Here is a 115,343-nt window from a genome sequence, read left to right on the forward strand (position 1 = left end):
AGGATCATGGGTATTTGTAATAATCACATCTGATGCATTAGAATCATCGATACTTGATGTATAGCCTGGTATATCACTGACCTCTTTTACTGTATAGTTTATTGTCTGACTATTTGAACTTTCTGATAAGTTTTTCCAAGTATGTTTCCACTCATTACCTTCATTTAATTCAACTGGTTTACCGCTTTTCTTGCCATCTGCATAAAGTTGGACTTGAATTGACTTTGGTCGTATACCATCTTGATTGTTCGCATCTTCCCAACGTTTTGTCACACTTATATCAATTTCTTTGTCGTTATTTTTATGATTTTTAAATTGACCAATATCTTTTATTTTAATCGTTTGATTGTCTGATGACATATCTTGTCTAGTCAATGTAAACTCTAATTTTTCATTTGATAGTTCATATCCTTCAGGTGCTTTAGTTTCGATAAAATAGTAACTTCCCACTGTTAAATTATCTATTGCTACTTTCCCATTGACATCTGTTTTAATACCTGATTGAATTTTTTTATCATCTTTTCCACTTACTTTTTGATACAAATCAAATTCCGCACCAGTTAATGGCTTATTATTATCGGCATCAATCTTCTCAAATGACACACCACCTGTTTGACCTGTGATACTACCTTCTGCAACATTATACATAATAGAGTGTGACAAGTCCCAAGAATCTTTCTCTCCGTTCTCGTATTCTATAGTAACAGTGGCATCATTATAAAATTCTGTATCTTCCGTTAAATCATATAGTGGTTCTGTATAATACTCTAGTTTATACTGCTTAAAGTCCACCTTATCACTGCCATCTTTTGGGACGGCTTTTTTAATAAAGTCATTAATTCTTGGTAAAATATCCACTTTAAAGGATTCATAGTAATCTCCTTGATTACTTTTTTTAAGGTCTACTTTATCCATTGGCAATCCATCATATACCCATTCCGCATTTTTAAAGAAAGCAGCATCAAATGCAAACGAATTTCTCCAATAATCATCTAATTTAAAGAATGGAATTAATTTTTGTTCTTTGGGTGTGTCTTCTATATAAATGTGTTTAATTTCATCAAAAGAATTGGCTTTACCCAATAGCTTATTTTTTCCAAGATCGATTTGCCATTTAAAAACAATTGGATGTTCAGAAGTTGTTATATCTGGCTCTTGTCCCATTTTTTTATTGGCATTCGTATCACCAGCGTCAACTCCATCTCCTCCTCCACCAGAAGGATCTTCAATTTCTGGTACATGAACCGTTATTTCTTCATCTGGTAATATAATAGTATTATCTGATCCTTGTTTAATATAACGTTCATTTAAAATGTAGTTAAAATTAAACTTACCAGATACTAAAGAATGTGTTTCCACATAATCTGTTGTAAAGGTCATATGTATATAATAGCCATCTGTTTCATTCCCTTCAACGTCTGCTCTAGCTACTTCTTGCGTCCCATCTTTAAGGATAATATTCATTCGATCAACAATTTTAAATTCTTTTGGAATCGAAAAATCGAGTGTGTCTCCTTTCTTAAACGTATTATCAGGTATTTCCCAATCATACTCCAGACTATATTTTTCATTAATGTACATCGTATCGCCATCAACGATTGGCTTTCCATCTCCATGATTTAACTGAATATTAGTAACATACTGATCTCCATTATTTGTCTGTTTTGTCTTAGCAAACGTTAACACACTACTAACTAACATCGCCATAAGCAACAGCGAAAAGATTAAAATCGACTGTAATCTTAAAGTTTTTCTGTTTTTCACTTTTATTCTCCTTAGCCTCTTTATTTGAACACACATAATATACTAAGGGTTATTTGTGTGTTTTTTAATTATTTTTTTGTTGTTTTTTTTAGAACTTTTTGTGAATTTTTAAACATAAAAAAAGAGTTATGTTAAAGTGGCATAACTCTTCAAACAAATATTATTTAATTTTTATAAAAATTCTCCATAAACATCATCAACTGATTTTGTTTCATCAATAACAATGTACAAATGACCATTTTTAGATATTTTTGTTGTTTGATGAACATTATCTAATCCTTCTTGACCAGGTGTCTCTTTGTCTTTATATGGGAAGTAAATTAAATCACTTGTTTCATCATCAAATATGATATCCATTTTTTCAATGTCTTGATATTTTGTTGCACGTTCAAACATACCTGATTCTAGTCCACCTAAGTTGATATCATCTGTTTGCACATGATCTGCTTCACTTAAGATTTCTATTTTGAATCCTTCACATGGTCTAATTTTTTGAAAATCACTTCCATTGATACGTCCATAACTTGTTGATACTTTACTAATCCATAAATCGCCAATGCATTCACGGTCTATTGTCCATGTTTCACCATTTCTGAAATAAAATTTAAAACCTGTCATTGTTTTTGCCATAAATGATCTCCTCTTTCCAATTAGAAACTTATCATCTTTCTTACACATTTATTGTAACATGGTTAATAAAAAAAATAAACAACTTTATTAATCTTTTCACAAATTATATCTATTATTATTTAATACGTTCCATAAATGTCATGGTATTCACTTTAACACGAGTATGTTTTCCTGTAGCTATCAATGCATCTTGGTCATATGCTTTATAAGTAAAATGAAAAGATTTTTCATCAGATTCTTTCAATGTCGCAATAATTTTAATTAATGCACCTGTTATTGAAGGTCGCATGTGATTAATGTCTATTGAAGAGCCTACAGAGGTATATCCTATTTCTAAATCTTTTTCAATAGCATTCATGCAAACATTCTCAACCATTGCAATAAGACCAGGTGTTCCTAACACATTCAGTGTTCCTGAACCTAATTCTTTTGCTGTGTATCGTTTTGTGACTTCAAATGTCATTTCATAATCCATCTAATCCACCACCATTTCTTTGATATTTTTTAATAACGTGTCTTTATCATTTTTCCAATGACCATTCAATACTTTTTTTTCACTAAATGATAAAATATTTCCTAACCAAGGTCCTGGCTTTTTATTAGTAAATGATAAAATATCACGACCTGAAATACTCAAATCAGCAATTGATTTAATAGGTAATTGATCGTATTTTTCTAAATACAAAGTTTCATCATTTGGCAAGCTAAAAAAGGCTCTTGCTTGTTCAACTAAAGAAATGACTTCTACCCCTGCATCATATAAAGATTGGGCATCCCAGTCGTTTTCCAGACGATGATTGTAGTACATGACTACTTGACTAACCACGTTAGATAAGTGTTTTGATGCTTTCCATTTTGTGAAAAATGATTTGATCTTTGTCTCTTTTAATGTAATTAATAAGCAACTCCAAGCTAATTCTTCACTTGTTAACAACATCGTAGGATTAACATCTGAAAAACTCATCAACTCATCTTTTTTACTCGATAATTCTGGGCAACACTTATAACAATTTGTTTCAATAAAAGGGTGTAATCCTTTTTTTCGATGGGACCCCATTAACAATTTAACCCACTCGATATAAATGCGTTCAATGGCAATTTTTTCGAGTAATAAATGATTTTTAGCTATTGCCTCTTCCGTTTTTACTTCAATATTAAAATCTAATTGACTAGCAAATCTCAAGGCGCGCATCATTCTAAGAGCATCTTCACTAAACCGTTCATCAGGATTCCCGACTGCTTTAATCTCTTTTTCATGAATGGATTCGATGCCTTCAAATAAATCAACAATCTCTCCATCAAGTGTCATAGCTAAGGCATTCATGGTAAAATCACGTCGTTTTAAATCTTCTTCCAGTGTTCTAACAAACGTCACCTTATCTGGTCGTCGATAATCTTGATAAGTTGACTCCGTACGAAATGTGGTAATTTCATATTGATCTTGATTATATAAAACAAGGACTGTGCCATGTTCGATCCCAACATCAATTGTCCGTGGAAATATCTCTTTAATTTCTTCTGGAAACGCACTTGTTGCAATATCAACATCATGAATTGTCTGATGTAGAATAACATCTCTAACACTTCCACCAACAAAATAAGCTTCATAACCATGGCGATTGATTTCTTTTATGACTGGTAACGCTTGTTTAAATTCGATTGGTAACTCATTTATTTTCATTTTTATCAACTTTCTACTTTATACTTTTTCCCTCATCCACTCGTTCAAAGCGATGACTATCTCTAGCATAAAACTTTTTCATATTATCTTCAAATACTTTTGCTAAATCAATATCTAAAGAATTCGCCATAATTAATAACACAACGAAAACATCCCCTAATTCTTCTTCTACTGTTTTTGGCTTTTCAGTTAATTTTTTAGGTTTTTCCCCGTAGTAATGATTAATTTCTCTAGCTAATTCTCCCATTTCTTCGGTTAATCTTGCCATTTGAGCAAGAGGAGAAAAATAGCCTGCTTTAAATTGTTGAATGTAATCGTCCACTTCTTTTTGCATTTGAGTTAATTTCTCTATTTTTTCCATGATAAACTCCTTTTAAAAATATTCTAAAATACACCTAGTTTTTAGTATCTGTTGCCCTTGTTGCACCCCTTAGACAGTGATAAGATGAAACTAAATGGTGTAAATATGGTTTTTTGGGGGCAAACTATGCGTATAAACAGGCAATTTTTTATTAATTGTATCATGATTTTTATTGGAGCGAGTATTTTTAGCTTTGGTTTGGTTAATTTTAATATGGCAAACAAGTTAGCTGAAGGCGGGATGACGGGAATTGCATTAATTGTCTATAATCTTCTTCATGTTGACCCTGCACTGACCACACTTATTTTAAATATTCCACTTATTTTAGTTGGACTAAAGTTACTCGGATTAGAACCACTTATTTTAACATTAGTCGGTTCCTTATCCTTGTCATTAAACTTGTGGGTTTGGCAAAAAATACCTTTAAACATTTCTGTTGATAACGATATTTTAATTGCCGCACTTCTTGCAGGGATTTGCGGTGGAATTGGTAGTGGAATCGTGTATAAGTATGGTGGGACGACTGGTGGAACAGACATTATTGCTCGTATCATCGAGAGACGTTTAGGTATGACAATTGGACGATCGCTGTTTACATTAGATATATGTGTCTTACTGTTGTCTCTAAGCTATTTATCACTTAAAGAAATGATGTACACGCTTATTGCTGTCTTTGTATTCAGCCGAGTGGTAGATTTCGTACAAGATGCGTCCTATGGTGCTAAGGCCGTTTTTATTGTCTCAGACCATGATAGGCAAATTGGCGATACCATTATGAAAGAGTTAGATCGCGGTGTAACGTATATTAATAGCGAAGGTGGCTTTTCAAAAGAAAGTAGACAAATGGTTTACTGTGTTGCAAGCATTAGTGAGATGAGTCGTATCAAAGAAATTTGTTATGAGATTGATCCACGCGCCTTTATGACTTTTTTCAACATCAATGAAGTCTCAGGAGAAGGCTTTACTTATAAAGAGTTACAAGAACTACATGAACAAGCAAAAAAACAAAAGTGAGAGAGATTATCCACCACTTTTGTTTTTTCTTTTTTGGTATTCATCTGACCAATAAATAAACTCTTGTTGATTGTTTGAATCAATCGCATCATTTATTTTGGTTAATAAATATTCCACTTCTTTTTCGGATTGTTTTTGTTTAAAATCTTCTTCTATACGATGAAACATCTCTGTTGAAATCAAATCAAATGCACTAAGAAACGGATTATCTTCTATGACTGTTTGATACAATTGATTGAATTCACGATTTTTAAAACAAATTTCAATGTATAAAGGATCTTTATAATTCATTCTAATCTCATGAAATATTTGTTGGGCATCAGTAAAAGACTGGGTTTCTTTAAATAAAACGAGTCCATCCTGATTTTCCCTTGTATCGGCTATCACAAGACCCCTAGGCGTTTTATCTGCTTGTTCAACAAACACGACGCGATTGAGTATGGCATCATGATTAAGTAAATAATTTAAAATCCAATAAGCTTCTTTTTCTTTTAGCGTAATAGTTTCCACTAGCCAGGTGATAAAGGCTCGTTTGTCCTCTAAATTAATCATATTCTTCACTACTCTTCCAACATTGTAACAATCATCAAATCATCTGGAACCATTGTCAAATAGGCTTGTAATACCTCTTTTGATTTGTCTAATTGTCCTTCTTCTCGTAGAAAAATACCATAATCTTTTAAGAAATCAGCATCAATATCCATATATGGATGAGCTAACTCATAATATTTTTTCGCATCTGCATACTCTTCTAAACCATTATAAGCTTGTGCTAAGTACCAATAGGCTTCACCTTGATCTAAAATATCTAATGTCGAAACTAAATGGATGGCTTCTTCATATTCTTCTTCTTTTAATAACAGTTCAGCTAGTTTTAGTTTTGAAATATCACTATCTAATTCCAATGAGATAACTTCTTCTAAATACATTTTTGCCTGGTCTTTTTGATTTAGTTGATAAGATGCTTCTGACGCTAAATGATAGACAGACACATCATAAGGATTAACATGAATTCCTTTTTCAGCTACTTCTAATGCATCATCATATCGTCCTTCATCAAATAGGATTTGTGCCAATGGATAATAAACTTGATTAAATTCAGGATTCATCTCGCTAACTTTTGTTAAAAGTTGAATACTGCGTTCATTTTCTCTAATTTGATAGTAACAAAGAGCCAACTGAAACAATCGCTCCACTGTTTCAGATTGTTTGATAGCAGATTCTAAAAAGGTCACTGCTTCTTCATATTCACCAATTCTTGACAAAGATACCCCTATACGCTCATCTAAATCAATTGGCGACTCAAAGGTTGGGTACGTTTCTTTTATCATCTCATACGTTGTAATGGCATTTTGATAGCTTTCAGTTGAGAAGTATAATTCTCCTAGTGCTAAATCAATCAATGGCTCATTTGGCAGTATCTTTTTAGCTTCTTTTAATTTTTGTTCGCTCACTTCAGGAATTTCCATCAATTGATAAATATCCGCTAACGTCAATAAGCTTTGTGCGTATAATTCACTGCTTGGCTTAATTTGTTCTAACCATTCAAACGCTTCTTCTAGCTTATCTTCTTCAATGGCAATTTCTCCTAAAGATATTTTCAAACTATCCTCATCAGGATAAAGACTCAACAAATCTTTAAACAACGTGCTCGCTTCTTCAAGAAAGCCTAGTTGATATAAATTATCCGCTAATTGTAATTTTTCTTCTGGTAAATCTTGTGACAAAGCTTCATTAAAATAAACCGTCGCTTGAGCTAAGTCTCCAGATGATAATGCTTCTAACATTTGTTTACTATATGACATATTTTTTCTCCTTCATCTGTGATGTGCTATTTTTTTTGGAAAATAGAAGCAATTGCAACAATAATAATGGCTCCTAAAATAGAAGGAACTAATGCCATACCAGCCAGTTGTCCTCCCCAATCATCACCAAACATTTTTTGTCCGATTGCAGAACCTAATAACCCTGCCACAAGGTTAAATAAGCAACCTTGTGAGTCTTTTTTTCCTGTTATTAATGTTGCAACTGCACCAATAATACTTCCTACGATTAATACTGAAATCCAATGCATCATAATCACCCTCATTTTATTCGTCTTATTCATTCTATCTGATTTCTATGTTTTTTCCTAGAAATTCGTTTAACTTTATAAAAAAAAAGCAAGTATCAAAAATTCGATACTTGCTTTAACAGTTTTATTTAACTGCATCTTTTAACGCTTTACCTGGTTTAAATGCAGGTACTTTACTTGCAGCGATTTGAATTTCTTCACCTGTTTGTGGGTTACGTCCTTTACGGGCAGCTCTTTCACGTACTTCGAAGTTTCCGAATCCGATTAATTGAACTTTTTCACCTTCAGATAAAAATTCTTGAATTGAAGTAAATACAGCGTCTACTGATGCTGTCGCATCTTTTTTAGTTAATCCAGTTGCTTCTGCAACTTTTTCGATTAATTCTGCTTTATTTGCCATTATTAATTTCACCTCCTCGAAAAAGATTCGATGTTTTATGTGACATCATGTTTTCTAAATCATGCATTTTGAATCATTCAATATGCATGAGTAGAAATATTCGTTTACAATATTTCTTAAACAAAGATACCATAAGAACATTGATTTAGCAAGGTTAATCAAAGAAATGATTGATATTTTAGCTTTTTTAATCTTTTTTTGCAAAAATAAAAATAGTATGTTAAAATAACCTATTTTCTTCGTCTTGTAAGGATTCGAATAGGCGTTCCTTCAAACTCGAAAGCACGTCTTATTTGATTTTCTAAGAATCTTGAGTAAGAGAAATGCATTAATTCTTCTTCATTAACAAATACAACAAAGGTTGGTGGTTTAATCGCTACTTGAGTGGCATAAAATATCTTCAAACGTTTCCCTTTGTCAGTCGGTGTTGGGTTGATTGCCACTGCATCCATGATGACATCATTTAAAATAGATGATGGAATACGTAATGTTTGATTCTGACTAACGGTCTCGATGATTTCAGGTAATTGATGCAAACGTTGTTTTGTCTTAGCTGATACATATACTATTGGGGCATAATCAAGGTATCTGAATTCAGAGCGAATGTCTTCTTCAAATTCTTTCATCGTATGATTGTCTTTATCTAATGTATCCCATTTATTTACGACAATCACAATACCTTTTCCTGCATCATGAGCAAATCCAGCAATCCGTTTATCGTACTCACGGATTCCTTCTTCTGCGTTCAATACAACTAATACCACATCAGAGCGGTCAATCGCACGCATTGCACGCATCGCACTATATTTTTCCGTGTTTTCATAGACTTTACCTTTTTTTCTCATACCAGCCGTATCAATCATGATAAACTCTTGGCCTGTATTTGATACAAAAGACGTATCAATCGCATCACGTGTCGTTCCAGCAACGTTAGAAACGATGACTCTATCTTCACCTAGCATGGCATTAATAAGAGATGATTTCCCAACATTTGGTCGACCAATCAAACTAAAACGAATAATATCGTCTTCTTCCTCAGCTTCAACTGGTTTAAAATGTTTGATGGCTTCATCTAACACATCCCCTAAACCAATGCCGTGACTTCCTGAAACAGGGATTGGTTCACCTAACCCAAGTGAATAGAATTCATAAACATCACTACGCATTTCAGGATTATCTACTTTATTTACTGCTAAAATGACTGGTTTATCACTTTTATATAATATTTTAGCCACATATTCGTCCGCATCGGTGACCCCTTCACGACCACTTGTCACTAAAATAATCACATCTGCTTCTTCAATAGCTATTTGAGCTTGGTGTTTAATTTGATCCATAAAAGGCTCATCACTCATCTCGATTCCACCAGTATCAATAATGCTAAATTCACGTCCCAACCATTCAGAATGGGCATAAATTCTATCACGAGTGACACCAGGAACATCTTCCACGATAGAAATTCTCTCTCCAGCCATACGATTGAACAGGGTTGATTTTCCAACGTTTGGACGTCCAACAATCGCTAGTGTAGGGATTGACATAGTCATTCCTCCTTTATCCTTTTACTTTTTTATCCTTATGTAGTTTAACCCGAAGCCACGGTTGGTGCAAGGTAAATGTCAAATAATTCATAAAAAAAGTCAGCTCGTAAGCTGACGTTTTTTTATTTACCTGTTAAATCTTCACCTAACACATCACCTAATGTAAAGCCTGTTGACTCTTCTGGCATAACATAATCGTCTTCTTCTACGACTACTTCGTCTTCTTTTTCTTGTAGGGCTTTAATGCTTAGTCCAATACGTCTATTCTCTTCAGACACATCAAGTACTTTCACTTGGACTACATCACCTTCATTTAATTCTTCATGAGGTGTTGCAATATGTTTATGTGAAATTTGAGAAATATGAACCAATCCTTCAACGCCTGGTAATACCTCAACGAATGCCCCAAACGTTGTCAATCGTTTCACTGTTCCTTCCAAGACTGAACCAACACTTGCTTTTGATTCAATATCATCCCATGGTCCAGGCAATGTTTCTTTAATTGACAATGACACACGTTCTTTTTCTGGATCAATGCTTAATACTTTTACGGTCACTTCTTCACCAGAAGTTAAAACATCTGATGGTTTTGACACATGAGCATGTGAAATTTCAGACACATGAACTAATCCATCCACTCCACCTAAATCAACAAAAGCTCCAAAGTCTGTTAAACGAGCCACTTTACCAGTCACCACGTCACCGGCAACTAATTTACCAAAAACTTCTTCTTTTGCTTTTGCTTTTTCTGCTTCTAATACGGCTCTATGAGAAAGGATTAGACGGTTTTCTGATGGTTCAATTTCAACAATTTTAAACGTTAAGGTTTGACCTTTGTATTCAGAAAAATCTGATACAAAGTGATCTGATACCATTGAAGCTGGAACAAACCCTCTCACTCCAACATCTACCACTAATCCACCTTTAACAACATCTGTTACAGGCCCTTCGATTAGCTCACCATCTTTAAATTTATCTTCAATTTCTTGCCATACTTTACGTGCATCTAAGCGACGTTTAGACAATAGATAGCTACCATTTTCTTTATCTTTTCCGATTTCAGAAATAACAACCAAATCCATAATATCACCAATTGAGACAACGTCTGTTACGTTTTCTACTGGAATAGTTGATAATTCTTTTAAAGGAATAACACCTTCAACTCCAGCACCGATAATGCCAACAACAGCTTGTTTATTATCATCAACGGCTAAAATTTCGCCTTGTACTAAATCACCTACTCTTACATCTTGAACACTTTCAATTGCATCTAACATTGTTTCATCTGCCATAATATCCTTATCCTCCTAAGCAACACTTACTTGATTTTTACTACTTACTTATATTCTACATAAAATAAAAAGACTTTACTAGTATTATCTATTATTTTGAGATGAAATTACCTTTTTAAGTTCATTTTCTATAACTTTTACAACTTCTTCTATAGATAATCCTGTTGTATCCACTTTTATGGCATCATTTGCTTGAACTAAAGGAGACTCTTTCCGATGTGAGTCGTAATAATCCCTATCTTCTATTTCTTTTTGTAGTTCGTCTAAGCTTGTCATAATGCCTTTTGTTCTATTTTCTTTATAACGACGTTCCGCTCTTTCTTTAACACTTGCGACTAAAAATATTTTTAAATCCGCATCCGGTAAGACAACCGTTCCAATATCTCGACCATCCATCACAATATTTTGCGAAGCTGATATATTTTTTTGACGATTAACTAATTCGTGTCTAACTTCTTTAATAGCCGCCACTTCAGACACATGGTTTGTTACGTCTGGCATACGAATCGCATCTGTTACATCCACTCCATTAGCATAAACATGTTGAATGCCTTCAACATAATCAAAAGAAATCTTTAGATGAGATAAAGCATTCATTAATTCATCAGTGTTTTTTAAATTAATTTTATGTTCTAAAGCATGATACGTCACAACGCGATACATTGCGCCTGTATCACAATAAATATATCCCATTTTTTTGGCTAAAATTTTTGCTACCGTACTTTTTCCAGCAGATGCTGGTCCATCAATTGCCACTTGAATCTGTTTACTCATCGACGTCTTTCCTCTTCCTTTTTACACTAATCAAAAAGCCGCCCTAAGACGACTCAAATGATTGTTATTTCACTCTAATTGCTTGCCCCGGTTGAACATTTTCAGCTGTCACACCTGGATTTAATTGATAAAGTTGGTCTAAAGAAATACCAGCTTCTTGAGAAATTTTCCATAATGATCTTGTGCTATCTCCTTGACCATATGACACAGTTCCACCACCAGGGGTTTGAGATGCTGTTTGACCTTGATTTTGTTGTGTTGTATTATTTTGCTCTGTTTCAGTTTGAGCTTCTTGACCTCTTGTTGATGGGTCATTTTTAGGTACTTCCACGTCACTAAAAGATTCAGAAGTGCTTTCTACAGTAGTAGATGAAGATTCTGTCATTTCAGTACTAGATTTTGCTGACTCTGTTGATTTTGTTTCAGATTCTTTTGTAGTGCTACTACTAACAACACTCGTTGAACTAGTTGGTGATGCCGTTTTCCCACTATTTAAATTTCCACTCATTTGAGAATAAATAATGGCACCAGTAGGAATTAAGACAATCAAAAATAATATCACAATAATACTGACTACAAACCAAGTTCTTTTTTCAGATTTAGAACGTCTATTAGTTCTTGAACCATCATCTTCATATATTTCTTGATCCCAAGATTCTTGCTCGTTTAATTCTTCTTTTTTATCTTCTGTTAAATTATTCTTATCCTTACTCAAAAATACTACCTCCTCAAAATATCTGAAACCATTTTATCATAATTAGCACAATATGTCGCTCTAAAACCTTTAAAAAAACATTTTTTCTAATTTATCTTGTGAATTTATGAATGTTACTTCTTTTTTTTCTTCTGTTCTAAACACATTGATATCAGGTTGGTCATGTTGGCAATTATCACAACAACTCTGCTGTCCATTATCTTGGTGTTCACCAAAATAATGTTGTATTAACTCACGCCTACAATTGCTACTCTGACAATATTCTATCATGTTATAAAGGTTTAATTCATGTTGTCTCTTCTTTCTCATTAAGTTTTCTTTATAAAAAAGCCACCCTTGATGGGTCATGTCAATTTGATTCAACCATTTTTTTTGTCCTTCAGTCATAGCTAACTCAAATATTTTTCGTTCTTCAACAGATTTATTTTCTAAAAATAATAAATCCTCTTTTTCTTGATATGTTTGCTCCTGCAAGAAAAAATGAATCTGTTCATCACCAGGTTGGTATAAAATTAAAGATAAACTTTGGTGACCATCTCGACCCGCACGACCTGATTCCTGAACAAAATTTTCTAAGCTATTTGGCAAATGATAATGAATCACAAATCGAATATTCACCTTATTAATTCCCATGCCAAATGCACTCGTTGCACACAATACACGTACCTCGTCATAAATAAATTGCTCCTGAATTCGAATACGATCATCATTAGACAAATCAGCATGATAGCTTTGTACGGTATAGGGAAGCCTTTGATTGAGCCATTCAGCCACTCTATCTGCTTCTTTTTTACTAGAAAAATAAATGATTCCCGGTACTTGTTTATCTGTCAAAAAAGACTCTAAGTAAAGGAGTTTATCATCTGTTTCAACTACTTTGTAATAAATATTTTCACGATTCACCGACTCACAAATCTCTACATACTGATTTTCTTCAAATAATTGCTCACAAATATCTTTCTTCACTTCATCAGTCGCTGTAGCAGTCAATGCTAAAATCAAAGGATTTCCTAATTGATTTTTAATCGTTTTTAACGCCAAATAACTTGGTCTAAAATCATGACCCCATTGGGAAATGCAATGTGCTTCATCAACAACAAGTAAGCTGATATGTAATAATTTAAAACAAGCTAGTATATCAGGTTGGCTTAAGGATTCTGGACTGATAAAAATAAAACGATATTGATTTAGATGACTTAACACATATTTTTTTGACCGTTTTTCTAATAAACTATTTATTGCTATGACTGATTTTTCACCTTGTTTTCTTAAAAGAGATACCTGATCTTCCATTAAAGAAATTAGAGGAGACACAACAATCGTTTGTCCATTATTTTGATAGTAACTTGGAAATTGATAACACAAAGATTTTCCAGCCCCTGTTGGCAAAATAGATAGAGTTGATTGTCCATTTAAGATAGACTCAATAGTTTCTTTTTGCCCCTTATGAAACATGTCAAACCCAAATCTTTGTTTTAAAAATCTATCTAATTCCACTACTTATCCCCCTTTTTTCCCAACAAATAAAATTGATAAAACTTAAACTCATAAAATTTTAAGGTCGGTATCTTTGAGACGACTTGTGAATACTTCCAACTCTTATAATTTGGGTATTCTTTAAGATAATCTTCTAAATGTTGATACACTTCTTTTGGTATATAAGACATGTATTCATCAGACGGCTTACTCATACTTATTTCAATAAAATGATCCATAATAGTACTTTCCTTCAGACGTCTCATATGTGCCACTTGTTTAATAGTATGCCCTTTTGATAGTAAATAATCAGTTAAATCAACTGTATCTTGCTCTCTTTCTTTTTCTACCATATCAACTAGCGAGTTCATCAATATATAATGATCACAAGATTCATTTATCTGTATCAACATTTTATGAAGTGCACTTTTATAAAGTAGATACGCATATACTTTATCATAATTTTTTTGTAAAGCTAACTGGGACAAGGTATAACCAACCACCTCATGACCAACTAATTGTCCTACCAAAATATCTTGCTCATCTTCAGTTAAACACTTGATCAATTGCTTCCATTCGCTAAAAAATTCTTTTACTAACTGATCACTATTATGTTGAAATAACCATTGTTTGACTTTTAACTGGTGTATAGGATCATTATCAATTGGTAAATAATTTGCGTTCTGATAACTTTTATAAGAAATAACCTGTGACACGAACAATAAACGTTGCCAAAATACGTCATCATATTTATAAAAATGAAATTCTTTGATAGAAAGTTGAGATAATACGTTATATTTTAATATGTCTTTACCCTGATTCGTTATCTTAACCAATTGACTATCCATTTGCTGTAGATGACCCATTTGAATCAGCGAATGAATACTTGAATTAAATTGCGACTTAGATAATTTAGGAAACAAACAAAAATAATCTAGTAGAGTGTATAATTTTCCGTAACTCAAAACAGAGGTTGTTTTCTTACCTTTTAAAAGATGGTACAATGTAGAGTAGCGCATCACCTCACCTGATTTAAAACAATATAATATCACATCTTCTATGAACAAAAACTATCACCTCAAAGGAGTTTTTTTATGTTATGTAAAATTATACCAGAAAAATGCATTGCTTGTGGCTTGTGTCAATTAAAAGCACCAGATGTTTTTGATTACTATGACAATGGCATCGTACGATTCAAAGACAGCGATCAATTAGAAATTAATTTTAAAGAACCATTACCTGAAGAAATATTATCTGCTTATCAAAAGTGCCCTACTCGTGCTATTGAATTAAAAAAATAAACCTACCAGCTTTCTGAAATGAAAGCTGTAGGTTTTTTTAATTCGGTAATACTTTTAATACTTCTGTTGCTACTAGTTCACTAAAATATTCCCCACCATTTGGAACCAAATGAATACCATCTTCATCAAACCATTCTCTATGACCTTCTGCATAAGATTTCCAATCAATCAAATGGGCATTATTATATTTAGCAGCAGCCTTAGCTAACGTATCATTTACAGATGCTTGCCAGGGTCTATCAACTAAAGTATTGACAAAAAAGACTGACCTATTACCAAGTTGCTGCATCATTTTATCAATATCACTTTCTTTAAAACTTCCATTTGTACCTAAAACGACTAATACCACGTCACCAAGCTGTTTATTTTTATTTAACTTTTCAAAAATCTCTTGACTATCAACTAATTGACGACCAACTTCTGCGTCAATATGACTCTTTGGAAAATAAGTTTGTAATTCTGGTGCAGCACTCAGTAACACAGAATCTCCTACAGCCCCCAGAGAAACTTTAGCAATTTTCTCTTTTTGAACGGAACTAAGACCTGCAGGTGAGTCTGTTTCTGAGCTATCAGACGTTTCTGTCGTACTTTTTTGTTCGCTACTAGATGTATTAGTCGTTGACGTGGCTTTTTTCTCACTCGATTGAGATAACTCTTTGTTATGCTGTTCAACAGCCTGTTTATTTTGCTCTAATTTCTTTTGAAGTGCAACAGCAGAATCCATTTTACCTGATGGCGAAACAGCGACACCATATACAAAGGTTCCTAAAAATAATACTAGTACCACTAAAACGGGAATATTTTTTTTGAAAAGTGATTCAATTAACCCAATCAACTCTTTCATAGTACCAACTCGTCTTAAACGACTGACTAAACGATACGTTAACTCAGATAAGATACCAATGATCACTAACTGAATCACGCCATGCATGAGAGCGTTCGTTCCATCCCATTTTAATTGATCTGTATACACAACCATAACAGGTAATTGCCATAAATAAATTTCATAACTTCTAGAGCCTATCCAACGAATGATTGGATTAGTTAACGCGTTACTAAATCCTTCTATTTCGACAATTAATCCTAAAACAATCATTGCAATCACACTGAATAACAACATACCACCACGATAAACAAAAGCATTATTATCAGAAAAAAGAACAAACGACCCTATTATTAAAATAAGTCCAGTGATAAAAACTAATAGTTTTTTTCCAAAATGAATTGATGTTATTCTTTCTTCTTGCGTTCTTAATAAAAAAGCTAAGGATGACCCTAACATGACCGAAAAAAGTCGTGTATCTGTTCCATAATAAATGCGATTAATGGATTCTGGTGTATAAAATGCCATCATCAACACAGCCGATAATCCAGTGATAAATAAAATAAATTGATTTATTTTTTTATAATCTTTTACTTTATACAATAAAATCGCTAAAATAATTGGCCAAAATAGATAAAACTGCCCCTCAATCGATAGAGACCACAAATGTGTAAAAGGTGACTCATTCGAAAAACGATCGAAATAAGAAAAACCATTCGCTATCTGCCAAAAATTATTAACATTAAATAAACTCGAGGCAATAATTGCTTTAAAATTTAATAAGTATTTGCGAGAAATAAATGCAAACACGCTTCCTGTTACAATAAAGAGAACAATTAAGGAAGGATAAATTCGCTTGACTCGTCTAAAATAAAAATCGCGAATTTTAATTTTTTGTCTACTTTCCCACTCAAATAGGAGTATGTCTGTCATTAAATAGCCTGAAATGACAAAAAATAAAGGAACTCCTAAAAAACCTCCTGATACCGATTGGGGCATCAAATGGTATAGGATGACCCCGATGACTGCGATTGCCCTTAAGCCATCAATCCCTTTGATATATTTTCTTTTGCGCATGTTCATACTCCTCTATAAAAAAACGATATATAACATATATTAAATTAAGTTTACAAATATTTCAAACATATTTGTCTAATTTTTATATTTTCTTATAAACTATTTTAACGATAACAAAAAAACAACCATCATCTGGCTGTTTAATAACTTAATTTCTAACTTTTTTTGCGAGTCTTTTTTCAAGTACTGGTATGACTTTTTTGTAAACAACAAAGAATGCCACCCCAACTGCTGTTCCTTTAATTAGGTTAAATGGTATAATTCCGTAAAGAATCATGGTTGCAATAGACATACCAAAATCCATTCCCAGTACATTTAAATAAAATGGTGTAATAACAAAATAATTTGCTACACTCATGAAAATTGTCATTGAAACTGTGGCATAAATAATGCCTTTAACTAAATTTTTATTTGTATGTTGTTTTTTCATTAAACTATAAATTGGTAACAAATAACATACTGTTGCTAAGAATCCTGCACCATTTCCGATTAACGCACCAAGATTCCCACCGCTTGTCACAAAATTTAATGTCGAACGAATAAATGCAACCAAAATACCACTAATTGGGCCATATAAAAAAGTGCCAATTAAAATAGGTATATCGCTAAAATCTAATTTTAACCAACCAAATACTGGTAAAATTGGTATCTCAAGAAACATTAAAAGATACGCAATCCCTGCTAATAGTGATAATGTCACCATTTTTTCTGTCTTACCTGTGTTCATAAGAAAATCCCCCTATTCAGGACCATCCCCGGAAAAGACTTGGATCAAGTACACAAAAAAACTGCTTTCTTGCCGTTTACGCGCGCAAAAAAACAGTGGTTTACTTGATTGTATACTCAAATAAGCCCTATCTTCTTTACTCCAGACTCTAACTGTCGGTATTGGAATTTCACCAAATCGGCCATTCATCATAAGATAAATGGTTCGTGGACTTTAACCACCGGTCGGGAATTACACCCTGCCCGTGAAGACGACCTTTAATATTTTTATAATTTTATTATATCCTATTTATTTAAAAAATCAATAAAAACTTACTCTTTATTAGCTAAAACATATAACTGACTCACTTCTTTTTTAGTTAATTCTCTGTAATCGCCAGGATTTAACCCAATTAAATCAAGAGTTCCAACTTTTTCACGTTTCAATTTCATTACTGGAAATCCAACAACAGACAACATATTCTTCACTTGATGATTACGGCCTTCATGAATAATCAATTCCACGACTGACGTTCCTTTTCTATGATCAGTTGATAGCACTTTAAATCTAGCTGGTGCCGTTTTTCGCCCTTCAATACGAATACCATTACGTAATGGTTTTAACGCCTCTTTTGTTGCAATACCTTTTACTTTTGCTACGTAAACTTTATCAATCTCATGTTTTGGATGAGTCAATAAATTGGCAAACTCGCCATCATTAGTCATTAATAATAAACCAGATGTATCATAATCTAGACGTCCCACTGGGAAAATACGTTCAGGTACTCTGGTAAAGTAGTCATTAACGACTGGACGATCTTTATCATCTGAAACAGCTGAAATGACATTTTTTGGTTTGTAAAATAAATAATAAACTGGCTGTTCTTGATAAATTGGAACTCCATCAACTTCAATTTTATCAGATGGGTTCACTTTAACACCTAATTCTGTTACTTTCTTTCCATTAACTGTCACACGCCCTGCTTGGATTAATTCTTCTGATTTCCTTCTTGAAGCCACACCACAATGTGCCATCACTTTTTGTAATCGTTCCATTCTTTTCACTCTTCTTTCTTCTCATCAAATTGCTCTTTAAATCGGTCAAAAAATAAATTGGTTGACTCATTATCTTCATCTAATTCTCCATCCAACTCATGAATATCTGGTAAATCATCCATACTTTTTAATCCAAAATAATCAAAAAAGTAAGCCGTTGTTCCGTATAAAATTGCTCGTCCAGGACCTTCTACTCGTCCCTTTTCTTCAATCAACTGTTTATGTACTAATCGTTGGATTGAACCAGAACTTTGAACCCCTCTAATCTGTTCAATTTCTGAACGAGTAATGGGTTGCTTATAAGCAATAATAGCTAACGTTTCTAAAGCTATTTTTGATAATTTTTGATTAACAGATGACTGTGCGTAATGTTTTAATAATTCTGCCATTTTCTTTTTAGTTGTCATCATAAATCGGTCGCCAATTTCTAAAATAGTCAAGGCACTACTAGTATCTATATCATATTTTTCTTTTAATTTTTCTACAGCTTGATAAACGTCTGCTGTTGTTTCTTGTGTTATATGGCTTAATTCACTAATACGAATGCCTTCTTCACCTGAAACAAATAATAATGCTTCAATTTTCTGAACTAACATCTGTTGTACCTTCTTTTTTATAAATCTTAATCATATCATCGCTACTTGATTGTTTCACAACCAACTCTCTATTTTTTATTAACTCTAATATAGCTAAAAACGTCATGACAATTTCTGAGCGTATATAATGAGTAAATAAATCTGTAAATAACACAGACTCTCCACTAGATAACTTCTCTACCTTAGACATCACAAAACCAATTCGATCATCAATTGTATAATCTTCCATGACTATATTTGTCTCAAGTGGTTCCATCTCTTTAGCTCGCATCATCACATCATGTATCGCTAAAAATAAATCAATGGTTGTTATTTCATTTGGTTCAAGTGGCACTGCTTCTTTTTGATACATGGATAAATCAGTGGCTTCTTTCGTAAAATAATCACCACGTTCTGTTTCCATTTCTTTAAGCACAGTGGCAACATACTTAAATTTCTTATAATCAAGTAATTGCTGAACCAATGCCTCTCTTGGATCAACTGCTTCGAATTCATTATCTTCAGCTAGCTCTATGACTTCTTGCGGTAATAACATCTTACTTTTTATCGACATCAAAGTAGCTGCCATTACTAAAAATTCCCCTGCAATCTCCAAATCAAGCGTACGCATCGTTTGAATGTATGTCATATATTGCTCTGTAATCTCAGCAATTGGAATATCATAAATATCTATTTCCAAAGTTTTAATCAAATGAAGCAGCAAATCAAGTGGCCCTTCAAAAATATCCAATTTTACCTGTAATTCTTCCATTTTGTCCCCTCACGCTCTTGGAAAGTGCTCTTTATACACGTCTGCCAAACGTTGTTTACTAATATGTGTATAAATTTGTGTGGTTGAAATATCTGCATGTCCCAATAATTCCTGAACAATACGTAAATCAGCTCCATTTTCTAATAGATGAGTAGCAAAACTATGACGTAACGTGTGTGGTGTTACATCTTTAGTAATACCTGCCTGACTCACGTAGACTTTTAAATTTTTCCAAATACCTTGTCTTGAAAAACCTTTCCCTTGATAATTTAAAAATAAAAAATCATTTGAAATATCTGTTTTATTTTTAATTGAAAGCTCAGGTCTAGATTCCTCTAAATACCTATTAATCCAATGAATTGCTTGATCCCCTAAAGGAACAATTCGCTCTTTATCCCCTTTTCCTAACGTTTTTAACAACCCGATAGATAAATGCAAATCACTCAATTTTAATGTGATCAACTCGGTTACACGAAGACCAGTCGCATACATCACTTCCAAAATTGCTCTGTCTCTTATGCCTAATATCGTTGTCGTATCAGGAGATTCTATAATTTTTTCGACTTCTTCTATGGATAATGTTTTAGGCAACGTTTGTCTTTTTTTCGGTGTATCAATATATTGCATAGGATCTGATTCAGTATAGCGTTCTTGACGAAGAAATTGATGAAATTTTCTCAAACTTGAAACCATGCGAATGATTGTCGTAGATGACTTTCCAGACTCTTTTAAATAAGTCAAAAAATCCATAATCACAAACCGATCAACCTCATCTATTGAAGAAATATTTTTTTCAATTAAGTATGCTTGATACTGGTTTAAATCCCGTTGATAACTCACGATGGTATTTTGTGACAAGCCACGTTCAATTTTTAAAAAATGTAAATACTCTTCAATGTATGTTTTCATAACAAGCCTCCAGTCAATAGTAATCATTTTAACAGTTTTTAATGGCAAATACTATCTTTAAAATATCATGCGAATTTTTTTATTTTACATAGACATTTCAATCGTTAAATTATACAATAAACATATTGGTCAAATGGAAGGAGGAACAGATGTGTTTCCAAAGAAAGAAACATATAAAAACATTGAACTATTAGATTTTTTAAAAATAAATAGTCAAAATTATACAGATGAATTTGAACTTATTTATCAACATAAAAAAACATATTTTTATCTGTCATTAATTTTTTTCATACCTGTTTCTCTCATTCTCACAATGTTTGTTATGGTTGAATTTCCAGTTCCTTGGTGGTCTGCTCCGATATTCCTAATCTTTTTTTCTATTATGGGATTTTTCTTTATATCGATGCCTATCTACCAATCATTTATAAAAGAATGTCAAGAGGCAGAAAAATACGTTGGTCAAAGAATCGATGAACATTTATCTGAACTTGCTAAACAAGAGTTTTTCAGTAAAGATGCTAAGGTAAAACGTTTATTAAACCAAGAGTTTGAACTTATTGCGTTAACAAGTGCCACAAGAGACGATCTCAATATCATCTTAGAAAACCAATCACTTACTACAGCAACCTGCCCAATCATCAACAAAAACAATCCAGAATACAAACAATCTAAACGAATTTTCTATGAAAAGAGGCCATTAAATCCTGTTATTATGGTGAAACTTAATCTAATAAACAGAACAACCAAAAAACTATCAAAACAAATTATTTTACCAATAGAGTTTGAGTTAGTCAGAGGACTGGTCAGTGAGCAAATTATTTTTTTTGAAAAAGAAAATTATTTAGTTAACCCATCGATTCATATTGATGCAGACAATTTTAAATTTCTCTATGTACCTAACAGAGAGGATTTTTTAAGAAGGGAACACCCACCACTTTATATAGAATAAAAAAACAAGTGATCTATTTATTAGAATCACTTGTTTTTTTCTTGGCAAGCCTGACAGATACCATGAAATGTTAGGCGATGATCTGTTACTTTAAAAAAGTAATGATTTTCGACTATCTTTTCAACCTCACCTAATAAGTCTTCTTCAATTTCATCGATATTTCCACATTCTAAACAAAGAAGATGATGATGAAAATGTTTAGCACCTTCTTTTCGCATATCATACCTTGCTAGGCCATCATTAAAATTCACTTTATCTAAAATACTTAATTCTGTCAACATTTCAAGCGTACGGTAAACAGTCGCTAACCCAATATCTGGTGTTTTTAATTTCACGAGCATATAGATTTCTTCAGCCGATAAATGATCTTTCTCATTTTCTAACAACACTTGTACTGTGGCCTCACGCTGTGGTGTTAGTTTATAGTTTGCTTCATGCAATTGATCTTTTATCCGTTGTAACGCAAGGCTTTGCTGTTCCATAGTAGCTTGCACATCCTTATTTATAATTATTATCATTTAAAAACTCAATGACCTTATATAAATTATAATTTATCTAATGTACAAAATCAACCTATTCTCAATTAGATGATTCATCTTTTATTAGGTATGTCTTACCATCTTTTTGAGTAATTCTTTTTTCTTTCATCAATGAGCCTAACGCTCGCTTAAATTGACCTTTACTGATAGCAAAAGTTTGTTTGATTTCCTCTGGTGTTGATTTATCGCTAAACGGAATCATTCCATCTTTAGAACGTTCTAAAAACGTTAAAATCATTTGTGCATCATCAGAAATAACTTCATACGCACGAGGTTTTAGTGACATGTTTAGCATACCATCTGGACGAACACCAATCACTCGGCCTTCAACAATTTGTCCAAGTCTAGGTTCTTCGTATCTCTCAGATGGATGGATAAAGGCCACATAATGTTCATCTGTAAAGACAAACGTTCCCACCATTTTTAAGCGATACACAACACCAGTAATATTTTTATTTTTCATTGTTTCTTCGTCCGCTGCTTTTGACATAGCTAAAAATGTCATATCATCTGCTAAATTAGCCCAAAGTCTTGCTTTTTCATCAACTGATAATCTCACTAATAATTTATCGCCTTTTTTAGGCCATAATGGTTTCATCTCTGGTAATTCATCAAGCGACACCACGACTTCTTTATCTGGCAATCCAATATCAACAAACACGCCTAAGTCACGTCTTGAATCAACTACTTCAGCAAATCCAAATTTATGTTGTTGAATGTCTGGAATATTAGTCGTAAAAATTCGATCATGTTTTTGATTTTCATATCCAAACCCTTCTACTATGTCTCCTATTTTAAACTCGCCTTCAGATTTATTTAAATGAAATGTCACACCATTTTTTTGCACAAAAAACAACTGATCGTTTTCATCAATAATTAATCCGCTCCACACACTACCTATTAATTCTTTCATGTATTCTGTTCATCCTTTCGTTGTTCTCACATTATATCATAATTTATTCATTAGTTTATTAAAAATTCCAATCAAACTTTTTATCGAATCGATTTAATCTGTTTATTAATACTGTAATAGAGTAAATAACCCCTACCATGAACTATTTGATTTCATCATATGCTATAACATACATAACAAAAGAGATAACTGAGTCAATACTCAATTATCCCTTTATTTTTGTGGTAACTCTTTTTTCCACATTAATGATAAAAAGCTAGTTATTAATAAAACAATAGCTGAAACATAATATGGATAAAAATGATTGATATCAAATAACATCCCTGAAGCCATTGGCCCTAATATATTTCCAAAACTTGTAAAGGTTGAATTTAATCCATTCACTGTCCCTTGTCTATCTCCTGCATGTTTAGATAGGTAGGTTGTAATACCTGGTCGCAATAAATCAAACGCTAAAAACACAACAAAAGTTGATAATACAACAACCCATTTACTATCGGTGAAAGCTATAACACCAACGAATATAGCGCTCGCAAAAAATGACACTCGAATTAATCCGACCTCACCAATTTTCTTGATAATGCCATCAAAGAAAACGACCTGACAAATTAAGGCTAATACTCCACTAACTGTAATAATCGCAGCAATTTCTGATGTACTAAAATTAAAATTGATTGTTGCCATAATACTATAGATGGACTCAAATGATTGTAAACCAAATGATGAAATTAAAATCACGATAAACGGAAATGTAAAAATGGGATCTTTTAAAATATCCATAACAGAACCTTTTTCTGCAACTTGACCATGCACTAATTGCTTCTCAGGCTCTTTTAAAATTAACATTGTCATAATAAACCCGATAAAAGATAAGATAGCTGCCGCAAAAAAAGGCACTCGCATTCCAAAATGAGCTAGAAATCCACCAACTCCAGGACCAATAATAAATCCACCACTAATGGCGGCAGATACTAACCCCATAGCTTTTGGACGTTCTTCAAATGTTGTGACGTCTGCTACATACGCGGTAACAGATGGCATGATTAATGCCGCAGCAATCCCACCAAGTCCACGAGAGATGTACAACCAACTAACAACTTGACCTAAACCAAAAATTAATTCAGATACTGCAAAAATTAACATGCCAGTTGCAATAATTAATTTTCGACCGACTTTATCTGATAAACTACCAGCAATAGGTGACACAATTAACTGTAAAACAGCAAAAACAGAAATCATCAATCCCATTGTTGAGCCAGATAAATGCATATCTTCCTTTAACATTGGCATAACTGGAATAACTAAGCCAGCTCCTAAAAACACTAAAAATAGATTTGAAATGGCCAGATACATCATATTTTTTTTATTTGTCATATGTTTTCTCCCTTCTAAAAGTCTAATCTAGACCATTCTACACACCACTTTAAAAAAAAGCCATAGTTATTTAAAAATATTTTTTTAACCCGCTTTTTATACACATAGACAAATAAAGAGCAGGAGCTAACCACTCCCACCCTTATTTTGTTAAACAATCATCATTTACTCATTAAATAGTTGTTTCGCCTTCATAGATAAATCCTTGGCGTGAATCAACTGTTAACACAGTACCGCTTGAGATAAGTGATGTTGCATTTTCAACTCCAACAACAACTGGAATATTTTCCGCAATTGCCACAACTGCTGCATGGCTTGTTAATCCACCTTCTTCAACGATAAGAGCTGAAGCTTTTTTAATTGCTGGCATATAATCTTTATCAGTTGTTTTTACAACTAAGATAGCATCTTCTTCCATAGAATCATTTGCTTCTTGAGCTGAAGTTGCTACAACTGCTTTAGCAGAAACGGCTGTATCACCAATTCCTTGTCCATCACATAATTTAGAACCAATTAACTGAATTTTCATTAAGTTAGTTGTTCCTTTTTCACCAATAGGAGCACCAGCAGTAATGATAATCAAATCTCCTTCTTTAGAGAATCCAGTTTCTTTAGCAATTTTAGTTGCTAAACCAAACATATCATCAGTTGAATCTGGTTTAGTTGTAACAGTTGGGAATACACCCCAGTTTAATGCTAAACTTCTAGCAACACGGTCAGTAAATGTTGCCGCTACAATATGAGCTTTTGGACGATATTTAGAGATCATACGTGCAGTATGTCCAGATTGAGTTGCCGCTACAATTGTTTGGATATCTAAGTTTTTCGCTGTATGTCCAACTGCTTGACCAATTGATTCAGTCATATCAGTTTTTCTATGTAATTTAAGAGCATAAGCATCACGATCTGTTAAATCAGCTTCTGTACGTACTGCAATATTTCTCATTGTTTTAACTGCTTCAATTGGGTATTCTCCAGCAGCTGTTTCTCCAGATAACATAACAGCGTCAGTTCCATCATAAATTGCATTCGCCACGTCACTTGCTTCTGCACGTGTTGGACGAGGATTTTTTTGCATAGAGTCTAACATTTGTGTTGCTGTAACAACTGGTTTACCTAAAGCATTACATTTTCTAATCATTTCTTTTTGAACAACTGGTACATTTTCTGTTGGAATTTCAACACCCATGTCACCACGAGCAATCATCAATCCATTAGATACTTTTAAGATATCATCTAAGTTATCAATACCTTCTTGGTTTTCGATTTTAGAAATAATTTGAATATGAGTCGCATTTTCTTGTTCTAAAATTTTTGTGATTTCTAATACGTCACTTGGGCGACGAACGAAACTTGCTGCGATGAAGTCAACATCATTTTCAATACCAAAACGAATATCAGCCGCATCTTTTTCAGTGATACCAGGTAAGTTAATACTTACATTTGGTACGTTCACACCTTTTTTATTTTTCAATACACCTTCATTTAATACTTTTGTTACAATTTCTTTATTAACTGAGTCAATTTCAATAACTTCTAAGTCAATTAATCCATCATCTAAAAGGATGTGGCTTCCTACATGAACATCATCAATTAAACCTGGGTATGTAATTGAAAATTTTTCTTTTGTTCCTTCCACTTCGCTCATTGCAATGCGAACAATATCCCCAGTAGTTAATTCAACAATGCCATCTTTCATATTATGAGTACGAATTTCTGGACCTTTTGTATCTAGTAAAAGTGCAATTGTTTTACCAGTAATTTTTGCCGCTTCACGAATGTTTTTAATACGTGCTCCATGTTCTTCAAAGTCTCCATGTGAGAAATTTAAACGAGCAACATTCATCCCTGAGTTCATTAATTCAACTAATGTGTCTACAGATTCACTTGCTGGACCGATTGTACAAACAATTTTTGTTTTTTTCATGTAAAAAACGCTCCTTAGTATTTTTTATTTATATTAGAATGAGATTTGATGATTTAGATCATACAAACTCAAATCTGGCTGATGTTTCTTTTCTTCTAATGTTGCCACAATGTCATTTGCCACAACTTCATTATTTAATGAACCAATACATAGTCCACCTTGACCGTCTTTAAGTAAATCCACAGCAAAGCTTCCAAATTTACTTGCTAGCACACGGTCACGTGCTGATGGAGATCCTCCACGAACAACATGTCCCAACACAGAAACACGTGCATGAAAATCACCATACTCTGCTAATTGATCTGCAAATTTATGACCAGACATAACACCTTCAGCTAAAACAATTAAACAATGTTTTTTACCGCGGTCACGACCTTCACGAATTTTTTTAGCAACTTGTGCCATATCAAAATCATGTTCTGGGATAATAATATCATCTGCTCCACCGGCAACTCCTGCCCATAAAGCGATATCACCAGCATCACGACCCATTACTTCAATAATAAATGTACGTACGTGAGATGTTGCAGTGTCACGTATTTTATCCATTGCATCTAATACAGTGTTAATAGCTGTATCAAATCCAATAGTGTAATCAGTCATTGGAATATCGTTGTCAATTGTTCCTGGAATACCAACTGCTGGGAATCCACGTTTTGTTAATGCCAAAGCACCATGATAACTTCCGTCACCACCAATAACAACTAAACCTTCAATACCGAATTTATTTAATTGTTCAATTCCTTTAAGCTGACCTTCTTCTGTTGAAAATTCTGGATAACGTGCTGAATACAACACAGTTCCTCCACGTTGGATGATATCCCCCACATCTGGAACATCTAATTTACGAATATCACCAGCGACTAAACCAGCAAATCCATAGTTTATACCATAAACTTCCATACCTTCATGAATGGCTTTACGTGTTACCGCACGAATAGCTGCATTCATACCAGGTGCATCTCCACCACTCGTCAAAATAGCGATGCGTTTCATAGTCATAACCACCTTTACTAAGTTGTACTTACTTTTGTATTTTTCATTATGTAAAAAATACTTAAATCCAAAGACTATTCTACCATTATTTTTATGAAATGTCTTCGCCTATCCTATAAAAATTGAAAAAAAATTGAAAATACATTTTTTCTTCTAATGTTTTTTTAAGAAACAGGTTACTTAAATATGATCATTCCTTCACCTAATAAAGAATGGACTTCCTTTATTAAGCTTGGTGTATTATCTACCCAATATGCTTGGTTTAGCAAGGTGTTTTGCCCTTTATGACGAAATACTAAAATAACAGGATTTTCACCATGATGTGATAATAACACACTTTGTAAATCTGCTAACAATTGATTTTTGTCATTTTCAGGTGTTATATTTATGAAACATTTCATAACGCCTTCCATATCCTTAGCTAATTCAACTGTATTGGCTATAATTTGCAATTCTTGATTGTACTTACTTTTTTCTACCTTACCACGAACAACATACACCTCATGTTCACTAAGGATAGATTGTACACTTCGATAAATAGTCGGAAACAATGTAACAGATAATTTTCCAGTTTGATCAGTTCCTTCTAAAAATGCCATGGATTCACCTTTTTTGGTACGTATCTTTTTAATATTAGATGAATAAAATAATACTGTCACTTCTTGATTTGCCAACAAATCTTTAGCTTTCACTATAGGAAGATTAACTAATTTACTTGTATAAAAATCAACCGGATGAGCAGACACATAGGTTCCTAAATAGTCAACTTCTTGCTCTAATTTTTCTTCAATTGTAAAATCTTCACACGTTTCTTTCTTCAAGGTTAACATATCTAATAAATCTACGCTACCACCACTGTATTCAATATTTTGTATCATACTATCTAGGTCAATCATTAATTGTTTACGATTTTGATGCAATCTGTCAAATGCCCCAATATAGATTAATGGTAAAATATTCGCTTTCTTTAACCATTTTCCACTTAAACGAATTAAAAAATTTTCTAATGATTTAAACGGGCCACCTTCTTTTCTTACTGTCAACATGTGTTGAATGAAATCTTTACGAATTCCTTTAACTGAAGAAAAACCATAGATGATTGACCCTTTATAAAAGGTAAAACTGTATTCACTTTTATTAATATCTGGCGGAATAATGACTAAACCTGCCTCTTTTGCTTCTACGATGTATTCATTCATTTTTGCTGGATTATTTTTTACTGAATGCAAAATAGCTTGGAAAAATGCGGTTGGATAATGAACTTTTAAATAAGCCATCTGATAGGCAATAACTGAATAAACTACCGCATGAGACCGATTAAACCCATAATTAGCAAAACGTTCAATGTAATCATAGACTTGCATCGCAACTTCTTTTGTATAGCCTTGGCCCAATGCCCCATTGATAAAATGCTCTCTCTCGGTATCAAGTACTTCTTTGCTCTTTTTACTAATCGCTCGACGTAGAATGTCTGCTTCTCCTAAACTAAATCCTGCCATCTTTGAAGCAACTTGCATAACCTGCTCTTGGTAAACAATCACACCATATGTATAGCCTAATATGTCTTTCAAGCTATCATGCGGGTAATGGATTGCTTCAATACCTTTTTTTCTCTTAACAAACGTATCAATGTTTTCCATTGGTCCAGGACGATAGAGGGCATTCACTGAAGCAATATCTTCAATAGATGTTGGTCCTAATTTACGCAGGACATTCTTAATTCCTTTTGATTCAAATTGAAACACGCCAACAGTATTTCCTTGTCTAAATAGTTCCAACGTTTTGTCATCATCTAAAGGAATATCTTCTAAAGAAAAGTGCTTGCCTGTCTGATATTCGATAGATGACAAGGCATTTCCAATAATGGATAAATTTCTCAATCCTAGAAAATCCATTTTTAATAAACCAATTTCTTCTACTTCTCCCATAGCAAATTGCGTTAATGGAATACCATTGTTTCCTTCTTGCAATGGAATTAGATTTGTTAAATCTTGATCACTAATCACAACACCAGCAGCATGAGTTGATACATGTCTAGGTAATCCTTCAATCCGTTTTGCTGTATCAAAAAGTAATTTATTTTTGTAAGAATGACCTACTAATTCGCGTAATGTTTTCGATTTATCATACGCTTCACTTAATGTAATCTTTAAATCTTTTGGAATGGCATTTGCCCATTTATTCGCTTCATTTTGTGACAAACCAAACACGCGACTAACATCTCTGACAGCCATTTTTGCTGCTAAGGTTCCAAACGTTGCAATTTGCGCGACACGATTTTCACCGTATTTATGGTTAACATATTGAAGTAATTCTTCCCGTCTGTTATCAGGTATGTCCATATCAATGTCAGGCATGGTGTAACGTTCTTTGTTTAAAAATCGTTCAAATAATAACTGATACTGAATTGGATCAACATTTGTTATTTGTAATACATAAGACACAAGAGACCCTGCAGCTGATCCACGACAAGCAGTCACGATATGATGATCTCTAGCATATTTCATCACGTCCCACACGATTAAAAAATAATCATCGTATCCCATCTCATGAATGACGTCTAACTCCATATTCAAACGTGCTTGATACGTTTCGTTCACTTGACCATTTAAGCGAAATGATAATCCCTCTTGACATAATCTATGCAAATAGGTATCAGCCTGTTCATTATTTGGAACTGGAAAGCTTGGCAATAATGTTTGTTGTAGTGGGATTTGTAAATCAATGGATGACACAATCTTTTCAATATTTGACAAAGCTTCATCTAAATTTTTTTCATGATACCATTTAGTAAAATCTACTACTTGAGGTAAATAATAATCACCAGATAATTGTTCAAAATCAAGCGATATCAGCTCTCCGCTATCAATGTGTTCTAACACTGCGACAGAGAAATCATCACTAGGATTTAAATACCGAACATCTTGTAAAGCAACTGGCGGAAGGTTATATTTTTTATAATAATAACCCCAAAAATCTCGTTCTTCCTCTTTCGCTCGTGAAACATTTATACCACCATAAACATCACATTGCTTTAATATGTCTAGTAATTCTATGGTTCTTTTCTCCATTTGCTCACTGCTTGTCGCTCGTTGCAATTGGTATAACTCATTCTTTTGCCAAGGTAGGATAGCGATTAAGTCATTTAAATCATGAAATACATCCCCTAACGAAAAGGATTCTTGCCTTTCAGTCATCGACTTTTTTGTTGCAATTTTCATTAAATGATGATATCCAGACAGATTTTTAGCTAGAAGTATGATCTCTGCTTCCGTTTCTTCTGTTGTTCTATAGGTTAACGTCATTCCAATAATAGGTTTGATGTGTTGTTTTAAACATTCTTGATAAAATATGACGACACCATGAAGGGTATCAATATCTGTTATCGCTAAACTTGTATAGCCACGATTTTTAGCTTCATACACGAGTTCTTCAATGCGATTGGTACTAGATAATAATGAATACTCTGTTCTAACTTGTAACTGTCCCAAATTCATGAAACCCCTCCATTAATTTTCTTATTTTAGTATACCATAATAATCCAATCTCTCTTCATAAACTACTCTAGGAATCCTTTACTTTTAAAGTAAAGATTGGTAAACTAATTCTTGAAAAGAGGTGCATTAAACATGGGAAGAATTGTTGTTTTTATCTGGGCAATTTTATTAGGACAAGTGGTTAGTTATATTGGTGGCGCACTTCATGGTGTGACTGATTATAACTTCACTGGAACTGTGATTGTATCTTTAATTGCTTGTGCCATTGTTATGCTTATTGGTGAAGCGGCAGCGCCAAGTAATACAAAAAAATCTAAAAAATAAAAACATGTAGGAGAATTTTTCTCTTACATGTTTTTTATTTAACGCTTAAATTCATTAATCAACTCACGTATTGATAATTGATGCTTAAAATTAAAAAAACTAATCGTAATATTCATTAAAATCAATAAACTTGTTGCAATAAAGACCGAACGATAACCAAATCCATTAGCAACAAAGGAACCAACCATTGGTCCTGCAACTTGTCCCATACTTGTAAACATTTGGTTAAAACTAAAGATACGCCCAACTCCATTCATTGGTGTAATCTTACTGATTAAGGTATTCACTGACGGCATCAATGCACCTGTTGAAAATCCTAACAGAAAACGACACACGCCTAACTGAAAGGGCGACTGAACAAGTGACATAGGAAAAATAAATAAAAATGATAAGATCAATCCACCTAACAACACATATTGACTCCCAATTCTATCTCCTAATTTCCCTAAAAATGGTGCCGAGAAAAATTCAGATACACCTGCTACAGATACAATTAAACCACTAACAAATAAAATATTATCCGTCTTTCCACCAAGTTCTCTGACATATAGTGTTAAAATAGGACTGATACTTGTCATCCCTATTTGAATAATAGCGGTTGTAATAAATAAACCAATTAATACTTTAGGGTGCTTAATACTTTTAAAAACTTCTTTGGTAGATACCATGTCTTTTTTTTCAACTGGCTCAAAGTCTTCATGAATAAAAAAGATGGTTAATAAAGTCGTAATAAATAAAATACTCCCTGTTACTAAGAAAACATTTTTTATCCCTACTGTTTGTGCTAATAACCCACCAAGTGATGGGCCAATCAAACTACCTGCTACAGCACCAGTGGCAAGAGTTCCCAAAGCCATACCATTTTTGTCCTTTGGTGCTTGGGATGCAATCATTGCCGTAGCATTTGGAACATAACCAGATAATAAGCCATTACAAAACCTCATAAATAACAACCAAAAAACATTTGGAACAAACGCCAATGAGCCCATTGTAATGGTCATTCCTGCTGCAGCTCTTATCATCATTAACTTACGCCCTTTTCTATCTGCTAGACTCCCCCACAATGGAGCAACCATTGCAGCCGATAACGCCGTTAAACTAATAGATAATCCTGCATAAAATTCCACCTTATTACTAGGTGCACCTAATTGTTCAATGTATATTGAAATAAACGGCATCACTAAACTATAACTTGCGCCTGTAAAGAAACAACCAATCCATGCAATATACATGTTTCGTTTCCAGTCAACCTTCATCGAAATTATATTCACCCTTTCATTTATGCATATACATTATACTCCAATGACCTCTAAATGAAAGCACATCGTTCATTTATTATTTATTTTATCAAAAAATTTTACTCTTTAAACATAACTTAAATAATTACTAATTTATCCTATTTTTTATCTATCATATCAAGTTGAATAGACTGTATTGATTTCTCAATTTCTTTTAATTCTTTTTTTATTTTTTTCAGGTGATCCATTTTCATTTGTTGTTTGTATTGTTCATACAATTTAGCTTCTGTTTTTGTCATGTCATCATAAAATTTTTTTCTTATTAAAGCCATTTTTCTAATCACCTCACCCATATCATACGATACTCGCTATAGTTAATCTATATAATAAACTCACATTTTATATTAAATATCGGTTAAAAAAACCTCTAAAAATTATTAGAGGTTTTGTTTATCTTTAAATGTCTTAATAACAAAGAAACTACTGATAAGTAACAAAACAAATAGAGAAATTAAGGCTACTTTCGATCCAGTACTTGTTCCTTGAATAAAATCGCTTTTCCCTGATTGGAATAACCCAACCACAATGGCAACAAATGAGGTGGAAATAGCTCCCATAAATTGTTGTAATGTACTAAAAACAGCATTCCCATCATCTTGTAAGTTTTCTTTTATAGAAGATAATCCAACTGTCATGACATTACTATAAGACAACCCAACACCAATCATAAAAGTGACATGAGATAAAATAATTAATGCAATGTTTCCCGTTTGAATGACCATAATTAACATTAACCAACCTAAAATTGCAAATAAAATTCCCACACCTATTGGCTTTTTAAACCCTAATTTATCTAAAATTTTACCAGATACTGGAGCAAACAATGCCCCGACTAACGCTCCTGGAAACATCATCATCCCTGCATTAGAAGCTGGAACCCCTTGAACGATTTGAATAAAGTTTGGTAAAACAAACGATACACCGAGTAAAAGAATTTGATAAACCAAGAATGACATCAAGTAAATAGTAAACCATGCATTTTTAAAAACAACTAAATTAAGCAATGTTTTTTGTTTATTTGTTTTATAAAATAACCATGCACTAATTAATCCAACTACTAATGCTACCCATCCTAATGGTTGTTCTAAATAACTAAAGAACATCAATAATCCAGTAAACATCACGGATAAATAAAGAACGGCTTTAGCATTAATTGAATCACTCACTGATATTTCTTCTTCTGGAATAGCATATAACCCAACTAAAGTTGACACAATTAAAACAGGAATTAATAATTTATAAATATAGGTCCAATCCAGTGTTGTTGTTAGGACTCCACCATATGTCGGTCCCATCGCTGGGGCAATTGATGTTGTTAAATTACCAATTCCTATCATCATTCCTCTTTTTTCCATTGGAACCTTTGTTAAAATGATATTAAACATTAATGGCAATGCGATCCCTGTTGCAATCCCTTGAAGTACTCGCCCAACGAGCAACATGATAAATCCACCAGCAAAAGCATCAACCACAACACCAACTAAAAACAATAGACTTGAAACCGTAAACAACTTACGACGACTAATATTTTTAATTAAATAAGATGATAGTGGTACAACAATTGAGATCATCAACAGATAAATGGTTGTCACCCATTGTACTTGTGATGTTGAAATATTAAAAGTCTCCATTAACGTTGGAAAGGTAACGTTCATTGCTGTTTCTATTAATACCCCCGAAAAAGCCATCATACCTGTCGCTAATACAGCTAAATTAACATGAAATTTTTTTTCTGACATAAGTTTCCCTCCATTTTTCCATAAAAAAAGCGAAACTTATCCTTAAAGATAAATTTCGCCTCTCTCTCGACACAAGTTAATCTTGTGTTATCTGTACGATTTATTCCTTTATTAGTTTAAAAAAAAAAATGCTACTTGTCAACCAATAAAAGTAAAATAAACTTAAAATGAATTTACAATAAAATCAAACACACCTTTTTCTTTATCATTTACATTATATGAAAAATCTGGATGCCATTGCACACCTAAGATACGATGTTTATCTGTTGAAGATTCAATGGATTCGATAATATGATCATCACTTTTGGCTGTCACTTTTAAATCAGTACCCAATTGATCAACGCTTTGAAAATGAAAAGAATTAACCGTTGTTCTGCTTCCATAAATTTGTGTTAAAATACTATCCTTCTCAAAGAAGATATCATGCGTGGCAACCCATCGCTCAATAGGAGACTGCATGTGTTTTATACGTTCTGGTTGACGCAAACTTAAATCTTGATGTAGGGTTCCTCCTAAGTAGACATTCAATAACTGCATGCCACGGCACACACCAAAAATAGGTTTTTTCTGCTTAATGGCTTCTTCAATAAGAGCTATTTCAAATAAATCTCTTTCTAATAAGGAAAGTGCCTCGCTCGATTGATTAGAGGAATAAAGCGATGGCGATACATTTTGTCCTCCAGTCAAAATTAATTTATCAACCAAATCAATATAGGTTTTAGCTTCTTTAGGTTGACTGATTGGTAAAACAAGGGGGGTTCCTCCGACTTCTTGAACTGCACGAACATAGCCCGCCGGTAAATATGAAATTGGTAAATGATGCAATACTTCTCCTGCATCAACCACTTCATTAGCTGAAATCCCTATAATTTTTTTCATAAAATTCCCCCATTTATGTGTATTTCCATTATTTTAGGGAATTTAACGGACATTGTCAATTAAAATTATTTTGGCTATAGATTGGTGTGAAAGATTTCAAGTCTTTTGGCAAAATAGTTTCATCAATTTTTGTCACAATTTTTTTCTTTTTAACACTATAGTAAAAGTACTCATCATTAGAATCTAACTTAATTACTCCAACATAACGACCTTTTATATTATAAATAGCCAAAGGTAATTCATCGAGTGATTTTTTATCTAAACCATAGTCCTCTTTCACTTCTTTTTTCTTCTCATTATCATATGAATCTATTTTACTAGTTAAGGCACTTTTAACTTCACCATATAATGCTTTATCTCCTATTGCTTTATTACCACATCCTGCTAAAAGAAATAACCCAAATAACACAATCATTAAATAATATTTTTTCATGATTACCTCCAATAATGAACATTTTACTAAATCATAACACAAAATCGATTAACCAAAAAGATATCTTTTTATTTTATTAAAATAACAACTAAAGTTTAGTGTATTGGAGGCCGAAAATGTCAAATTCAAAAATGAAAAAGAATATAAAGAAACCAAAGAACAAATTATCAAAAAAATGAGCTAAATTTAATTTTGAAAAAGATTGGAGGCCGAAAATTTTTGTATGTGTCATATTGCCCCCTCTTATCATTTCTTTAGTCTGAATACCTATTGCAATGTATTTTATTTTAAAAAATTATGTCACAAGTTATGAAATTAATAAGCTTATGTTAACACACAACTCTGGTATCATCTTTAAAAAAAATGATACCTATGATCTTTATCAAATAAAAAAATGATTTATTTAGAGGTGGGTACTTAATTTTAACGATGCAAGATGGAAAAGTGAATAAATTACCCTACATTAAAAACAGCTCAACATTACTACCTTTATTAAGAGAGGTATCCCATTTTGCTAGAAGTGAACAACATGTTCACTCACATGAAATCATGTACTAACCAAAGAAAGTAGGAAAGTAGATCATAAAAGACTGCTTTTCTACTTTTTATTTTAGTTAATTTTAAGATAAGTATCCTATTATATCTTTAAGTTAAGCAAATATTGAAAGGAGTAGCTACTTATGAAAGAATTACTTTTTCTACCATTACTAAAAATAAAACTATTTTTCTTTTTAACATAAATTAATTAGTCATCTAACTATTCTATTTCTTTCTTCAAATCATATAAAGTTTTTAACAAGTAACTATTACTTATTATAACAACAGTGCCAATTAGATAATGACTTTTTAACAAAGCCATCTACCCTAAAATCAAAAAAATTAGGCTTATAATCCACATAAAAATCATATATTTTTTAGTGTTATTTCAATCTCTTCTATGGTTATTCTAACATTCAACCTTACCTTATTGGGTAAATTACATACCCATTTCAGTTTAACATACATTTTTCAAATAAATAATATTATCATTTTATAGATTTTAATATTATTTAAAAAACTTTAACAAACCAGATTCACTCGATAAAATTAAGCATAAAAAAATAGCTAGAACCCTTACTACACAAGGTTTCTAGCTTATCATTATTAAAATTATTTTGTTTCACGGTGTCTTGCTTTTGAGAAATCACAAAAAATCATTGATAACTTCCTACTATTATATATAGAAAATATTACACATTTTAATATCATTATTAAACACTATACAAATACAAACCGTATTCAATTACGTATTCAAAAAATCTTCATTACCACGGGCGAGTAATATTATACGCAAACACTTTTTTCACCTAAACTAACCACTCTATATAACACTTAAAGGATAGTAACATTATTTTCCACCTTTGACCTGGAGTGAGTACTAAGCACCTCAGCTTTTCGCTATCACTTTGAGTGATAACGACTGCACACAAGACGATTCTAAGGCATTTAAATTTAATTTCATGAGTGATTATACCTTGCCTAAACCTCACCAAAAAAATAACCCACTAATTAAAGTGGGATATCCTTATTATGCACCTGTTATGGCTAATTTACCTTTGACAATGGCTTTACTATTATTATCTGGAACATAAGTACCATATTTAATAATTGACTGCATAGCCACCCCGAAAAATTCTAAATTATCGGTTAAAGCTCGATACTCATTAAAGCCTGCGAATGCTTTACCAATCTTATCTGCCACAAAATACGCATTCTCTCCTTTAGTAAAACGTGCGTCGGGTACTTCATGAAGTAAGAACCCTTTAAAGCTGTATAAAGTGTTTTGGTCAACGTTCACAGATGAATTTTTTGACGTTGTAGCTAATTTGCTATCAATCAAGAAGTTATAAATATCAGACGTCACATAAGCACGTTTGACATGTGTCGCAATCACTTCATTCTGTGTAAACTCTTTAGACGCTTGATTAAACATCTTAGTCACACCATCTTCAGTGAGTTCGCCTGTTAATGTCTTGCTTGCTTTTTGTGATAACTGTTTTCCGCATGATTCATCAATTAATCTGGCAATCGCTCCTGCTTGTTTCTCCATGCGTTCGGCAGTAATCTGATCTATATCATCATTAACCGTTGCTATATCAACACCCTCATTGATTGATTTGACCGCCTCATAGTCTACCTCTACATCAGTAGAAATAATTTCTTTCATTGCTCCTAATCGTCCAGCAGTGATATCTTTGCCCTTATCATAATCATTCACTTCTACGTCAATATCTGATACTTTCACCGTAAAAGCCTTATCGCTATTTCTTACACCGTCTAGGACATCTAACTCCCCAAACGAGTTAATAAAATGTGACTGTGACTTAAATAAGACGGGTAACATTTCTTTAAATTGTTTTGTATAAATTTTAACTGTCATATATTCGTTCCTCCATCATTTCAAACCGTTAATAATCTTTTTAAACGGGTCCACTCCCTCATTAGACTGGACTTTTTTCGGCGTAATGCCTGTATTTCGTTCGGTTGCCCAAACTCTTTTTTGTTCTTCTAATAAATTAATCAATGTTTCTACTTTTTTATAGGTCACTTTTTCGTCTGTATCAACTACCAGGGAAAGTTGATCACGATTCAGTGCCAACCCAGAATCTTTTAATACTTCATCCGCTTGCTGTGTCACTTCACTTAACTTAATTTTTTGTCTCAATGCTTCAATTTCTTTATCACGTTTTGTGAGTTCATCATCTTCGGATAGTTGAGGAGAATTCAATTTTGACTGGTTTTCCAGTTCTTCAATGCGTTTCAACGCTTCATCAAGTTGCTCTTTCGCTTCACGTTTTGCACCTTGTTCTTTGCCTAATCGTTTTTGAAGCTTTTGAACAATTTCATCTGCTCGATTAGGTTGTTCTTGTGTCGTACCCTCTGCAGTTGATACGTCACTTACTTCTGTTACATCTTCAACTTCTTCGGCAAAGTGTTGTAAATTCATCACAATAGAATTATTTTTCACGGAATTATTTTTCATGGTATGCTTTCCTTTCTCTCATTTAACGTCACGGGCGACATACTCACGTTGTTCTTTAATGCCTACAATCATGGAAAAAGGCAATCTTTTTTTACTAATCTGTATCAACGCCTACCGCTCTTTCAATCGCTTCTATACGTTCTTGCATATCATCCATCTCAATGGAACGAAAGGCGACATCTAAAATCGTTTTTGCCGACTGTACTCGTGCGCTAGATGTGGAGTTCTCTTTATCGTGCATAACGTCCTCTAATACCTTTACTGCGTCATTTGATACACGTTGTAAACGGCTTGTCACTTGTCGCATAGTTTCTTGTCTAATCGCTCGATATTCCTTTAAAAATATTTCGTCTTTTAAATACTTAAAACCAGTATTTTTATTAATTCCAGCGACTTCACACGCTTTTTCAACCGTATCTGTTTCAAGCAATGCTCTTAAAAACTTCTCTTGTCGTTGATTTAATATGTCTGCCATTGTTTCACCCCCATTTTTTTGATAAACGTACACAATTCGCCTATTTTCGACTAATCAACAGTAGGTACATCATCAATAAAAACCACTTTATAATTGTTTTTCTCAATGTGTTGATCTAATTCTTTTTTAGTCCAATTGTTTTCGCCATATGTCCTATCTTCATTCAAATCAATAAATAAAAGAGGAGTACCTTGTTTATCATGTATTATTTTTTCTAAAGTTTTTAATCGTTGGCTTAATTGATAGTTCATCGGCTTCACCTTTCTTCATATCACCCAATAGATACATTGACTTGTGTCGGGTTAAAATTAGGCTGTTCCGCTCTAAACTGTTCAATACTCATTTTATTGCCATTAGCGACTGCGTAAGACTTATCATCACCTAAAATGACATAGGTCACTTCTTTAACATCGCTCACGCCTAATTTCTTTTCTAATAGGCTTAATCGTTTATCTAATTGATAGTTCATTGAGTTCACCTCTTTAAAATAAAAAGAGGACAAATCAACAATTCAAAAAGAATCATCAATTTGCCCTCACGTTTTCGTGTCAGACTTGATATATTTATATGCTTATTATACCACAAATATAGCGTTTTAAGTATGTTTTCAATACTTTTTCTACTCTTTATGTTTGTAGGTTTAAATCTGTTTCGGCTTGCATAACTGCCCCGATGTCTTCAACAAACGCACTAAATACACGGCCGCCCATGCTTAACTTAATTTCAGCCGGTTGAGCGTTATTTTTCAATGTCAATTCATTGTTAGAAGATAAGTTCATATCATTCATTGAATTAATTTTCTTATCTAAGTCACTAAAATTTGCACCAATTTCAAAATCTTGGCTAAATGCAGTGTTTGCGAAATACTTCGTCATATCACCGATGTTATCTTGAACTTTTCCGAATCCTGTATTTAAACCAGCATTTAAACCGTCCATGATGGCTTTACCATTATCGATTAATAACTTGCGGTCGTATTGAATTGGCCCTTTATGTTCACGAATCCAATCAGCAATACCACCAACAAATTTTTTACCTGCTTCCCAAGTCTGTTTAAGCCCATCGATAAAGCTATCAATAACTGCTTTACCTGCTGCAAATAAATCAACATCGCCGATTGCTTTAATAGCATTTTTTATGTTATTAAAGATATCTTTCGTCCACTGTAAACCTTTATTCCATGCGTTTTTAAGACCATTTACTGCTTTATCAGCTAAATCAGATACAGTGTTTTTTATGTTATTCCACACATCACTAGCTAACTCTTTAATGTAATTCCATACATTAGAAATAATTTCTTTTTGCCATTCGAACGAGAATTTAACATATTCTACAATTGCTTTAACAAGCCCTGTAACGATGTCTTTAATACCGTTCCAAATATCACTAGCACCTTGTTTAATGCTATTCCAAATCATTTTTAAGTCGCTGCCTAAATTAGTAAAATCACCAGTAATTAAATCAATGGCAATTAAAACTGGACCCATGATAACCGCTTTAATCAGTTCCCACGCACCGCTTGCAAGAGATTTAATACCGTCCCAAACTTGCGCTAAAGAACTAGATAAGCCGTTCCATAAATTCATAAATATTTCTATGAACGGATTTAAAATCCCCATAATAACTGTTGTAACTGAATCCCAAACTTCACTAGCTTTCTCCACAACGCCATTCCAAAGATTACTTAACGTTTCTTTCATCTTGTCCCAAACATTAACAATTACATCTACTGCGACAGATATAGTGCTTTTTATACTTTCCCATACTTTTTGAGCGATTTTTTGGATTGTTTCCCAATTTTTATAAAGCAATACACCAGCAACTACTACTGCTCCTATAGCTAAACCAATTAGTCCAATAGGGCTTGTTAATAATGAAAAAACTGTTGTTAATCCACTTATCGCTGATTTGAAGTTATTTATGATTGAAATAGTTTTGTTAATAGCATTCATTGCTAAAAACGAACTAACTAAACCTGCAATAATTGGCATGAGCCAATTTGCGTTATCGCCAACAAATTTAAACATATTACCTACTAACTGTATTATTGGAGGAATATATGTCGATATTCTTTTTAATACATTTTCAAACGTTGCTCCAAATTGAGAAATGATATTTCCTATACTTTTGAAGTCTGTATTTTTTAATCCTTCGTTAATATTTGTTATCATGTCAGCTACACCACGAACAACAGCGGTTTTAGCGTTCGCTATACCAGTTTTAATACCTGATGTTGAGTCACCAGCAATCTGTTCTAACGATTTAAGACCTCCGCCACCATTTTTGTTCAAATCAATTAAAGCATCTTGAAATTCAGAAACTGAAATCTTTCCACTTGATAAGCCTTCTTTTAATTCGCCTGTTGTAACTCCCATTTGTTTAGCTAAAGTATTTAACGCAGGGCCTAAACCACTATTAATCATTGAATTCCATGTTTGAGCATCAACTTTCCCATTCGAAAATGACTGCGATAATTGCATAACTGCATTATCAACCATTGTAGCGCTACCGCCAAAACCAAGGATTCCGTTGTTTAAAGCTGAAAATATCTCTTCTGATTTACTCAAATCGTTTGTTGATGATGCTATTAATTGAACACCTTTAATAGCGGAATCTAATGGTGTTGGCAATCCATCTATACTTGCTTTTAACGCATCCATAGTGTTAGATGTTTCTTTAGCACTAAAACCCATGTTTTCAAATACCCTTTGAGAGTTATTCAGAGTATCTACGCGATCTATCGCACTACCCAATGAACTAGTAACCATATTTACTGCTCCGTCAACTAACTTGAATACACCGACACCTTTCATAATATCGCCAATTGATACACTCGCTTTTTTAGAGTTATCGTCCAGTCCACCAAGAGAATTATTAGCGTCTTTCATTGCTTTGGTAAAACCTTTATCCGTTGCGGATAGTATGGCTTCTACCGTATATGACTCCATCTTCTCACTCCTTTTTCTATAATTTTTTGAAAATAAAAAGAGAGCAATACCAATCAATTAAGATTGATACTGCTCTCAGATTTTTTCTGCCAAGCTATTATGCTATTTCTAAAATTACAGTCAGTGTAAATAATGCAATTGCTAACCAACTATAAACCTTTTCACCCTCTTTAGTGCTAAACGTTGCGAGATAAGCTATCATTGCCAGGACAAATAATATTGCCTTTATCATCAACTTGTACCCCCTCTATAATTATTTGACGATCAAAACGCTCTTTATAAATCAACGCTGCTAAACTCATATGATAAAAACTCAATTTTTCTTTTGTTCTAATCGTATCTTGTTCTAATTTTTTGACTTGTTGTTTTAAGTCTGTTTGAGGCATTTGATAATAGCCTTTAGTTAGTGCTTCCACTTGATTGCCAAACTCTCGTATCATTAATTCAATTGTTCCTGTAATGTCGTTACTTTTTCTTTTCTTTTTACCGACAACGTTGACACCTTTTTTCTTTTTCTTACTCATTTTTGACTTCCTTTCGGCTTAATGTTTTCTAATCTCTTGACAAGGACCAATTCACCATTTTGAACTTTAAGAGATAACTCACAAAAATCATATACCTCAATCACTTGTTTTTGTCCTTTTGCATTTTCAAATGTTACTGTATTTTTCATAATATCCGCTCCTATTCTTTTCTTTATAAATAATCTAACTCACTATCTACTGCTTCACGTATAAAGCCATATCCCTCTAATCGCTCTACTCCTTTTTTTATGACCTCGTTCGTCATGTCAAACACTTGCTTATCGTCACACGCTACGCCATGCGTTAATACAATATCGCTAACGGTGACATAATAATCTGAATAAGCAACTGCCTGTATATCAACAGACTTGATATATAGGAAATGGTTGATTTTTAAATAAATCTTTTCTTCACTTTTTATTATCAGCTTGCCGACTTCTAACATATGTTTTTCAAGTTCAAACTCTGCCATCTGCCGTTGTTTTCGATAATCAGATAATTCAAGATTTAATTGATCTGCTCTCACTTGGTCATTAATTGGAATACGACTATTATATATTCCACGATTAGAATCATAACTACTGACATTCTCACTATCATAGTATTTTTCTTTCAGTATCTTCAATTCATCTTTTGATAACTTCGGTAAACTATTAAATAATAATTTACCCTGCTCAATTTCGTATGGGCGTAACTTATCCCGATTTTCTTCTAAACACCGCCAATGTCTCAAATAATACTGTACACGTATATCTCTGTAATCTCTGCCCACTTTATACCCCCCTATATCGCAAATAGTTCGCTTAAAGTATCTAAGTTATCATCAAAGTCTTGCGTCAATTCCACTTGTGGTAATTTATCGGGTATCTCTATCCCTGCACGTAAACAAATCGCTCGTTCAATCTCGTCTATTTCATCCGTCAACTCATACTCTAGTTGTGGACTTAGTTCTACTGGCTTATTCTCAATAAACCTTTGATACAAGCTCTTATAATCTTCCTGGGATAAGTTGTTTAAGTATTGGATAAAATACCTCTGCCGTATCTCGTAACGCTTAATGCGTTCATCAATCAACTCTAACGCCTTGATGTGTTCTAAGACTTCTTTTTCAACTTTAAACGCTCGTGTATAAACACCTAATTCACTAAACTCTGTTCGAGTTGCCATGTTTTGAAGATAAAACGCATGCTCGACTTGATTTTTATAAATCATCAGCCTATTTATTTCTTCGGACAATCTAAAATACTTTTCCACTAATGACCAATCATCAAACATGCGCTTTTCTCTCCTTTAACTTTTTAACGTACTGACAATTTCTCGTTTATCTGATACTTTTCCAAAATCAATATACACCACATTTGTTTTAATTCTTGAAATAACTCGTTCATCTAAAATCAAGCCTAATTGCTCGATAGAGTGATTACTTGTCACAATGGTAGATTTACCCTCTCTAGCATTTAAAATGCTGTACAAGATACGTGTGACGAAATCAGACGCTTGTTTATTCGTATTCATGCTAAGTTCTGCCCCAATATCATCTAATACCAAAACATCTGCTTTATTTAGTCGTGTGAGATAATCATCTTCGGTCAGCGTATCAACATATTGGCTATTGTATGATTTGCGTATCAATTCATATAACTTAGGTACTGATACAAACAAACATCGTCTTTCATTACTAATCGCATTTATATTTGTTAATATCCCCATAGCAACATGAGACTTTCCTGTACCTGCAGGACCAAATAAAAAGACATTGCGTTGATTCTCAATTATTTTTCTTGTGACTTCTGACGCTTGTTTCTTTATGTCACTTTCTGCACTGGTTCTATTAATATAATCTTTTAGTCCTTTATCTAAGGTTGATTTACTGTGAACGATACTAAACCGTTTCAAGTAATCCTTTTTATCTTTTGTTGAGTTTAACAAGTGTTTTTCCATTTGTTCCACTTGTATTTGTTTATCTTTATTCTCTACCCAACATTTAGGACAAATCACTTCATTGTTTAGCAACATCATTGAAAATTTTTCATGTCCTGGTTTATCACAATGTTCATCTAATTCAATATAGCCAGTTTTTTCAATAATACTTGGTGGTACTTCGATACTACCCATTTTTAAAGCCATTTAATCCCTCCTAATAAGGTAAATCATCCATAAAACTCTCAATATCTTTTGACAAGTCAATTTTGCCCGCTCGTTCATAATGTTCTTGCCATTCTTTTTCTATTTTTTTCGCAGGTACTTGTTTATTGTTCTTACCTGTCACAAATTCATCTAAGTAATTACGTTGATTAAAGAATGTGCTACCTTGCTTGATATACTGTGTATCAGTTCGTTGTAGCTCGATTTGTTTCTTGTAGTCATTTATACCTTTGATGATTTGTTCATCCGTCACACCGTCTTTAATAGCTCTCTTGTATGATTCAAATGCTTTTGTTTTCCCCTGCTTCTTTGGATAGAGTTCCCATATTGATTCAAACCGATTTTTCAAACTCACTTTATCAGCTTCTTTAGAAGATGATTGATCTATATTTTTATTATCTATCTTTATATCTTCTTTATATATACTCTTAGTTACATGGGTGTTACTTTGTAACGCACTATCGTTACATTGTTCATTCATCACATCATTTTGTAACAATTTCTTTTGTCTATACCGACGAACTCTTTCAGCACTATAACTTTCTGAACCAATCATTTCAGGTACTCGATTTAAAAAATATTCATCTTGTTCTTCTATTTCAATTAATCCTTTAGCCTGTAAAAACTTCAATGTAATAGAAACATTTTCCGTATCTTCATCAATAAGTAACGCAATTTCTTCGGCAAAATCATCGCCTATGGCTTCAAAATATAATCGTCCCTCATCTTTCAAACTAGCTAATAACATTTTTAAATAGATAATTGTGTAGGTGTCTCCTCCTGCAATCTTTCTTAATAGCTTAATTTCTTTTTGATCAAAGAAATCTGTTTTTAGTTGTAACCAATAATATCTTTTATTATTAGGATTATTCTTATATTTATTACTCAAAAACTCACCATCCTAATCTTCAAACTGATTATTTTCCATTACTTCACGCCCTCCACTTGTTCATCGGGACAAATACTATTAGATACAGTTTCTAGTCGCTTAGATACGTCCTCTAGTGATAGCTCTAGTCTTTCAAGTCCGCCGCTTTGAATGAAATATTTGAAACTAAAATCATCACCATTAGCAAAAATACTATTTAACATGTCAATTAAATCTCGACTAGAATCAAGTGTATTTTTTATTCCGATTAGTTCATCAGCTTTCTTAAATAAATAATCAAACGTTACCTTATTACCATTGATTGTTAATTTTTTTTCATTCATGTTTATATCCCCTTTATTTTCAATTGATTGTAAAGTGAAAATACTTTATAATAGGGATAAATAGGGTTATGAAATCTATTTATCCCATGCATGCTTAAAAGATTGCCGTCTTTTATAGCATGCTTTTTTGTTCATTTAACAAATCTTCTGCTTTCTCAATTAATTCAGCTTCATTTCTGAGTGCTGTTAATTCCTTGATAACTTCGTTTAATTTTTCGCTTGTTTTATATGCGGTCACGTTGTTATCTTCATCAATTAAAATACTTCCCTCATCCGTAACACTAGATAAAATAGTGATTTGTCCGTTTACTAATTCTTGTAGATTAGCCATATCATCAAACAACTTATTTTCTAGTTCCTCATAGTTTGCTTTTTTTAGATCAATTAATTTTCCCATTCTTATATCCTCTTTTCGTTTTTATAGTTCGTTGATAGCTTTTTTCATCCCATAGCATTAATACAAATAGAATGATTGGTGTAATAATAATTAGTAACAGTTCTATACTAATTGAATAAGTAAACGCTCCTAATAGATATATCGCTAATAGTAGCCACAATCTTCTTACTCGATACATATGCTCACCTCCTTTCAATTCAAATAGATATCTTCTAATCCAAATGAATCAATTAAATCAATAATTTTTTCTTTATAGAGTTCTTGCACATCTTCAATATTTGCTGGTTTGCCATCCACTTTAAAATTTGTTGATTCTGACAAATCGTATAAATCTGTTAATTTTTCTTTTAAACTGTTTAGTTCAATCATTGTTTATTCTCCTAGCTTTCTCTTACCTACTCGCCCAAGTGGTATTTTTAATCAATTTGTTGTGTTGTTATCCATTTCTTACATTCTTTAAGATCGTAAAACTTTCTTTTTTTGATGTTACCAAATGGTAATCCCATTTTTTCATATTGTCTTAATGTTGTTGGTGAGATTCCTAGTGCTTTACTAATTTGTGTCGTATTTAATACTTTTGAGTTCATCCCAGCCAATTCGATAGCCTTATCTAATTCTTCTGTAAAAACTGAAGATAAATAATTTCTAAGCGAGTCTTCGTTAGCTAAAACTACTTGTAATTGTGGTTGAAGTGGTTTATCAGTCATATTATTCACCTCCTAAAAAATCTAAAATAGATACATCTAAAAAATTACAAATCATTAATAGTGTAGATACTTTCATATCTTTAGATCTTTTAAAATATATGTTGGCTAAAGTTGTTTTACTAATTCCTGTGCCTTTATGTACATCAGATATTTTTAACAACCTTTCACCTAATATTTTAGAAAAATTATTCTCCATATTCAAACCTCCTTTGGTTTTTTACAAGTTATCTTGTATAAATACAATTATACAGGAAAGTTTAAATTTTACAAGTATTCTTGTAAAAATACTTATTTACTGATAAAATTTAGATAATGGAGGTATAGACATGATCAGAAATAACTTATCAATTTTATTATCAGAAAGAGGTATGAAGAACACTGCTTTATCAATAAAAACAGGAATTTCCAAAAATACAATTTCTTCATTAACTCAAAATGACGGAAAAATGATTCAACTAGAGACAATTAACAAAATATGCCAGGTTTTAGATATAGATCCCGGTGACTTTTTTTCATACATCCCATTTGATTTTGAAATAATTTTTTCATTTAACAATTTCGATGCTGGTTGTATTATCAATGAATCATTTAATATCTCAGAATTTTGGATTAACGATTCAGAATTTGATTTGTTTATACGAGTTTTAAAAGGTAATGAAGAGATAGACTTTTTTGAGTTTGAATCTATTGTTGAATTTAATCAAAATAACTTGCTAATCAATGATAATAGACTAAATATTTTAACCAATAAAGTAATCAACGAAGATAAATTTAATGAAATGTGGGAAAAAATCCCTATTTCTTTTCGGATAGACATTGTGGATAAAGTAGAAGAATGTTTCTTTCAAGAGCTAACTAATCAGTTGGAACAATACTTTAAAAATAGAAATACGGATAACCTTATAGAAGATTCTGAGTGGAAATTAATAGTTCAGAATATAAAAAAAATGGTGTCTTACGATTTCGATTTTCATTAGAATATAAAAAATCTCCAACCTACCTACTCGCCCGTGGTTAGATAGGAGAATGGAACAATGGCTATATTTAAACAATACACAAAAAAAGATGGCTCTAAGGCTTGGCTATTGCAAGCATATTTAGGAGTTGATGAAGTAACTGGCAAAGAGGTTAGAACGACCAGGAGAGGTTTTAAATCAAAGAAAGAAGCACAATTAAAACTAAATGAGTTAGTATTGGAGTTTGAAAGTAAAGGACTAGAAAAACAGTCTAAAACAACTTTTAAAGACGTTTATAAACTTTGGTTTGATAACTATAAGAATACTGTAAAAGAATCAACTAGCATGACAACAGAACGTTTTTTCAATCAAGTGATTCTACCAGTATTCAAAGATATTTATATGGATAAAATAGATGTGAAGTTTTGTCAAAAAGTGGTTAATAAGTGGGCAGAAGAATATAGCTCATATCGTTTACTCATCGGCTATACTAAAAAAGTCTTTCAATATGCTACACATATCAATGTAATTAGTGATAGCCCATTCGATAAGATTATTCGACCAACAAAAAAAGAGAAAAAGAAGAAAGATAAAATTAAGTTCTATGATACTGATCAACTAAAAATATTTTTAGAGTACCTAGAACAAAAAGTTTTAAATGCCAAAGATAAAACGCTGATACAAGAATATTACGCAGAATTAGACTTGGCTCTATTTCGCTTACTTGCTTTCAGCGGTATGCGTGTTGGCGAAGCATTAGCGTTGAATTATTCGGATATTAATTTTGAAGATAATACAATCACTATTAATAAAAACTTATCTCAAACTAAGCAAGGTTATGAAGTCTCTACAACTAAAACTAAGAACTCTAACCGTATTATATCCATGGATAAAAAAACCCTTGTAACACTTAAAAAATGGCATTTAACACAGCGTAAGCTATTACTTAAAAATGGTTACAACAATAATAAAAAGCTATTTGTTAATGTAAAGGCTCAATACATGACGAGAAACGAAATATATCAACGTTCTAATAGAATCGCAGACGCTTGTAACCTGCATAGAATTGGCTGTCATGGTTTCAGACATACTCATGCGTCTATATTACTTGAAAGTGGCGAAAGTTTTAAGGGAATTCAAGAGAGATTAGGGCATTCGGATATTTCTCTTACCCTAAACGTATACTCACATCTAACTAACAAATCAAAAGAAAAAACGGCTCAAAGATTTGCTAATTACGTTAATTTTTAACAAACCGTATTCAAAACCGTATTCACTCGATAAAATTAAGCATAAAAAAATAGCTAGAACCCTTACTACACAAGGTTTCTAGCTTATCATTATTAAAATTATTTTGTTTCACGGTGTAAAGTAACTTTACGTTCACGTGGACAATATTTTTTAACTTCTAAACGTTCAGGATTGTTACGTTTATTTTTGTTTGAAAGGTAATTTCTTTCTTTACATTCTGTACATTCTAAAGTAATATTTACGCGCATTATTTTTCCCTCCGAAATAAATTAGATATTCAAGTATCACACTTGACACTTGAATATCATATCATGTTTTATTTAAAATTTCTAGTCTTTTTCACAAATTTGTTAAGGAGTTCTCCTTTACAACTTTAAAAACAATATCTATATTATTGTTTATTATATTCTTCATTATAGGCATTTATCACTTCTTTTAATATCAAGCGATTAGTCGCCATATTATCATCACTAATTTGGGGAATCATCACACTAACCGCCACTTTTGGATCATTATAAGGTGCGTAACCCACAATCGTACTATTTATAACAGATACTGCTTGATTTGTTTTTGGATCAACTGCAAACGTTTCAGCTGTCCCTGTCTTTGCTGCAATTGGGAGACTCGCTCCTTGTAATTCATTTCCAGTTCCCATTGAACCATTGACAACTTGATACATTCCTTCTTGAATAATATCAAATTCATCTTCTCTGCCTTCAATTTTACTCATTACTTTTGGTTGAATCAATTCTTTCTCTTTTCCCAATTCACCATTCTCACTATTACCATAAATTCCTTTTACTACATGAGGCGCGTATCGTGTTCCACCATTAGCCACTGTTGACACATATTGTGCCAATTGAATAGGCGTATATGCTTCATAGTTACCAAAAGATAAATCCAATGCACTGGCCATAATACCAGGAATATAATTACCATCTTTATCTTTATAATTTGTATTCAACACACCCACAGATTCTTGTGGAATATCGATTCCTGTTTTTGTCCCTAAGCCAAATTCTTCGTAGGTTTTTCGTAATTTATCAAAAATACTAGTATCCACAGGTAAAGACATCCCCGGAACGTACTCAGCTCCCATCATACCTAATGCAATTTTCATCATGTAGACATTCGAAGAAACTTCAAGTGCTTGTTGTGTTGTTAACGCAATAGATGAATATTGATTGAAAAGAGAAGCTTTTCTCGATCCATCACTAAAAACTAATGGCTCATCAATAAAGGTTTGATTGCCTTTAATGACCCCATTTTCATAACCAGCCATTACAGTGGCCGCTTTGATAGAAGAACCCGGCACAAAAGCTTTATTAATTGTTCCTAATGTATCATCTACCAATTCCCCAGTGTCTGGATCTTTACTAAGACCTACCATTGATAAAACTTCACCATTATTTGGATTAGTAACTACCACATATACTCCGGGAGAATACTGAGTTTTTCCTGCTTGTTGAAGTGATTCAAAGTGACGCTTAGCAATTTCTTCTACCTTATGTTGAAAATCAAGGTTAATTGTCAGCATTAAATTATCGCCTTTTTCACTTGCTTTCACTTCTTTTTTCGACACAATTTTTTGATCTTTATCAGTCACAACTTCGGCTTGCCCTTTCTTACCTTTTAATGTGTCTTCATATGATTTTTCAAGATAACTTAACCCTACACGATCATTTCGTTGATACCCTTTTTTCAAATATTCATCAATCTCATCTTCAGGTAACCCTTGTTTCTCAGTTGACACCGTTCCAAGAATAGAACGAATTTGATCTTTTTCAGGATAGTCTCTCTCCCAATCTGTTCCAGCAGATAGTCCAGAAATAGCCGCTGTATTTTCCCCAACTTTTGCAATTTCTTCAGGTGTCACATTATCATTTTTTATTGTGACAGGTTGCAAGGCTGCTGCACCATTTATTCGTTTGAAAATAGAGGCTTCTTTCAGTTCTTCTTGATTAAACTTAATCTCACTATCTTTCACCTTCTCAACGGTTTTCGTATATAAATCACTATTAGACAACTCTTGTCCATTCGCATTTACTTTGTCAGAAACCGTCAATCGTTTCTGTGCCTCTGCTAGATTATCTGGGTTAGATAACCAATAATCTTTTTTATCTCTATCCGTTAACTTATCTGGTTCAATATCAATTAATTTGACAATATCCTGACTTACTTTACGAATGTCATTTGCATTCATTCCCGCTGATCGAGTAAATAGAATTGCTTGTGTGGCTTTATTTCCAACCAAAACATTTCCTTTTGAATCATATATATATCCTCTAGGTGCTTTTTCTTCAATAATTTTCTTTTGACCACTCGAGACAATTGTTTTATATTTTTCTTGATTTTTAATTTGCAAATCAGATAATTTCACAATTAACATAGTAAATAATATAAACACAATAAAAAACAAAATATCTAGTCTGATTGGGACATGAGATTTCGTTTTTTTTCCTTGTTTGATTTTACTGAATAAAAATTTCCCTTTATTTCTCTGGCTCATTGATTAATTCTCCTCATTAATGGTCGCGTAAAATACCCCCATTATTATACTGTCAAAATAAAGTATCTCACTGTTAATTATTTTTTTCAATGAAAAAAAGACGCTTTGTAAAATTTTTAATATTTCTTCTTTTATTCTAAAGAAAAAGACTGGTGAACAAGATCATTCATCAGTCTTTTTGGTAGTGTTACGATTGATGGCGTTGGTATGTCTCAAAATCATGTGGATATGGATTATCATCGTTAACAGAGCCTTCGCTGGTACTAACAATATTCCACTCTCCCCAATCAATATAAGGAAAATAAGTATCTCCTTCAAATGTTGATTGAATCAACGTACGATATAATACATCAGTGTGAGGCAAGAATGTTTTATAAATCTCACCACCACCAGTGATAAAAGTAATCCCATCAAATTCTTCGGCATATTTCAATACATCATCTACCGAATGCATGACAATCGCACCATTTCCATCATAAGATTGGTCTGATGTTAACACGATGGTTTGACGGTTAGGCAATAGATTTTTACCCATCCCTTCAAACGTTTTTCTTCCCATCACAATCGTATTATTTTCCGTCATTTGTTTGAAAAATTGTAAGTCATCTGGTAAATACCACGGTAATTTATCATCTTTCCCAATTAATCCATTTTCATCTTGAGCCCATATAGCTGCTATCATATTTCTTTATTTCCTCCCAAATTTCCCCTACACCGCAATTGGTGCCTTAATACTCGGATGTGGCTGGTATCCTTCAATTTTTATATCATCCATTTCAAAATCAAATACAGATACTTTTTCTTTATTTAACCATAGCGTTGGCAACTCTCGTGTTTCTCGTGACAGTTGTTCGTTCATCTGTTCTATGTGATTGTTATACAAATGAGCATCCCCTAATGTATGAACAAATTCACCTACTTCTAAATTTGTTTCATGTGCAATTAAATGGGTTAATAAAGCATAACTTGCAATATTAAACGGAACACCTAAAAAGACGTCTGCACTACGTTGATATAATTGACAACTTAATTTTCCATCTGCTACATAAAATTGGAATAATGTGTGACATGGTGGTAAAGCCATTGATGGCACATCTTCTGGATTCCATGCTGACACGATTAATCGTCTAGAGTCCGGAGTGTGTCGAATCATGTCAATCACATCTTGTAATTGATCGATAGTGTCTCCTGTTGACGTTTTCCAACGACGCCACTGAGAACCATAAATATTTCCTAATTCGCCATATTTCTCAGCAAATTCATCATCCTTTAACATTTTTTCTCTAAAAGAAGCCATCTCTTTTTGGTACGCTTGATTGAATTCTTCATCTACTAAACATCGACGACCAAAATCTGTCATGTCAGGTCCAGTGTATTCCTCGCTTTTAACATAGCGTTCAAACGCCCACTCGTCCCAAATATGATTGTTATTTTCTAACAAATATTTAATATTTGTATCACCTTTAAGAAACCATAACAATTCACTCTTCACTAAAGAAAATGGAATACGTTTGGTTGTCAACAGAGGAAATCCTTGACTTAAATCAAAACGCATTTGGTAACCAAAAAGACTTTTTGTCCCAGTACCTGTACGATCAGTCTTTTCATGACCTTTATTTAATATCTCTCGGCCTAATTCTAAATATGCTTCTTCCATAATTACCCCTCAAACAATTATTTATTAATCAGCAAATTCACTAAGATATTCCCATCTCTCAAGTTTTTCTTCAAGAGTTTGTTCGGTAGTTGTTAGTGTCGCTTGCAAATCTTGTAATTTTATAGCATCACTACTATTGTCTAACATTTGTTCGTTCAACGACTCAATATTTTCTTCTAATTGGGCAATATCTTCTTCAATTGTGTCCCATTCAATTTTTTCTTTATAAGTCAATTTCTTTTTTTTACCATCATTAGATACTACTTTATCAACTTTTTTAGTTAGAGTTGATTTAGTTTTCTCAACTGACTCTTGCTCATCTGTCTGCTCAACATAATCACTCATTGAGCCATAAAAAGTAGTCATGTTACCTTGGCCTTTAAAAATGAGTAACTTATCCATTGTCTTATCTAAAAAATAACGATCATGACTGACAGCAATGACTGCGCCTGGAAAATCAGACAAATAATCTTCCAAAATAGTCAATGTTTCAACATCTAGATCATTCGTTGGCTCATCTAATAATAACACATTTGGTTGTTGGATTAAAATGCTAAGTAAGTACAGACGGCGTTTCTCGCCACCTGACAATTTACTAATCAATGTCCCATGCACATTTCTTGGAAATAAAAATCGCTCTAACATCTCTGTGACACTAATCACTGTACCATCTTGTTGTTTTACTTCTTCAGCAATTTCTTGTAAATAAGAAATAATGCGTTTGCTTTCATCTAATGTATCATTGGTTTGGGTATAATACCCAATGTTGACCGTTTCTCCTAACTCAATCACACCACTATCCAACGTTAAATTCCCAGCAATAAGATTTAGCAAGGTTGATTTTCCAGAACCATTTGCTCCTGTAATGCCCAATCGTTCATTAGCTTGGACTAACAGTTCAAAGTCTTTTAAAATAACTTGATTAGCTATTTTAAAATTAGCGTGTTCTATTTCAATGACTTTTTTACCTAATCGTTTTGTACCAGCTGAAAATTCTAAGGTTCCTTTATCACTTGAACCACTTACTTTATCTTTCAAATCATTAAAACGATTAATTCTAGCTTGTTGTTTCGTTCCACGAGCTTTTACGCCAGCTCGCATCCAAGCAAGTTCTTGCTTAAATAGTTGTTTATTTTTGTGTAGGCTTTTCTTTTCTTGTTCTTCACGTTCTGCTCGTTGCAATAAATAAGCTTGATAATTTCCTGTGTATTCGTGTAATGTTCCATCAGCTAATTCAAATATTCGATTCGTCACACGATCTAAAAAGTAGCGATCATGTGTGATCACGATGAGTGACCCTTGATAATGATTCAGATAGTCTTCTAGCCATTGAATCGTTTCATAATCTAAATGGTTGGTTGGTTCATCTAACAGAAGTAAATCAGGTGATTGAATTAAGACTTGTGCCAATCCTAGTCGTTTTTGTTGTCCACCAGAGAGCTCTGATACTTTTTTATCTAAAAATAAGATGCCTAATTTATTTAAAATGGTTTTAGCACTTGTCTCAGCTAACCAAGCATCTTCTTTATTCATTGCTTCTTCAGCTTTTTCGTAAGCTTTTTGTACTGCTGGATTTTCTCCATCTTGTGCCAAATCAACCAATGCTTTCTCATATGAACGAATGGCCTTCATAACAGGTGTATCATCATCAAAAACAGCATCTAATACTGAAATATCTTCAGAAAAGATGGTATCTTGAGAGAGGTAACCAATTTTATAATCATTTGGGTAATCAATCGATCCTTTTTCTGCATGATCTTTTCCTGATAAAATCTTAATCAACGTTGATTTACCTGTTCCATTAATTCCGATTAATCCAATACGATCTTTTTCTCTTATTAAAAAAGAAACATCATCTAATAATTGTTTTGTTCCGTAATTTTTATCTAAATTATCTGCTCGTAACAGCTTCATTTGATCACCCGTCTCTATTTAATCCTAATCAGTTTATCAGATTTATCTTCCCTTCACAAGTTGATATCGTATGTGGTACTTGGTAATATAAATGATAAAAACACTTCACAGAAAGTCTTTTATGACTTTCTGCGAAGTGTTTTTATTTATTAATTTGTTTCAATTAAACCATATTTGCCATCTTTACGTTTGTAAACAATGCTTGTTCCATTTGTTTCTGCATCTTCAAAAATAAAGAAGTTATGACCTAACATGTTCATTTGTAATACTGCTTCTTCGCTATCCATAGGTTTTAATGATAAACGTTTTGTTCGAACAATTTCTAAATCTGGTTCGTCATTTTGTTCTGTAGAATCACTTGGAGCAAATACCATTTCTTTGGTTACATCTAAGGCAGTCTCTCTTGATTTACGGTTAATTTTTGTTTTGTATTTTCTAATTTGTCGCTCCAATTTGTCGACCACTAAATCAATACTTCCGTATAAATCTGGAGAAGTTTCTTCAGCTCTAAGTACTAAGTATGGTAATGGAATAGTTACTTCCACTTTAGCATTTTTATCAGAATAAACTTTTAAATTAACATGTGCTGTTGATTCAGGCACATTTGTAAAATATTTTTCTAATTTGCCAATTTTTTTCTCTACATATTCTCTTATGGCTTGAGTAACTTCAATGTTCTCGCCTCTTACATTGTATCTAAACATAACTATTACCCCTTTCATCTATCACTAAAACTAAAAAGATAAGAACATTTAGGTCTTGATTAACTACTCTTATCTTTCTTAACCTTATTATATCGAACTTATCATAAAATGACAAACACTTTGATAGAAAACGCTTCATTATTTTCACCTTGCTAAGGAAAACGTTATGACTTTTTTGGCATGTTTACTCAAAAGATAACGTTTTGCCTGTAATATCGTACTTCCTGTTGTGTAAACATCATCAACTAAAATAATCGTTTTTTGATGGATAATATCTTGGTCAGATTGATTTATGTAAAACGAATGAATCGTTTTAAGACGTTCTTCTTTTGTTTTGCCTGATTGTTTCCTCGTGTGTCTTCTTTTTTTTAATATCGGATCATAATCAACACGTGCATCCTCTAACAGTTTTTCTACTTGATGAAACCCACGATCAGCTAATCGTTTTTTAGATAAAGGAATGGGGATAACCATATCATAAGTCAACCGTTTAAACACCTGATTAATATCAGAACTAAAAGCTTTTGCTAGTGTACGATTTCCTTGAAATTTATAACTGGTCATAAATTCACTCATAGCCTCATTGTACTCATATAACACATAATGTGACTCCAACACCATTTCGTTGGTTTTCCAGTATTGACAATCCTCGCATATCATTTCTTTTGATATTTTTTTACAATAAACACATCTCTGTTCAATCGACGAATCAATTAACTTAAATTGATTAAGACATGTTTCACAACAATGATTCTTAACTTGACTTCCTAATAATAATTCTCGAAATGCTAATTGGTTCTTTAACAGACTCTGACACAACACACATTTCATCTTTTAGCCTCTTTGTTCATGTGTTTAATTTCTTTTATAGCCGACATAATGGTTTGATTTTTTCCTTCATGTAAAAAGATGACGTTTCCACTTGGATAATCAATACTTCGACCCACACGCCCTGAAATTTGCACTAAACTCGCACGGTTAAATACTCGGTGATCAGCACAAACTACCATGACAGAAATATTTTTAAACGTTACCCCTCGTTCTAAAATCGTTGTACTTAATAATAAATCAATCTCTCCTTCTCTCATTTGTTTCACTACTTTTTCTCTATCACGCGATGATGCATGTACCATTGCAACCTGTTTTTCCTGCCATGTTTTCTTGATAATAGGATAAACCATAGACATTAAAGCAATATCCGGAAAGAAAAGAATATAAGATTGATCACTTGCTTCTATTTCTATCCTCATTTTTTGAGGTAATTTTCCTTTCCGTAAATTTGTGGCTAAATTCCGACAATAGATTGTTTTAGGAACAGGCAAGTCTTGTCCATGAAACCGTTTAGCCAAAATACTTTTTTCCGTATTAGAATAATTCTCTAGTCTTGGATTACTCGTAGCAGTTAGAAAAACAAAACATCCCTTTTTTTCTAATGACTGTTTTGCTACATACTGTAATTCATCAGAATGAACATAAGGAAACGCATCTGCTTCATCTATAACCAACACATCAAAATAACGATAAAAACGCATAAGTTGATGTGTCGTACAAATAATGAAAGATGCGCCATTATATGTTTGAGACGAGTGGCCATATAACAAATTTATTTCCGTATCTTGAAATGCCTCTTTCATTCTAGGATACAATTCTAAACACACATCAATGCGTGGTGTTGCTATTCCAATAACTTTTCCATCTGTCAACACTTGCTCTATTAAAGGAAATAGCATCTCTGTTTTACCAGCTCCTGTCACAGCATGAACAAAATGATGTCGTTTACGACGGTAAGAATCCAGTATTTCTTGAGAGATGCATGCTTGCTGTTTAGTTAGTTCCCCTTGCCAAAAGCAATGCGTTTTTTGTGACTTTTTTTGAGGGATTTTTGGGATACGATATAAATAATTTTCACTTGTAATCCTTCCCATATTAAGACAATAATCACAATAAAAGCCACCATTTATCTGACAAGAATCTTGATCATTGACATGCCCACAACGACGACAGATAATATTTTTTTTATCATACGTCATCGCTTTAACTTTTTTTATGCTATTATCCTTTTTTAAGTATTTTCTTAATGGATGAGGTATTTCTTGTTTTAATAACTGACGTCCCTGCAATGTTTTATACAATATTATCTCCTCCTATAAATAATCTACGCATTATACTAGTGACTCACTTTTAAATAGACTATAATAAGGATAAATTTGATTATAGAAAGGGTATAATTATGAAGAAAAAATTTGTTATTGAATCTTTAGATGGTAATACAGATTTAAATGGTGTTATCTGGCATACTTCTACTAAAAAACCAAAAGCAATCTTACAAGTCGTACATGGAATGGCAGAGTACATCGAACGATATGAACCATTAGCTCACTATTTATCTGCTCATGACATACTAGTCATTGGACATGATCACCTAGGTCATGGTGAATCAGTTGATATGGATAATCCTCTACATGGTTTTTTCTGTGAAGGTGACAGTGCCTCTATTGTAGTGGAGGATACTTTTCAAATTACTCAATATGCAAAAAGTCGTTATCCAGATACTCCTTTGTTTATTTTAGGTCATAGTATGGGATCATTTGTGGTGAGAAACTATTTAAAAAAATACTCACATCTTGTTAAAGGCGCTATTTTAATGGGTACGACTAACCGACGTAAAGAGATAAGTTTGGGGGTTAAAATGGCAAAAGGATTGAATACAGTCTCTCCTAAGACAAAAAATCCTGCTATGGATAAATTATTGTTTGGCTCATTTAATCAAGGGTTTAAACCAGCTCATTCTCCTTTTAGTTGGTTATCTAAAAACCCTGATAACGTTGAATCTTACGAACAAGATGAACAGTGTGGGTTTATTTTTACAAATAATGGGTACTATACACTTCTTTCTCTTATGGATGACGCCACAAAAAAACATTGGTTTATAACCATCCAACGTGATTTGCCCGTGTTAATCATTAGCGGCGAAAAAGATCCTGTTGGAAACTATGGAAAAGGCCCTAGAAAATTAGCTCTAGAATTGAGTGACAATTACTTTAAGGATGTCACACTTCGTTTGTATAATGATTTAAGACATGAAATACTGAACGAGAAAGAATCGCTAGATGTCACATTAGATATTTATGATTGGATGTGTCACCGACTATAGAAAAAAGCATGACTTTTCTATTATTGAAATGTCATGCTTTTATTTTATTCTTTTTCTTTAAAGGTTGATAAAATATCATCTAGTCCTTGAATAGTCACTTCTTTTGGATTTTCTTCACTTGTCCATGCACCAAGATTGATAAAATAATCAGGTGTTTCTATCAAATAAATTCGATAGGTTAAGACACGATTTTTATTATCTTTCATTTCAACACCAAGATAATAGGCATCCCACCCATTTAGTTCTTTTTTTTCTGGTTCAATCACAACAGTCGCGTTAGCATCACTTAATTTTTTTAAATAGTCTGTTTTATAGTCCTCTAACGTCTTATTTCCTTTTTCTTCAAATCCCGCAGACATAAATGACTTAGAATCTTTGTTTCCCAATAAAAAAGCAATGGACTTATCACTGTTTGGAAATTTACGCCAACCATCAAGCATGTTAAACTGATATTGATGATGATCATACTCTAAGGTATAAACAAGTTTATCTTTTTTATTAATGTCACTTGTCATATCTGTACTTGAGTTATGTGTGGTGTCATTCTTTGTAGATGTACAGGCACTTAAGACGAATACCATCACTAACACTAACAATCCTATTCGTTTTTTTTGCATAATCATTCTCCTTTTAAAACATTTTATTAAATTAATTTTTTGGGGGTTACCTATATGCTATTAAATTACTATACCATAAAACAAGATGGCGATTATGAAATCGTCATAAAGAAATCGTCTTTTATCTGCCACTTAAGGCGAATAGAAACAGAAGATGAAGCAAAAGAAATCATTCAACAAATAAAAAAAGAACATTGGAAAGCTAATCATAATTGTGTCGCTTATGTTCTTGGAGATAAACAAGAAATCCAACGTTCTAGTGATGACGGTGAACCAAGTGGAACAGCAGGTGTACCGATGCTGGAAGTGTTAAAGGTAAAAGAACTACGAAATGTTTTGGCTGTTGTTACAAGATACTTTGGTGGTACAAAACTTGGTGCTGGTGGCTTGATTCGTGCTTATAGTTCATCTGTTTCTGAAGCCATTGAGCACATCGGGTTAGTCGAAGGAAAATTGCAACAAGAGATGATTGTGACAGTGGACTATTCCATCCATGGTAAGTTAGAACATTTTCTAACTAATCACCCCGAATACATCCTTAGCGACACCGAATTTAGCGATACAGTTACCTTACATATTATGGTAGATGAAGTCAGTGTGACAACTTTTGAAGAAAGTATTACAAACCTACTGAATGCTCAATTTTCATTAAAAAAAGGGGAGTTAGACTACTGTGAGGTTCCAATAAATAAATCCTAGAGCATTATTGCTCCAGGATTTATTTTTCTAAGTAAAATTCAAAACGCTCACCTGCGTATTGACTTCTAACGTATTCAAATGGTGTACCATTATCAAAATAAGATACTTGTCGTAAACGTAAGACTGCATCACCTTTTTTCAATTCTAAATAATGCGCGATTTTTTCAGATGCATTTAGCGCAGATATCGTTTGAGAAGATTTTCCAATCACTCCATGTCCTTGACTAGCCATTACGTTATATAAAGAACGTGTGATTTCCTCTTTACTAAAATCTTCAATCAAATGATGAGGAATGCTTGCTACTTCAAAACAAATCGGTATATCATCTGAATAACGTATTCGTTCCATTTTTAAAATCTTTTGATCTTTGGTCAATCGTAGTTTTTCCATTTCACTGGAGCTTGGTGCAGTCACAAAGTAAGACAGTGTTTTACTAGAAGGTTGGCTTCCCTGAGAACGAATAATATCTGAAAAACTAGTCGTTCCTATCATCGTCTCTTGTACTTTTTGCCTTGCAATATAAGTACCGGAACCAATTTTTCTCTCCAGTATTCCCTCGTCTGCTAACGTTTGAATAGCCTGTCTTAGTGTCATACGACTCACACCAAATACTTCAGACAATTCCCTTTCAGAAGGTAACCTGTCACCAATCTTCCAGATACCATCTTCTATTTCTTGTTTTATCTTATCATGTATCTGAATATAAACAGGTAACTTTGGAGTCATTTATTCACGTCCTTTTAAATGTCATTATCTATATTATAGCTATTTTTATAATCAATGACAACATTATATATCATAACGAAATAAAATAAAAAAAGGAGTAGTTTCCTACTCCCAATAACTTAATGACTAATTAATAATGACTTTTTGCACGCCATTTACGTTGATTTTGCTTCAATTTTTCATTTTTAGTTGGTGCATCGTATTCTTTTGTTGGAAATACCATTTGAGCTTTGTCTTTGATAGTTTCCATTACTTCATTACTTGATAAAATGTCACGATATTCTAGAATTTGAGATACTAATTTTTCAGATAATTCGCCCATGTGATTAAATCTCCTTTATAGTTAAGTTAATATACCTTTATCATACCACAAAAGAAAATAAAAAAAAATCCAACACCGATTTCAGTGCTAGATAATACTGGGCTAGCTGGATTCGAACCAACGAGTGACGGAGTCAAAGTCCGTTGCCTTACCGCTTGGCTATAGCCCATTAATAAAAATGGAGGGGGGCAGATTCGAACTGCCGAACCCGAAGGAGCGGATTTACAGTCCGCCGCGTTTAGCCACTTCGCTACCCCTCCGTATCAATCAAGTTTACCAACCCGACTTCCATATAATAACGAATTTCAAAAAAAAAATCAAGTACTTTTTTAATTTTTTTTAATTATTTAAATTCCAATATTTTAATGCTTCCTCGTAGGCATCGTCTTGTGTTTTGTATACCCCTAAAATACCATCTGTCGTTTCAACTTCAAATTTTTTATCTGACAATTTTGTTACTTTTCCAATTACTTTTTTTCCAATTAACAATTCATCATGAGTTGTTAATTCTTTGATTTCAACTTCAACTGGTTTATTTTTTTTCATCTGTAATATTTCAGTCCTTTCATGCATCGAACTCATATAGAATACCATATATTTTTGCCTTTGTTAAGAGAAAAAGAAGCTTTTCAGCTTCTTTCAGTCTCTAAACACATAATAACGTCATACTGATTGTCAATCAGTGATTTTTCTAATTTAGTGGCATTTTTTTCGACAACTTGTATCACGACAATAACATTCTTTTCTTGACGATACACAACAATCTGAACGATATTAAACTTATCTTGAGCTAATACTTTTGTTAAATCAGCTAATACACCTGGATGATCGTCTTTAATTGAAATCGCAACACGTGTCCCATTCTCTCCATAACCAGTAATAGCTAAAAAAGCATCAAATGCATCTGTACTAGTGATAATACCTTGAATAGTCCTGTTGACATCCACAACAGGCAACACACCAATATTATACTCACGCATAATTTTAATCGCTTCTTCAATAAATTCATCGGCTTTGATAGTATGAACGTCTTTGATCATCACATCAGCCACTGTCATTTTATTTAATAAATAATTGACTTCATACACACTTAAACTTGTTGCTTTTGAGGGCATGGCTTCTTGAATCGTTCCTTCAGTTACTAAGCCTACTAATTGATTATTTTTTATGACTGGTAAACGATGAATATTTTTTTGTTTCATTAAATCCATCGCTTCAAACACAGGTGTCTCAGGGGAAATCGTAATCACTTCTGTTGACATATAGTCTCTTACTAACATAACTCTATCCTCCTAAATATGCTTTCTGTACTTCTTCACTTTCTAACAGCTCTTTACCGCTTCCTTTAAGCACTACTTGACCCGTTTCTAATACATATCCTCTATCAGAAAGTTTCAAAGCCATGTTGGCATTTTGTTCGATTAAAAGAATGGTTGTTCCTTGTTTGTTAATCCGTTCGATAATATGAAAAATCTCACGAATAAAGATAGGTGCTAATCCCATTGATGGTTCGTCAAGTAAAAGTAAATCAGGTTTCGTCATCAACGCTCGCCCCATAGCAAGCATTTGTTGTTCTCCACCTGAAAGTGTTGCGGCATCTTGTTTTAATCTTTCTTTCAATACAGGGAATGTCTCAAAAATATAATCTAAAATTTCTTTTTTCTCATCATGATTATTATGAATAAAGCCACCAAGCTCCAAGTTTTCCATAACCGTCATCCCAGCAAAAATATGACGTCCTTCTGGAACTTGGACTAAACCACTTTTCACAATAGCCGGAGCTGATTTTTTCGTTAGATCTTCATTATTAAATGTCATCGAACCACCTGAAGGTTTTACTAAACCCGATAAACTTTTTAGAATGGTCGTTTTTCCAGCACCATTAGCCCCAATTAAACTAACGATTTCACCCTTATTTACTTCAAAGGACACATCTTTTACTGCTTGAATCATGCCATAATGTACCGATAAATTTTCAACTTTTAACATTACTCTTCACCACCTAAATACGCCTGAATAACGCGTTTGTCTTGCTTAATTTCTTCTGGTGTTCCAGAAGCAATTAACGCCCCATACTCTAATACATATAGTCTCTCACAGACTTCCATAACTAATGACATATCATGTTCAATCAATACAATTGTCAACCTAAATTCTTTTTGAATTCGTTTAATTAATTGCGTCAATTCTTCCGTTTCTTGTGGGTTCATTCCAGCGGCTGGCTCATCTAAAAATAAAATGCTCGGTTTTGTGGCTAACGCTCGGACGATTTCCAAGCGACGTTGTTCTCCATAAGGTAAATTTTTTGCTAAATTATCTTTCTTGTCTTCTAATTCAAACAAACCTAATAATTTTGTTGCTTCTTCTATCATTTTATCTTCTTTTTTATAAAAAGAAGGCAAACGTAACATACCAGATAGTACACTTTCTTTAGCATTAGCTGTCATAGCAATTAATACATTATCAAGAACTGTTAGATCTTTAAACAAGCGAATATTTTGAAACGTTCGACTAATACCTAATTGTGCAATTTTAAATGGGGAAATACCATTTAACGTCATTGTCTTACTGTCATGTGTTAATTCAATACTTCCAGAACTCGGCTCATATACGCCTGTTATCAGGTTAAAAAGTGTTGTCTTACCAGCACCATTAGGTCCGATTAAACCAATCAACTCATTATCACCAAAATGTAAATTTAAATCTTGAATGGCAGCTAATCCACCAAAATTCTTTGTCAAATGACTAATGTTTAACTCAGACATGTTGTTTACCTCCTTTACTCAATAATTTTTTCACTGAAAATTCTTTTGTTCCTAATAAGCCTGAAGGTTTAAAAATCATGATGATAACTAAAGCAAAGGCATAGATAATCATACGGATTGCACCAAAATCTTGTAGGTACATATTCAACATACCAAGTAAAACGGCCGCTACAACAGTCCCTGTCATACTTCCAACTCCACCAAATACTACAATGATTAGAATATCAATTGATTTCATAAAATCAAAGTTCCCTGGCACAATCGTTTGAACATAACTTGAATACATACCACCAGCAACAGCTGCGGTCATGGCACCAATCACAAAGGCAACCACTTTATACTTCGTAACATTGACACCCATAGACTCTGCTGCGATTAGATTTTCACGAACAGATAAGGTTGCTCTACCTGCTGCGCTATGAATATAATTTGTAATCAAAATCAATGTGATACAAACAAATAAATAAACCATTGACCATGTAACAAAAGGAGGAATACCAAATAATCCGGCGGGACCATTAGTGATTTGATCCATATTCATAATCAATGAGCGAATAATTTCAGATACACCTAATGTTGCAATGGCTAAGTAGTCACCAGAAAGACGCAGAGTTGGAATACCAACGAGTAATGCGACAATTCCTGAAAGAATACAGCCTAAAACTAATCCAATTAAAAACCCAACAATTGACGGCATCTTTATTGTCATAATTGCCGTTGTATAGGCTCCAATCGCCATAAATCCTGCATGTCCCAAAGAAAATTGACCAGAAATACCAATAACTAAGTTAAGTCCTGCCGCTAGAATAATGTTGATACCAATCATTACTAGTGTTGTTTCGACAACAGGTGACATCAATCCAGTTGAGTAAGTTATTGCCAGAATGGCAAAAATAACAACCATTATTGCTAACCAAATACCATTTATTTTCAATCGTTCTTTCATTGTTATCACCTACACTTTTTCCTTAATATTTTTACCTAGTAATCCAGACGGTTTAACGAGTAACACAATAATTAAAATCAAGTAAACGACTGCATCTCGATAAGCAGTAAACCCTAAAGCACTGACCACTGTTTCAATAATTCCAATGGCAAATCCTCCTAATGCCGCTCCTGGAATAATACCGATTCCTCCAAATACAGCCGCAATAAAAGCTTTAAGTCCCGGAGCAACACCCATCATTGGATCAATACTATTATAGTAAAGTCCAATTAGCACACCACCTGCTGCTGCTAGTGAGGAGCCAAGTGCAAAAGTAAACGAAATGGTATAATTTACATTTATACCCATTAATTGAGCTGCTTCAGGATCGACACTTGCCGCACGCATTGCACGCCCCATTTTTGTTTGTTGAACAATAAATTGTAATAAAAGCATTAAAAATAGTGATGTCACGATAATGACAATTTGAATTTTACTAATTTGAAAAATTCCTAAATCATAGGTTATATTTTTCATTAATTGTGGATAAGGTCTTGTATCTGCTCCCACAAAGTAAATCATTAATGATTGCAGTAAGAATGATACCCCTATCGCTGTAATAAGCGCTGCAATACGTGTTGAATTTCTAAGCGGACGATATGCTAAAAATTCAATCAACATCCCTAAAATCGCACAGATAATCATAGATGTTAAAAGTGTTAAAACTAAGCCAAAACCAAAGTTATTAGCCACATAGTACCCAATAAAGGCACCAAGCATATATATTTCACCATGAGCAAAATTAATTAATTTTATAATGCCATACACCATTGTATACCCTAGAGCTAATAGTGCGTAAATACTTCCTAATGAGAGTCCATTGACTAATTGTTGAAGGACATTCATTGTTTCCCCTCCTTTTGAAAAACCAAGGAACCAAAAACAGTTCCTTGGTTATCATGTTTTCTTACGGATTAACAACATCAGCAGATGTTTCTTTACCATTTTCAAGACCAATAACAACAGCTGGTTTTTTAGGATTATGATTTTTATCCATTGTCATGGTACCTGTCACACCTTCAAAGTCTGTTAGTGTTGCTAAACCTTTTGTTAAAGCTTCACTTGTGTTTTCTTTTTCAGCTTCTAAAGCGGCTTTAACCATGTAAACAGAATCATATGCTAACGCATTAAATGAGCTTGGTGTTTTACCATACTCTTTTTTAAATGTCTCAATAAATGTTTTTACTTTATTTGAAGCAGGTGCTTTTTCAGAAAAATGAGCAGTATAGTAGATATTACTCATATTTTCGGCACCAGCAATATCAATTAATTTAGAATCAGAGAATCCATCAGCCCCAATAATTGGTTGTTCAATTCCCATTTCACGTGCCTGTTTGATGATTAACCCAGCTTCTTCGTAATAGCCTGGTAAGTAAATAAAATCAAAATCTTTGTCTTTAATTTTTGTTAAAATGGCTTTAAAATCTTTATCTTTTGCATTAAATTTCTCATCTGCTACAATTTCGCCTTTAAATGTATCTTTAAATGATTTAGTTAATCCTTTTGCATAATCACTTGATACATCTCCAATGATCACTGCTTTTTTCGCTTTCAAGTTATCAGTCGCATAGTTAGCTAAGATAACCCCCTGGAATGAATCTTGGAAACATGTTCTAAAAATATATTCTTGCACTTTATCATTTACTACAGTGATGGAATCATCTGTTGCTGATGGCGTGATAATTGGTACTTGAGCTTTTGTTGCGTTTGGACTAGCTGCTTTGCTCGCACCTGATGTTGCAGGACCTATCATTCCAATGACATTGTCACTTGTTGTTAAACTTGTTGCGATTGTTGCTGCTTCGGCAGTATCACTTTTATTATCTTTTACAACTAAATCAATTTTCTTACCGTTAATCCCACCGGCATCATTGATTTCTTTCACTGCAAGTTCTGCACCTTCTTTTTCTTGGTTACCATAACCAGCTACAGCCCCTGATAATTCCATATTTAAACCAATTTTGACTGTATCAGCATCTTTTTGTGACTTCGTATTTTGAGCAGTTCCTCCACCCGGTGTTCCACAAGCAGATAACAATAATGTTGCACCCATAAGCATTCCTATAATTTTTTTCATTTTACTTTCCTCACTTCTTTATTAGAATTAAATAAGTTATTTATTAATATAAATTAATATTAGATATAAGTCAACAGAATTTTCAGACAATTCTAAAATAAAAAAATAGACCGTTAATAAACAAGGTCTACGGTAGCTTTTAAGTCATTTATTTTTTTTCCTTTTATACGGTCCACGATATGTTTCATCTGGATTTTTTCTGATACTAAATTTTGGCGGTACATAATCAATACCACCTTTGACAAAAGGATGACACCTTAAAATACGAGCTGTCCCCATGATAAACCCTTTAATCGCTCCATGATAATTTACCGCATCAATCATATACTGAGAACACGTTGGATGATAACGACAACTTTTAGGAAACAAAGGAGAAATAAATTTTTGATAAAAACGAACAGGTAAAATGATAATTTTTTTCATAATATCTTCCTAACAATTTAAAAAATAACCACCAACATAAGAGTTGATGGTCATTAGTTATTTTACAAAATCTAGTATATGGTGCCATGTCGATGGATTCAATGCATCACTCGATTGCCCTTTTCCAACATAGACATACCCTATAAAAATACCTAGGAAAAATAATCCAATCAATAATAGAATCACAAAAATAACTAGCATCAATTGTATGACTACTCTTTTAGTTATTGAACTCAATTAAATTTCCTCCTTAATTACAGAGCTTAACTTACTACTTCTACCACTGACTCTTTAGCAACATCTTCATCAATTCTTTCGATTGTTGCACCTAGGTTGGCTAATTTTTCATGGAATTTATAGTATCCACGGTCTAAATGCTCTAATCTGGTCACTCGTGTTTCATCTGTTGCAACTAATCCAGCAATAATCAGAGCTGCTGCTGCTCGTAAATCTGTTGCACTAACTTGTGCTCCTTGAAGCTTTGGAACACCACTAATATAAGCCACACTATTGGAAATACGGTATTTAGCACCCATACGTTGTAATTCGTCTAAATGTTGGAATCTATTTTCAAAAACAGTTTCTGTTAACACACTATCCCCTGAAGCCAATACCATCAAGACACTCATTTGAGCTTGCATATCTGTTGGAAATCCAGGATGTGGTAATGTTTTTATATCCGTTGGTTTCAAATATTTTGGTCCAATGACACGGATCCCATTTTGTTCATTAATAATATCTACACCCATTTCCACTAATTTAGAAATTAGAGGGCTATTATGTTCTGCCACAGCATCTTCAATAAAAACATTTCCTTGAGTTACAGCTGCTGCTACCATAAAGGTTCCGGCTTCAATACGATCTTGCACCACGCTATGCTCTGTTCCGTATAAGTCAGTTACCCCTTCAATACGAATCGTTTCTGTCCCAGCACCAACGATTTTAGCACCCATTTTATTTAAATAAATTGCTAAATCGACAATTTCAGGTTCTCTTGCAACATTTTCAATCACTGTTATCCCTTTTGCACGGACAGCAGCCATCATAATATTCTGAGTTGCTCCAACACTTGGAAAGTCTAAATAAATTCTTGCACCAACTAATTCATCAGCAACAGCTTCAATGTATCCATTTTGTTGCGTAATTTTAGCTCCTAATGCTTGAAACCCTTTCAAATGTAAATCAATCGGTCTTGTACCAATAGCGCACCCACCAGGCATCGCAACTTTAGCTCGACCAGTACGAGCTAAAAGTGGTCCCATCACAACAATAGAGGCTCTCATTTGGCTAACATATTCAAATGGAGCTTCTGTTTCTAATTCTTTTGTTGCATCGATTTTAATCGTATTTTCTTCTTCAATAAATTCGATATCTGTATTTAAGTACTTAATAACATTATTCATTGTAAACACATCAGACAAAATTGGAGCATTGGTAATAGTTGTTTGTCCTTTATTAGCAAGTAATGCTCCGGCTAAAATAGGCAATACGGCATTTTTTGCTCCTTCGATTTTAACGCTTCCTTCTAGGCGATTTCCACCGCGAACTGCTATATATTCCATTAATTTTTCCCTCCATAAATATAAGGAACTTATTACAAATCCTAATCAGTATACCATGATTTTATGGAAAAAGAAATTCATTCATATTTTCCTAATAATTTTCTTAGAGAACAATTCCTTCAAAAAAATTTCGCACTAGAAAAATTACCTCTAAAAAGAAGTTACTCACTTGAAACCCAATTGCTACAGATAAAAAAACATAAGCTAAACGGATTTGTCTATCATACTGTATTCCTTTTTTAAATAAAACATCAAGTCGCAACGAATTTAATGTCCAAAAGGTTAAGTAAATAAAAATAAAATGGCTCAAGATCCTAACTAACGCATCAATTCCAAAAACTGACATATCCTCACCTCCACTTCCATTATAAAAGAGAAGAAGGTAAAGAAACAAATGTTTCTTTACCTTCTTTTATTCGCCACATTAAGCCGATTTAACGCTCGATAGAGTGCTATTTCAGCCCTAGCCATATCAATCGATTGATTTTGCTCGTTTTTAGCAGCTTCAATTTTTTGTTCTGCACGCTTCTTAGCTTGTTCAGCTCGTGAGATATCAATATTTTCTTCTGTTTCAGCACTGTTAGCAACAATTGAAACCACGTTGTCACGCACTTCAATAACGCCACCATTTACTGCAACCCAGTCGTTAACATTTTCTTCTCTATCAATCCGTACAGCATCAATTTTTAAAGGGGCAATCAACGGGCAATGTTTGGGCAAAATACCAAGCGAACCTGCTTGAGTATTTGCAACCAAAAATTTTGCTTCGTGCTCGTAAATCAATCCATCTGGCGTAACAATATTAACCATAAAGGTACTCATAATGACTTTCCCTCCTTGTTAGTAGCCCATTTTTTCTGCTTTTTCAACTGCTTCTTCAATGCGCCCAACACTTCTGAAGGCTTCTTCAGGTAAGTGGTCATATTCGCCGTCTAAGATTGCTCTAAATCCTTTAATTGTTTCATTCAATGGTACATAACTACCAGGTTGTCCTGTAAATTGCTCAGCCACGTGGAAGTTTTGTGATAAGAAGAATTGGACACGTCTAGCACGTCCTACTACTACTTTTTCTTCATCACTTAACTCATCCATACCAAGTATCGCAATAATGTCTTGCAATTCTTTATAGCGTTGTAATAAACGTTGAACCTCTGTGGCCACTTTATAATGTTCTTCACCAACAATATCTGGCTCTAAGGCACTTGATGATGATGCTAACGGATCTACCGCTGGATAAATCCCTTGTTCTGTTAAACGACGTTCCAAGTTAGTTGTTGCATCCAAATGCGCAAAGGCTGTTGCTGGAGCTGGGTCAGTATAGTCATCGGCAGGAACATAAATCGCTTGAATTGATGTGATTGATCCATCTTTTGTCGAAGTGATACGTTCTTGTAATTGTCCCATTTCAGTTGCTAACGTTGGTTGGTAACCAACAGCTGAAGGCATACGTCCTAAAAGAGCTGACACTTCAGAACCTGCTTGAGTAAAACGGAAAATGTTATCAATAAATAGTAACACATCTTGTTTTTCTTCATCACGGAAATATTCTGCCATAGTCAAACCAGTTAAAGCTACACGCATTCTGGCACCAGGTGGCTCGTTCATTTGTCCAAACACCATGGCTGTTTTCTTGATAACACCAGATTCTTTCATTTCAAAGTAAAGGTCGTTACCTTCACGTGTACGTTCACCGACACCGGCAAACACTGATAACCCACCTAATTCTTGAGCAATATTGTTAATCAACTCTTGAATTAACACTGTTTTACCTACTCCAGCACCACCGAACAGTCCAATTTTACCACCTTTTAAGTAAGGAGCTAGTAAATCGATAACTTTAATTCCTGTTTCTAATATTTCAGAGTTTGTACTTAATTCATCAAAAGCAGGTGCTTTTGCATGAATACTATCTCTTTCAATTTCGTCTCCAATAGGTTCACCTAAGTCAATAGTTTCACCTAATACGTTAAAGACTCTACCCAATGTTTCAGGACCAACTGGAACACTGATAGGACCTCCTGTATGAAGAACTTCCATTCCTCTTTGTAGTCCGTCTGTAGATTCCATTGCAATTGTTCGAACGATTCCATCACCAATTTCAAGAGTTGTTTCTAACACAACTTTATCTTTACTTCCAGCTTTATAAACGATTAACGCATCATTTATATCAGGTAATGCTTGGTCTAATGGAAAAGCCACGTCAACAACGGGACCAATGACTTGGGCTATTTTTCCTACTTTCATCTCAACAATTCCTCCCCGTCATTATTCTAAAGCAGCTGCTCCACCAACAATTTCTGTGATTTCTTCTGTAATGGCTGCTTGACGTGCTCGGTTATAAGAAATGGTCAAATCATCAATGATATTTGTCGCATTTTCTGTGGCACTCTTCATAGCAGTCATACGGGCAGCGTGCTCTGCAGTTTTAGAATCTAAAACTGCTCCATATATTAAACTTTCAGCGTAAAGGGGCAGTAACGTATTTAAAATAGCGTCTGCTGAAGGTTCAAGAGTATACTCTTGTTCGTACGTTTCAGCTTCTTTAGCATCTAAGTCAACAATTGGTAAGATTTTTTCTGCTCTAAATGATGAGGATAGTGTATTAACATGATGGTTATAACATACATACAATTCATCAAACATCTCACTATTATACATTTGTAAAGCAGAGTTTACGATACGTCTTACCTCACTATAACTTGGGTAGTCGCTCAATCCTCTTAATTCATAAGCTACTGGTAAATCACGATGCTTGAAGAAATCTGAACCTGTTCCTCCAATAGCCATTAACACCACATTCATGCCGTCTTCTTCGTCTTTTTTGATGATTTCTAACATGTTTTTTAAAATTGAACTGTTATAACCACCTGCTAAACCTTTATCAGAAGTTACTACAATATATCCAACTGTTTTAACTGGTCGAGCAATAAGCATTTGCTGATACATTTCCATCTCTTGCTCAAAACCAGAGAAATCAGAATTATCTATCGCAGTTAACTGTGAAGAAGCCAAATGAGTTGTCATACTTCTTACTTTAGAAGCATACTCTTGAAAGCGTCTTGATGATTGTTCAGATTTCGTCAATTTAGAAGCTGCGACCATTTGCATGGCACTTGTAATTTGACTGGTCTTTTTTGTTGAAGCTATTCTCTTCTTAATATCAATAAGTGAGCCGCCCATGTTCAATCACCACTTTCTAAGATTGTTTTACTTCATCTGCAACAGAGAATTCACTAGAACTAAAAATCCCTTTAAATTCATCAATTGCTTTATCCATATCTTCTGGATTTGGTAATCCTTTTGTTGTACGGATAGTATCAAAGATTGCTGGATAGTTATTATCCACGTATTCAAATAATTCACGTTCAAAACGTAAAATATCTACTACAGGAATAGTATCCAAAAATCCATGAGTCAAGGCATAAAGAATTAAGACTTGTTTTTCAACAGCCAATGGTTCATGCACATTTTGTTTTAGTACTTCAACAGTTCGTTTACCACGGTTTAATTTAGATTGAGTTGCCTCGTCCAAATCAGAACCAAATTGAGTAAAGGCTTCTAACTCACGGTAACTTGCCAAATCAAGACGAAGTGTCCCAGCAACTTTTTTCATTGCTTTAATTTGAGCAGAACCCCCAACACGTGATACTGATAACCCAGCATCAATCGCAGGACGAACACCTGAGTAGAACAAATCACTTTCTAAGAAGATTTGTCCATCCGTGATAGAAATAACGTTTGTTGGAATATAAGCAGAGATATCTCCCGCTTGTGTTTCAACAAATGGTAAGGCAGTCATAGAACCGCCACCTAATTCATCACTCAATTTTGCTGCTCTTTCAAGTAAACGAGAATGTAAGTAGAAGACATCCCCAGGGAACGCTTCACGACCTGGTGGACGACGTAATAGTAATGAGATTTCACGATAAGCTGCTGCTTGTTTTGATAAATCATCATATACGACTAATACGTGTTTTCCATTATACATAAATTCTTCACCCATACTTGCTCCAGCATAAGGTGCTAAGTAAAGTAATGGGGCTGGTTGTGATGCACTAGCAGATACAACAATTGTATAATCCATTGCACCATATTTTTTTAAGATTTCAACTTGATTACGTACAGTTGATTCTTTTTGACCAATCGCAACGTAAATACAAATCATATCTTGATCTTTTTGATTTAAAATTGTGTCGATAGCAATTGTGGTTTTACCAGTTTTACGGTCACCAATGATTAACTCACGTTGTCCACGTCCAATTGGTACTAATGCATCAATTGCTTTCCATCCTGTTTGTAGTGGTTCTGATACTGATTTACGAGCCATAACACCAGGGGCTGCTGCTTCAATTGGTCGTGTTTTAGTTGTAGCAATATCTCCTAAACCATCAATAGGTTGTCCTAAAGGATTAACCACGCGTCCAATTAATGCTTCACCAACAGGTACTTCCATAATACGTCGTGTACGTTTTACTTTGTCGCCTTCACGTATCTGTTCAAAATCTCCTAAAATGATAATACCGACACTATCATTTTCCAAGTTTTGAGCCATACCATAAACACCATTATCAAACTCCAATAATTCTCCCGACATGGCATTTTCTAATCCGTAAGCACGAGCAATACCGTCACCAACATAGGAAACTGTTCCAACTTCATCTACTGTTAACGATTCTTCGTATTTAGCAAGTTGTTGTTTAATATGCGAACTAATTTCTTCCGCTTTTATACTCATGTATCTCACCTCTCACCTTGTCGTTAAACATAAACATCAAGCCAATAATTTAGCATGAATATTATTTAATTCTGTTCTCACACTTTGATCAATGATTCGATGTTCTGATTCGACAATCATTCCACCCATTATGCTTGGGTCTAATTTTGGTCGTAAAACAACTTTATTTGCATGAAATTGTTTTGCCAAACGTTTTTCTAAGTCATGTCTTTGTTCAAGTGATAATGCAACAGCTGTGGTTACATTTACTACAATGATACCAAATTGATCATAATAAAGATGCTCATACTCATCAATAATATCAAGCATTTCATTCATACGACCATAATCATAAACAGTATGGATAAATTTGGCCAATGTATCACTAAAACTATTTTCTAAATCTTTTACAATATTAACTTTTTCAAAAATTGATAAACGATCATCTGATAGTATATCGCCTAAATCTGGTACTTCATGATAAACTTCTCTAAGTTGTAATAACTCTTGGTAGATTTCATTTATCATATTTAGTTGAGTTGCTTCGGTAAATAATGCTTTACCATAAGTTCTTGCGACACTAAATTTCTTATTCATTGTCATCAACTCCTAGCTTATCAATACTTGATTGAACCAACTCTTGATGAGCACTAGCTGACAATTCCTTTTTAAGTATTTTAGAAGCAATTTCAACAGATAAGTCTGCGACTTCTTTTTTAGCATCCGCCAATAAACGTTCTCTTTCAAGACGTAAATCTTCTTGGGCTTGTTTTTTCATTCTTGTTGCATGTTCTTGAGCTTCTACAATAATCGCATGAGCATTATTCTCAGCAACATCTTTTGCTTGAGCGATAATACTTTGTGCTTCAGTACGAGCTTCTTTTAATTCCACTTCTCTTTGTTTGGCTAAATTAGCAGCGTCTATTTTTGATTGTTCTGCACTATCAATATCGCCAGCTATTTTGTTTTCTCGTTCGTCTAACATCTTTGTTAGAGGTCCCCAGGCAAATTTCTTTAACGCTAATAACAATACAAGAAATGAAACAGAGACAAATAAAATGGTACTAAACGTTGTTTGTCCAGAACTTGCAATCACTAATTGATTCATCATGTGATTACGACACATCCTTCCCTGACTTTCATTTAATTACAACTTTTTAACCCTTGCTTGTATATGTTATTTAAATAATAATAATAAGGCAATAACGACACCAATGATAGGAATCGCTTCAATTAAGGCAACCCCAATAAACATCGTACTTCTTAATTGACCTGATAATTCTGGTTGACGTGCCATTGATTCTAATGTTTTAGAGATAACTTTACCATTACCATAACCTGCTCCGATAGAAGCTCCTAAAACTGCGATAGCTGCTGCAATATATTGCATAACAATTCTCCTCCTAAAAATGTTTTTATACGTTTACTTATACTTCTTCTACTTCTACTTTATGTGAGATATAAACCATCAATAAAGTAGCGAAAATAAATGCTTGAATTCCACCAATGAAAAGCGAAAAGGCTTGCCATATCACTTCAAGTGGCAGAGCCAAAATAAATTTCGTTGGACTACTTGATCCTAACCCTGCAATTAACGATAGTAACACTTCACCTGCAAAAATATTACCGTAAAGACGTAAACCAAGCGTTAATACATTAGTAAATTCTTCTATTAACTTGATTGGTAATAAAAAGCCGACTGGTTTCATATAACTATTAACAAAGTAACCTTTAACACCTTGTTTTTTGACCCCATAATAATTAGCCAAAATAATCGCAATAAATGCGAGTGTTAATGTTACGGTTGGATCAGCGGTTGGGCTCTTCCATAATGATATATCACTTGGGAATAAAGTCACTTTTGTAATGAGTCCTAAAGTATTTGATACTAGTACAAACATGAAAAAAGTAAATGCCAATAAATGGTACTCTTTTACTTCATTCTTCTCAACGTTATCACCTACGATACCACGAACAAAGTCAACGAGTGCTTCCATGACATTTTGTTTACCAGTAGGTTTAAGCTTTAAGTTTCGTGTACAAAAATACACTAATCCAAAGACAATCAAACAAGTTAATATAGTCATACTTACGACCGTTCCATCAAATGTTAAACCTCCAATGGTAAACAACCAGGATTTTTCTTCCACCACATTTCACCCCTTTTCTTCTAAATATTGAAACAAATTCAGAAGTTTTTTAGCTTCTGTAACAGTGTATGAAAAAATGTTTTTTGATGCATACATTTTTCCACATAGGAATACCTTGATAGACTGTTACTATCGAAACTATAATACCACCAAATGATAAATAACACAAAGTAAATCGGTAGAATTCTCACAACTTTCATACAAAAAAATTGACAAATGAAAACTCGGTTAAAACATACTCAGAATAATGAAATTTAACCTCTTTTTTAACCTAGTTGTTTTTAAAAAGCCTTACTTTTTATCCCCTAATTAGTCACCTCCATAAAAAAAGCATAAAGACACCTACCAAAATGATTATCTTTACACAAAGAATTAAACTTTGGTCGTTTGATAATTCACTTTAGCAAGTGTCATCAGCTCAGAAATTCCGAGCATTTATAAGGAACAACATCCTTATCTACACCCCTATGCTAACATGCTTGGCAAAAAAAGACAAACAACGACTAAAATGTACGTTGTTTGTCTCTCAAAGCTCGGTTAATTTCGCGGTTCATATCTTTTCGTTTTAAATCTTCTCGTTTATCATATTGCTTTTTCCCTTTTGCTAATCCTAGTAACACTTTAGCAAAACCATCTTTAATGTATAGCTTTAATGGAATCAACGTCACGCCAGGATTTTTCATTTCTGTTTCAATTTTGATGATTTGTTTCTTATGAAGCAATAATTTTCGCGTTCTTAATGGGTCGTGATTAAAAATATTTCCTTGTTCATAAGGGCTGATATGAACATTCATTAGATAGGCTTCTCCATTACGAACTCTAGCAAAACCATCTTTTAAGTTAACACGACGTTGTCTAATGGATTTTATTTCGGTTCCTTGAAGCACAATACCTGCCTCAAAAGTCTCAAATACTGTATAATCATGACGAGCCTTACGATTTTGAGCAATTAAATTTCCTTCACCTTTAGGCATGAGTCATCCCTCACTTTTTCTTTTTCTTCGGTTTTTTATTTACAGATTTATAAAAAGGTTTTTTACCATTCTTGCCTTTTTTTCCCTTTTTAGAATCATCTGATTTGCCAAATGATTTTTTTTGATCTTTGCGTCGATTTGATGAAGATGACTTTTTATTTTTTTTCGGTAATTCAATTTTTTCGGTCAATGGTTCCGCTGATAACAAGTCAAAATCGATTTCTCGTGTGTCAACATCCGCTTTAGTTAATTTCACACGAACTTTTTGACCGATTTTATATACTTTACCTGTTCGCTCACCAACAAACGCCATATGAGTTTCAATAAAGTGATAATAATCATCTTTCAACTGATTAACATGAACTAACCCTTCTATTGTATTAGGTAATTCTATGAACATACCAAACTTAGTAATGGATGTGATAATACCATCAAATTCTTCATCAACTTTATCTTGCATAAATTCTGTTTTCTTCAGTTTATCGGTTTCACGCTCAGCTTCAACTGCTCGTCGCTCCATTTTAGAACTATGATCAGCAATCTCTGGAATTAACTCGTCCCATTTTTGCTTGATTTTATCTGTTACTTTTTCTTTTTCATATGACTTGATTAATCGATGAACAATTAAATCAGGGTAACGTCTAATTGGTGAAGTAAAATGGGTATAGTCATCTGCGGCTAATCCGTAATGACCCACCGGATCTTCAGAATATTTTGCTTGTTGCATACTGCGAAGTAACATCATACTCACAACCGGTTCTTCTGGTCGTCCATTCACTTGGTCTAACACTCGTTGCAACTCTTTTGGTGATACCGCATCTTTTTTCCCTTTTACCATGATACCAAAATTTGTCATAAATTCTAAGAAACGCTGAACTTTTTCTTCTTTTGGATGCTCATGAATACGATAAATAAATGGCAATTGTTTATCCATATAAGTTTTCGCGACTGTTTCATTTGCAGCTAACATAAAGGACTCAATTAGTCTTTCAGCTGCTTTTCTTGTACGTAATTTTATATCTATCGGATGACCTTCTGCATCTACCACAATATAGGCTTCTCTATCTTCAAACGAGATTGCCCCACGATTTGCTCGCTTGCTCTCTAGAATTTCGTGTAACTCATTCATCAAATGAAACATTGGAACAAGTTCACTATATTGTTTGATTGTGTCATCATTCGTTCCTTCAATAATATCATTCACTTCATCATAGGTCATTCTAGCCGTTGAATGAATCACTGTTTCAAAAATATCATGTGAGACAACATCCCCCTCACCATTTATTTCCATTTCACATGCCATGGCTAAGCGATCTACATTTGGATTAAGTGAACAAATACCATTTGATAATTTTCTAGGTAACATCGGAATGACGCGGTCAGTCAAATACACACTCGTTGCGCGATCACTTGCCTCAGCATCTAACGGGCTATTTTCTGTCACATAATGTGACACGTCTGCAATATACACACCTAAAAAGTAATTGCCATTGTCTAATTTTTCAACCCGAACGGCATCATCTAAATCTTTTGCTTCCGCTCCATCAATTGTGACAACCACTTCTTTTCTTAAATCCACCCGATGCAGTAATTCACTTTCTAATACTTCATCTGGTAATTCTTCTGCTTGTTTTAATGTGGCTTCATCAAAATCAGTTGGAATTCCTAGTTGTAACACAATTGATAAAATATCCATCCCTGGATCATTTTTGTGACCAATAACTTGTTTCACTAATCCTTCAAAGCTATTAGTATAGCCGACTTCAGGATAATGCGTTATCTCAACAGAAACAACACTACCATCTTCTGGTAATAAACCTTCTGATGCAATGAAGACTTTATAGCGACTTAGCTTTTTATCTTTTGGCGTTACCACACCATAAAGACCGGTCTCTTGCTGCTCGCTTTCAGTAAAGAGCGTAAAAATCCCAACAACTTGACTCATGCCACGTTCGATTATTTTAACTACTTTTCCTTCTGGCGCTTGATCTTCTAATGGATTACCAGGTTTTAAAACTTCTATCTCAACCTTATCCCCTTCCAGAGCATAAAACGTATCATCTCGACTGACAAACACATCCGATTCTTCACCTTCGACCGTTACGAAGCCGAACCCACGCTCATTTGAACGAAACACACCTTCTAAAACAGTGTCTTTTGTCACTATTTTTATTTTTCCTTTTTGATTAAACGTCACAAGTTGCTCTCTTTCCATCTGAGCGATAGCTTGAACTAATTCTTTAAAATCATTGCTTTTTTGTAAATCTAGCATTTCTGCTAATTGTTCGACTGAAAATGATTTTTTTTTACTAGAGGTCATTGTCTCTAAAATTGTTTCTTTTAATGTTTTTCTCATACTTCCTCCTATTCCCATGATAGTTTCTGAATAAATTGAACCACATCTTGTTCAAATTGAATTTTATCATGGCTCACTGTGATGACATGAGTGCTATTTGGATACCAGTGTACTTCAACAAACGCCTTTTTCATATCTCTTGCCGCATCATAAACCCCTTCTGCACGTACCATTTCGTCCTTGGCTGATTGTGCAAGAAAAATTGGTTTTTCTACATTAGGTAATCCGGCATAAACGGTTTGGACTGTTCCACTAATATCCTTTAGTTGAGTATCTAAAGGTTCTTTTATTGTATCAATTTTTTGTGTTTTTTCTTCTATTGAAAGATTTAATTGATCATAACGGTATTCACAATATTTCAAAAAATTAGGATAAATATTGGTTGCATCCGTTGGGTCAAGTGGAGAAGAAAATGCTCCTCCGCCAACAAATAAATCAGGATAAGTTTCAAGCAACTTCATTGCAAATAATCCACCCATTGATAAACCAAATACAGCAAATTGTGTATGCCCTTCTTCTTTTAAAAAGTCTACCGCACGCTTAGCATCTTGCCACCATACATCAGACGTTTGTTCTAAAATATCCATTGGATCGTTTGTCCCATGACCTGTAAACATTGGAGCATAAACAGAATAACCTGCTCTTTCAACTCTTCTAGCTAATGCTCTGACATCATTTGAACTTCCTGTATAAGCATGCAATAATAACACAGCTTTATTGCTTACTTTTGAATAAAATGGTTCTATTTTCATTTATTTAACTCCTTCCAAACATATCTGCTAAATCATTATAACAATAAAAAAATCTCCTGTCATAACAGGAGATACATTAACATTATTTTGATGACAAATACGCAAGCGCAATAGCCACTGCAACCCATGCAATACCCATAACCGTTGTTGCACGTTTCATAAATGCTTCAAACCCACGAGCTTTTGTTTTACCAAATAATTCAGTTGCACCACCTGAAAACGCACTAGCAGCACTATTTTGCTTACTTGGTTGCATCATCACAGCAATAATAATTAAAATGGATAAAACTAACATTAGGGTTAATAGAAATTGATACATATTAACTCTCCTTATCTTGATCTCTAATCATCTGCTCAATTTTATCATACCTTTTTCAATAATACCAGTACGAAACAAACGGAAGATTATTTCATCTTACCGCCTACCGCATAGTTTCCTTTTGCCATATCAGAAATAACAATATGTACATTTTCAGTTTTTGCTCCAGTATTTTTAACAATGGCTTCTGTCACGTCTTTTACTAATGCTTCTTTTTGTTCTGGTGATCTTCCTTCTAATAATTCAATATGGACAAGTGGCATATTAAAACACTCCTTTTATTCTTTTATCTTATTATAACAAATTCCCTTATAATAAGTCTAAAATTTTAAAAGGACAATATTGTTTCTATTTTCGCCCTATTAACCTTATTTTTGACTAAAAGTAGGGATAGTAAGCCAAACAAATAGATTTTAACATAAACTCTCACTATACTCATACATGCATTAAACATCAAAAGGAGAGACACCATGAAAAAAACATTACTTATTCTATCTGCATCTTTATTATTTATTTTAGGTGGTTGTACAAGTGAAAAGAACGCAACTGAATCAAGCAAGAAACAATCGGATGAATTAGTTGTTGCCACATCTGGTACACTGTTTCCAAGTTCTTACTATAATGATAAAAACGAACTCACAGGTTATGATATAGAAGTAACAAAAGAAATTGGAAAACGACTAAATAAAAAAGTAACCTTTAAAGAGTTTAACGTTGATGGAATGTTATCTGCTGTTCAAACCAATAAAGCTGACGTGGCAGCAAATGATTTTTCAATCAATAAAAAACGTGAACAAAAATTTAGCTTATCAGAACCTATCAAGTATTCATTTGGTAGCATGGTTGTTAGAAAAGAAGATAATTCAGGTATTGCCTCTTTAGACGATATAAAAGGAAAAAAAGCAGCTGGAGAAGCCTCTACAACTTATATGAAAATAGCCGAGTCTTTAGGTGCTACATTAGTGAATTACGACAACGCAACAAATGATCAATACATGACCGACTTAGTTAAAGGACGTACAGATGTCATCTTAAATGACTACTATTTACAAAAAATAGCTGTTGCTGCCCTACCTGATATGCCTGTAAAAATATTAGAAGATGTTTATTTTAACCCTTCATCTTCAGGACTTGTTATAAACAAAGACAATACAGCGTTAAAAAAAGATATTGATTCAGCGATTTCTGATATGAAAAAAGATGGAACTTTAGCAAAAATTGCCACATCATTTTATGGCGAGGATATTTCTAAAAAGCCATCTGTCACCATTTCAAAAACAATTGAGGTTGAATAGCCATGATAATTGATACAAAATTACTGGTTGAGTCTATCCCCTTTGTATTAAAAGGATTACCTTATACTTTATTAATCAGTATCGCATCATTTTTTCTAGGGAATATTCTAGCGAGTTTGATTTATTTATTACGATTACTCAATCATAAAGTAATCAACCAATTTCTAATTATTTACTCGTCATTTTTTAGGGGTATTCCTGCTATTGTCTTACTTTTTGCCTTATATTTTGGTTTACCTATGCAACTAAATCCTATTGTAGCGAGTATTCTGTGTTTTGGTTTGACTAGTAGCGCTTTTTTATCTGAAATTTTTCGTAGTGCCATGAGTAGTGTCAACCAAGGGCAGTGGGAGGCTTCCAAGGCTCTAGGTATGCCAAAATTGTTAATCATCCGAGAAATCATTATGCCTCAGGCCATCCGAATTGCCATCGGTCCTATGAGCAATGTCGCGATTGATTTAGTAAAAGGCTCTTCTCTAGCAGCAATGATTACGGTATCTGAAATTTTTCAGCAAGCAAAAATTATTGGTGGAAGAGAATTTAATTTCTTATCCATGTACTTTTTAGTCGCTTGTATTTACTGGGGACTTTGTATAATCATTGAAAAAATTCAATATGCTTTAGAAAAAAGATTTCCTATATTATCGTAGCTTTCTAATTAAAATAACAGCATTCCCTAAAAAAATAGGGCATGCTTTTTTTGTCTGAATTAATTAGTCCTACTATCGACAATATCCTTTTTTCTCACGACCCCATTTTGTCTACCTAAATTATATTGTGAAAAAACACATCAGATACCTAAAATAAACCATCAAAATAACCCTTCCTATGTAAAAACTCTTGTTATTAGGCCAACTTATCAGGCCCAATAACAAGAGTTTCTCAAATTATTCAGTTGGTTGTGTCACAACTAACAAATCTTCTTTAGCTGCTACTTCTTTTTTATTTAATGCTTCAACATTACTAAAAGCATTGGTATTAGTAACAATCATCATAACAGTAGAATCATAGCCTTTTTCTTTTAATAATTCTAAATCAACGGTTCCTAATAAATCACCTTTTTTAACTATGTCACCACTTGTTTTTTCAGTTGTAAATCCTTCACCATTTAATTGCACTGTATCAATCCCAATATGGATTAATACCTCTGCCTTTTTATCTGTCATAATACCGTACGCATGTTTTGAATCATATACAATAGTTAACTCACCATCAGCAGGGGCATACACGTTGCCATCATTTGGAGAAATCGCAATCCCTTTTCCCATCATTTCCTGAGAGAATACAGGGTCGTTAACATCTTTCAATTGAACGACTTCACCAGCAATTGGTGATTCTAACACATCATCTTGAACAGATTCAATACTTTCTTCAGGATCTTCATTTATTTCTACTGCTGTATTATTAGTGTCACTAGATACAGTGGCATCTGAAAATAGATGGCCATTTTTCTTACCATATAAATAAGTTGTGATAAAAGCAACTACAATACTGATAATAATCCCAATCATATAATAAGGAATAGATTTTGGTGCAATTGAGATAAAACCAATTACACTAGCTGGCCCCATTGCAACAGCTAAAACATGAAAGAATCCAATAAATGTTGTTGCAACGGCTGAAGCTATCATTGCACAGATAAATGGAAACTTAAGTTTTAAGTTAACCCCAAAAATGGCTGGTTCTGTAATACCAAGTAAGGCTGAAATACTTGCTGAAGTTGCTAAGCTTTTTTGTTTTTCATTTTTTGTTAAAAACATCACGGCTAAAGCTGCCCCACCTTGTGCCACATTTGCCATAGAAGCGACTGGGAAGATGAATGAACCGCCAGTTTTAGCTACTTCAGCTAAAAGAGTCGTTTCAATGGCTGGAAAACTTTGGTGTAAACCAGTAATCACAATCGGTGAATAAAATAAACCAAATACTCCTAACCCAATTGCTCCTGTTGTATCATATAACCATACTAAGCCATCAGTTAATCCATCAGACACACCACGCATGACAGGTCCTACAAACATAAAAGTCAAGAACCCTGTGATAATCAATGCTAGCATCGGTGTAAATGTAAAATCAAAAGCATTTGAAATACGTTTATGGAAAAATTTTTCTAAAGTAGCTAAAATCCATGATACTGCTAAAACTGGTAAAACAGATCCTTGGTAGCCAGCTTGTGCAACATCCATACCAAAAATATGCCAATAATTCATTGTACCATCTGCGATAGCATTCGCTACACCATACCCATTTACTAAATCTGGCATAACCATCGCCATACCCATGGCCGCTCCTAGATATGGATTACCACCAAAACGTTTGGTTGCAGAAAACCCAACTAGTATTGGTAAAAATGCAAACGGTGCTGAAGCTAATAAATTAATAATTCCTGCATAATCTTGTAATACCGGATACATTTGAACAACTGATTGAGGGCCAAATAAATGTTCAGCTGTTAAGACATTGTTTAACGCCATCAACAAACCACCAGCAACTAACGCTGGAACAATTGGAACAAAAATATCAGATAATACTTTAATAAAGTCCATGATTGGATTTTGTTTTTTTCCAGTCGCTGCCTCTTCTTTAACTTCTGAAGTTGATACTTCTTTAACATTGGTTAAAGCAACTAATTCTTTATAGACTTTATTCACCTCACCTGCCCCAATAATAATCTGAAATTGACCATTTACTTCAAACGTTCCTTTAACTGCATCAATATTATCTAAAGCAGCTTGATTCACTTTACCAGAATCTTTTAACACTAACCTTAAACGGGTTGCACAATGAGCGGCTGCTTGTAAGTTATCTTGCCCTAAAGCATCGTTTATCTCTTGTGCGACTTTTTTGTAATCCATTGTTTCTCCTCCTACAAAATGTTTATGATGTAATCGCTTTTCTTGATTTAGATTATGTCATCTTTTTTTGTAAATGTCAAACGTTTATCAAAAATATTCATGATATATTTTTTTAGTAATATTTACTTAGAAACAAAGTACCTTTTAAATTGCTATACGTTTGACAAAAAAGAGCAAATACCTTACTATTTATGTATCGAATACGCTTACTAGGAGGAACATTATGGTTTTAAAAAAAGAATGGACAACACCTGATAGATACAAAAAATATAATGATTGGGACACTGACTATATAGAAGAATTGATTACAACTGTCACTCGTTCGCCCTGGCGATTAGGTTATCATATCCAACCTAAAACAGGTTTATTAAATGACCCAAATGGTTTTTCTTTCTTCAACGGAAAATGGCAACTATTTTATCAAGCCTATCCAATCGGACCTGTTCATGGTGTTAAATCGTGGGCTCATTTAACCTCTGATAACTTAATCGATTGGAAGTATGAAGGTTTGGCATTAGAACCTGATACGCTTTTTGATAGTCACGGGGTTTATTCAGGATCAGCCTTACCAGTTAATGATAAATTATTACTAGCTTACACTGGAAATGTGCGTGATGATAATTGGCAACGTCGTTCTTACCAACTCGGTGCATGGATGGATACAACTAATCACATTACAAAAATCGATGAACCCTTAATTGATCACCCGCCTGTTGGTTTTTCTCATGATTTTAGAGACCCGCAAATCATTCCATTTAACGATGGCTATCTATTGATTATCGGTGCTCAGACAACTGATAATAAAGGAAAAGCACTAACTTATACTAGTAAGGACTTACAACATTGGACTTTAAATGGTGAGTTAAATTTTACTGACGAACCAATGGGATATATGGTTGAATGCCCAAACCTTGTTTTTTCTAATGACAAAGCGTTGCTTATTTTCTGTCCACAAGGTTTAGATAAATCCATTTGTCATTATGATAATATCTATCCAAATATGTATATTATTGGCGATAATTATGATTTAGAAACTAACGCCATTACTAATCCAACAGAATTAAAAAATTTAGATGAAGGGTTTGACGTATATGCCACACAAGCATTTAATAGTCCTGATGGTCGTGTCTTAGCAGTAAGTTGGATTGGTTTACCTGAAGTGAATTATCCGACAGATGATTATGGTTGGGCTCATTGCTTAAGCATTATTAAAGAGCTAATTATTAAAGATGATAAACTATATCAACTACCCGCAAAAGAAACAGAAGCTTTGCGTCTAAATAGCATAAAATTACCTGAAAGCCAAACAACACATTACGATGCAAAAACAAATTGTTATGAATTAGAGATTGATTGCCATGACTCTGAAAAGGGTCAAATTAAATTAATGACTCAAGAAAATGGAGAAAACGGATTAAGTATCTCCTTTGATACAACTTGTGGTAAAATGATTATCGATCGTAGTCATATAGGGAATGGTTTTGCAAGAGAATACGGAGAAACAAGAGAGTTTTCTATTAGCCAAAAACCTTTAACTCTCCAAATATTTGTAGATGAATCATTAGTGGAAGTCTTTATTAATGATGGTGAACAAGTAGCAACTGCTCGTGTCTTTCCAGAAGCTGAAGCAAATCATACACATGTTACTATTAATACCGATGTTCCTTCTTCTATCACTTATTACGAACTACGACAAACAAATAGATAAAGGAAGATAAGCATCAATGGCAATTAAATTAACAGATGTTGCAAAAAAAGCTGGCGTATCGCCAACAACTGTATCACGTGTCATTAACAACTATGGCTCTCTAAGCCAAAAAACAATTAATAAAGTCAATCAAGCGATGAAGGAGTTAAACTATCAACCAAATAGTTTAGCCAGATCCCTTCAAGGTAAACAAACACAATTAATTGGATTAATTTTTCCAACTGTTTCTAATCCTTTTTATGGTGAATTAATTGATAAAATTGAAACGCGATTATTCGAGAAAGGTTACAAATGTATTATTTGCGATAGTGCTAATAATAAAGAAAAAGAAAGAAACTACATCAATATGTTAGCAGCAAATAAAGTAGATGGGATTATCGCTGGAGCTCACAATCTTGGTATCAAAGAATACGAAAACATTGATTTACCCATCGTCTCATTTGATCGACAGTTAGCAGATGGGATTCCAATTGTTGGTAGCGACAATTTTCAAGGAGGATATTTAGCAACAGAAGCTTTATTTATGAAAGGCGCTAGAAATATTGCCATGTTAACAGGATCACAAAAATCAAATTCACCAACAAATCGTCGTTTAAATGGCTACCTAGAATTTATGGAAAAACATCAACTGCCCTCTAAGATTTTTAAATTTCAACAAACGTATCAATCTGTTGCTCTTAAAAATATCGAGATTAGACGAATCCTAGAAAACGAAACAATTGATGGATTATTTTGCACCGATGATTTGACTGCTTTACTCGTTTACAATCAATGTCAAGAATTAGGTGTAGCAGTACCTGATGATTTAAAATTAATTGGCTACGATGGGACAATGTTTATTCAACAATATTTTCCTCAATTAACTACTATGGCTCAACCAATGGATGATTTTGCTGATATTTTAATCGATTTATTAATGAAACGAATTGAAAATCCTGAAAAATTATTTGATCCTTATTATTTTTTACCTGTCTCGTTTATTCAAGGAAAAACTATTTAAAAAAGCATGTAGAATGAATTCTACATGCTTTTTGTTTATAAATCATTCAATACGACATAGTACATTTTTAAAGGACCATGAAGTCCAACCACTAATTGCATCTCTATGTCACCAGAGTTTGATGGACCTGAAATAAAATGAATAGCTGAGCCGACAGACTCTCCTTTTTCAATTTTTTCAGCAAAATAATCGGCTGCTTGTGTCGAGCGAGCCACAATGCTACTTTTTTTAATCAGTGAAATATAGTGTGTTGGTAAAAAGTGTAGTGAACGGCCTTGACCAGGTGCTGTTTCCACTACAATTGATCCGGATTCCGCCAACATAAAATCAGCATTAGCAATCACAACATTGGCTTCTTCTGCTTTTTTTATATTACTATCACGAAATTCTTCTCCTTCATCCCAATAAGAAATAGCAGAACTATATTCTGTTTCAAGAAAATCTAATAATTCTTTAGAAAAGCGATCATCTCTCGGTAACAAAATATTGCCATTTCCTGATCGTTCAATCAATTTTTTCAATGTACTATGTAAATCATTTGATGGAATATCTAACAACTCGGTATGAATATCTTTGACTTTTTCTTTACAAATGCCAAGCAGTTCATCTACATCCTTATCTGCTAGATGTGTTTGAGGCAAATCATTCACAGGAATATAAGGATGTTCTGCAACATTTAAAGGCGTTGTCCCTAGTTTTTCATGTAAGTTAGCTAAAAATTTATCACGATTATGAATATTAGTCATTGTCCGCACCTGCCTTATGATCTTTAAACCATTTTCTAAAGCTATCTTTGTATTTAGGTGGTCTTGGTAAATCTCTCACATCTGTCCAACCTTTTACAAGTCCAGGACCTTTATTGATAAAGCCACCAAACTGGTACATATTTGTAACGGAGGTTGGTGATTTTTTGCTTAATACACCCATTCCACCATGTGCCATATGAATGGCTGAATTGAATAAAAATGGTGAGGCAGTTCCACTACCAATGACTTTCATTTGGAAATCTTCAAATCCATGTTTCATTTTCAAATCATCTGTCATCACTTTACGATGTTCAATTAATAATTCATGTAACGGAATTTTAACAGGACAAGTTTCTGTACAAGCACCACACAAACTTGATGCGTAAGGTAATTCACCAAACTGTTTGTATCCACCCAATACTGGAGATAAGACAGCACCAATTGGACCTGGATAAATAGACCCATAACCATGTCCACCAATATGACGATAAACAGGACACACATTCAAACATGAGCCACAACGGATACATTGTAGGACTGGTTGAAAAGCTGTTCCTAACGCATTCGAACGACCATTATCCACAATAATCACATGGAAGTCTTCTGGTCCATCTGATTCATCTGCTCGTTTTTGTCCAGCAAACGTCACATAAGTGGTTAAACTTTGACCAACCGCACTTCGAGCCAACAAGTTATCCAACACTTCTGCTTCTTTCATCGTTGGGACAATTCGTTCCATTCCCATTAAGACAATTTGTGTTTTAGGAATACTAATCGTCAAATCAGCATTTCCTTCATTTGTATCCAAATTAATCATACCACTATCAGCAATTGCAAAGTTACAACCTGTAATCCCAACTTCTGCTTCAAGGAAAAATTTTCTCATAACTTCACGAGCACATCTAGCTAAATTTACTGGATCATTATCCCCTTTGTAGCCAAGTTTTTTCTCAAAGACCGCACGAATTTGTTCTCTATTTTTATGAATACTTGGAAACACAATATGTGATGGTTCATCCCAATCATCCATTTGCAAAATAAATTCTGCTAAGTCAGTTTCCATGACACTCACGCCATCAAGTGTTAACAGCATAGGATCAACATCGACTTCTGTTGTGACCATTGATTTTGATTTAACAATTTTTTTTGCTTTTTTATCTAAGACGATTTGTTTAACGTACTCATTAGCTTCTTCTGCTGTTTGAGCAAAATAAACGTGCCCACCTTGTTTGGCAACATTGTCACTAAATTGCTCCAAATAATCTGGCAAATAAGCGATTGTGTGTTGTCTGATGCTCTCACCTAACTCACGCCACTCTTGCCAATTACCTAATTTGTCACGAGCACCTTCACGTTTTACCCATTGAGTATCTTGTGCTTTAGCGACAGCTTGTTGCATAAACACATCTTTTTTACTATCTTCTAATCGCTCTTTAAATGGTTTTGTACTTGTTGTTAATCCCATTAGTTTGCCACCTCGCTAGATAATTGAATTCGACTAGTATCGACATTTGAATTTAATATTTCTGCGATGTGCATGATTTTAATCGGATTACCATCTCGATTAAACTTACCACCGATATTCATCAAGCACCCCATATCAGCACTAATTAAAGTATCAGCTCCTGTGTTAATGACATCATTCATTTTTTCTGTCACCATTTGCTCAGATATTTCTGGCATTTTCACTGAGAAAGTTCCACCAAAACCACAACAATTTTCAATATGGCCTAATGGAATCATTTCTAAGCCTTCAACATTATCCAATAATACAAATGGTGCGTCTCTTTCTCCTAACAGACGTGTCATGTGACAAGAACGATGATAGGTTGCTTTGCCTTCATAACACGCACCCACATCTGTTAGTCCTAATACTCGGTAAATAAACTGACTAAATTCGTATGTTTTCTCTGCTAATTCAACTGCTTTAGGATAATACACATCATCGTCCTTCAACAATTCAGGATACTCACGTAACATACCAACGCAAGAACCCGCTCCACCTACAACATAGTCTGATTTTTCAAAAGCTTCTAATTGATTGATTAGTGTTGCTTTGCTCTTCTTTTCATAACCACTATTAAACGTTGGTTGACCACAGCAAATTTGTTTTTCTGGAAAATCTACCTCACATCCCAATCGTTCTAGTACCTCGACCATGGCAATTCCAACATTTGGAAACATTAAATCGACGACACAGCTAGTAAATATGCTTACCCTCATTCTGATTCCTCCAAGCAACAACTTGTTTTTTTTAATACAACCTTATTTTACCACTTTCAGACAAATTCAAACACTTTCACAAACAATTTTTTACTGTTTTTATACTATTTTTATAAGTAATTCATCATTTTCCCTACACCAACAACAACGAGGCATAAAACGATTGTATATAAAAGACAATAAAACATCGCTTTTTTAAGAATAATTCCTTCTTCACCATCTAAACCTGTTGCCCCGGTCGCGATAGCAATACTTTGTGGCGAAATCATTTTACCAGCAGTTGCACCAGCCATGTTTGCAGCTGCTAACCAGTATGGATTAATTTTCAACGTATTAGCTGCTTGTACTTGTAAGTCACCAAACAACACATTTGATGACGTATCACTACCAGTGATAAACGTTCCTAACACCCCGATAATTGGTGAAATAACTGGATAAAATGGACCAGTTAAAGCAACTAACGTTACAGCAATGGTATCAATCATGCCACTGTATCCCATGACTTTAGATAACCCAACGATTGAGCAAACTGTAATAATTGTTTTTCCTAATTGCTTGATAGTATCCCATAAAATAGCAACCATTTTCCCAAATGATAGTCCTTGGATAGCTCCACCTAAAAAGCTTGCTAAAAAGATGAGCGTACCAGGGGAAGATAACCAGTCAATATCAAGTGGTTTAGCATTTGGACCATTATAAATATGTAAACTTGTTTTTACACTTGCCAATGCACTATTAATTGATGGGAATAATGATGAGCTAAAAATAATTAAAAAGAATACAAAAATAAATGGTAACCATGCTTTAACCTTTGTGCTAGTTGATGATTCCACTTCATTTTCAGCACCATTTTTTTGAATTTTTGTGATAATTACTAACGTTAAAAGACATACTAATGAGCCAACAATTGATGGCAATTCTGGTCCCATATATTTAGTAATAAAAATTTGAGGTACAGCAAATGTTAACCCAGCTAGAAGAGTTGCAGGTAATACACCGCCTCCTTTAAAAGCTTTCATCCCACGGCCATCAGTAATGTACACTAGAACAAACGGAATCAACATAATCAAAACAAATAATTGAACAGCAACAAAATAAGATACCTGCACCACATCAAGTCCTGTTACTTTTGCTAATGTAGTCACTGGTAACCCTACTGCTCCAAAGGCTGTTGGAGAAGTATTGGCAATTAAACAAACTACCGCAGCTTTTATCGGTTCCATACCTAGCATTACTAAAATACTTGCTGGAATCGCTACTGCTGTACCAAATCCTGCAACAGCTTCTAAAAAGCCACCTAACCCCCATGCTAATAATAAAACCAAGATTCTCATGTCTTTTGTTAAAGATGTCAACATAGACATGATGGTATCCATACCACCAGATTCTTTACTAATATTATAAATAAAGACTGCAGATACAATAACATAAATAATTGGCCAAAAAGCCATCATAACGCCTTCCAGACCAGCTGTGATACTATGCACAAAAGAGAATCCAAAACCAACTATACTCAAAATAATCGTGCCGACAAATCCAATCATACAAGCTAAATCTCCTCGTATATGAAAAACACCCAATGATAAAATTAGCCATACTATCGGAATAATTGCGACAAAAGTTTTCAATAAATCCATGTTATACCCTCCATTTTAAATTTAGAATACACAAAAACTAAATCAAAGACACCTCCTATCCTAATACTAGGTATAAAAGAATAAAAATAACCTAATAAATAAGATAACAAATAAATAATATAACTATATACACTTTAACATATTAAAAAGTAAAATAACCATATTTTTTTTATTTTTATAAATGTAAACGTTAAATTATTAAATTTAACTAATTAATATATAATTATATAAAACACTTTAACGTCTATATGATAGTTAAAAACTTAATCACGATATAACCAAAAAGAGTATATTATTGACAAATCTTTCCAAAAATAAGACAATATCATAATAGAAATGGGGAATAATGATGAATAATTTTGATTTTCACGCACCAACCAACATTTTATTTGGAAAAAATCAAATTAACCAATTACCAAATGTATTAAAGCAATATGGAAAAACTGTATTATTGACTTACGGTGGTGGTAGTATTAAGCGAAGTGGATTATACGATGATATTTATCGCTTAATTGGAACAGACACTAAAATCATTGAATTAGGTGGCATCGAGCCAAATCCTAGACTTAGTACTGTTATAAAAGGTGTTGACCTTTGTAAAGAAAATAATGTTGATGTCATTTTATCTGTTGGAGGAGGTTCGACAATTGATTGCTCCAAAGCAATTGCTGCAGGTGTATTCTACGACGGAAACCCTTGGGACTTCGTTGTTAACGACGGGATTAAGTTAACAAAAGCTTTACCTATTGTGACAATATTAACGATTGCCGCAACAGGTTCAGAAATGAACTGGGGATCAGTTATTACAAATGAAGAAACAAAAGAAAAACTAAGTTTCCATACACGTCTGGTCACACCCAAAGTATCAATTTTAGATCCAACTTACACATTCTCTGTTCCAACCTATCAAACAATGGCTGGTTCAGCAGATATTTTTAGTCATTTAATTGAAAATTATTTTAATCAAACACCAGATACCATGGTTCAAGACGGTATTGCTGAAGGTTTAATGAGAACAGTGTTACATTACACGCCAACAGCTTTAACAGAGCCAACAAACTATGAAGCTCGCGCTAATTTAATGTGGGCAAGCTCTTTAGCACTTAATGGATTGACTGGAAATGGAAAAAATGGCGTTTGGTCATGTCACCCAATGGAACATGAGTTAAGTGCTTACTATGATATCACTCATGGTATTGGTTTAGCTATCTTAACACCAAGATGGATGGAACACGTCTTAAACGATGACACAGTCGAACGTTTCGCTTTATATGGACACCGTGTGTTTGATCTAGAGCTAAATGAAGACCTATACATCACAGCAAAAGAAGCCATTAAACAAACTTATGATACTTTTGTTAAATGGGGCGTTCCAATGACTCTACCAGAAGTCGGTATAGATGACTCACTCTTAAATGAAATGGCTGAACAATCAGTGAAGCATTCAAATATCAGCACAAAAGCCTATGTGCCACTTAGTGCTGATGATGTATTAACTATTTACACAAACTCGTTAGTACCTATGACATTTTAAAGCAAAAAAGCATTTCTCTTTTTTCTTGAGAAATGCTTTTTATTATTCAATTTCTTTTAAATAGTGTTTTGCTTCTTTATTGATTGTTTTTAAATCAATACCTTGCTTTTTAGCAGCAAATACACACCCACAATAACATTGACGATAGATATCATAATCTTTGCACATAGATATTGATCGCTGGTAACCACCTCTTTTTTTGAAGTCACTTGGTAAATAGGCCACATCATATATCTTTTGAACATCCAAACCAATTGTATTAATCAGCTGAGCATCTTTTTTCGGTGAAATCGTTAAGGCGCTCCCAAAGTAATCAAATCCTCCATTATGTGCTGCTTCTGCTACTAAGTCTAATCTCATTTGAAAACAACTTGTACAACGTGCACCACCCTCAGGCTCATTTGCTAATCCATTTTTAGTCATCATCTGAATAAAAACATTCGGCTCATACTCGGCTTCTATAAACTCGACCTGTTTATCATTCTTGTCATTAAATTGTTCAATAAATTCTTTTTGAACGTGGGCTCGTCTCTTATACTCACTTTCAGGATATATATTGGAATTTGCAAAATAAATCGTGACATCAGCATAATCTGTTAAAAATTCTAATGTATAAGTGCTACAAGGTGCACAACAACTATGGAGTAAAATCTTCGGGCGAAACGATTCCTCTTGCCATTTTTTTATTAATTTAAGTAACACACTGTCATAATTAATCGTTTGATTTTTTAGACTGTTGATAATCTCCAATGAGTCCATTGTTAATGCTCCTTTATTACATCTGTTTTATTTTATTATAACAAAATGACACGTTCTGTTGCTATATGAGTGATGTGTGGAAAGTCATATCCATTCTTGTTGTCAGAAAGAACTCTTTTCAGCATTTCACTATCTCGACAAAAAAAATCGCCGTTTGATAAGAGAGTTGATTCCTAGAGGTAATATATAGAAATATCCCGTTTAATTCATACAAAATAAAGCTAAACGAAAATGTAATTTTATGGTTAAATGGACAGGCTATCCCACGTAAAACGAAGCGAATAAGTAACTCGATGTCAGAAAATATGGGTAAATTTCATATTCAAAATAAAAATTAATCATATAATAAATCACATATTATACAAAAATACGACTACTTTTCTCCCATTGGTTATTGAAAAAAAGTAATCGCATATTGAATTTTATTATTGTCTCATTTTAATAGGTCAGCTTCAAAACGGTATAAAAGTTTTTATTTAGCTTATGCCCAATGTCCTGGGATGACTTGTTCTGGAACGTCAACAACCCAAACTGGATTGTCTGGGTCTGGAACATTTTCATAATGTCCATGGTCCTCAGTGTGAGTTACTGCTGGATGTGTGATTGTATCAGTAATGTCTTGTGTTGAATAGTTATTTGGTAAACCTTGTTCATCTAACCAGTCTGAATGGTCTAATACTTCTTCATATTGAGCTTGACCTTCTGGCGTATCAATATGAGCTGTAAGTTTGAATTGTTTACCGTCAGCAGCGAATGTGATTAAAGTGTAAGTCATTGTTTCAGTGTAAGCTGGTTTGTCAACAATTGTGACAATGTTTGGAACCCAAACTTCTTTCACACCATCTTCCCAGTGACCTTCTTCTGGAATGACTTGTTCTGGAACCCAAACTGGATTTTCTGTGTTTCCACCAGTTTCGCCACCTGTACCAGGTTGTTCTGGATTTTCAGTTTCTCCACCAGTTTCTCCACCTGTACCAGGTTGTTCTGGGTTTTCAGTTTCTCCACCAGTTTCGCCACCTGTACCAGGTTGTTCTGGGTTTTCTGGTTTTTCAGTCTCGCTACCGTCACCAGGTTGGTCTGACCAATGTCCAGGAATAACTTGTTCTGGTTTGTCTACTACCCAAACTGGATTGTCTGGGTCTGGAACATTTTCATAATGTCCATGGTCCTCAGTGTGAGTTACTGCTGGATGTGTTACTTCTTCTGTTACATCTCTAGTTGTGTAACTTCCAAAGAACCCTTGGTCCATTAACATTTCTTGATGTGCATCAACTAAGTCCGCTTGAGCTTGCCCTTCTGGTGTGCTAATATGAGCTGTGATTTTGAATTCAGCACCATCATCATTAAATCTGATTAAAGTGTAAGTCATTGTTTCAGTGTAAGCTGGTTTGTCAACAATGGTTACAATGTTTGGAACCCAAACTTCTTTCACACCATCTTCCCAGTGACCTTCTTCTGGAATGACTTGTTCTGGAACCCAAACTGGATTTTCTGTGTTTCCACCAGTTTCACCACCTGTACCAGGTTGTTCTGGTTTTTCAGTTTCTCCACTAGTTTCGCCACCTGTACCAGGTTGTTCTGGTTTCTCAGTTTCTCCACCAGTTTCACCACCTGTACCAGGTTGTTCTGGTTTCTCAGTTTCTCCACCAGTTTCTCCACCTGTACCAGGTTGTTCTGGTTTTTCAATTTCTCCACCAGTTTCGCCACCTGTACCAGGTTGTTCTGGTTTCTCAGTTTCTCCACCAGTTTCACCACCTGCACCAGGTACTTCTGGTAATTCTGGTGTTACTGGTAATTCAGGTTTTTCTGGTTGTTCAGGTGTTTCAGGTACAACTGGATTTACAGGTAATACTGGAACAACAGGTTTTTCAGTGTCGTTACCAACTCCAGAATTTCCTGGTTTAGATGGTGTTACACTTTGTTCTACACCAGTATCTTGTGCTGGTTTTTGGTCTGTTGTTTGATTTGTGTTACCTTGTGTTGCTTGTTGGTTAACAGCTTGATTTACTGTTTCTTTTTCTTGAGTTTGAACATTTGATGCTTGAGTTTGTGCTTTTACTTCGGCACGACCAGCTTTTGATTCTTCTGATAATGTAAAGCTATTACCGTTTGTATCTGTTACTGTACCATTCGCATGGAATATCAATGTATTTCCAGCATAAATTAAATCACGATTTGCAATGTTGTTCCATGCTACTAAGTCGTCTATTGTTATACCTGAAGCTTCTGAAATAGCAGACAAAGTATCTCCCTTAATTATTGTATAAACATCGATATTTTGTTTTATACTTTCTTTTATTTCTTCTACTGAACGAGCTCTCCATTCTTCGTTAGTTGAAGCATTTACTGTTTTTGCGTTACCAGCTATTAAAACACTTGTTAAAACAGTTGAACTGAATAGTATTTTTTTCAAAGTTTTATTCATTTCATTTCTCCTTTTTGGTTTTTAGTTAGACATAAGACGTTAATATTTTAACATATTTAAAAAATGTGTGCAATTACACTTAGTAATTGACTTTAAATTGAAATAAAAAACGTCATCTAAATTTAGACTAATAAAAACACGCTGACACCTTTTTAATTGTACCCAATCAGGTTATAAGTATTAATCAGCACGGTTAAAAAGGGAGAAAGCCAAACTGTTTGGAATCACATCATCCTCAAATCGTTTAAGTATGTTACGTATATTTTTTAAAATAAAAAAGAGAAAGTCAGGGAAATATGAAATTAAATTTGTCTAGAAAATCTAAATTTTTTCGTTTAATAATACAATAAAATTGTTTATAATTAAGCATAAAAAAAATAACATTAAGTTATTTATGTTCTTTTACTATTAAATGCGTTAATGTAGATAAAAATATAATGGAATGAAGGTTATTATATGAAATCAGAATATTCTCAAATTATTTTTTTAACAATACTCTATAATCTAATTTGGTTATCTTCTTTAATATTTGCTACTGGTCATATAGTGGGATTAAATATCGATGACAATCAGCTTCTAGCTTATATTTTGGTATTTATCACATTTCTTACCTCGTTTATTTCTTTTAAGATTAAAGAGATAACAAAAAGAAGATTGATGGTTAAATAATTGGGCTGTTGATTAGCTTATACTTAATTTTATTTTTCTCAGGTATTGTTGGTACAAATGAAGCTATGTTTTACTTTGTAATACCTATTTTTGGAATGCCTGTATTCATTTTTATGTTTATACTTCATTATTTGACTTTCAATAAATAATTTCTTTATAAAGAGATTAATTCCTAATAATCCACCAAAAGGCATGAAAATAATGACATTGTTAATGATTTCTGATAAATCTGTTCTTTGGTTAACTATGGCTGATTCTTTAAAAGGAATCAAGTTAATACTTCGTGACTGATTATTAAATTGAACAATCAAGTCATCAAATGATAACGAAAACTTAAATAATAATATCCAAATTAAACTAACAATATATCCTATAAATAAAACTTTTTCCTTTTTACTATCTCTCATATTTCCACTCCTAATCATCTATCTAAACTTATTATAAAGGTTGTTAATAGAAAGTGAATCATTCCAAAGTCTTAATTAATGTTAACTGATAAACATGAAAAAAGACCTTCACGAAGAAGGCCTTAAAACTAATTATACAATAACTGTTAATGTTGCCGCTAATAAAATGAGGATAAGCCCAACAATTGTTATTTTCATCTCTTTTGATGTTTTCTTTTGTCCTAAGAACCAAATACCTGTTAAAGTCGCTAATACAACAGATGTTTGGGATAATATGAATCCTGTTGCTAATCCATTCATATTAGGCTGAGCTGATATTAAATATGTTAAAGCTGCAAAAGCAAAGAAAAATCCTGAAATAATTTGTTTATAAGATACTACCTGAGTCAATGCATTTTCTTTTTCTTTTATAGCTACCATAATACTATAAAGAATAGCGACAAGGACCATACCTATAGCTTGAGGTAAGAAAGCATTCATTCCTGTGATACTTGTTTCTTGTGGTGCTGCTGAGTATAACCAATAACCAATTTCACCAACTGCTAAAATAATCACAGCTTTCTTAATGTTATTAGAATTAGCACTGTCTTTTTTTTCAGACCACACTGTAAACCTTGCACCAATGATAATTAATACAAGAGCTAAAGCACCTATCAATTTATCCGTTATTGTTGGCCAGTTTCCTAAATGGACCACTCCCCATAAAGAAGCGACAATTAATTGAAATGCTGTTGTGATAGGCATAGCTCTTGATGAACCAACTAATTCAAATGACTTAAATGTTAAAATTTGTGCACTTGCCCAACCAATACCTGATACGATACCTAATGTCAAATCCATGCCAGTTGGCAGTGTTAAATCATTAGCAAAAAATAAAATGATGGCAAAAATTAATGTTCCAAGTGTTGACCCAACAATTTGATTAACTGGTTTGCCACCAATTTTTGAGGCAATAGTTGGGTATAATCCCCAACCTAGTAATGGTCCTAACCCTATTAGTAAAGCTGTCATATTTACAAAATCCTCCTGATAAAATTTCTAATTAAAATGTTACGCCACTTTCAAGTAAGATATTCGCATAAGGTGTCATTTCACCAGTTCGAATAAACGCATGTGTCTCGTTCAATTTTTGTTTCATGTTACTATGTGGGATAAATTCAATCGGCGTATCAGTAAAACGTTCTTCAATACGTTTTAAAATAGCTGGATTAGCCTCTTTTATCTCCTCTGCCAAATAAATCTTTTGAACTTCCAATTCTTCTAATACATTATCCAAAACGTCAAGAAAACTAGGGATGCCATTTGTAACGGCTAAATCAATCTTTTCTGTTCCAAATGGGACTGGCATACCAGCATCTCCAATACTTAATAAATCGAAATGACCCATTTTCGAAATAACTCTTGATATATCACTATTAATAACCGCTGACTTTTTCATTATTTTATCTCCTTTATTTCATTTTCAAAAGGTATTGATGGCTGTGCTCCATAGCGTTGCACGGTTAGGGATGATGCTTTATTTCCATAATCAATTGCTTCTTCGATATTAGAAAAATCTTTTTCTAATCGACTAGCAAATGCTCCTATAAAAGTATCCCCTGCTGCTGTTGTATCAACTGCTTTTACCTTATAAGCTGACACAAAACCTGATTGATCGCCAAAATTATAGTAGGCACCACGACTTCCTAACGTGATAATTACTAACTCAACACCTAGTTCTTGTAATTTTTTTGCAGCTAATTCAATTGATTGGTCATCATCTAAAGAGATTCCAGTAATTAATTCTGTTTCTGTTTCATTTGGAACAATGATATCTGTCAACTTAAGAAGTTCATCAGAAATATGTTTGACTGCTGGTGCTGGATTTAAAATCGTTTTAACTCCTGCTTCTTTTGCCAGTTGAAAAGCTCTGAGCGTCCCGCTGATAGCACTTTCAAACTGTGCAATTAAAAAATCGCTGCTCTCAATTACTTGTTTGTAATCTTCCACTAAATTTTCAGTAACATGATTATTTGCACCTGCATAAATCATAATACTATTTTCTCCAGATTCGTCAACCGTTATAAATGCTTGACCTGTTGATTCATTATCAATTGTTTTAATACCTGATACATTTATTTCCTCACCTTCAAGCAATTCAAACATGACTTTGCCTGCTGCATCATTACCAATAGCACCAATAAAACTAGTGTTAGCTCCAGATCGTTTACTGGCTACTCCTTGATTGGCTCCTTTACCACCACCTGCAGTAAAATGTTCAATCGCATGAATGGTTTCACCAGGTTTAGGCATTTCTTTAACTCTTAACGTTGTATCTAGATTAATACTTCCAATAACAGTAACATGATTCATTATACGTTCCTCCTATTTTTTCTTATTAAAACGTTTTAGTAAAACGTTTTAATTTTACCTTCGAAAAAAATATAGCACACTTTGAAACAGTTTTCAAGTGTGTGCTACCGATAATCTTTGAATTAATTGAACGGGTAAAACTATTTCAGTCTCATCCATTTCAGGATGCTCTATGCGTTGAATTAATGTGTTAGCTGTCTTTTGACCGAGTTCAAAAATAGGCTGTGATACAGTTGTCAATGGCGGATAAATGTATGAACTCATTTCTATATCATCGTAACCTACTACGCTGTAATCTTCTGGTATTTTTTTGCCACAATCACTTAACCCTGCATAGACACCAAAGGCTATTTCGTCATTTGCCGCAAAAATAGCCGTTGCCTCCGTGAGTAAAATATCTGATACTCGTTTTTTTCCACTTGATTTTGTTAAATCCGTCGCAAAATAAATAACATCGCCCAAAAAATTAGCTGAAAATCCTTCTAATCGTTTTAAAATATTTTGGCTAGATGATTCTGGAAATAGTACAGCAACAATATGGTGCTCCAAATTATTTAAAAGATTAGCTACCAATTTCCCACCTAAATAATCATCTGTCTTTATAGAGTCTTTTATCTGACTCGTTGATTGCCTATCTAGCTCAATAACTGGGATATTCTTTAAAGCTTCTTGTTTAACTAGTTCACCCATAGATACCCCAGAACTTGCGACAATTAGACCATCTACTCCTCGGTGATTTAACGCTTCCAATGCTTTAATGCCCTTCTCATCATCTGTATCAACATTACATAGAATACTCATAAAATCAGATTTAAATAACACCTCTTCTATTCCTTTTACTAAAGTAGCGAAAAAAGGATTGGTGATATCTGGTACAATAATTCCAATTGTCTGGCTTTTTTTCATCACCATTCGTCTAGCAAAGTAATCTGGAGCATACCCCAGATCATCTCTTGCTTTAAAAACTTTTTTCACCGTATCAGGATGAAATTGACGATACTTTCCATTTAAAATTTGAGACACTGTCGTGATGGATACTCCTGATTGTTTTGCTACATCTTTTATTGTAATCTTCTTTTTGGTCATGCTATTCTTCCTTTATCTTTAAGCTAATTAATCAATATAATTGTTATTATACCTTAAAATATGATACCCTTTATAGTATATAAATTTAAGGAGATTTTTTAATGGGATGTCATTGTAAAAAAAGTTTGCCATCAAAAATATTAATTGCTACTTCACTAATCATTATGACATTATTTAATGATACGTCATACAGTCAAATGGCTTTTAAAATCGGTGGTATGATCCAAATCATTGGTATCATATGGTTTCTTATTGTGTATATTTTAAATAGAACAACTACATGTAAAGTTAAACAGTAGATAGTAGCATTTACTCATTAGTAAATGCTTTTTTTGTCAAATTATTTTTTAGGATAACTCATGTTAATGTATTCTTCATACGTCATCCCGTATTTTACAATCTCCACTAAAGGTTCTTCTTTAAAATTAAAATAATAATCTTTGCCCCAAGGTTTCATTCCAATTTTTTTGCATAACTTTCCCTGAGCTAATATTATCCTTATGATTTGTAGCATAAACAACTTTTAACTTCAAATCTTCAAAGGCTAGTTGCATCATACTTTGAGCAACTTCAGGCATAATACCTTTTCCCCAATACTCTTTTGACAATGCATAGCCTAGTGTAGCTGAATCTTTATTTATCGTTAGCTAATCAATTGTTCCTATTAATTTTTTTGTTTGTTTTAATTCTATTCCCCATTTAGTTAGTCTCTCAGGAATAAAACTATTAGCAATGACTTCCCTTGTCTCTTCTTTTGACTTATGCGTTGTAAACCTTGTATATTTTGTCACGGATTCATCTGAACGATAATCATACATATCCTCTATATCTAATAGTGTAATTTTTCTTAATAGACATCTTTTAGTTTCCATTATAGTGTGTTCAATTAAAATTAAATTTTGTGATTTTTCCATATACTTCACTCCCATCACACTTTTAGCAAGATTGGTCAAATTTTTTCATTTACCTATGATACATTTTTACTAGAAAAGGAGGTCATATTAATGACTTACTCCCACTACATCAAACGAGCGATTTCCTATATTCAACAACACTTAAATAAAGACTTAACACTTACTATAATTTCTGACTACATTGGGTACTCAAGTTATCATTTTTATCGGTTATTTAAAAAAAGAAACAAGGCTATCTCTGTATGACTATATCCAACAACAACGTTTAATACAAGCTTCTATGCTCTTAAAATATACCAATCTACCTATCAATCATATTTTTCCTATAACAACTTTTTCACTTCATGAATAACTTGATTAGTTTTTCTCGTAGATTATTTCATGGATTATAATTTCCTTTAGCTACTTAATATAAATATATCATATTTTATAAATAGTAAGTATTTTTTACAGAGGCTGTATATACGGAGGTTCAGTTAAATAAAAATTGTGAGGTGATTTTGATCACCTCACAATTTTTATTTATAAGTAACTTATTAACTCATCTACATTTTTTTCTAATGTGCCCCAACTTGTTGCAAATCTAACAACCATACGATCATTATCATATTTTTCCCATATTGCAAAAGACACATGCTGTTTTAATTTGTCTACTTGATCATTTGTCATAATAATAAATTGTTGATTCGTAGGAGAATCAAAAAATAACTCGTAACCTCTGTCTAAAAAAGCCTGCTTTATTTTTAAAGACATAGCAACGGCATGTTGACTAATATCAAAATATAAATTATTTGTAAATAGCTCCAAAAACTGAACCCCTAATAATCGTCCTTTTGCAAGCAGTGCACCATGTTGTTTTACAGTAGAAATAAAGTGTTTTGGTTCATTATTTTTAGTAAACACAACTGCTTCGCCACATAACGCACCAATTTTTGTTCCACCGATATAAAACACATCCGAGAATCGAGCGATATCTTGAATTGTTACCTCTGATTTTTCACTAACCAAACCATATCCTAGTCGTGCCCCATCAATAAATAATGGCAACTGATTGTCATGGCAAACTCTTGATAAATCTTCTAACTCTTCATATGTATAAAGAGTCCCATATTCTGTTGGAAAAGAAATATAGACCATACCAGGTAAAACCATATGTTCTTTAGTCTCATCTGCATTAAAGACTTCTAGATACTCTTTAACAGAATGAGCAGATATCTTTCCATTTACTGATGGTAACGTCAATACCTTATGACCACTATATTCAATGGCACCAGCTTCTCTTACATTAATATGACCAGTCTCAGGTGCTAAAACACCTTCAAACTTATTCAACAATGCATCAATCACTATTTGATTTGTTTGTGTTCCACCTACTAAAAAACGAACGGAGGCATCTTGACACTCTATCACTTCTTTTATATTTTCGATTGCTTGTTTTGTGAAGGAATCAGAGCCATAACCATGTTCCTGTTCCATATTTGTTTCTATTAAACGTTGTAATACTTTTTCATGAGCTCCCTCAAGATAATCATTCGCAAATGATATCATCCAAATACCTCCAGTCGTTTTTTATCAAACTTTTTTATTTTTATATTTAATAATATACGGTTTTTTTATCTATTTTTTATCAAAATAATTATTTTCTTATTTTTTTATTTTAAAAAAACAAACATAAAAAAATTCTGATAAATATTAATAGTATATTAAGTTATTTAACACATTAAGTCAAATAATTTTCTAAAACAATACTAAAAAAAGGATGATAAATATTAGATATAGATACATTATACTATCTTTTTTTATAAAAAATTGTTTTTTGTTGATTTTAAACAACTTTTTTGTATTTACAACGCCAACAATATGTGGTAAACAAATATATAGTTCATTATATGTTTATTATTATGTTATATAATATAATGACATAAAAAAGGAGAATTGAAAATGATTAACACACGACGTTCAACAAAACAAATAGCCTACTTAGCAACAGCAATTGCTACAAATACGGTATTAGGTTCTATTATCACTTTTTCTGGGGTTCCTTTTTTATTTCTAGATTCCATTGGAACAATTTTTATTTCATCACATTTCAAATTAAAATACGGTCTACTCACAGCTATTGGCACTCATTGTTTATTATCTGTCATCCATGGACCACTTGCCTTACCTTTTATGTTAGTTAGCTTATCCATTGCAATCGTTTCACACTTTTTCAAATCATTTATTCATTCTTATAAAAAAGCTATCCTAGCCGGAATTACCATCGCTATTGTGGGTGCTTTTTTTAGCACGCCTATTCGAATTCTTTTGTATGGTGGATTTAAAGGAATGCAAAAATCTGTTAGTGATTTATTTTTTATCATGTTTAATCACTCAGGTTTTACTTATTTTTCATCTGTGTACTTTAGTACTTTTATTGATTTAGTTGGTGATAAAGTCATTTCATGTTTACTCATTACATATTTAGTCAACCTAGCTCCGTTAAAAAAATATATAAGAAAAATTAACTGGTGAGGTGAAGAGTTATATGTCTAGTCAGGAAAGAATCTTAATAATTTTTATTCGACTCCTACAAGGAAATAGGCTATCTAAAGCTGATTTAATGGCAGAATTTCAAAAAAATGGTAGCACTATTCAACGAGATATGGCAATCATAGATGAGCTGTTACATAAAATAAATGCCAGTTTACCAGCATCGAAATTTTCACCTTTTAGACAAATTGGAGAATTAGATCGCAAAAAACGTGGCTTCTATCAACTAACTGCTTTTAAAGAGAACTCTTATATGACTGATCAAGAACTGTTTATGATTTTTAAAGTATTATTTGCTAGCCGGGGTTTTCACGAAAATGACTTAAAAACGATCTACTATAAATTATTTGATAACGTTGAAAATAAGCACACCATGGATAAATTATTGGCTAATGAACGATTTTATTATGAAGGCGTTCCAGAATCAACTATTTATCCATCCCTAACCTTATTATTAAAAGCCATGTTAAATCAACAAAAAGTCGAATTTTCTTATACTAAAAATGGTGAAACAAAAATTTTCACACGAGTGCCTCTAGATATTTACTTTTCTGATCTTTATTTTTTCATGGTTTCTGCTAAACATACCGCCAAAGATGATACTGATTTTGAAGCATTAAATAAATTTCGTATTAATAATATGAAACAAATAAAAATTTTAAATGAACATCAACCAGTTGAATACACCAATCGATTTCAAGGAGGTATTTTAAGAAATCAAACAGCTCTTCCTTTTTTTGGTGATCCTATTACGTTAATTATCGACTTTTATTACGAACCTGCTTATGTTCTAGATAGATTCCCTCATTCTGTCATAAAACAAGTCAATAAAGATGGGAGTCTCCGCATTGAAATCCCTGCTAATAATGGCTATGGTGTAAAAATGTGGTTATTAGAACAAGGTGCTCATGTTAAAGTAATTTCACCAAAATATATACAAAAATATTTAATTGATAATATGAAACAGACACTATCTTATTATGATATTACAACCACTAAATAAAAGACAAATCTATCATTATCATAGATTTGTCTTTTTTATTTATTGTTTTAATTTATTCCAAACTGTTAACGTATCGCTCATTCCTTTGACATTATGGACTCTAACCACTTCTACTCCTTTTTCTAGAGAAAAAAGTGAAGCAGTAACTGATCCAAAATCTCGTTCTTTGGGTTTATCTTCATTGATTAAATGAGCTATCGTTCTTTTTCTTGACACACCATAAAGTAATGGATACTCTTTATAACGACATTTTTCTGGAAAAGATAAAATCAATTCATTATCTTCCATTGACTTATGAAACCCAATCCCTGGGTCAAAACAAATGTTTTCTTTAGAAATATTATGTACTTGACACAAATTAATTTTTTCTTGATAAAATTGTGCTAAATCTTCAAAAATGGATAATCCTTCTTGTCTAGGGCGTGAATGCATAATAATAACAGGTACCTGATATTTAGCTACTATTTCTACCATTCCTGGTTCATCCATTCCTTTAACATCATTAACTATGTCTGCACCTGCTTCTAAGGCTGCTTTTGCTACTTCTGGGAAATAGGTGTCAATTGAGATTAGAACGTTGCTAAACGTGCGAATAGCCTGAATAACAGGTACTACACGTTCCATCTCTTCCGTAAAACTTATCTCAATATAGCCCGGACGAGTTGATTGTCCTCCAATATCAATAATATCAACACCATTTTCAATCATCTCTTTTGCATGTTCCACGGCTATTTCAACATCTGTATAGTCACCACCATCAGAAAATGAGTCTGGTGTCACATTTAGTATCCCCATAATTGGTTTATCTTTAAACATGTTCACGCCTCCATATTAATTCATTAAATGCCTGGTTTCTTGGGCTAAGTTCATTACGTTTCTTATCGCTGAGTAGTGAGAGAGTCTGAGTGTACCCAGTTGGAATTAAAATCGAATCAAACCCATATCCGCCACCTTCATAAATAGTGTCTGATACAATCCCGGATAATGTTTTTTCAACAATCACTGGTTTATATTCAAGGTTATATAAAACTAAACTAGCGTGCAATTTAAATCGTCTGTCACTTTCGTGTTCTAATAAATTCAATAATTGCTCGTTCATTTGCCTGTCTGTTAATCCCTTTTCAAAAAAACGTGATGTCTGAATCCCCAACTTATCAGGAAAAGCACACAATTCTAATCCCCCATCATCTCCCATGACAGGTTTTTGAATGATCGTCGCAATCTCCTTAGCCTTAATCAACGCATTTTCTACATAGGTTTTACCATTTTCCACGACATCAATTGGTTCACTATATGCCGTATAGGATTCTATCGTTTCACTTGGAAATGCCTGTTGTAATTCGCGTATTTTATTTTTATTATTACTAGCTATAATTAACTGCATGACTAGTCTAACGCTCGTAAAAAGTCGTTTTTAACATCCTTATCTTCTTTAAACACACCTTGATAATGAAATGTTTTCGTCACACTACCGCGAGCTTTTACGCCACGCATAGCCATACACATATGCTCTGCTTCAATCGATACGGCAACGCCTTTTATTTTAACTTTTTCATTGATTAAGTTGGCAATTTGAATCGTTAAATCTTCTTGAACATTTGGTCGTTTCGCACAAAATTCAACCATTCGAGCCACCTTACTTAGCCCCAATACTTTATTATCGCTTGGAATATAGGCAACATGCGCTTTTCCAAAGAATGGCAATAAGTGATGCTCACACATTGAATAAAACTCAATATCTTTAACCAAAACCATGTCATTTTCATTTAAACTTGGAAAGACTTTATAGTTTGTAAATTCTTTTTCTTGAACTGAAGAAAACACTTCGGCATACATTTTTGCGACACGTTTTGGTGTTTCTTTTAACCCATCACGATTAACGTCTTCTCCAATCGCTGTCAAAATCGTTTTCACAGCTTCTTCAATCAGCCATTGTTTGTCTTGTTCCATCCTAATCCCAACTTTCATTTGTCTGTCTGACCTTATCAGCATTTCCCGATAATTCAATCCACTCTTCAAGTGTCTTTCCTTTAAGCATCTCTTTAGTATAAATATCTTTTAAAGGAATCAATACAAAAGAACGTTTCGTCAATTCTTTGTGTGGAATAATTAAATCAGGTGTTTCAATTTCTAAATCGCCCATTAACACAATGTCAATATCTATCGTCCTTGGTCCCCAACGAATCAATCGCTCTCTATCTAATTTTGCTTCGATGTCATTCACCGTTTTTAATAACTCATGTGGAGACAATGTTGTTTCAATTTTTATGACAGTATTTAAATAATCATCCTGTGGTACATCACCATATGGATCTGTTTCATATATGTCTGACTTACTTAAAACACTAATCTCACTATGTTGATTCAACTGTTCCACTGCTTGTTTTAGATAATGAAGTGAATCCCCCATATTACTTCCAAGTGCCAAATAGGTTTCCATATTAATAATCTCTTTCCATTTCTATTTCGACATTATCAAAAAAACCGGCAATTGGGACATGATATTTTCTCGTTCTAACTATAGCATGCTCAAGCATATCACCATATTTTTCACCTAATATATCTAGCACATGGTAAGTAACAGCTTCTATCAAATCAAATGATTTAGATTCCAACGCTGTTTTGACATCTGTATACACATCAGCATAGCTAATAGTTTGATGTAAATCATCTGTTTTACCTGCTTTTTCTAGCGGTAACGTCAACTCTATATCTAATTCTAGTTTTTGTCCTAGTACTTTTTCTTCTCCCATTACACCGTTATACGTATAAACTAGCATGTTATTAATTCTAACTTTTCCCATAATGATCTCCTTACAAATATAGTATTGGCAATCCTTAGTGCTATTATACATAAAACTGTCAAAAAAGAGTCATTTTTGGTATAAAACCAGAAAAAAACCTTATCAACAACCTGATTTTGTTGAGATAAGGTTTTAACAAATGAAAAAATTTAATATACTTTTTTCTTAGTGCTTAGAATCTTGATGTTTTTTAAGAATTTTAGCAGCTTTTGTTTTTGATATTGTATTACTTTTTTTTGATGATAAAGTTTTACCAGCTTTGCCGACTTTTCCACCTCTATGCCTAACCATCTTTACATACCTTCCTTCTGAATAATATTTATAGCTAGTTGAACTGTTCTCATTCCTTTGAAGTACAAATCATCATCTTCATAAACAGCTAGATACAGACCATCTTTGTCTAAGATTAAATCTCCTGATACTACTACATCTATTGATGCAGTTTTAGTTTTAATACTCTGTCTTAAAATTTTTAAATAATCTAAGTAATTCTCTGATACTTTAGTAAAAAAAGATTCAGTTAAAAATACTTTCAAATAAAATCCCTTATGCTCCAAAATCAGAGTTACTTTTTCTTTTAAAATTACTATATCTGATAAAAAACCTATGGCATTCATAGTTTTACCGACAGATCTTTCATTGATATCACTAACTAGTTTACGTGGAATACGGATTCTTCCTTTTACCATTTCCTTAGTTACATTTGCTTCAACTAAATTAGCATCTCTTACAAGTTGTATCTTTAATCTTGAATCTGTTAATGTATCTGATGATTTTTTTGAAGTAATTCTTTTTATATTTTTAGTCTTTATTTGCTTACTTTGTTCATTTTCAAAAAGTTTTTTCCTAGCTTGTAACGCTCTATCTCTTTTTTCTTTGGTATTCATCTTATACATTATTAATCCATCTGAATGAACTAATAATTCTTCATTTGTTTCATTACGATAATACTCACATGTATCTAAGTGCTTCGACCCATTACGCCTTTTTAAATAAGCTTTTTTTATACCTGCTGGATAGTAAGTTAATGGGCAATTACAATTAGGACAAACTAAGTTTCTTAATCTATCATCCGTTATTTCAAATTTTTCAATATCCTCTAAAGAATACAGAACATCAATATTGCTTAATTTACACTTATTAATAATATTTCCTCCTTTTAAAATTAGACTTTTACTGAATTTTTAAAGGATAACTATGTATTTTTTCTCACTATATTTCCCCCTTTATTTAGAACGACAGAGGCAATATATACTTTTACACATATTAAAAATCTTGCTTTTGAGTACCATATTTGATATGTTGAATGTAATAAATATATTTGTATACTACTCTTTAGTATATAATGCCAAACTAATGAATTTGCCGATTCATTAGTTTTTTTGTTGTAACAGATTAAAATTCATACATAAAACCTATGTACATGATCAGTATATATTGAAAATAAAAAAAGTCAATAATCAAACACTAGGTATTGTGTTTGTATAATCAAACAAACACAATATCTAGTCATTTGTTCCTTGGTGCTTTTATCCATAAAACCAGAAAAAAACCTTATCTAAAAGAATCATTCCTTCTAGATAAGGTAAAACGATTAGTTCGATAAATCTAATTGCAACATGTAATCATCAATTATCGCAGACAAATCAGAGATAGACTGCTCACTGTATGAACTGTCATATCCGCTTGTCATGATGGTGATAAAGTACGGTTGTTTTTTATCTTTCACTAAGGCAATGTCATTACTGACTGTATACATTGGCATCCAACCTGTTTTATGCGCCACATCAACTCCAGGTAAACCAACATCCACACCATCATCAAATGTGCTATTTTGTATCCACTCGTAAAGTAGCTTTATATTTTTATTAGAATCTTTTTCTTCGTATACATATTCCATGGCTTTAGTTAAAATTCGTGGCGTTGAAAACACACGGTTATTTGGTGATTGAGGATCTAGTTCTGCTAAAAATTGAACAAAATTCGGTTCCCCTATGTCATTCAAAAGCATTAAATAAGCCACGTTATCACTGTATCTGATAACTAATTCAGCCAACTGTTTAATCGTATACTGTGTGCCGATTGGTTCAAATTGAATAATCCCAGTGCCATCAATTTTAAAATTCGCTGTATAAGTTAACTTTGTGTCTAAATCTATTTTTCCTTCATCAGCTAACGTCATCAAGTAGGCAATAAATGGTAACTTAATACTACTAGCTGTTCGTCTCACTTTATCCCCATCATAACTATAAGAATAATCATGATTGACAGTTTCAAGATACACGCTAACATCGCCACCATTTTGAGCTAAAAAATTGTCGATGGCTTGGTCAAGCTGTTTGGTTAAAGCTTTTGGTTTTAACTTTTTGACTCTTTTCTTTTCTCGCTTGTCAATATACTCACTACGATGCGATAAATATTTTGCTTCAATAAAACCTTTAGGCGGGTCACTGACTATTTCGACCCAATCAGTGTCACCTTTAACTGGTTTGACATTTACGACTGTCCCTTTCGGTAATTTATCTTCACTAACTTGTTGTGTTGTTAAATCTGTCAAAGGATAAATATGATCTGATACAACCTGTTCCTCATCAAATATGCTTTTCTTTTCTTTGTTACTTATCTCTTTTGCTTCATTTGTTTTAATTGAAATTGTCTTTTCAGCACTTGATTTGCTTACTGCTACTGTTTTTTTAGATGCATTGACACCTTTCACTAATTTTACTGAAAACCTTGTAACCATCCCTAACACGACTAACATCCCCACTAAAATAACAATCCTTTTTTTCAATCAATACTCCCCCAACTATTTGTATAATAATATCCACTCAATCATGATAGCACATTCATTTTCTATTTATCTACTTTCTATTAAAAATAAGTCATCTATTTATAAAGATAACGCATTTAGATGCTTTTTCTTTCAGTTTTTAGAATAAAAAAACCAACTATCCGTCAATACAAATAGTTGGTTCAATCTTTTATTTTTTAATGACTAAATCAATGGCTTCTTTGATTTTTTCATCACGGTCTTCTTGAGTGATTGATTCTTCTTCGATACAATCAATCAAATTTTCAGCCACAACGACACCAATTGCTCTATCAATGCTTGAGCGGATAGCGGATAGCTGAACCACAATGTCACGACAACTCTTGTCCTCATCTAACATTTTAAGAACTCCCCTAATTTGTCCTTCCGAACGCTTCAAACGATTACTAACTTTTCTTTTTGTGTCTTCCATTGTGACCACTCCTTATTATTTATGAAATTCCATTAATCGCCTTATACAGCAGATATGATCCATCTAAGTTTTTCACGTCATAACCCATTTGTGCAAGCATACGTTGTGCGATGTAACTTCTTTGTCCACTTTGACAGATTAAAATAATTTCTTTGTCTTTTGGTAATTCGTTTGCACGTTGACGAATATCATTAAGCGGAATATTAATAAACCCATCAATCGTTCCTTGCGCAAACTCTTCTGGTGTTCTGACATCGACTAACATTGCCCCTGACGCTTTCACTTGTTCTAATTCAGTTAATTGAATATTTTCGGCTAAATGTTCAATAATGTTTAATGCGGCATACCCAACCATATTCACAATATCTTTTGCCGAACCAAATGGTGGGGCATAAGTTAATTCTAATTCTGGTAAATCTTCAACAGTCAAACCACCTTTAATAGCTGTTGCTAAAACGTCAATACGTTTATCGGCTCCATCTTTTCCAACAGCCTGTGCACCATAAATTTTACCTGTTGTTGGATTAAATATCAACTTTAAGAAAATCATACTAGCACCAGGGTAATATCCTGCGTGGTTTTTTCCATCAACATGAACCACATGATACTTATAGCCTAAATCTTTTACTTGTTTTTCTGTTAAACCAGTTGACGCTATTGTTTGCTCAAATACTCGAACAATGGCTGTTCCAATACTGCCTCTATTTTTACGTGGCATACCAGCAATCACATCTGCCACTTGACGACCTTGACGATTGGCAGGTGAAGCTAGTGCAATCATGGCGTCTTCATCATTAATTTGATTTTTAACGATAATCGCATCACCTACTGCATAAATATCTTTAACATTTGTTTCATAAGAATCATTAACTAAGATACCCCCACGCATACCCAACTCAATACCAGCAGATTCAGCTAATCCATTTTCTGGGCGAACGCCAACTGACATCAAGATTAAATCAGTTCCTATTTTTTCACCAGTATTTAATACAAGTGTTTGTCCGTTATTTTCCATTGCTACAACACCTTGGCTAGTTAGAACTTTCACCCCTTTATCACGCAACTCGTTCGTAATAAACGAAGCCATTTCAGCATCAACTGTTGGTAAAACGTGTGGTGCCATCTCAATAATGGTCACTTCTAATCCACGATGAACTAAATTTTCTGCCATCTCTAAGCCGATAAATCCAGCTCCGATAACAACGGCATTTTTAGGCTTATGATTGTCTAAGTAATTCATTACTTGATCAACGTCAGGGACATTTCTTAATGTAAATAAGTTTGTTGCATCATTGATGCCGTCTAATGGTGGAATAAATGGTTTTGCTCCTGGTGAGAGAACTAATTTATCATAGCTCATTACTTCCTCTTGGCCATTATGTAACAGTGTCACTTCTTTTTTATCTGCATCAACTGAAATCACTTCTGTTTCAACTTTGACATCCAAATTAAATCTAGCTTTTAATTTTTCAGGAGTTTGAACTAATAAATCCTCACGATTGCTAATTTCACCAGAAACATAGTATGGCAATCCACAATTAGCAAATGATACATAAGGGCCTTTTTCAATAATCACAATGTCCATCTCTTCATCTAAACGTCTTAATCTTGTTGCTGCAGACATTCCTCCAGCAACGCCACCCACAATAATTGTTCTCATATTACTTATACCCCACTTTCAATGTTCCATTCCACATCATCATGCCACCTTCAATATTGTAGGCATCATACTTTTGACTAACTAGATATTGTGTGGCACGTTTACTTCTAGGACCTGATGCACAAACCACATAAACTGTTTTTCCTTTTGGTTTATATTGTTGAATCGTATCCAATGGAACATTTTTTGCTTTAGGTATATGCCCTTGAGCAAATTCTTCTGGACTTCTCACATCTATTAATTCAATCGGTTTTTTCAACTTTTCTTGTAATTCTTGTGCTGAAATACTTGGCACTTTCTTAAATAAAAACATATATTCCTCCTAGATATTTGCGTCTTACACAACCAATATACCCCCTACCCTATAAAAAGAAAAGTAATCTGCTCACTTTTTTAATGTATTTTTTACCTATTTCAATGTAAATAGCTTTCAAATTGGTTTGAATCTGATAAAATAGAAACAGATTAGTAAGTATATAAAGAGAGGTAATTAGGATATGTCGACTTTCGACAAAAAAACAACAGAACAGCACTACTATGAAACACAAGTTAGTGAAAAAGAATATTTACATTGGTATAAACAGCAACATTTTCCAACACAAGATATGCCATCTGTCACAGTTGATAATGTGATATTTTGTTACAATAAAGAACAAGATGCCTTAAAAGTACTGCTCATAAAACGTAGTACTCACCCTTTCAAAAACTCGTGGGCTCTTCCTGGAGGATTTGTTATTCCTGGAGAAGCAACAGCAGACAGTTGCATTAGAGAAACAAAAGAAGAAACCAACGTCACAATTACCCGTGAACACGTAGAACAACTTCATACCTTTAGTACTCCTGGACGCGATCCACGTGGATGGGTGATTACAGTCAGTTATTTAGCTTTTATTGGAGAAGAACCTCTTGTTGCAGGAGATGAAGCTGCAAAAGCATCTTGGTTCGATTTAACACGTGAGGGAAATTTGTTATACCTTACCAATCATCTTGATGCAAACATTTGTGTTAATTTAGATACTGGTGAATCAATTGGAGAGAATTCACTAGCCTTTGACCATGCCAAAATTATTATTAAAGCCTTTAACCGTGTATGCAATAAAATGTACCATGAACCTCAAGTCTTGCGTGTTTTAGGAAAAGATTTTACAATTAGTGAGGCAAGAAAAGTCTATGCTAAATTTTTAGGTGTCAATTTTAAAGATATTGATCATTCAAACTTTAAAAAAGCAATGTTACCTTACTTTACTGAAATTGGAGAACGTGCAACCGGTGTTGGTCGTCCTTCAAAAATTTATGAATTAAAATCTTAATTGATTACGGAGGAATCTCTTATGGAAAAAATTGTTTCATCTGCTGATGGTAGCCATATTTTTTACAAAATTTTAGGTCATGGCTCACCAATCTTTTTCATTCATGGAAACAGTGGCTCTCATCATGCCTTTCAAAAACAAGTTGATGCCTTTCAAAAAGACCATCAACTCATTTTAATGGACACTAGAGACCATGGAAAATCGACTAATGAAAGTAATCAACTTGATTTTCCTTCTATTTTTTCAGATATTCTAGCCATATTGGATAATGAACAAATTGAAAAGACGACAATGGTTGGTTTTAGTGATGGGGCCAATATTGCATTATCTTTTGCTAACTATTATCCTGAACGTATTTCA

General features: G+C 33.4%; 127 protein-coding genes, 2 tRNA genes, 2 pseudogenes and 1 riboswitch (2 of these 132 only partly in view). Of the genes and pseudogenes, 19 read left to right on the top strand and 112 right to left on the bottom strand.

Annotated features, from left to right (window positions below):
* From G314FT_RS08485 to G314FT_RS08505, 5 genes are all read right to left on the bottom strand, one after another.
* Nucleotides 1-1,764, bottom strand: partial view of a Cna B-type domain-containing protein gene (locus G314FT_RS08485; RefSeq protein ID WP_257700560.1) — the start only. 2,445 nt of this gene lie to the left of the window's left edge; 1,764 of the gene's 4,209 nt are visible here — the first part of the coding sequence; it begins with the start codon at nt 1,762-1,764; the stop codon falls past the left edge of the window.
* A gap of 171 nt (nt 1,765-1,935) precedes the next feature.
* A complete protein-coding gene (locus G314FT_RS08490) occupies nt 1,936-2,394 on the bottom strand; it encodes a hypothetical protein (RefSeq protein WP_257700562.1) in 459 nt (152 codons plus the stop codon).
* 115 nt (nt 2,395-2,509) lie between these two features.
* Complete coding sequence (locus tag G314FT_RS08495) at nt 2,510-2,869, bottom strand: thioesterase family protein (RefSeq protein WP_257700564.1); 360 nt, start codon at nt 2,867-2,869, stop codon at nt 2,510-2,512.
* Nucleotides 2,870-4,075 carry a CCA tRNA nucleotidyltransferase gene (locus G314FT_RS08500; RefSeq protein ID WP_257700567.1) on the bottom strand — a complete coding sequence of 402 codons (1,206 nt, stop codon included), beginning with the start codon at nt 4,073-4,075 and terminating at the stop codon, nt 2,870-2,872.
* 13 nt (nt 4,076-4,088) lie between these two features.
* A complete protein-coding gene (locus G314FT_RS08505; RefSeq protein ID WP_257700569.1) occupies nt 4,089-4,436 on the bottom strand; it encodes a nucleotide pyrophosphohydrolase in 348 nt (115 codons plus the stop codon).
* Between the two features lie 126 nt (nt 4,437-4,562).
* Between G314FT_RS08505 and G314FT_RS08510 the strand changes: the two genes are divergently transcribed.
* Nucleotides 4,563-5,450 carry a YitT family protein gene (locus G314FT_RS08510; protein WP_257700570.1) on the top strand — a complete coding sequence of 296 codons (888 nt, stop codon included), beginning with the start codon at nt 4,563-4,565 and terminating at the stop codon, nt 5,448-5,450.
* Nucleotides 5,451-5,456: 6 nt separating this feature from the next.
* On the opposite strand, the gene G314FT_RS08515 is transcribed toward G314FT_RS08510, so the two are convergent.
* The 10 genes from G314FT_RS08515 to G314FT_RS08560 all read right to left on the bottom strand — a co-directional run bounded on the left by G314FT_RS08515 (nt 5,457) and on the right by G314FT_RS08560 (nt 14,789).
* On the bottom strand, nt 5,457-6,002 hold the full coding sequence (locus G314FT_RS08515) for a YpiB family protein (protein WP_257700571.1): 546 nt from the start codon (nt 6,000-6,002) through the stop codon (nt 5,457-5,459).
* An 8-nt stretch (nt 6,003-6,010) separates the two neighbouring features.
* Nucleotides 6,011-7,255, bottom strand: coding sequence for a tetratricopeptide repeat protein (locus G314FT_RS08520; RefSeq protein ID WP_257700572.1), 1,245 nt, complete (start codon nt 7,253-7,255; stop codon nt 6,011-6,013).
* Nucleotides 7,256-7,281: 26 nt separating this feature from the next.
* Nucleotides 7,282-7,524, bottom strand: coding sequence for a GlsB/YeaQ/YmgE family stress response membrane protein (locus G314FT_RS08525; RefSeq protein ID WP_117972759.1), 243 nt, complete (start codon nt 7,522-7,524; stop codon nt 7,282-7,284).
* A 124-nt stretch (nt 7,525-7,648) separates the two neighbouring features.
* On the bottom strand, nt 7,649-7,924 hold the full coding sequence (locus G314FT_RS08530) for an HU family DNA-binding protein (protein WP_071457044.1): 276 nt from the start codon (nt 7,922-7,924) through the stop codon (nt 7,649-7,651).
* 230 nt (nt 7,925-8,154) lie between these two features.
* Nucleotides 8,155-9,465, bottom strand: a complete 1,311-nt coding sequence (der, locus tag G314FT_RS08535; RefSeq protein ID WP_257700574.1) for a ribosome biogenesis GTPase Der — start codon at nt 9,463-9,465, stop codon at nt 8,155-8,157.
* A gap of 122 nt (nt 9,466-9,587) precedes the next feature.
* Nucleotides 9,588-10,757, bottom strand: coding sequence for a 30S ribosomal protein S1 (rpsA, locus tag G314FT_RS08540; RefSeq protein WP_257700575.1), 1,170 nt, complete (start codon nt 10,755-10,757; stop codon nt 9,588-9,590).
* Nucleotides 10,758-10,841: 84 nt separating this feature from the next.
* The gene (gene cmk, locus G314FT_RS08545; RefSeq protein ID WP_257700576.1) at nt 10,842-11,531 is read right to left on the bottom strand and encodes a (d)CMP kinase; all 690 of its coding nucleotides are present in this window, start codon (nt 11,529-11,531) and stop codon (nt 10,842-10,844) included.
* A gap of 64 nt (nt 11,532-11,595) precedes the next feature.
* Nucleotides 11,596-12,246, bottom strand: coding sequence for a LysM peptidoglycan-binding domain-containing protein (locus G314FT_RS08550; RefSeq protein ID WP_257700577.1), 651 nt, complete (start codon nt 12,244-12,246; stop codon nt 11,596-11,598).
* 69 nt (nt 12,247-12,315) lie between these two features.
* Entirely contained in the window at nt 12,316-13,743 is a 1,428-nt protein-coding gene (locus G314FT_RS08555; protein WP_257700578.1) for a RecQ family ATP-dependent DNA helicase, read from the bottom strand.
* Nucleotides 13,743-14,789 carry a YpbB family protein gene (locus G314FT_RS08560; protein WP_257700579.1) on the bottom strand — a complete coding sequence of 349 codons (1,047 nt, stop codon included), beginning with the start codon at nt 14,787-14,789 and terminating at the stop codon, nt 13,743-13,745. Before G314FT_RS08560 ends, G314FT_RS08555 begins: the two co-directional genes overlap by 1 nt.
* 27 nt (nt 14,790-14,816) lie before the next feature.
* Here G314FT_RS08560 and G314FT_RS08565 point away from each other — a divergent pair, with 27 nt between their 5' ends.
* The gene (locus G314FT_RS08565) at nt 14,817-15,023 is read left to right on the top strand and encodes a ferredoxin (RefSeq protein WP_257700580.1); all 207 of its coding nucleotides are present in this window, start codon (nt 14,817-14,819) and stop codon (nt 15,021-15,023) included.
* A 37-nt stretch (nt 15,024-15,060) separates the two neighbouring features.
* Here the strand turns inward: G314FT_RS08565 and G314FT_RS08570 are convergent, their stop codons facing one another.
* From G314FT_RS08570 to xerD, 6 genes are all read right to left on the bottom strand, one after another.
* The gene (locus tag G314FT_RS08570) at nt 15,061-16,923 is read right to left on the bottom strand and encodes an acyltransferase family protein (RefSeq protein ID WP_257700581.1); all 1,863 of its coding nucleotides are present in this window, start codon (nt 16,921-16,923) and stop codon (nt 15,061-15,063) included.
* A 148-nt stretch (nt 16,924-17,071) separates the two neighbouring features.
* Entirely contained in the window at nt 17,072-17,650 is a 579-nt protein-coding gene (locus G314FT_RS08575; protein ID WP_257700588.1) for an ECF transporter S component, read from the bottom strand.
* A gap of 125 nt (nt 17,651-17,775) precedes the next feature.
* Nucleotides 17,776-17,906, bottom strand: a riboswitch (FMN riboswitch).
* A gap of 55 nt (nt 17,907-17,961) precedes the next feature.
* A complete protein-coding gene (locus G314FT_RS08580) occupies nt 17,962-18,684 on the bottom strand; it encodes a pseudouridine synthase (RefSeq protein WP_257700590.1) in 723 nt (240 codons plus the stop codon).
* 5 nt (nt 18,685-18,689) lie between these two features.
* A complete protein-coding gene (gene scpB, locus G314FT_RS08585; RefSeq protein ID WP_257700591.1) occupies nt 18,690-19,280 on the bottom strand; it encodes an SMC-Scp complex subunit ScpB in 591 nt (196 codons plus the stop codon).
* Nucleotides 19,261-20,031 carry a segregation/condensation protein A gene (locus G314FT_RS08590; protein ID WP_257700592.1) on the bottom strand — a complete coding sequence of 257 codons (771 nt, stop codon included), beginning with the start codon at nt 20,029-20,031 and terminating at the stop codon, nt 19,261-19,263. The genes scpB and G314FT_RS08590 overlap by 20 nt, the downstream gene beginning before the upstream one ends.
* 9 nt (nt 20,032-20,040) lie before the next feature.
* Entirely contained in the window at nt 20,041-20,940 is a 900-nt protein-coding gene (xerD, locus tag G314FT_RS08595) for a site-specific tyrosine recombinase XerD (RefSeq protein ID WP_257700593.1), read from the bottom strand.
* Between the two features lie 151 nt (nt 20,941-21,091).
* Between xerD and G314FT_RS08600 the strand changes: the two genes are divergently transcribed.
* The gene (locus tag G314FT_RS08600) at nt 21,092-21,889 is read left to right on the top strand and encodes a hypothetical protein (RefSeq protein WP_257700595.1); all 798 of its coding nucleotides are present in this window, start codon (nt 21,092-21,094) and stop codon (nt 21,887-21,889) included.
* Between the two features lie 26 nt (nt 21,890-21,915).
* Here G314FT_RS08600 and fur read toward each other — a convergent pair whose 3' ends face one another.
* From fur to dnaE, 6 genes are all read right to left on the bottom strand, one after another.
* The gene (gene fur, locus G314FT_RS08605) at nt 21,916-22,371 is read right to left on the bottom strand and encodes a ferric iron uptake transcriptional regulator (protein ID WP_257700597.1); all 456 of its coding nucleotides are present in this window, start codon (nt 22,369-22,371) and stop codon (nt 21,916-21,918) included.
* A 97-nt stretch (nt 22,372-22,468) separates the two neighbouring features.
* The gene (locus G314FT_RS08610) at nt 22,469-23,341 is read right to left on the bottom strand and encodes a CvfB family protein (RefSeq protein WP_257700598.1); all 873 of its coding nucleotides are present in this window, start codon (nt 23,339-23,341) and stop codon (nt 22,469-22,471) included.
* Between the two features lie 213 nt (nt 23,342-23,554).
* Entirely contained in the window at nt 23,555-24,715 is a 1,161-nt protein-coding gene (locus G314FT_RS08615) for an MFS transporter (RefSeq protein ID WP_257700599.1), read from the bottom strand.
* 172 nt (nt 24,716-24,887) lie between these two features.
* Nucleotides 24,888-26,642 carry a pyruvate kinase gene (gene pyk / locus G314FT_RS08620; protein WP_257700600.1) on the bottom strand — a complete coding sequence of 585 codons (1,755 nt, stop codon included), beginning with the start codon at nt 26,640-26,642 and terminating at the stop codon, nt 24,888-24,890.
* A 33-nt stretch (nt 26,643-26,675) separates the two neighbouring features.
* Nucleotides 26,676-27,638 carry a 6-phosphofructokinase gene (pfkA, locus tag G314FT_RS08625; RefSeq protein WP_257700601.1) on the bottom strand — a complete coding sequence of 321 codons (963 nt, stop codon included), beginning with the start codon at nt 27,636-27,638 and terminating at the stop codon, nt 26,676-26,678.
* Between the two features lie 176 nt (nt 27,639-27,814).
* A complete protein-coding gene (gene dnaE, locus G314FT_RS08630) occupies nt 27,815-31,135 on the bottom strand; it encodes a DNA polymerase III subunit alpha (RefSeq protein WP_257700608.1) in 3,321 nt (1,106 codons plus the stop codon).
* Between the two features lie 132 nt (nt 31,136-31,267).
* Between dnaE and G314FT_RS08635 the strand changes: the two genes are divergently transcribed.
* Entirely contained in the window at nt 31,268-31,459 is a 192-nt protein-coding gene (locus tag G314FT_RS08635) for a YjzD family protein (protein WP_257700610.1), read from the top strand.
* Nucleotides 31,460-31,497: 38 nt separating this feature from the next.
* Here G314FT_RS08635 and G314FT_RS08640 read toward each other — a convergent pair whose 3' ends face one another.
* The 23 genes and pseudogenes from G314FT_RS08640 to G314FT_RS08750 all read right to left on the bottom strand — a co-directional run bounded on the left by G314FT_RS08640 (nt 31,498) and on the right by G314FT_RS08750 (nt 47,434).
* Nucleotides 31,498-32,715, bottom strand: coding sequence for a multidrug efflux MFS transporter (locus tag G314FT_RS08640; protein WP_257700611.1), 1,218 nt, complete (start codon nt 32,713-32,715; stop codon nt 31,498-31,500).
* Between the two features lie 140 nt (nt 32,716-32,855).
* Nucleotides 32,856-33,029, bottom strand: a complete 174-nt coding sequence (locus G314FT_RS08645; RefSeq protein ID WP_257700612.1) for a hypothetical protein — start codon at nt 33,027-33,029, stop codon at nt 32,856-32,858.
* Between the two features lie 105 nt (nt 33,030-33,134).
* Nucleotides 33,135-34,496: an MFS transporter gene (locus G314FT_RS08650; protein ID WP_257700613.1), complete on the bottom strand. Its 1,362-nt coding sequence runs from the start codon at nt 34,494-34,496 to the stop codon at nt 33,135-33,137.
* Nucleotides 34,497-34,658: 162 nt separating this feature from the next.
* Nucleotides 34,659-35,375: a gamma-glutamyl-gamma-aminobutyrate hydrolase family protein gene (locus G314FT_RS08655; RefSeq protein ID WP_257700614.1), complete on the bottom strand. Its 717-nt coding sequence runs from the start codon at nt 35,373-35,375 to the stop codon at nt 34,659-34,661.
* 55 nt (nt 35,376-35,430) lie between these two features.
* Nucleotides 35,431-35,808: a hypothetical protein gene (locus tag G314FT_RS08660; RefSeq protein WP_257700615.1), complete on the bottom strand. Its 378-nt coding sequence runs from the start codon at nt 35,806-35,808 to the stop codon at nt 35,431-35,433.
* A 1,567-nt stretch (nt 35,809-37,375) separates the two neighbouring features.
* Nucleotides 37,376-38,227: a capsid protein gene (locus G314FT_RS08665; RefSeq protein WP_257700617.1), complete on the bottom strand. Its 852-nt coding sequence runs from the start codon at nt 38,225-38,227 to the stop codon at nt 37,376-37,378.
* A gap of 15 nt (nt 38,228-38,242) precedes the next feature.
* Nucleotides 38,243-38,830, bottom strand: coding sequence for a capsid assembly scaffolding protein Gp46 family protein (locus G314FT_RS08670; protein ID WP_257700618.1), 588 nt, complete (start codon nt 38,828-38,830; stop codon nt 38,243-38,245).
* A gap of 94 nt (nt 38,831-38,924) precedes the next feature.
* Entirely contained in the window at nt 38,925-39,305 is a 381-nt protein-coding gene (locus tag G314FT_RS08675) for a phage replication protein (RefSeq protein WP_257700620.1), read from the bottom strand.
* A gap of 50 nt (nt 39,306-39,355) precedes the next feature.
* Nucleotides 39,356-39,556 carry a hypothetical protein gene (locus tag G314FT_RS08680; RefSeq protein WP_257700622.1) on the bottom strand — a complete coding sequence of 67 codons (201 nt, stop codon included), beginning with the start codon at nt 39,554-39,556 and terminating at the stop codon, nt 39,356-39,358.
* 20 nt (nt 39,557-39,576) lie between these two features.
* Entirely contained in the window at nt 39,577-39,774 is a 198-nt protein-coding gene (locus G314FT_RS08685; protein ID WP_117972216.1) for a hypothetical protein, read from the bottom strand.
* A gap of 1,638 nt (nt 39,775-41,412) precedes the next feature.
* Nucleotides 41,413-42,253, bottom strand: a pseudogene (locus G314FT_RS10555) (tape measure protein); the annotation flags it as partial.
* Between the two features lie 176 nt (nt 42,254-42,429).
* Nucleotides 42,430-42,777: a hypothetical protein gene (locus tag G314FT_RS08695; RefSeq protein WP_257700634.1), complete on the bottom strand. Its 348-nt coding sequence runs from the start codon at nt 42,775-42,777 to the stop codon at nt 42,430-42,432.
* Nucleotides 42,774-42,926, bottom strand: coding sequence for a hypothetical protein (locus G314FT_RS08700; RefSeq protein WP_257700645.1), 153 nt, complete (start codon nt 42,924-42,926; stop codon nt 42,774-42,776). The genes G314FT_RS08695 and G314FT_RS08700 overlap by 4 nt, the downstream gene beginning before the upstream one ends.
* Nucleotides 42,927-42,949: 23 nt before the next feature.
* Nucleotides 42,950-43,549: a hypothetical protein gene (locus G314FT_RS08705; RefSeq protein ID WP_257700646.1), complete on the bottom strand. Its 600-nt coding sequence runs from the start codon at nt 43,547-43,549 to the stop codon at nt 42,950-42,952.
* Nucleotides 43,550-43,560: 11 nt separating this feature from the next.
* A complete protein-coding gene (locus tag G314FT_RS08710; RefSeq protein ID WP_257700648.1) occupies nt 43,561-44,052 on the bottom strand; it encodes a hypothetical protein in 492 nt (163 codons plus the stop codon).
* 15 nt (nt 44,053-44,067) lie between these two features.
* A complete protein-coding gene (locus G314FT_RS08715; protein ID WP_257700650.1) occupies nt 44,068-44,904 on the bottom strand; it encodes an ATP-binding protein in 837 nt (278 codons plus the stop codon).
* Between the two features lie 10 nt (nt 44,905-44,914).
* Nucleotides 44,915-45,811 (bottom strand): phage replisome organizer N-terminal domain-containing protein, encoded by an 897-nt coding sequence (locus G314FT_RS08720; protein ID WP_257700651.1) that lies wholly within the window; start codon nt 45,809-45,811, stop codon nt 44,915-44,917.
* A gap of 38 nt (nt 45,812-45,849) precedes the next feature.
* The gene (locus G314FT_RS08725; protein WP_257700652.1) at nt 45,850-46,134 is read right to left on the bottom strand and encodes a hypothetical protein; all 285 of its coding nucleotides are present in this window, start codon (nt 46,132-46,134) and stop codon (nt 45,850-45,852) included.
* A 112-nt stretch (nt 46,135-46,246) separates the two neighbouring features.
* Nucleotides 46,247-46,531 carry a hypothetical protein gene (locus G314FT_RS08730; RefSeq protein ID WP_257700653.1) on the bottom strand — a complete coding sequence of 95 codons (285 nt, stop codon included), beginning with the start codon at nt 46,529-46,531 and terminating at the stop codon, nt 46,247-46,249.
* Nucleotides 46,515-46,709 (bottom strand): hypothetical protein, encoded by a 195-nt coding sequence (locus tag G314FT_RS08735; RefSeq protein ID WP_257700655.1) that lies wholly within the window; start codon nt 46,707-46,709, stop codon nt 46,515-46,517. Before G314FT_RS08735 ends, G314FT_RS08730 begins: the two co-directional genes overlap by 17 nt.
* Nucleotides 46,710-46,723: 14 nt before the next feature.
* Complete coding sequence (locus G314FT_RS08740; RefSeq protein ID WP_257700656.1) at nt 46,724-46,900, bottom strand: hypothetical protein; 177 nt, start codon at nt 46,898-46,900, stop codon at nt 46,724-46,726.
* A gap of 47 nt (nt 46,901-46,947) precedes the next feature.
* The gene (locus G314FT_RS08745) at nt 46,948-47,238 is read right to left on the bottom strand and encodes a MerR family transcriptional regulator (RefSeq protein ID WP_257700658.1); all 291 of its coding nucleotides are present in this window, start codon (nt 47,236-47,238) and stop codon (nt 46,948-46,950) included.
* Nucleotide 47,239: 1 nt separating this feature from the next.
* Nucleotides 47,240-47,434: a helix-turn-helix domain-containing protein gene (locus G314FT_RS08750; protein ID WP_257700659.1), complete on the bottom strand. Its 195-nt coding sequence runs from the start codon at nt 47,432-47,434 to the stop codon at nt 47,240-47,242.
* 130 nt (nt 47,435-47,564) lie between these two features.
* Here G314FT_RS08750 and G314FT_RS08755 point away from each other — a divergent pair, with 130 nt between their 5' ends.
* Nucleotides 47,565-48,215, top strand: coding sequence for a helix-turn-helix domain-containing protein (locus tag G314FT_RS08755; RefSeq protein WP_257700667.1), 651 nt, complete (start codon nt 47,565-47,567; stop codon nt 48,213-48,215).
* A gap of 57 nt (nt 48,216-48,272) precedes the next feature.
* Nucleotides 48,273-49,445 carry a site-specific integrase gene (locus G314FT_RS08760; RefSeq protein WP_257700669.1) on the top strand — a complete coding sequence of 391 codons (1,173 nt, stop codon included), beginning with the start codon at nt 48,273-48,275 and terminating at the stop codon, nt 49,443-49,445.
* Nucleotides 49,446-49,543: 98 nt separating this feature from the next.
* Here the strand turns inward: G314FT_RS08760 and rpmG are convergent, their stop codons facing one another.
* The 8 genes from rpmG to G314FT_RS08800 all read right to left on the bottom strand — a co-directional run bounded on the left by rpmG (nt 49,544) and on the right by G314FT_RS08800 (nt 58,361).
* Complete coding sequence (gene rpmG, locus G314FT_RS08765) at nt 49,544-49,693, bottom strand: 50S ribosomal protein L33 (protein WP_071457069.1); 150 nt, start codon at nt 49,691-49,693, stop codon at nt 49,544-49,546.
* A gap of 143 nt (nt 49,694-49,836) precedes the next feature.
* On the bottom strand, nt 49,837-51,954 hold the full coding sequence (locus G314FT_RS08770; RefSeq protein ID WP_257700670.1) for a peptidoglycan D,D-transpeptidase FtsI family protein: 2,118 nt from the start codon (nt 51,952-51,954) through the stop codon (nt 49,837-49,839).
* A gap of 187 nt (nt 51,955-52,141) precedes the next feature.
* Nucleotides 52,142-52,636: a dihydrofolate reductase gene (locus G314FT_RS08775; RefSeq protein WP_257700672.1), complete on the bottom strand. Its 495-nt coding sequence runs from the start codon at nt 52,634-52,636 to the stop codon at nt 52,142-52,144.
* A gap of 27 nt (nt 52,637-52,663) precedes the next feature.
* Complete coding sequence (locus tag G314FT_RS08780) at nt 52,664-53,611, bottom strand: thymidylate synthase (RefSeq protein WP_257700677.1); 948 nt, start codon at nt 53,609-53,611, stop codon at nt 52,664-52,666.
* A 24-nt stretch (nt 53,612-53,635) separates the two neighbouring features.
* The gene (locus tag G314FT_RS08785; protein ID WP_257700679.1) at nt 53,636-55,525 is read right to left on the bottom strand and encodes an ABC-F family ATP-binding cassette domain-containing protein; all 1,890 of its coding nucleotides are present in this window, start codon (nt 55,523-55,525) and stop codon (nt 53,636-53,638) included.
* 149 nt (nt 55,526-55,674) lie between these two features.
* A complete protein-coding gene (gene hpf / locus G314FT_RS08790) occupies nt 55,675-56,229 on the bottom strand; it encodes a ribosome hibernation-promoting factor, HPF/YfiA family (protein ID WP_257700688.1) in 555 nt (184 codons plus the stop codon).
* A 144-nt stretch (nt 56,230-56,373) separates the two neighbouring features.
* On the bottom strand, nt 56,374-57,060 hold the full coding sequence (locus G314FT_RS08795) for a ComF family protein (RefSeq protein WP_257700690.1): 687 nt from the start codon (nt 57,058-57,060) through the stop codon (nt 56,374-56,376).
* Nucleotides 57,057-58,361 (bottom strand): ATP-dependent helicase ComFA, encoded by a 1,305-nt coding sequence (locus G314FT_RS08800; protein ID WP_257700692.1) that lies wholly within the window; start codon nt 58,359-58,361, stop codon nt 57,057-57,059. Before G314FT_RS08800 ends, G314FT_RS08795 begins: the two co-directional genes overlap by 4 nt.
* Nucleotides 58,362-58,459: 98 nt before the next feature.
* Between G314FT_RS08800 and G314FT_RS08805 the strand changes: the two genes are divergently transcribed.
* Nucleotides 58,460-59,383, top strand: a complete 924-nt coding sequence (locus G314FT_RS08805; RefSeq protein ID WP_257700694.1) for a lysophospholipase — start codon at nt 58,460-58,462, stop codon at nt 59,381-59,383.
* 44 nt (nt 59,384-59,427) lie between these two features.
* Here G314FT_RS08805 and G314FT_RS08810 read toward each other — a convergent pair whose 3' ends face one another.
* Nucleotides 59,428-60,000, bottom strand: a complete 573-nt coding sequence (locus tag G314FT_RS08810) for a hypothetical protein (RefSeq protein ID WP_257700695.1) — start codon at nt 59,998-60,000, stop codon at nt 59,428-59,430.
* Between the two features lie 54 nt (nt 60,001-60,054).
* Here G314FT_RS08810 and G314FT_RS08815 point away from each other — a divergent pair, with 54 nt between their 5' ends.
* Nucleotides 60,055-60,699, top strand: coding sequence for a YigZ family protein (locus G314FT_RS08815; protein ID WP_257700697.1), 645 nt, complete (start codon nt 60,055-60,057; stop codon nt 60,697-60,699).
* A gap of 19 nt (nt 60,700-60,718) precedes the next feature.
* Here the strand turns inward: G314FT_RS08815 and G314FT_RS08820 are convergent, their stop codons facing one another.
* The 28 genes from G314FT_RS08820 to G314FT_RS08955 form a co-directional block, all read right to left on the bottom strand.
* A complete protein-coding gene (locus G314FT_RS08820) occupies nt 60,719-61,426 on the bottom strand; it encodes a GntR family transcriptional regulator (protein ID WP_257700699.1) in 708 nt (235 codons plus the stop codon).
* Between the two features lie 130 nt (nt 61,427-61,556).
* Nucleotides 61,557-61,748, bottom strand: coding sequence for a hypothetical protein (locus G314FT_RS08825; RefSeq protein WP_257700708.1), 192 nt, complete (start codon nt 61,746-61,748; stop codon nt 61,557-61,559).
* A 97-nt stretch (nt 61,749-61,845) separates the two neighbouring features.
* Nucleotides 61,846-61,917: transfer RNA gene (locus G314FT_RS08830), tRNA-Gln, on the bottom strand.
* Between the two features lie 10 nt (nt 61,918-61,927).
* Nucleotides 61,928-62,008 (bottom strand) — tRNA-Tyr (locus G314FT_RS08835).
* A gap of 79 nt (nt 62,009-62,087) precedes the next feature.
* The gene (locus tag G314FT_RS08840) at nt 62,088-62,294 is read right to left on the bottom strand and encodes a DUF2969 family protein (RefSeq protein ID WP_257700710.1); all 207 of its coding nucleotides are present in this window, start codon (nt 62,292-62,294) and stop codon (nt 62,088-62,090) included.
* 83 nt (nt 62,295-62,377) lie between these two features.
* Nucleotides 62,378-63,028, bottom strand: coding sequence for a CBS and ACT domain-containing protein (locus tag G314FT_RS08845; RefSeq protein WP_257700711.1), 651 nt, complete (start codon nt 63,026-63,028; stop codon nt 62,378-62,380).
* Nucleotides 63,029-63,032: 4 nt separating this feature from the next.
* Nucleotides 63,033-63,737, bottom strand: coding sequence for an ABC transporter ATP-binding protein (locus tag G314FT_RS08850; RefSeq protein ID WP_257700720.1), 705 nt, complete (start codon nt 63,735-63,737; stop codon nt 63,033-63,035).
* On the bottom strand, nt 63,737-64,513 hold the full coding sequence (locus G314FT_RS08855) for an ABC transporter ATP-binding protein (RefSeq protein WP_257700721.1): 777 nt from the start codon (nt 64,511-64,513) through the stop codon (nt 63,737-63,739). Before G314FT_RS08855 ends, G314FT_RS08850 begins: the two co-directional genes overlap by 1 nt.
* The gene (locus G314FT_RS08860; RefSeq protein WP_257700723.1) at nt 64,506-65,459 is read right to left on the bottom strand and encodes a branched-chain amino acid ABC transporter permease; all 954 of its coding nucleotides are present in this window, start codon (nt 65,457-65,459) and stop codon (nt 64,506-64,508) included. Before G314FT_RS08860 ends, G314FT_RS08855 begins: the two co-directional genes overlap by 8 nt.
* Before the next feature lie 9 nt (nt 65,460-65,468).
* Nucleotides 65,469-66,344, bottom strand: a complete 876-nt coding sequence (locus G314FT_RS08865; protein WP_257700724.1) for a branched-chain amino acid ABC transporter permease — start codon at nt 66,342-66,344, stop codon at nt 65,469-65,471.
* A gap of 61 nt (nt 66,345-66,405) precedes the next feature.
* Nucleotides 66,406-67,575, bottom strand: coding sequence for an ABC transporter substrate-binding protein (locus tag G314FT_RS08870; RefSeq protein ID WP_257700725.1), 1,170 nt, complete (start codon nt 67,573-67,575; stop codon nt 66,406-66,408).
* A 144-nt stretch (nt 67,576-67,719) separates the two neighbouring features.
* Nucleotides 67,720-67,998: a membrane protein insertion efficiency factor YidD gene (yidD, locus tag G314FT_RS08875; RefSeq protein ID WP_257700726.1), complete on the bottom strand. Its 279-nt coding sequence runs from the start codon at nt 67,996-67,998 to the stop codon at nt 67,720-67,722.
* Between the two features lie 57 nt (nt 67,999-68,055).
* Nucleotides 68,056-68,235: a DNA-directed RNA polymerase subunit beta gene (locus tag G314FT_RS08880; protein WP_257700728.1), complete on the bottom strand. Its 180-nt coding sequence runs from the start codon at nt 68,233-68,235 to the stop codon at nt 68,056-68,058.
* Nucleotides 68,236-68,261: 26 nt separating this feature from the next.
* Nucleotides 68,262-69,560: a UDP-N-acetylglucosamine 1-carboxyvinyltransferase gene (gene murA, locus G314FT_RS08885; RefSeq protein WP_257700730.1), complete on the bottom strand. Its 1,299-nt coding sequence runs from the start codon at nt 69,558-69,560 to the stop codon at nt 68,262-68,264.
* 103 nt (nt 69,561-69,663) lie between these two features.
* Nucleotides 69,664-69,906, bottom strand: a complete 243-nt coding sequence (locus tag G314FT_RS08890) for a DUF1146 family protein (RefSeq protein WP_257700732.1) — start codon at nt 69,904-69,906, stop codon at nt 69,664-69,666.
* A gap of 56 nt (nt 69,907-69,962) precedes the next feature.
* Nucleotides 69,963-70,382, bottom strand: coding sequence for a F0F1 ATP synthase subunit epsilon (locus G314FT_RS08895; protein WP_257700764.1), 420 nt, complete (start codon nt 70,380-70,382; stop codon nt 69,963-69,965).
* An 18-nt stretch (nt 70,383-70,400) separates the two neighbouring features.
* Nucleotides 70,401-71,804 (bottom strand): F0F1 ATP synthase subunit beta, encoded by a 1,404-nt coding sequence (atpD, locus tag G314FT_RS08900; protein ID WP_117972092.1) that lies wholly within the window; start codon nt 71,802-71,804, stop codon nt 70,401-70,403.
* Nucleotides 71,805-71,825: 21 nt separating this feature from the next.
* Entirely contained in the window at nt 71,826-72,740 is a 915-nt protein-coding gene (locus tag G314FT_RS08905) for a F0F1 ATP synthase subunit gamma (protein WP_117972091.1), read from the bottom strand.
* 16 nt (nt 72,741-72,756) lie between these two features.
* Nucleotides 72,757-74,295 (bottom strand): F0F1 ATP synthase subunit alpha, encoded by a 1,539-nt coding sequence (gene atpA / locus G314FT_RS08910; protein ID WP_257700767.1) that lies wholly within the window; start codon nt 74,293-74,295, stop codon nt 72,757-72,759.
* Between the two features lie 36 nt (nt 74,296-74,331).
* Nucleotides 74,332-74,871, bottom strand: coding sequence for an ATP synthase F1 subunit delta (gene atpH / locus G314FT_RS08915; protein ID WP_158559326.1), 540 nt, complete (start codon nt 74,869-74,871; stop codon nt 74,332-74,334).
* Entirely contained in the window at nt 74,864-75,385 is a 522-nt protein-coding gene (gene atpF / locus G314FT_RS08920; protein ID WP_257700771.1) for a F0F1 ATP synthase subunit B, read from the bottom strand. The genes atpH and atpF overlap by 8 nt, the downstream gene beginning before the upstream one ends.
* A gap of 66 nt (nt 75,386-75,451) precedes the next feature.
* Complete coding sequence (gene atpE, locus G314FT_RS08925; RefSeq protein ID WP_071456694.1) at nt 75,452-75,664, bottom strand: ATP synthase F0 subunit C; 213 nt, start codon at nt 75,662-75,664, stop codon at nt 75,452-75,454.
* A 37-nt stretch (nt 75,665-75,701) separates the two neighbouring features.
* Complete coding sequence (atpB, locus tag G314FT_RS08930) at nt 75,702-76,424, bottom strand: F0F1 ATP synthase subunit A (protein ID WP_257700774.1); 723 nt, start codon at nt 76,422-76,424, stop codon at nt 75,702-75,704.
* Between the two features lie 503 nt (nt 76,425-76,927).
* Entirely contained in the window at nt 76,928-77,398 is a 471-nt protein-coding gene (smpB, locus tag G314FT_RS08935) for an SsrA-binding protein SmpB (RefSeq protein WP_257700782.1), read from the bottom strand.
* Between the two features lie 10 nt (nt 77,399-77,408).
* On the bottom strand, nt 77,409-79,754 hold the full coding sequence (gene rnr / locus G314FT_RS08940; RefSeq protein ID WP_257700784.1) for a ribonuclease R: 2,346 nt from the start codon (nt 79,752-79,754) through the stop codon (nt 77,409-77,411).
* 8 nt (nt 79,755-79,762) lie between these two features.
* Nucleotides 79,763-80,506 (bottom strand): alpha/beta hydrolase, encoded by a 744-nt coding sequence (locus G314FT_RS08945; protein ID WP_257700786.1) that lies wholly within the window; start codon nt 80,504-80,506, stop codon nt 79,763-79,765.
* A gap of 82 nt (nt 80,507-80,588) precedes the next feature.
* A complete protein-coding gene (gene secG / locus G314FT_RS08950; protein WP_117972084.1) occupies nt 80,589-80,825 on the bottom strand; it encodes a preprotein translocase subunit SecG in 237 nt (78 codons plus the stop codon).
* Between the two features lie 86 nt (nt 80,826-80,911).
* Entirely contained in the window at nt 80,912-81,088 is a 177-nt protein-coding gene (locus G314FT_RS08955) for a 2-hydroxymuconate tautomerase (protein WP_257700788.1), read from the bottom strand.
* Between the two features lie 207 nt (nt 81,089-81,295).
* On the opposite strand from G314FT_RS08955, the gene G314FT_RS08960 reads away from it, so the two are divergent.
* Nucleotides 81,296-82,120 carry a transporter substrate-binding domain-containing protein gene (locus G314FT_RS08960; RefSeq protein ID WP_257700790.1) on the top strand — a complete coding sequence of 275 codons (825 nt, stop codon included), beginning with the start codon at nt 81,296-81,298 and terminating at the stop codon, nt 82,118-82,120.
* Between the two features lie 2 nt (nt 82,121-82,122).
* Nucleotides 82,123-82,770, top strand: a complete 648-nt coding sequence (locus tag G314FT_RS08965) for an amino acid ABC transporter permease (RefSeq protein WP_257700791.1) — start codon at nt 82,123-82,125, stop codon at nt 82,768-82,770.
* Nucleotides 82,771-83,007: 237 nt separating this feature from the next.
* Here the strand turns inward: G314FT_RS08965 and G314FT_RS08970 are convergent, their stop codons facing one another.
* Nucleotides 83,008-84,972 carry a sucrose-specific PTS transporter subunit IIBC gene (locus G314FT_RS08970; protein ID WP_257700792.1) on the bottom strand — a complete coding sequence of 655 codons (1,965 nt, stop codon included), beginning with the start codon at nt 84,970-84,972 and terminating at the stop codon, nt 83,008-83,010.
* Between the two features lie 223 nt (nt 84,973-85,195).
* Here G314FT_RS08970 and G314FT_RS08975 point away from each other — a divergent pair, with 223 nt between their 5' ends.
* Together G314FT_RS08975 and G314FT_RS08980 are read left to right on the top strand one after the other, a co-directional pair.
* On the top strand, nt 85,196-86,680 hold the full coding sequence (locus G314FT_RS08975) for a sucrose-6-phosphate hydrolase (protein WP_257700793.1): 1,485 nt from the start codon (nt 85,196-85,198) through the stop codon (nt 86,678-86,680).
* Between the two features lie 16 nt (nt 86,681-86,696).
* Entirely contained in the window at nt 86,697-87,680 is a 984-nt protein-coding gene (locus tag G314FT_RS08980; protein ID WP_257700794.1) for a LacI family DNA-binding transcriptional regulator, read from the top strand.
* Between the two features lie 35 nt (nt 87,681-87,715).
* On the opposite strand, the gene G314FT_RS08985 is transcribed toward G314FT_RS08980, so the two are convergent.
* From G314FT_RS08985 to G314FT_RS09000, 4 genes are all read right to left on the bottom strand, one after another.
* Entirely contained in the window at nt 87,716-88,426 is a 711-nt protein-coding gene (locus G314FT_RS08985) for a LutC/YkgG family protein (RefSeq protein WP_257700796.1), read from the bottom strand.
* Nucleotides 88,419-89,891: a LutB/LldF family L-lactate oxidation iron-sulfur protein gene (locus tag G314FT_RS08990; RefSeq protein ID WP_257700802.1), complete on the bottom strand. Its 1,473-nt coding sequence runs from the start codon at nt 89,889-89,891 to the stop codon at nt 88,419-88,421. Before G314FT_RS08990 ends, G314FT_RS08985 begins: the two co-directional genes overlap by 8 nt.
* Complete coding sequence (locus G314FT_RS08995) at nt 89,891-90,649, bottom strand: (Fe-S)-binding protein (protein ID WP_257700804.1); 759 nt, start codon at nt 90,647-90,649, stop codon at nt 89,891-89,893. Before G314FT_RS08995 ends, G314FT_RS08990 begins: the two co-directional genes overlap by 1 nt.
* A 110-nt stretch (nt 90,650-90,759) precedes the next feature.
* Nucleotides 90,760-92,286, bottom strand: a complete 1,527-nt coding sequence (locus G314FT_RS09000; protein WP_257700806.1) for an L-lactate permease — start codon at nt 92,284-92,286, stop codon at nt 90,760-90,762.
* A gap of 349 nt (nt 92,287-92,635) precedes the next feature.
* On the opposite strand from G314FT_RS09000, the gene G314FT_RS09005 reads away from it, so the two are divergent.
* Complete coding sequence (locus G314FT_RS09005; protein WP_257700807.1) at nt 92,636-93,820, top strand: iron-containing alcohol dehydrogenase; 1,185 nt, start codon at nt 92,636-92,638, stop codon at nt 93,818-93,820.
* Nucleotides 93,821-93,862: 42 nt separating this feature from the next.
* On the opposite strand, the gene G314FT_RS09010 is transcribed toward G314FT_RS09005, so the two are convergent.
* The 7 genes from G314FT_RS09010 to rbsR form a co-directional block, all read right to left on the bottom strand.
* Nucleotides 93,863-94,579, bottom strand: a complete 717-nt coding sequence (locus G314FT_RS09010) for an epoxyqueuosine reductase QueH (protein ID WP_257700809.1) — start codon at nt 94,577-94,579, stop codon at nt 93,863-93,865.
* 481 nt (nt 94,580-95,060) lie between these two features.
* Nucleotides 95,061-97,004 carry a LysM peptidoglycan-binding domain-containing protein gene (locus tag G314FT_RS09015; RefSeq protein WP_257700819.1) on the bottom strand — a complete coding sequence of 648 codons (1,944 nt, stop codon included), beginning with the start codon at nt 97,002-97,004 and terminating at the stop codon, nt 95,061-95,063.
* A 707-nt stretch (nt 97,005-97,711) separates the two neighbouring features.
* Nucleotides 97,712-98,080, bottom strand: coding sequence for a VanZ family protein (locus G314FT_RS09020; RefSeq protein WP_257700820.1), 369 nt, complete (start codon nt 98,078-98,080; stop codon nt 97,712-97,714).
* A gap of 132 nt (nt 98,081-98,212) precedes the next feature.
* The gene (gene rbsU, locus G314FT_RS09025) at nt 98,213-99,091 is read right to left on the bottom strand and encodes a ribose/proton symporter RbsU (protein WP_257700821.1); all 879 of its coding nucleotides are present in this window, start codon (nt 99,089-99,091) and stop codon (nt 98,213-98,215) included.
* Nucleotides 99,092-99,122: 31 nt separating this feature from the next.
* On the bottom strand, nt 99,123-99,518 hold the full coding sequence (rbsD, locus tag G314FT_RS09030) for a D-ribose pyranase (protein ID WP_242094325.1): 396 nt from the start codon (nt 99,516-99,518) through the stop codon (nt 99,123-99,125).
* Complete coding sequence (gene rbsK / locus G314FT_RS09035; protein WP_257700831.1) at nt 99,518-100,432, bottom strand: ribokinase; 915 nt, start codon at nt 100,430-100,432, stop codon at nt 99,518-99,520. Before rbsK ends, rbsD begins: the two co-directional genes overlap by 1 nt.
* Nucleotides 100,433-100,525: 93 nt before the next feature.
* Entirely contained in the window at nt 100,526-101,518 is a 993-nt protein-coding gene (gene rbsR, locus G314FT_RS09040; protein ID WP_257700838.1) for a ribose utilization transcriptional repressor RbsR, read from the bottom strand.
* A 101-nt stretch (nt 101,519-101,619) separates the two neighbouring features.
* Between rbsR and G314FT_RS09045 the strand changes: the two genes are divergently transcribed.
* Nucleotides 101,620-101,817, top strand: coding sequence for a hypothetical protein (locus tag G314FT_RS09045; protein ID WP_257700840.1), 198 nt, complete (start codon nt 101,620-101,622; stop codon nt 101,815-101,817).
* A gap of 126 nt (nt 101,818-101,943) precedes the next feature.
* Here the strand turns inward: G314FT_RS09045 and G314FT_RS09050 are convergent.
* Nucleotides 101,944-102,447, bottom strand: a pseudogene (locus G314FT_RS09050) (GNAT family N-acetyltransferase).
* A gap of 75 nt (nt 102,448-102,522) precedes the next feature.
* Here G314FT_RS09050 and G314FT_RS10560 point away from each other — a divergent pair.
* The gene (locus G314FT_RS10560) at nt 102,523-102,678 is read left to right on the top strand and encodes an AraC family transcriptional regulator (protein ID WP_423837503.1); all 156 of its coding nucleotides are present in this window, start codon (nt 102,523-102,525) and stop codon (nt 102,676-102,678) included.
* A gap of 276 nt (nt 102,679-102,954) precedes the next feature.
* On the opposite strand, the gene G314FT_RS09055 is transcribed toward G314FT_RS10560, so the two are convergent.
* Nucleotides 102,955-103,980 carry a threonine aldolase family protein gene (locus G314FT_RS09055; RefSeq protein WP_257700842.1) on the bottom strand — a complete coding sequence of 342 codons (1,026 nt, stop codon included), beginning with the start codon at nt 103,978-103,980 and terminating at the stop codon, nt 102,955-102,957.
* Between the two features lie 393 nt (nt 103,981-104,373).
* Between G314FT_RS09055 and G314FT_RS09060 the strand changes: the two genes are divergently transcribed.
* Both G314FT_RS09060 and G314FT_RS09065 read left to right on the top strand, forming a co-directional pair.
* Complete coding sequence (locus G314FT_RS09060) at nt 104,374-104,946, top strand: hypothetical protein (protein WP_257700843.1); 573 nt, start codon at nt 104,374-104,376, stop codon at nt 104,944-104,946.
* Between the two features lie 13 nt (nt 104,947-104,959).
* Nucleotides 104,960-105,967 carry a helix-turn-helix transcriptional regulator gene (locus tag G314FT_RS09065; protein ID WP_257700844.1) on the top strand — a complete coding sequence of 336 codons (1,008 nt, stop codon included), beginning with the start codon at nt 104,960-104,962 and terminating at the stop codon, nt 105,965-105,967.
* 39 nt (nt 105,968-106,006) lie between these two features.
* On the opposite strand, the gene folP is transcribed toward G314FT_RS09065, so the two are convergent.
* From folP to G314FT_RS09120, 11 genes are all read right to left on the bottom strand, one after another.
* Entirely contained in the window at nt 106,007-106,783 is a 777-nt protein-coding gene (gene folP / locus G314FT_RS09070) for a dihydropteroate synthase (protein WP_257700846.1), read from the bottom strand.
* Nucleotides 106,776-107,351 (bottom strand): non-canonical purine NTP pyrophosphatase, encoded by a 576-nt coding sequence (locus G314FT_RS09075; protein WP_257700848.1) that lies wholly within the window; start codon nt 107,349-107,351, stop codon nt 106,776-106,778. Before G314FT_RS09075 ends, folP begins: the two co-directional genes overlap by 8 nt.
* 2 nt (nt 107,352-107,353) lie before the next feature.
* Nucleotides 107,354-107,917 (bottom strand): GTP cyclohydrolase I FolE, encoded by a 564-nt coding sequence (gene folE / locus G314FT_RS09080; RefSeq protein WP_257700855.1) that lies wholly within the window; start codon nt 107,915-107,917, stop codon nt 107,354-107,356.
* Nucleotide 107,918: 1 nt separating this feature from the next.
* On the bottom strand, nt 107,919-108,407 hold the full coding sequence (gene folK / locus G314FT_RS09085) for a 2-amino-4-hydroxy-6-hydroxymethyldihydropteridine diphosphokinase (protein WP_257700856.1): 489 nt from the start codon (nt 108,405-108,407) through the stop codon (nt 107,919-107,921).
* Nucleotide 108,408: 1 nt separating this feature from the next.
* Complete coding sequence (gene folB / locus G314FT_RS09090) at nt 108,409-108,771, bottom strand: dihydroneopterin aldolase (RefSeq protein WP_257700858.1); 363 nt, start codon at nt 108,769-108,771, stop codon at nt 108,409-108,411.
* Between the two features lie 165 nt (nt 108,772-108,936).
* Nucleotides 108,937-109,062: a hypothetical protein gene (locus tag G314FT_RS09095; protein ID WP_257700859.1), complete on the bottom strand. Its 126-nt coding sequence runs from the start codon at nt 109,060-109,062 to the stop codon at nt 108,937-108,939.
* 2 nt (nt 109,063-109,064) lie between these two features.
* On the bottom strand, nt 109,065-109,667 hold the full coding sequence (locus tag G314FT_RS09100) for a hypothetical protein (RefSeq protein ID WP_257700860.1): 603 nt from the start codon (nt 109,665-109,667) through the stop codon (nt 109,065-109,067).
* A 698-nt stretch (nt 109,668-110,365) separates the two neighbouring features.
* The gene (locus G314FT_RS09105; protein WP_257700861.1) at nt 110,366-111,562 is read right to left on the bottom strand and encodes a serine hydrolase; all 1,197 of its coding nucleotides are present in this window, start codon (nt 111,560-111,562) and stop codon (nt 110,366-110,368) included.
* A gap of 190 nt (nt 111,563-111,752) precedes the next feature.
* Nucleotides 111,753-112,013, bottom strand: a complete 261-nt coding sequence (locus G314FT_RS09110) for a metal-sensitive transcriptional regulator (RefSeq protein WP_071456657.1) — start codon at nt 112,011-112,013, stop codon at nt 111,753-111,755.
* A 19-nt stretch (nt 112,014-112,032) separates the two neighbouring features.
* Complete coding sequence (locus G314FT_RS09115) at nt 112,033-113,673, bottom strand: FAD-dependent oxidoreductase (protein ID WP_257700862.1); 1,641 nt, start codon at nt 113,671-113,673, stop codon at nt 112,033-112,035.
* Nucleotide 113,674: 1 nt separating this feature from the next.
* The gene (locus G314FT_RS09120) at nt 113,675-113,986 is read right to left on the bottom strand and encodes a rhodanese-like domain-containing protein (RefSeq protein WP_257700863.1); all 312 of its coding nucleotides are present in this window, start codon (nt 113,984-113,986) and stop codon (nt 113,675-113,677) included.
* A gap of 184 nt (nt 113,987-114,170) precedes the next feature.
* Here G314FT_RS09120 and G314FT_RS09125 point away from each other — a divergent pair, with 184 nt between their 5' ends.
* Nucleotides 114,171-114,983, top strand: coding sequence for an NUDIX hydrolase (locus G314FT_RS09125; RefSeq protein WP_257700864.1), 813 nt, complete (start codon nt 114,171-114,173; stop codon nt 114,981-114,983).
* A 21-nt stretch (nt 114,984-115,004) separates the two neighbouring features.
* Nucleotides 115,005-115,343 carry the beginning of an alpha/beta fold hydrolase gene (locus tag G314FT_RS09130; protein ID WP_257700865.1) on the top strand. 351 nt of this gene lie beyond the right edge of the window, so the window shows 339 of its 690 coding nt (coding positions 1-339); it begins with the start codon at nt 115,005-115,007; the stop codon falls past the right edge of the window.

The sequence above is a fragment of the Vagococcus luciliae genome (assembly GCF_024637875.1).
Lineage (GTDB): Bacteria > Bacillota > Bacilli > Lactobacillales > Vagococcaceae > Vagococcus > Vagococcus luciliae.

Coding starts and splice junctions, on each gene's coding strand:
- G314FT_RS08490 (WP_257700562.1), bottom strand. CDS start 2,394: ATGGCAAAAACAATGACAGGTTTTAAATTTTATTTCAGAAATGGTGAA.
- G314FT_RS08495 (WP_257700564.1), bottom strand. CDS start 2,869: ATGGATTATGAAATGACATTTGAAGTCACAAAACGATACACAGCAAAA.
- G314FT_RS08500 (WP_257700567.1), bottom strand. CDS start 4,075: ATGAAAATAAATGAGTTACCAATCGAATTTAAACAAGCGTTACCAGTC.
- G314FT_RS08505 (WP_257700569.1), bottom strand. CDS start 4,436: ATGGAAAAAATAGAGAAATTAACTCAAATGCAAAAAGAAGTGGACGAT.
- G314FT_RS08510 (WP_257700570.1), top strand. CDS start 4,563: ATGCGTATAAACAGGCAATTTTTTATTAATTGTATCATGATTTTTATT.
- G314FT_RS08515 (WP_257700571.1), bottom strand. CDS start 6,002: ATGATTAATTTAGAGGACAAACGAGCCTTTATCACCTGGCTAGTGGAA.
- G314FT_RS08520 (WP_257700572.1), bottom strand. CDS start 7,255: ATGTCATATAGTAAACAAATGTTAGAAGCATTATCATCTGGAGACTTA.
- G314FT_RS08525 (WP_117972759.1), bottom strand. CDS start 7,524: ATGCATTGGATTTCAGTATTAATCGTAGGAAGTATTATTGGTGCAGTT.
- G314FT_RS08530 (WP_071457044.1), bottom strand. CDS start 7,924: ATGGCAAATAAAGCAGAATTAATCGAAAAAGTTGCAGAAGCAACTGGA.
- der (WP_257700574.1), bottom strand. CDS start 9,465: ATGTCAATCCCTACACTAGCGATTGTTGGACGTCCAAACGTTGGAAAA.
- rpsA (WP_257700575.1), bottom strand. CDS start 10,757: ATGGCAGATGAAACAATGTTAGATGCAATTGAAAGTGTTCAAGATGTA.
- cmk (WP_257700576.1), bottom strand. CDS start 11,531: ATGAGTAAACAGATTCAAGTGGCAATTGATGGACCAGCATCTGCTGGA.
- G314FT_RS08565 (WP_257700580.1), top strand. CDS start 14,817: ATGTTATGTAAAATTATACCAGAAAAATGCATTGCTTGTGGCTTGTGT.
- G314FT_RS08570 (WP_257700581.1), bottom strand. CDS start 16,923: ATGCGCAAAAGAAAATATATCAAAGGGATTGATGGCTTAAGGGCAATC.
- G314FT_RS08575 (WP_257700588.1), bottom strand. CDS start 17,650: ATGAACACAGGTAAGACAGAAAAAATGGTGACATTATCACTATTAGCA.
- G314FT_RS08580 (WP_257700590.1), bottom strand. CDS start 18,684: ATGGAACGATTACAAAAAGTGATGGCACATTGTGGTGTGGCTTCAAGA.
- scpB (WP_257700591.1), bottom strand. CDS start 19,280: ATGTTAGTTCAGAAAATTGAAGCATTATTATTTGTTTCAGGTGAAGAA.
- G314FT_RS08590 (WP_257700592.1), bottom strand. CDS start 20,031: ATGGAAGAATTACAGGTAAAATTGGATATTTTTGAAGGGCCACTTGAT.
- xerD (WP_257700593.1), bottom strand. CDS start 20,940: ATGAAAACATACATTGAAGAGTATTTACATTTTTTAAAAATTGAACGT.
- fur (WP_257700597.1), bottom strand. CDS start 22,371: ATGGAACAGCAAAGCCTTGCGTTACAACGGATAAAAGATCAATTGCAT.
- G314FT_RS08610 (WP_257700598.1), bottom strand. CDS start 23,341: ATGAAAGAATTAATAGGTAGTGTGTGGAGCGGATTAATTATTGATGAA.
- G314FT_RS08615 (WP_257700599.1), bottom strand. CDS start 24,715: ATGACAAATAAAAAAAATATGATGTATCTGGCCATTTCAAATCTATTT.
- pyk (WP_257700600.1), bottom strand. CDS start 26,642: ATGAAAAAAACAAAAATTGTTTGTACAATCGGTCCAGCAAGTGAATCT.
- pfkA (WP_257700601.1), bottom strand. CDS start 27,638: ATGAAACGCATCGCTATTTTGACGAGTGGTGGAGATGCACCTGGTATG.
- dnaE (WP_257700608.1), bottom strand. CDS start 31,135: ATGAATTTGGGACAGTTACAAGTTAGAACAGAGTATTCATTATTATCT.
- G314FT_RS08635 (WP_257700610.1), top strand. CDS start 31,268: ATGGGAAGAATTGTTGTTTTTATCTGGGCAATTTTATTAGGACAAGTG.
- G314FT_RS08640 (WP_257700611.1), bottom strand. CDS start 32,715: ATGAAGGTTGACTGGAAACGAAACATGTATATTGCATGGATTGGTTGT.
- G314FT_RS08645 (WP_257700612.1), bottom strand. CDS start 33,029: ATGGCTTTAATAAGAAAAAAATTTTATGATGACATGACAAAAACAGAA.
- G314FT_RS08650 (WP_257700613.1), bottom strand. CDS start 34,496: ATGTCAGAAAAAAAATTTCATGTTAATTTAGCTGTATTAGCGACAGGT.
- G314FT_RS08655 (WP_257700614.1), bottom strand. CDS start 35,375: ATGAAAAAAATTATAGGGATTTCAGCTAATGAAGTGGTTGATGCAGGA.
- G314FT_RS08660 (WP_257700615.1), bottom strand. CDS start 35,808: ATGAAAAAATATTATTTAATGATTGTGTTATTTGGGTTATTTCTTTTA.
- G314FT_RS08665 (WP_257700617.1), bottom strand. CDS start 38,227: ATGACAGTTAAAATTTATACAAAACAATTTAAAGAAATGTTACCCGTC.
- G314FT_RS08670 (WP_257700618.1), bottom strand. CDS start 38,830: ATGAAAAATAATTCCGTGAAAAATAATTCTATTGTGATGAATTTACAA.
- G314FT_RS08675 (WP_257700620.1), bottom strand. CDS start 39,305: ATGGCAGACATATTAAATCAACGACAAGAGAAGTTTTTAAGAGCATTG.
- G314FT_RS08680 (WP_257700622.1), bottom strand. CDS start 39,556: ATGAACTATCAATTAAGCCAACGATTAAAAACTTTAGAAAAAATAATA.
- G314FT_RS08685 (WP_117972216.1), bottom strand. CDS start 39,774: ATGAACTATCAATTAGATAAACGATTAAGCCTATTAGAAAAGAAATTA.
- G314FT_RS08695 (WP_257700634.1), bottom strand. CDS start 42,777: ATGAGTAAGAAAAAGAAAAAAGGTGTCAACGTTGTCGGTAAAAAGAAA.
- G314FT_RS08700 (WP_257700645.1), bottom strand. CDS start 42,926: ATGAAAAATACAGTAACATTTGAAAATGCAAAAGGACAAAAACAAGTG.
- G314FT_RS08710 (WP_257700648.1), bottom strand. CDS start 44,052: ATGTTTGATGATTGGTCATTAGTGGAAAAGTATTTTAGATTGTCCGAA.
- G314FT_RS08715 (WP_257700650.1), bottom strand. CDS start 44,904: ATGGCTTTAAAAATGGGTAGTATCGAAGTACCACCAAGTATTATTGAA.
- G314FT_RS08725 (WP_257700652.1), bottom strand. CDS start 46,134: ATGAATGAAAAAAAATTAACAATCAATGGTAATAAGGTAACGTTTGAT.
- G314FT_RS08730 (WP_257700653.1), bottom strand. CDS start 46,531: ATGGGAAAATTAATTGATCTAAAAAAAGCAAACTATGAGGAACTAGAA.
- G314FT_RS08735 (WP_257700655.1), bottom strand. CDS start 46,709: ATGTATCGAGTAAGAAGATTGTGGCTACTATTAGCGATATATCTATTA.
- G314FT_RS08740 (WP_257700656.1), bottom strand. CDS start 46,900: ATGATTGAACTAAACAGTTTAAAAGAAAAATTAACAGATTTATACGAT.
- G314FT_RS08745 (WP_257700658.1), bottom strand. CDS start 47,238: ATGACTGATAAACCACTTCAACCACAATTACAAGTAGTTTTAGCTAAC.
- G314FT_RS08750 (WP_257700659.1), bottom strand. CDS start 47,434: ATGGAGAATAATTTTTCTAAAATATTAGGTGAAAGGTTGTTAAAAATA.
- G314FT_RS08755 (WP_257700667.1), top strand. CDS start 47,565: ATGATCAGAAATAACTTATCAATTTTATTATCAGAAAGAGGTATGAAG.
- G314FT_RS08760 (WP_257700669.1), top strand. CDS start 48,273: ATGGCTATATTTAAACAATACACAAAAAAAGATGGCTCTAAGGCTTGG.
- rpmG (WP_071457069.1), bottom strand. CDS start 49,693: ATGCGCGTAAATATTACTTTAGAATGTACAGAATGTAAAGAAAGAAAT.
- G314FT_RS08770 (WP_257700670.1), bottom strand. CDS start 51,954: ATGAGCCAGAGAAATAAAGGGAAATTTTTATTCAGTAAAATCAAACAA.
- G314FT_RS08775 (WP_257700672.1), bottom strand. CDS start 52,636: ATGATAGCAGCTATATGGGCTCAAGATGAAAATGGATTAATTGGGAAA.
- G314FT_RS08780 (WP_257700677.1), bottom strand. CDS start 53,611: ATGGAAGAAGCATATTTAGAATTAGGCCGAGAGATATTAAATAAAGGT.
- G314FT_RS08785 (WP_257700679.1), bottom strand. CDS start 55,525: ATGAAGCTGTTACGAGCAGATAATTTAGATAAAAATTACGGAACAAAA.
- hpf (WP_257700688.1), bottom strand. CDS start 56,229: ATGTTTAGATACAATGTAAGAGGCGAGAACATTGAAGTTACTCAAGCC.
- G314FT_RS08795 (WP_257700690.1), bottom strand. CDS start 57,060: ATGAAATGTGTGTTGTGTCAGAGTCTGTTAAAGAACCAATTAGCATTT.
- G314FT_RS08805 (WP_257700694.1), top strand. CDS start 58,460: ATGAAGAAAAAATTTGTTATTGAATCTTTAGATGGTAATACAGATTTA.
- G314FT_RS08810 (WP_257700695.1), bottom strand. CDS start 60,000: ATGCAAAAAAAACGAATAGGATTGTTAGTGTTAGTGATGGTATTCGTC.
- G314FT_RS08815 (WP_257700697.1), top strand. CDS start 60,055: ATGCTATTAAATTACTATACCATAAAACAAGATGGCGATTATGAAATC.
- G314FT_RS08820 (WP_257700699.1), bottom strand. CDS start 61,426: ATGACTCCAAAGTTACCTGTTTATATTCAGATACATGATAAGATAAAA.
- G314FT_RS08825 (WP_257700708.1), bottom strand. CDS start 61,748: ATGGGCGAATTATCTGAAAAATTAGTATCTCAAATTCTAGAATATCGT.
- G314FT_RS08840 (WP_257700710.1), bottom strand. CDS start 62,294: ATGAAAAAAAATAAACCAGTTGAAGTTGAAATCAAAGAATTAACAACT.
- G314FT_RS08845 (WP_257700711.1), bottom strand. CDS start 63,028: ATGTTAGTAAGAGACTATATGTCAACAGAAGTGATTACGATTTCCCCT.
- G314FT_RS08850 (WP_257700720.1), bottom strand. CDS start 63,737: ATGTTAAAAGTTGAAAATTTATCGGTACATTATGGCATGATTCAAGCA.
- G314FT_RS08855 (WP_257700721.1), bottom strand. CDS start 64,513: ATGTCTGAGTTAAACATTAGTCATTTGACAAAGAATTTTGGTGGATTA.
- G314FT_RS08860 (WP_257700723.1), bottom strand. CDS start 65,459: ATGAAAGAACGATTGAAAATAAATGGTATTTGGTTAGCAATAATGGTT.
- G314FT_RS08865 (WP_257700724.1), bottom strand. CDS start 66,344: ATGAATGTCCTTCAACAATTAGTCAATGGACTCTCATTAGGAAGTATT.
- G314FT_RS08870 (WP_257700725.1), bottom strand. CDS start 67,575: ATGAAAAAAATTATAGGAATGCTTATGGGTGCAACATTATTGTTATCT.
- yidD (WP_257700726.1), bottom strand. CDS start 67,998: ATGAAAAAAATTATCATTTTACCTGTTCGTTTTTATCAAAAATTTATT.
- murA (WP_257700730.1), bottom strand. CDS start 69,560: ATGGAATATATAGCAGTTCGCGGTGGAAATCGCCTAGAAGGAAGCGTT.
- G314FT_RS08890 (WP_257700732.1), bottom strand. CDS start 69,906: ATGTCAGTTTTTGGAATTGATGCGTTAGTTAGGATCTTGAGCCATTTT.
- G314FT_RS08895 (WP_257700764.1), bottom strand. CDS start 70,382: ATGAGTACCTTTATGGTTAATATTGTTACGCCAGATGGATTGATTTAC.
- atpD (WP_117972092.1), bottom strand. CDS start 71,804: ATGAAAGTAGGAAAAATAGCCCAAGTCATTGGTCCCGTTGTTGACGTG.
- G314FT_RS08905 (WP_117972091.1), bottom strand. CDS start 72,740: ATGGGCGGCTCACTTATTGATATTAAGAAGAGAATAGCTTCAACAAAA.
- atpA (WP_257700767.1), bottom strand. CDS start 74,295: ATGAGTATAAAAGCGGAAGAAATTAGTTCGCATATTAAACAACAACTT.
- atpH (WP_158559326.1), bottom strand. CDS start 74,871: ATGAATAAGAAATTTAGTGTCGCAAGAACTTATGGTAAAGCATTATTT.
- atpF (WP_257700771.1), bottom strand. CDS start 75,385: ATGATGAATCAATTAGTGATTGCAAGTTCTGGACAAACAACGTTTAGT.
- atpE (WP_071456694.1), bottom strand. CDS start 75,664: ATGCAATATATTGCAGCAGCTATCGCAGTTTTAGGAGCTTCTATCGGA.
- smpB (WP_257700782.1), bottom strand. CDS start 77,398: ATGCCTAAAGGTGAAGGAAATTTAATTGCTCAAAATCGTAAGGCTCGT.
- rnr (WP_257700784.1), bottom strand. CDS start 79,754: ATGAGAAAAACATTAAAAGAAACAATTTTAGAGACAATGACCTCTAGT.
- G314FT_RS08945 (WP_257700786.1), bottom strand. CDS start 80,506: ATGAAAATAGAACCATTTTATTCAAAAGTAAGCAATAAAGCTGTGTTA.
- secG (WP_117972084.1), bottom strand. CDS start 80,825: ATGTATCAATTTCTATTAACCCTAATGTTAGTTTTATCCATTTTAATT.
- G314FT_RS08955 (WP_257700788.1), bottom strand. CDS start 81,088: ATGCCACTTGTCCATATTGAATTATTAGAAGGAAGATCACCAGAACAA.
- G314FT_RS08960 (WP_257700790.1), top strand. CDS start 81,296: ATGAAAAAAACATTACTTATTCTATCTGCATCTTTATTATTTATTTTA.
- G314FT_RS08965 (WP_257700791.1), top strand. CDS start 82,123: ATGATAATTGATACAAAATTACTGGTTGAGTCTATCCCCTTTGTATTA.
- G314FT_RS08970 (WP_257700792.1), bottom strand. CDS start 84,972: ATGGATTACAAAAAAGTCGCACAAGAGATAAACGATGCTTTAGGGCAA.
- G314FT_RS08975 (WP_257700793.1), top strand. CDS start 85,196: ATGGTTTTAAAAAAAGAATGGACAACACCTGATAGATACAAAAAATAT.
- G314FT_RS08980 (WP_257700794.1), top strand. CDS start 86,697: ATGGCAATTAAATTAACAGATGTTGCAAAAAAAGCTGGCGTATCGCCA.
- G314FT_RS08985 (WP_257700796.1), bottom strand. CDS start 88,426: ATGACTAATATTCATAATCGTGATAAATTTTTAGCTAACTTACATGAA.
- G314FT_RS08990 (WP_257700802.1), bottom strand. CDS start 89,891: ATGGGATTAACAACAAGTACAAAACCATTTAAAGAGCGATTAGAAGAT.
- G314FT_RS08995 (WP_257700804.1), bottom strand. CDS start 90,649: ATGAGGGTAAGCATATTTACTAGCTGTGTCGTCGATTTAATGTTTCCA.
- G314FT_RS09000 (WP_257700806.1), bottom strand. CDS start 92,286: ATGGATTTATTGAAAACTTTTGTCGCAATTATTCCGATAGTATGGCTA.
- G314FT_RS09005 (WP_257700807.1), top strand. CDS start 92,636: ATGAATAATTTTGATTTTCACGCACCAACCAACATTTTATTTGGAAAA.
- G314FT_RS09010 (WP_257700809.1), bottom strand. CDS start 94,579: ATGGACTCATTGGAGATTATCAACAGTCTAAAAAATCAAACGATTAAT.
- G314FT_RS09015 (WP_257700819.1), bottom strand. CDS start 97,004: ATGAATAAAACTTTGAAAAAAATACTATTCAGTTCAACTGTTTTAACA.
- G314FT_RS09020 (WP_257700820.1), bottom strand. CDS start 98,080: ATGAGAGATAGTAAAAAGGAAAAAGTTTTATTTATAGGATATATTGTT.
- rbsU (WP_257700821.1), bottom strand. CDS start 99,091: ATGACAGCTTTACTAATAGGGTTAGGACCATTACTAGGTTGGGGATTA.
- rbsD (WP_242094325.1), bottom strand. CDS start 99,518: ATGAAAAAGTCAGCGGTTATTAATAGTGATATATCAAGAGTTATTTCG.
- rbsK (WP_257700831.1), bottom strand. CDS start 100,432: ATGAATCATGTTACTGTTATTGGAAGTATTAATCTAGATACAACGTTA.
- rbsR (WP_257700838.1), bottom strand. CDS start 101,518: ATGACCAAAAAGAAGATTACAATAAAAGATGTAGCAAAACAATCAGGA.
- G314FT_RS09045 (WP_257700840.1), top strand. CDS start 101,620: ATGGGATGTCATTGTAAAAAAAGTTTGCCATCAAAAATATTAATTGCT.
- G314FT_RS10560 (WP_423837503.1), top strand. CDS start 102,523: ATGACTTACTCCCACTACATCAAACGAGCGATTTCCTATATTCAACAA.
- G314FT_RS09055 (WP_257700842.1), bottom strand. CDS start 103,980: ATGATATCATTTGCGAATGATTATCTTGAGGGAGCTCATGAAAAAGTA.
- G314FT_RS09060 (WP_257700843.1), top strand. CDS start 104,374: ATGATTAACACACGACGTTCAACAAAACAAATAGCCTACTTAGCAACA.
- G314FT_RS09065 (WP_257700844.1), top strand. CDS start 104,960: ATGTCTAGTCAGGAAAGAATCTTAATAATTTTTATTCGACTCCTACAA.
- folP (WP_257700846.1), bottom strand. CDS start 106,783: ATGTTTAAAGATAAACCAATTATGGGGATACTAAATGTGACACCAGAC.
- G314FT_RS09075 (WP_257700848.1), bottom strand. CDS start 107,351: ATGCAGTTAATTATAGCTAGTAATAATAAAAATAAAATACGCGAATTA.
- folE (WP_257700855.1), bottom strand. CDS start 107,917: ATGGAACAAGACAAACAATGGCTGATTGAAGAAGCTGTGAAAACGATT.
- folK (WP_257700856.1), bottom strand. CDS start 108,407: ATGGAAACCTATTTGGCACTTGGAAGTAATATGGGGGATTCACTTCAT.
- folB (WP_257700858.1), bottom strand. CDS start 108,771: ATGGGAAAAGTTAGAATTAATAACATGCTAGTTTATACGTATAACGGT.
- G314FT_RS09095 (WP_257700859.1), bottom strand. CDS start 109,062: ATGGTTAGGCATAGAGGTGGAAAAGTCGGCAAAGCTGGTAAAACTTTA.
- G314FT_RS09100 (WP_257700860.1), bottom strand. CDS start 109,667: ATGTATAAGATGAATACCAAAGAAAAAAGAGATAGAGCGTTACAAGCT.
- G314FT_RS09110 (WP_071456657.1), bottom strand. CDS start 112,013: ATGGAAGACACAAAAAGAAAAGTTAGTAATCGTTTGAAGCGTTCGGAA.
- G314FT_RS09115 (WP_257700862.1), bottom strand. CDS start 113,673: ATGAGAACAATTATTGTGGGTGGCGTTGCTGGAGGAATGTCTGCAGCA.
- G314FT_RS09120 (WP_257700863.1), bottom strand. CDS start 113,986: ATGTTTTTATTTAAGAAAGTGCCAAGTATTTCAGCACAAGAATTACAA.
- G314FT_RS09125 (WP_257700864.1), top strand. CDS start 114,171: ATGTCGACTTTCGACAAAAAAACAACAGAACAGCACTACTATGAAACA.